At 49.3% G+C, this 115,343-nt stretch carries 79 protein-coding genes (1 of these 79 running past the window's edge); 40 read left to right on the top strand and 39 right to left on the bottom strand.

Annotated features, from left to right (window positions below; translation table 11 throughout):
* A protein-coding gene (locus G459_RS0109810) for an ABC transporter permease (RefSeq protein ID WP_026967502.1) crosses the window boundary here: on the top strand, nucleotides 1-2,163 show its 3' portion. It extends 261 nt beyond the left edge of the window; only the last 2,163 of its 2,424 coding nucleotides appear in the window; its start codon lies beyond the left edge, outside the window; it ends in the stop codon at nucleotides 2,161-2,163.
* A 301-nt stretch (nucleotides 2,164-2,464) separates the two neighbouring features.
* Here the strand turns inward: G459_RS0109810 and G459_RS0109805 are convergent, their stop codons facing one another.
* From G459_RS0109805 to G459_RS0109795, 3 genes are all read right to left on the bottom strand, one after another.
* Nucleotides 2,465-2,935, bottom strand: a complete 471-nt coding sequence (locus tag G459_RS0109805; protein WP_035455617.1) for an SRPBCC domain-containing protein — start codon at nucleotides 2,933-2,935, stop codon at nucleotides 2,465-2,467.
* A gap of 183 nt (nucleotides 2,936-3,118) precedes the next feature.
* On the bottom strand, nucleotides 3,119-3,586 hold the full coding sequence (locus G459_RS0109800) for a DUF6644 family protein (protein WP_026967500.1): 468 nt from the start codon (nucleotides 3,584-3,586) through the stop codon (nucleotides 3,119-3,121).
* A 2-nt stretch (nucleotides 3,587-3,588) separates the two neighbouring features.
* Nucleotides 3,589-3,942 carry a DUF6152 family protein gene (locus G459_RS0109795; RefSeq protein ID WP_026967499.1) on the bottom strand — a complete coding sequence of 118 codons (354 nt, stop codon included), beginning with the start codon at nucleotides 3,940-3,942 and terminating at the stop codon, nucleotides 3,589-3,591.
* A 540-nt stretch (nucleotides 3,943-4,482) separates the two neighbouring features.
* On the opposite strand from G459_RS0109795, the gene G459_RS0109790 reads away from it, so the two are divergent.
* Together G459_RS0109790 and G459_RS0109785 are read left to right on the top strand one after the other, a co-directional pair.
* Nucleotides 4,483-6,888, top strand: coding sequence for an ABC transporter permease (locus tag G459_RS0109790; protein ID WP_026967498.1), 2,406 nt, complete (start codon nucleotides 4,483-4,485; stop codon nucleotides 6,886-6,888).
* Between the two features lie 137 nt (nucleotides 6,889-7,025).
* On the top strand, nucleotides 7,026-9,380 hold the full coding sequence (locus G459_RS0109785; RefSeq protein WP_026967497.1) for an ABC transporter permease: 2,355 nt from the start codon (nucleotides 7,026-7,028) through the stop codon (nucleotides 9,378-9,380).
* A 91-nt stretch (nucleotides 9,381-9,471) separates the two neighbouring features.
* On the opposite strand, the gene G459_RS0109780 is transcribed toward G459_RS0109785, so the two are convergent.
* The 4 genes from G459_RS0109780 to G459_RS29825 form a co-directional block, all read right to left on the bottom strand.
* Nucleotides 9,472-10,551, bottom strand: a complete 1,080-nt coding sequence (locus G459_RS0109780) for an NADH:flavin oxidoreductase/NADH oxidase (protein WP_026967496.1) — start codon at nucleotides 10,549-10,551, stop codon at nucleotides 9,472-9,474.
* 404 nt (nucleotides 10,552-10,955) lie between these two features.
* Nucleotides 10,956-11,459, bottom strand: coding sequence for a hypothetical protein (locus G459_RS0109775; RefSeq protein WP_026967495.1), 504 nt, complete (start codon nucleotides 11,457-11,459; stop codon nucleotides 10,956-10,958).
* 38 nt (nucleotides 11,460-11,497) lie between these two features.
* Nucleotides 11,498-12,136 carry a Pr6Pr family membrane protein gene (locus G459_RS0109770; protein ID WP_026967494.1) on the bottom strand — a complete coding sequence of 213 codons (639 nt, stop codon included), beginning with the start codon at nucleotides 12,134-12,136 and terminating at the stop codon, nucleotides 11,498-11,500.
* Between the two features lie 10 nt (nucleotides 12,137-12,146).
* Nucleotides 12,147-12,395 (bottom strand): hypothetical protein, encoded by a 249-nt coding sequence (locus tag G459_RS29825; protein ID WP_157373305.1) that lies wholly within the window; start codon nucleotides 12,393-12,395, stop codon nucleotides 12,147-12,149.
* A gap of 85 nt (nucleotides 12,396-12,480) precedes the next feature.
* Between G459_RS29825 and G459_RS0109760 the strand changes: the two genes are divergently transcribed.
* Together G459_RS0109760 and G459_RS0109755 are read left to right on the top strand one after the other, a co-directional pair.
* Entirely contained in the window at nucleotides 12,481-14,895 is a 2,415-nt protein-coding gene (locus G459_RS0109760) for an FtsX-like permease family protein (protein ID WP_026967492.1), read from the top strand.
* Between the two features lie 106 nt (nucleotides 14,896-15,001).
* Nucleotides 15,002-17,473: an ABC transporter permease gene (locus G459_RS0109755; RefSeq protein ID WP_026967491.1), complete on the top strand. Its 2,472-nt coding sequence runs from the start codon at nucleotides 15,002-15,004 to the stop codon at nucleotides 17,471-17,473.
* Between the two features lie 162 nt (nucleotides 17,474-17,635).
* Here the strand turns inward: G459_RS0109755 and G459_RS0109750 are convergent, their stop codons facing one another.
* The 8 genes from G459_RS0109750 to G459_RS0109715 form a co-directional block, all read right to left on the bottom strand.
* Nucleotides 17,636-18,187 carry a peroxiredoxin family protein gene (locus tag G459_RS0109750; RefSeq protein ID WP_157373304.1) on the bottom strand — a complete coding sequence of 184 codons (552 nt, stop codon included), beginning with the start codon at nucleotides 18,185-18,187 and terminating at the stop codon, nucleotides 17,636-17,638.
* Nucleotides 18,188-18,423: 236 nt separating this feature from the next.
* Nucleotides 18,424-20,253 carry a serine hydrolase gene (locus G459_RS0109745; protein WP_157373303.1) on the bottom strand — a complete coding sequence of 610 codons (1,830 nt, stop codon included), beginning with the start codon at nucleotides 20,251-20,253 and terminating at the stop codon, nucleotides 18,424-18,426.
* Between the two features lie 381 nt (nucleotides 20,254-20,634).
* Nucleotides 20,635-22,224, bottom strand: a complete 1,590-nt coding sequence (locus tag G459_RS0109740) for a glucoamylase family protein (protein WP_051315163.1) — start codon at nucleotides 22,222-22,224, stop codon at nucleotides 20,635-20,637.
* A 176-nt stretch (nucleotides 22,225-22,400) separates the two neighbouring features.
* On the bottom strand, nucleotides 22,401-24,353 hold the full coding sequence (locus tag G459_RS0109735; protein WP_026967487.1) for a glucoamylase family protein: 1,953 nt from the start codon (nucleotides 24,351-24,353) through the stop codon (nucleotides 22,401-22,403).
* 107 nt (nucleotides 24,354-24,460) lie between these two features.
* Nucleotides 24,461-25,555 carry a LamG domain-containing protein gene (locus tag G459_RS0109730; protein WP_026967486.1) on the bottom strand — a complete coding sequence of 365 codons (1,095 nt, stop codon included), beginning with the start codon at nucleotides 25,553-25,555 and terminating at the stop codon, nucleotides 24,461-24,463.
* 116 nt (nucleotides 25,556-25,671) lie between these two features.
* A complete protein-coding gene (locus G459_RS0109725; protein ID WP_026967485.1) occupies nucleotides 25,672-27,201 on the bottom strand; it encodes a RagB/SusD family nutrient uptake outer membrane protein in 1,530 nt (509 codons plus the stop codon).
* A gap of 21 nt (nucleotides 27,202-27,222) precedes the next feature.
* Nucleotides 27,223-30,318, bottom strand: coding sequence for a SusC/RagA family TonB-linked outer membrane protein (locus tag G459_RS0109720; RefSeq protein ID WP_026967484.1), 3,096 nt, complete (start codon nucleotides 30,316-30,318; stop codon nucleotides 27,223-27,225).
* A gap of 302 nt (nucleotides 30,319-30,620) precedes the next feature.
* Nucleotides 30,621-32,501 carry a 7TM diverse intracellular signaling domain-containing protein gene (locus G459_RS0109715; protein WP_035455576.1) on the bottom strand — a complete coding sequence of 627 codons (1,881 nt, stop codon included), beginning with the start codon at nucleotides 32,499-32,501 and terminating at the stop codon, nucleotides 30,621-30,623.
* Nucleotides 32,502-32,783: 282 nt separating this feature from the next.
* Between G459_RS0109715 and G459_RS0109710 the strand changes: the two genes are divergently transcribed.
* Complete coding sequence (locus G459_RS0109710) at nucleotides 32,784-35,201, top strand: ABC transporter permease (protein ID WP_026967482.1); 2,418 nt, start codon at nucleotides 32,784-32,786, stop codon at nucleotides 35,199-35,201.
* Nucleotides 35,202-35,458: 257 nt separating this feature from the next.
* Entirely contained in the window at nucleotides 35,459-36,100 is a 642-nt protein-coding gene (locus G459_RS0109700) for a DUF2306 domain-containing protein (RefSeq protein ID WP_026967481.1), read from the top strand.
* Nucleotides 36,101-36,199: 99 nt separating this feature from the next.
* Here the strand turns inward: G459_RS0109700 and G459_RS0109695 are convergent, their stop codons facing one another.
* Both G459_RS0109695 and G459_RS0109690 read right to left on the bottom strand, forming a co-directional pair.
* Nucleotides 36,200-36,787 carry a hypothetical protein gene (locus G459_RS0109695; protein ID WP_035455608.1) on the bottom strand — a complete coding sequence of 196 codons (588 nt, stop codon included), beginning with the start codon at nucleotides 36,785-36,787 and terminating at the stop codon, nucleotides 36,200-36,202.
* A 372-nt stretch (nucleotides 36,788-37,159) separates the two neighbouring features.
* Nucleotides 37,160-38,323, bottom strand: a complete 1,164-nt coding sequence (locus tag G459_RS0109690) for an FG-GAP-like repeat-containing protein (RefSeq protein WP_245588157.1) — start codon at nucleotides 38,321-38,323, stop codon at nucleotides 37,160-37,162.
* A 299-nt stretch (nucleotides 38,324-38,622) separates the two neighbouring features.
* On the opposite strand from G459_RS0109690, the gene G459_RS0109685 reads away from it, so the two are divergent.
* Both G459_RS0109685 and G459_RS0109675 read left to right on the top strand, forming a co-directional pair.
* A complete protein-coding gene (locus tag G459_RS0109685; RefSeq protein WP_035455573.1) occupies nucleotides 38,623-41,067 on the top strand; it encodes an ABC transporter permease in 2,445 nt (814 codons plus the stop codon).
* 189 nt (nucleotides 41,068-41,256) lie between these two features.
* On the top strand, nucleotides 41,257-43,671 hold the full coding sequence (locus G459_RS0109675; RefSeq protein WP_026967476.1) for an ABC transporter permease: 2,415 nt from the start codon (nucleotides 41,257-41,259) through the stop codon (nucleotides 43,669-43,671).
* A 31-nt stretch (nucleotides 43,672-43,702) separates the two neighbouring features.
* Here the strand turns inward: G459_RS0109675 and G459_RS0109670 are convergent, their stop codons facing one another.
* Nucleotides 43,703-44,209: a DinB family protein gene (locus G459_RS0109670; RefSeq protein ID WP_026967475.1), complete on the bottom strand. Its 507-nt coding sequence runs from the start codon at nucleotides 44,207-44,209 to the stop codon at nucleotides 43,703-43,705.
* A 133-nt stretch (nucleotides 44,210-44,342) separates the two neighbouring features.
* Nucleotides 44,343-45,218 carry an aldose 1-epimerase family protein gene (locus G459_RS27175; protein WP_035455571.1) on the bottom strand — a complete coding sequence of 292 codons (876 nt, stop codon included), beginning with the start codon at nucleotides 45,216-45,218 and terminating at the stop codon, nucleotides 44,343-44,345.
* A 194-nt stretch (nucleotides 45,219-45,412) separates the two neighbouring features.
* Here G459_RS27175 and G459_RS0109660 point away from each other — a divergent pair, with 194 nt between their 5' ends.
* The 3 genes from G459_RS0109660 (at nucleotide 45,413) to G459_RS0109650 (ending at nucleotide 49,790) form a co-directional block, all read left to right on the top strand.
* Nucleotides 45,413-46,066 (top strand): 3-keto-disaccharide hydrolase, encoded by a 654-nt coding sequence (locus G459_RS0109660; RefSeq protein ID WP_026967474.1) that lies wholly within the window; start codon nucleotides 45,413-45,415, stop codon nucleotides 46,064-46,066.
* Between the two features lie 50 nt (nucleotides 46,067-46,116).
* Complete coding sequence (locus G459_RS27170) at nucleotides 46,117-48,876, top strand: PVC-type heme-binding CxxCH protein (RefSeq protein WP_084454447.1); 2,760 nt, start codon at nucleotides 46,117-46,119, stop codon at nucleotides 48,874-48,876.
* A 392-nt stretch (nucleotides 48,877-49,268) separates the two neighbouring features.
* Complete coding sequence (locus G459_RS0109650) at nucleotides 49,269-49,790, top strand: lipocalin-like domain-containing protein (RefSeq protein WP_026967473.1); 522 nt, start codon at nucleotides 49,269-49,271, stop codon at nucleotides 49,788-49,790.
* A 122-nt stretch (nucleotides 49,791-49,912) separates the two neighbouring features.
* Here the strand turns inward: G459_RS0109650 and G459_RS27165 are convergent, their stop codons facing one another.
* From G459_RS27165 to smc, 4 genes are all read right to left on the bottom strand, one after another.
* Nucleotides 49,913-52,570, bottom strand: coding sequence for a glycosyl hydrolase (locus G459_RS27165; RefSeq protein ID WP_051315156.1), 2,658 nt, complete (start codon nucleotides 52,568-52,570; stop codon nucleotides 49,913-49,915).
* A gap of 137 nt (nucleotides 52,571-52,707) precedes the next feature.
* Nucleotides 52,708-53,067 (bottom strand): helix-turn-helix domain-containing protein, encoded by a 360-nt coding sequence (locus G459_RS0109640; protein ID WP_026967472.1) that lies wholly within the window; start codon nucleotides 53,065-53,067, stop codon nucleotides 52,708-52,710.
* A gap of 3 nt (nucleotides 53,068-53,070) precedes the next feature.
* Nucleotides 53,071-53,244 (bottom strand): type II toxin-antitoxin system HigB family toxin, encoded by a 174-nt coding sequence (locus tag G459_RS29405; protein WP_245588156.1) that lies wholly within the window; start codon nucleotides 53,242-53,244, stop codon nucleotides 53,071-53,073.
* Between the two features lie 109 nt (nucleotides 53,245-53,353).
* Complete coding sequence (smc, locus tag G459_RS0109630) at nucleotides 53,354-56,893, bottom strand: chromosome segregation protein SMC (protein ID WP_026967470.1); 3,540 nt, start codon at nucleotides 56,891-56,893, stop codon at nucleotides 53,354-53,356.
* 284 nt (nucleotides 56,894-57,177) lie between these two features.
* On the opposite strand from smc, the gene G459_RS0109625 reads away from it, so the two are divergent.
* Nucleotides 57,178-57,693 (top strand): hypothetical protein, encoded by a 516-nt coding sequence (locus tag G459_RS0109625; protein WP_026967469.1) that lies wholly within the window; start codon nucleotides 57,178-57,180, stop codon nucleotides 57,691-57,693.
* A gap of 84 nt (nucleotides 57,694-57,777) precedes the next feature.
* Here G459_RS0109625 and G459_RS0109620 read toward each other — a convergent pair whose 3' ends face one another.
* Together G459_RS0109620 and G459_RS0109615 are read right to left on the bottom strand one after the other, a co-directional pair.
* Entirely contained in the window at nucleotides 57,778-59,355 is a 1,578-nt protein-coding gene (locus G459_RS0109620) for a hypothetical protein (RefSeq protein ID WP_026967468.1), read from the bottom strand.
* Nucleotides 59,356-59,451: 96 nt separating this feature from the next.
* On the bottom strand, nucleotides 59,452-60,198 hold the full coding sequence (locus G459_RS0109615; RefSeq protein ID WP_026967467.1) for a 3-keto-disaccharide hydrolase: 747 nt from the start codon (nucleotides 60,196-60,198) through the stop codon (nucleotides 59,452-59,454).
* Nucleotides 60,199-60,472: 274 nt separating this feature from the next.
* Between G459_RS0109615 and ypfJ the strand changes: the two genes are divergently transcribed.
* A complete protein-coding gene (ypfJ, locus tag G459_RS0109610) occupies nucleotides 60,473-61,372 on the top strand; it encodes a KPN_02809 family neutral zinc metallopeptidase (RefSeq protein ID WP_026967466.1) in 900 nt (299 codons plus the stop codon).
* A 93-nt stretch (nucleotides 61,373-61,465) separates the two neighbouring features.
* On the opposite strand, the gene G459_RS0109605 is transcribed toward ypfJ, so the two are convergent.
* Nucleotides 61,466-62,692: an Nramp family divalent metal transporter gene (locus G459_RS0109605; protein WP_026967465.1), complete on the bottom strand. Its 1,227-nt coding sequence runs from the start codon at nucleotides 62,690-62,692 to the stop codon at nucleotides 61,466-61,468.
* 342 nt (nucleotides 62,693-63,034) lie between these two features.
* On the opposite strand from G459_RS0109605, the gene G459_RS0109600 reads away from it, so the two are divergent.
* From G459_RS0109600 to G459_RS0109590, 3 genes are all read left to right on the top strand, one after another.
* The gene (locus G459_RS0109600) at nucleotides 63,035-64,276 is read left to right on the top strand and encodes a DNA recombination protein RmuC (RefSeq protein WP_026967464.1); all 1,242 of its coding nucleotides are present in this window, start codon (nucleotides 63,035-63,037) and stop codon (nucleotides 64,274-64,276) included.
* Between the two features lie 159 nt (nucleotides 64,277-64,435).
* Complete coding sequence (trkA, locus tag G459_RS0109595; RefSeq protein WP_026967463.1) at nucleotides 64,436-65,782, top strand: Trk system potassium transporter TrkA; 1,347 nt, start codon at nucleotides 64,436-64,438, stop codon at nucleotides 65,780-65,782.
* 3 nt (nucleotides 65,783-65,785) lie between these two features.
* Nucleotides 65,786-67,234: a TrkH family potassium uptake protein gene (locus G459_RS0109590; RefSeq protein WP_026967462.1), complete on the top strand. Its 1,449-nt coding sequence runs from the start codon at nucleotides 65,786-65,788 to the stop codon at nucleotides 67,232-67,234.
* Here the strand turns inward: G459_RS0109590 and G459_RS0109585 are convergent.
* Nucleotides 67,231-69,690: a ligase-associated DNA damage response DEXH box helicase gene (locus G459_RS0109585; RefSeq protein WP_026967461.1), complete on the bottom strand. Its 2,460-nt coding sequence runs from the start codon at nucleotides 69,688-69,690 to the stop codon at nucleotides 67,231-67,233. The genes G459_RS0109590 and G459_RS0109585 overlap by 4 nt on opposite strands.
* Before the next feature lie 199 nt (nucleotides 69,691-69,889).
* Here G459_RS0109585 and G459_RS0109580 point away from each other — a divergent pair, with 199 nt between their 5' ends.
* From G459_RS0109580 to G459_RS0109565, 4 genes are all read left to right on the top strand, one after another.
* Nucleotides 69,890-70,402 (top strand): hypothetical protein, encoded by a 513-nt coding sequence (locus G459_RS0109580; RefSeq protein WP_026967460.1) that lies wholly within the window; start codon nucleotides 69,890-69,892, stop codon nucleotides 70,400-70,402.
* Nucleotides 70,403-70,602: 200 nt separating this feature from the next.
* Entirely contained in the window at nucleotides 70,603-71,247 is a 645-nt protein-coding gene (locus G459_RS0109575) for a hypothetical protein (protein ID WP_026967459.1), read from the top strand.
* Complete coding sequence (locus G459_RS0109570; protein ID WP_026967458.1) at nucleotides 71,244-71,960, top strand: DUF3307 domain-containing protein; 717 nt, start codon at nucleotides 71,244-71,246, stop codon at nucleotides 71,958-71,960. The genes G459_RS0109575 and G459_RS0109570 overlap by 4 nt, the downstream gene beginning before the upstream one ends.
* A 90-nt stretch (nucleotides 71,961-72,050) precedes the next feature.
* Nucleotides 72,051-72,446, top strand: coding sequence for a VOC family protein (locus G459_RS0109565; RefSeq protein WP_026967457.1), 396 nt, complete (start codon nucleotides 72,051-72,053; stop codon nucleotides 72,444-72,446).
* A gap of 156 nt (nucleotides 72,447-72,602) precedes the next feature.
* Here G459_RS0109565 and G459_RS0109560 read toward each other — a convergent pair whose 3' ends face one another.
* The 6 genes from G459_RS0109560 to G459_RS0109530 form a co-directional block, all read right to left on the bottom strand.
* Nucleotides 72,603-73,202: a hypothetical protein gene (locus G459_RS0109560; RefSeq protein ID WP_026967456.1), complete on the bottom strand. Its 600-nt coding sequence runs from the start codon at nucleotides 73,200-73,202 to the stop codon at nucleotides 72,603-72,605.
* Between the two features lie 105 nt (nucleotides 73,203-73,307).
* The gene (locus G459_RS0109555; protein ID WP_026967455.1) at nucleotides 73,308-75,620 is read right to left on the bottom strand and encodes a TonB-dependent receptor; all 2,313 of its coding nucleotides are present in this window, start codon (nucleotides 75,618-75,620) and stop codon (nucleotides 73,308-73,310) included.
* A gap of 303 nt (nucleotides 75,621-75,923) precedes the next feature.
* Entirely contained in the window at nucleotides 75,924-76,358 is a 435-nt protein-coding gene (locus tag G459_RS0109545; protein WP_026967453.1) for a hypothetical protein, read from the bottom strand.
* Nucleotides 76,359-76,414: 56 nt separating this feature from the next.
* On the bottom strand, nucleotides 76,415-77,596 hold the full coding sequence (locus tag G459_RS0109540) for a class I SAM-dependent rRNA methyltransferase (RefSeq protein WP_026967452.1): 1,182 nt from the start codon (nucleotides 77,594-77,596) through the stop codon (nucleotides 76,415-76,417).
* Nucleotides 77,583-78,980 (bottom strand): high affinity choline transporter 1, encoded by a 1,398-nt coding sequence (locus tag G459_RS0109535; protein WP_026967451.1) that lies wholly within the window; start codon nucleotides 78,978-78,980, stop codon nucleotides 77,583-77,585. Before G459_RS0109535 ends, G459_RS0109540 begins: the two co-directional genes overlap by 14 nt.
* Before the next feature lie 11 nt (nucleotides 78,981-78,991).
* Nucleotides 78,992-80,611 carry an ABC-F family ATP-binding cassette domain-containing protein gene (locus G459_RS0109530; RefSeq protein ID WP_026967450.1) on the bottom strand — a complete coding sequence of 540 codons (1,620 nt, stop codon included), beginning with the start codon at nucleotides 80,609-80,611 and terminating at the stop codon, nucleotides 78,992-78,994.
* Between the two features lie 162 nt (nucleotides 80,612-80,773).
* On the opposite strand from G459_RS0109530, the gene G459_RS0109525 reads away from it, so the two are divergent.
* The 9 genes from G459_RS0109525 to G459_RS0109485 all read left to right on the top strand — a co-directional run bounded on the left by G459_RS0109525 (nucleotide 80,774) and on the right by G459_RS0109485 (nucleotide 99,357).
* Entirely contained in the window at nucleotides 80,774-83,923 is a 3,150-nt protein-coding gene (locus tag G459_RS0109525; protein ID WP_026967449.1) for a PKD domain-containing protein, read from the top strand.
* A 107-nt stretch (nucleotides 83,924-84,030) separates the two neighbouring features.
* Nucleotides 84,031-84,288 carry a hypothetical protein gene (locus G459_RS0109520; RefSeq protein WP_026967448.1) on the top strand — a complete coding sequence of 86 codons (258 nt, stop codon included), beginning with the start codon at nucleotides 84,031-84,033 and terminating at the stop codon, nucleotides 84,286-84,288.
* Between the two features lie 161 nt (nucleotides 84,289-84,449).
* On the top strand, nucleotides 84,450-85,439 hold the full coding sequence (locus G459_RS0109515) for a glycoside hydrolase family 5 protein (RefSeq protein WP_026967447.1): 990 nt from the start codon (nucleotides 84,450-84,452) through the stop codon (nucleotides 85,437-85,439).
* Between the two features lie 476 nt (nucleotides 85,440-85,915).
* Nucleotides 85,916-89,074 carry a SusC/RagA family TonB-linked outer membrane protein gene (locus G459_RS0109510; protein WP_026967446.1) on the top strand — a complete coding sequence of 1,053 codons (3,159 nt, stop codon included), beginning with the start codon at nucleotides 85,916-85,918 and terminating at the stop codon, nucleotides 89,072-89,074.
* Nucleotides 89,075-89,181: 107 nt separating this feature from the next.
* The gene (locus G459_RS0109505) at nucleotides 89,182-90,846 is read left to right on the top strand and encodes a RagB/SusD family nutrient uptake outer membrane protein (RefSeq protein ID WP_026967445.1); all 1,665 of its coding nucleotides are present in this window, start codon (nucleotides 89,182-89,184) and stop codon (nucleotides 90,844-90,846) included.
* Nucleotides 90,847-90,876: 30 nt separating this feature from the next.
* Nucleotides 90,877-92,154, top strand: a complete 1,278-nt coding sequence (locus G459_RS0109500) for a glycan-binding surface protein (protein ID WP_245588155.1) — start codon at nucleotides 90,877-90,879, stop codon at nucleotides 92,152-92,154.
* Between the two features lie 99 nt (nucleotides 92,155-92,253).
* On the top strand, nucleotides 92,254-95,544 hold the full coding sequence (locus tag G459_RS27160) for a VCBS repeat-containing protein (RefSeq protein WP_084454443.1): 3,291 nt from the start codon (nucleotides 92,254-92,256) through the stop codon (nucleotides 95,542-95,544).
* A gap of 48 nt (nucleotides 95,545-95,592) precedes the next feature.
* On the top strand, nucleotides 95,593-97,350 hold the full coding sequence (locus G459_RS0109490; protein ID WP_026967443.1) for a glycoside hydrolase family 9 protein: 1,758 nt from the start codon (nucleotides 95,593-95,595) through the stop codon (nucleotides 97,348-97,350).
* Nucleotides 97,351-97,440: 90 nt separating this feature from the next.
* Nucleotides 97,441-99,357: a sialate O-acetylesterase gene (locus tag G459_RS0109485; protein ID WP_026967442.1), complete on the top strand. Its 1,917-nt coding sequence runs from the start codon at nucleotides 97,441-97,443 to the stop codon at nucleotides 99,355-99,357.
* An 11-nt stretch (nucleotides 99,358-99,368) separates the two neighbouring features.
* Here the strand turns inward: G459_RS0109485 and G459_RS0109480 are convergent, their stop codons facing one another.
* On the bottom strand, nucleotides 99,369-100,442 hold the full coding sequence (locus G459_RS0109480) for an alpha/beta hydrolase (protein ID WP_026967441.1): 1,074 nt from the start codon (nucleotides 100,440-100,442) through the stop codon (nucleotides 99,369-99,371).
* Between the two features lie 538 nt (nucleotides 100,443-100,980).
* Nucleotides 100,981-101,154, bottom strand: coding sequence for a Loki-CTERM sorting domain-containing protein (locus G459_RS30745; protein ID WP_483756936.1), 174 nt, complete (start codon nucleotides 101,152-101,154; stop codon nucleotides 100,981-100,983).
* Here G459_RS30745 and G459_RS30740 point away from each other — a divergent pair.
* Together G459_RS30740 and G459_RS0109470 are read left to right on the top strand one after the other, a co-directional pair.
* Nucleotides 101,146-101,340, top strand: coding sequence for a hypothetical protein (locus tag G459_RS30740; RefSeq protein WP_483756935.1), 195 nt, complete (start codon nucleotides 101,146-101,148; stop codon nucleotides 101,338-101,340). The two genes, G459_RS30745 and G459_RS30740, sit on opposite strands and share 9 nt — an antisense overlap.
* Nucleotides 101,341-101,729: 389 nt before the next feature.
* On the top strand, nucleotides 101,730-102,323 hold the full coding sequence (locus tag G459_RS0109470; RefSeq protein WP_035455562.1) for a hypothetical protein: 594 nt from the start codon (nucleotides 101,730-101,732) through the stop codon (nucleotides 102,321-102,323).
* A gap of 50 nt (nucleotides 102,324-102,373) precedes the next feature.
* On the opposite strand, the gene G459_RS30390 is transcribed toward G459_RS0109470, so the two are convergent.
* From G459_RS30390 to G459_RS0109460, 3 genes are read right to left on the bottom strand one after another with little or no spacing between them, the layout of a single operon-like run.
* Nucleotides 102,374-102,757: an ADP-ribosylglycohydrolase family protein gene (locus G459_RS30390; RefSeq protein ID WP_245588154.1), complete on the bottom strand. Its 384-nt coding sequence runs from the start codon at nucleotides 102,755-102,757 to the stop codon at nucleotides 102,374-102,376.
* Complete coding sequence (locus G459_RS27155) at nucleotides 102,750-103,535, bottom strand: ADP-ribosylglycohydrolase family protein (protein WP_245588153.1); 786 nt, start codon at nucleotides 103,533-103,535, stop codon at nucleotides 102,750-102,752. Before G459_RS27155 ends, G459_RS30390 begins: the two co-directional genes overlap by 8 nt.
* A gap of 2 nt (nucleotides 103,536-103,537) precedes the next feature.
* The gene (locus G459_RS0109460) at nucleotides 103,538-104,500 is read right to left on the bottom strand and encodes a phosphotransferase (protein ID WP_026967438.1); all 963 of its coding nucleotides are present in this window, start codon (nucleotides 104,498-104,500) and stop codon (nucleotides 103,538-103,540) included.
* Nucleotides 104,501-104,641: 141 nt separating this feature from the next.
* On the opposite strand from G459_RS0109460, the gene G459_RS0109455 reads away from it, so the two are divergent.
* From G459_RS0109455 to G459_RS0109420, 8 genes are all read left to right on the top strand, one after another.
* A complete protein-coding gene (locus G459_RS0109455; protein ID WP_026967437.1) occupies nucleotides 104,642-105,799 on the top strand; it encodes an acyl-CoA dehydrogenase family protein in 1,158 nt (385 codons plus the stop codon).
* Nucleotides 105,800-105,874: 75 nt separating this feature from the next.
* A complete protein-coding gene (locus G459_RS0109450) occupies nucleotides 105,875-107,566 on the top strand; it encodes an AMP-binding protein (RefSeq protein ID WP_026967436.1) in 1,692 nt (563 codons plus the stop codon).
* A gap of 175 nt (nucleotides 107,567-107,741) precedes the next feature.
* Complete coding sequence (locus tag G459_RS0109445; RefSeq protein WP_026967435.1) at nucleotides 107,742-109,121, top strand: MATE family efflux transporter; 1,380 nt, start codon at nucleotides 107,742-107,744, stop codon at nucleotides 109,119-109,121.
* Nucleotides 109,122-110,031: 910 nt separating this feature from the next.
* Nucleotides 110,032-110,457, top strand: a complete 426-nt coding sequence (locus G459_RS0109440) for a helix-turn-helix domain-containing protein (protein WP_026967434.1) — start codon at nucleotides 110,032-110,034, stop codon at nucleotides 110,455-110,457.
* A 78-nt stretch (nucleotides 110,458-110,535) separates the two neighbouring features.
* Nucleotides 110,536-110,805, top strand: a complete 270-nt coding sequence (locus G459_RS27150) for a helix-turn-helix domain-containing protein (RefSeq protein ID WP_026967433.1) — start codon at nucleotides 110,536-110,538, stop codon at nucleotides 110,803-110,805.
* Nucleotides 110,806-110,862: 57 nt separating this feature from the next.
* The gene (locus G459_RS0109430) at nucleotides 110,863-111,831 is read left to right on the top strand and encodes an AAA family ATPase (RefSeq protein ID WP_026967432.1); all 969 of its coding nucleotides are present in this window, start codon (nucleotides 110,863-110,865) and stop codon (nucleotides 111,829-111,831) included.
* A gap of 9 nt (nucleotides 111,832-111,840) precedes the next feature.
* Nucleotides 111,841-114,297, top strand: a complete 2,457-nt coding sequence (locus tag G459_RS27145; RefSeq protein ID WP_051315155.1) for a S8 family peptidase — start codon at nucleotides 111,841-111,843, stop codon at nucleotides 114,295-114,297.
* Between the two features lie 43 nt (nucleotides 114,298-114,340).
* Nucleotides 114,341-114,805, top strand: coding sequence for a hypothetical protein (locus G459_RS0109420; RefSeq protein ID WP_026967431.1), 465 nt, complete (start codon nucleotides 114,341-114,343; stop codon nucleotides 114,803-114,805).
* 225 nt (nucleotides 114,806-115,030) lie between these two features.
* Here the strand turns inward: G459_RS0109420 and G459_RS27140 are convergent.
* Nucleotides 115,031-115,343: transposase (locus G459_RS27140; protein ID WP_035455560.1), on the bottom strand; the 313-nt coding region annotated here is incomplete at its 5' end.

The following is a 115,343-nucleotide window of genomic DNA, read 5'->3' as shown; positions in this document are numbered from 1 at the left end:
GGACCAGCTTTGAAGCTGGATTTCCCTGAAGTTGAAAACGTGGTACAATTCTCGGGAAGGTCCGATATCTTGTTTACGGTAGGAGATAACATCACGCAGGAAGACGGGGTGTTTTTTATGGATTCCACGGTATTTGATGTGTTTAGCTGGGAGTTGATTGAGGGCAATCCCAAGACTGCATTGGCTGCAGCGTACAGCGTGGTATTGACCGAAACAACTGCCAGAAAATACTTTGGCAATGAGAGCGCCTTAGGCAAAACCCTTAAAGGAAGTGAGTCAGCAGGCAGATCCAACGCAGGCGATTATACGGTGACTGGTGTGATGGCGGACGTGCCTTCCAATTCCCATTTCAAGTTTAATGCGCTGCTTTCGTTGGAGACTTTCCGCCAGTCAAGGCCGGATGTGTTTGATGCATGGGGTTATGTGGATACGTACACGTATTTCCTGGTCAATGACCAGTTTGAACGATCAGCTTTTGAGGCAAAAATCCCGGATTTTATAGAAAGAAGAAACGGTGACAACGGCTATGGCTATACCATCGCCATCGAGCCACTCAGCGATGTGTACCTCAGAACTACCGCATTGCGTCAGCCGGGAGAGACAGGTTCGCTGCCCAATATTTATGTCTTTTCGGTCATTGGCCTGTTCATCCTGATCATCGCAATGATCAACTTTATGAACCTATCCACGGCAAGATCCATGGAGCGGGCCAAGGAAGTGGGGATCAGAAAATCCATCGGTGCCGACCGACGCAGTCTTGTTTTTCAGTTCTTGGGAGAGTCTTTGATCATCGTTTTTTTCGCAGCGGCAGTAGGTCTGCTCTTGGTGACCGTAGCTCTACCGTTTATGAATGATCTGACAGGCAAAGTGTTTGAAGTCAATCAGATATTGAATACACAGACGATCCCTGTTTTTGTAGGAATTCTGTTAGTCATCGGGATTTTGGCGGGTTCTTACCCAGCTCTGGTGTTATCAAGTTTCAGGCCGGTGATGATCCTCAAGGGCATCAATAAATCCGACGCCAGGGGAGTGAATCTCCGAAAAGGATTGGTTGTATTTCAGTTTAGTCTTTCTATTGCGCTGATCGCCGGGACGATTGTGGTCTATACCCAGATGAGTCACTTGCTAGATAAAGAAATGGGGTTTGACAAGGAGCACATGCTTGTCTTGGATTACAATTATGACGAGCAGGTGAATGACGTGTCGGCCGTCCTCAAGGGTGAGCTCGAGTCTATGCCAGATGTGCTTTCTGTCGCATTTTCACGGAGTGTGCCGGGGAGTTATTTCCCAAATGCCGGCACCGCCATCGAGACTCCCGAAGGTGAAATGAAGCAGGAGGCGCAGCCGATCTTTCAGGTTGGGCTGGATTTTATCGACCATTTCAATCTGGAATTGGTAGCAGGGCGATCTTATTCGAGAGATTATCCATCAGATTCCAGTTCGGCATTGGTGATTAACGAGGCAGCAGCACGTCAGTATGGCTATGCCAATCCGGCGGATGCCGTCGGAAAGAAATTCGACCAGTGGGGGAGAAAAGGTGAAATTATCGGTGTGGTGAAAGATTTTAACTACATCTCTCTTCATCGAACAATTGAGCCTTTGACGCTGCCTTTTGAAGCGTATGCCAGCCGCTATATCAGTTTGAAAGTAAAAGGGGACGACTTGCCCAAGACCATTGCTTCTGTAGGAGCTGTATGGGAAAAGCTGGCTCCCCATCGGCCATTTTTGTACAGCTTTTTGGATGAGGATTTCAATAAGCAGTACGAGTCTGACTTCAGGTTTCGGAAGATTTTTACCACGTTTTCAGTGTTGGCGATCATGATCGCCTGTCTCGGTCTGCTGGGTTTGGCGACCTATACGGCAGAGCAGCGAACCAAGGAAATCGGGATCAGAAAAGTCCTTGGAGCGGATGTCAGCACCATTGTCGGTCTGCTTTCAAGGGATTTCATCAAGCTGGTCTTGGTGGCGATCCTCGTGGCTACGCCGGTTGCCTGGTACGGGATGAACAAGTGGCTGGAAGGATTTGCTTACCAGGTGCCGATTCACTGGTGGATCTTTGGGATTGCCGGTGCTCTGGCCGTTGTGATTGCCTTGGCTACTATCAGTTTCCAGGCCATCAAAGCGGCCCTGATGGATCCGGTGAAGAGTCTGAGGAGCGAGTGAGGATAGTATCTAGCATCATGAGCCAAGAGACAAGAACCAAGAACCAAGAACCAAGAAGGGAGATTTGAGTATCAAGTAGCTGGTAGCTGGTATCGAGAAGGAAGACCGAGGACGGAACTGGTGGCCGACTCCCCCTTTATTTCCGAATCCGATTGTGGAATGGAAATCTAGACAAAGGGGGTAGGGGAATTTGTTAGAATCAAGTAGCTGGTCTCAAGAGCCAACTGTCAAAAAACATTGGCAAATGTCGGTAGGAAGCTGGAAAAAATAATCGGAAAGGATTGAGTTTAAAGAAGAAGTTTCAACTGTTCTCGATGTATTCCGCCAGTTTTTCGAGTGACTGTTCTGTTCCATCCTCATTGTCTTTGGGGTCAACTCCAGTGGGGATGTTTTTAAATAGGATTGTCACTTTCGTTGCATTGGTTCGGACTTCTTCCAAGAGCACTTCCATTATCATTTCGTCTGTGAACTCGCTCTTGTCTGATTTGAAATTGATGGTTTGGACGACTTTTTCATAGGGACGGAGCTCAACAAACGTCGCGGAGAAACGGTCTTCGTTTCCCGTTGTCTTTCCTTCTGTTTTCTGGTCTTTATAGACAAGTGACATATCATAGCCGCCACCGATTCTTGCATCAAAGTCGTGAATCTTCCCGGTCATACCGTATGGAGCAAGCCAGTATTCCAATGCTTCTTTGGTTATAAAGGCATCGTAAACCTTCTTTGGGGTACCCTGAATGAGTTTAGAGTTGGTTGAAGTTCTGCTCGCTTTCATAGATATTGTCTTTTGTCGATCCACGTTCATCTCACCTCAAGCCCGAATTTTTCAATTTAATAGTATCTACGTTATTTACTGATTATCATAGACTTATATCTATAATATTTGACTTCGGATCTGTGAAAAAACCGCCCGGAACGATCCATTTTGCAGTCAGAGGAATCAAGCCAATCAGGTGATCTAGTAAGCCAATAAGCGCCCACAGCTGATCACGGCAATCCACACCATCAAAGATACCAGCGCGTGTACTTTGGACTTCGCCGGGAGCTGAGTTTGATGAGTTTGACCCCCGGAAAAACGCCTGTGAAATACCAGCGCATTCAGTCCCGCCACGGCAAGCAAACCCATCTTTAGCCAAAAGGTCGGATCAAAGCCCAGTGCCCCTGCATTGGTGATGAACAAGAGCAGACCCGAGGGAATTATCAGGATCAACCCTCGCCGGGACCAAGGCAGCAAGTAATGGGACATGCTGACGGTTGGCAGGTTTTTGGAAAAACCCAATAGAAGAAAGTCAAACAAGAACGCTGATCCGACCAGCATGACGATGCCCAGGATATGGACGATCTCCAAGGCTGGATAAATCCACATAGATTGGCGGATTGCCTCCGCCCAGGAGGTATGCTCCAGCCAGTCTAAAGATTCCTGCACGGCTATCTCAGCTCGTACTTCTTACCGTCTACATAGATCCGTTCGGCTCTCATCTCTCCGGTTTTGGTCTTATGTGGGTAGGCCACCAGTCTGACTTTTGTGCCTTTCTTGATCATCTCTGCAGTCAGGCCGCGATCGGTCATTCGGCTGGCTGGAGCTAGATACACAGTCCAGGCTTCATCCTGATACTTTACCGTGGCCATCGAATGGGGATTTCCAAAGGTGGATTCATCAAGGGTCGTTTCGAAATCAAGGACCTTCGTCTGGTCATAATTGGCCCAGCCATGATGAAAAAACGCAAATGAAGCGCTCAGAATTAACAGCAATACGAGGGAAGTGTTTCTTAAGTAAGCCATATCCTTTTGTTTTTGGTGCTAGCTGAAATTACGAAAATCGCGTGGGAGTTGTTCGTGTTCAGGCATTTAATTGGTCCAGACAACGTAAAACAAGACTGAAGAGGGAAGCTCTGGCCGACTTTCCTGTATTCTTGAAATCATATTTTAGAAACGAATTTCTGAAAGACGATCAGGGGGACTTGTCTTAAAAAGGGTCTTCCAGCTGGTGTCAACTTGAAAACTGGAGGGTAAGGATTGTTTGAAGGGTTTTGACCCGTAAACCCTCACCTGTGCGTACCGCGTAGTGAAACGCCCACCAGCGGACAATAGTGTCCGATTGATTTTTGGCGAAATAATAGAAATGCGGGGAATCAGGTGGATTTGAGGGGTTTTGGGATGGCATAGAAAGTGGATTTGCCACAGTCGAATGGTTTGAGGAAACGGACTCCGCTCAGCCTCGAATAGCATTCAGGATATACGAGCTTAGTCTTGGCCACCTTGTCACTTTATAACTTTGCAACCTTTAACCTTCCAATTTTAAAATTTTCCAATCTCAAGCCCATGTGGAAAAACTATCTTAAAACCGCTTTTCGCAACCTGAGGAAGAACAAGCTTTTCTCAGCATTAAACATTGCTGGACTTTCTATCGGGATGGCCGTCTGCATTGTCATCCTGCTGTTTGTGAACTACGAGCGAGACTTTGACGGGATCCACACCAAGAATATCTATCGACTCAATGAAGTGCAGCAGTGGGAGGGCATGGTCGAGCCCCAAAACGTAGCCTTGTCCATGTATCCCATGGGATCGACGCTGCTGGAGGAGTTTCCGGAGATTCTCAGCTTCACCCGGGTAAGACCCGGCGGGGAACTGAAATTTGAAATGGGCGAAAAGACCCACACACTGGCTGATGCGGTCTGGGCCGATTCTTCTTTCTTCAGGATGTTTGATTTCAAACTGCTGGAAGGTGATCCGGCCACTGTCCTGACCAAGCCGGGAAGTCTGGTGCTGACGGAGTCGAGCGCAGCCTCGATGTTCGGTGGGGAGACGGCGATAGGGCAAGTGCTCGCCGTGGCGGAGGAGGACAGTACCTTCTTCACAGTCACAGGGATTGTGGAAGATGCACCGTCAAATTCCCATTTGAAATTTGACGGATTGACTTCTTTCAGCACCTATGTAGGGCCTCAGGCCATGGAGAATTGGGGTGGAAACTGGCTGACCACTTACCTTGAACTGGTCGATGGAACTGACATTCCGGCTTTGGAAGCCAAGTTTCCGGCCTACTTGCTAGCCCATATGTCGGAGGAAGGGGCCAAAGGTTATGAGCTGTTTCTGCAGCCCTTAGATCAGATTCACGCCGCATCTACAGATATCACTCATGATTACCTCAACTATCAGAAATTTGACGGCGCCTACACCCGGATATTTTTCTTCATCGCACTGATCGTCCTCTTTATCGCGGGGATCAACTTCGTAAATCTTTCCTCGGCCAAGTCCATCAGCCGGGCGATGGAGATCGGTGTGAGGAAAGCTTCCGGTGCATCCAGAAGCCAGCTTTATCTTCAGTTTATCAGCGAGTCGATCCTGATCAGTATGATCGCGATGGCACTTGCGGTGATTCTGGTCTTTCTCACTCTTCCTTATCTCAATGAATTCAGCCAGCGAAAACTCGAGTTTCCGCTGTTTACCGATCCGATCCTTTTGGCATCAATTGTCTTTGGTGCATTGGGGGTGGGCGTGCTTTCCGGTATCTATCCGGCGGTGTATCTGGCGAGCTTTCATCCGGTGAAAGTCCTGAAAGGCTCGCCCGAGTCTGGCAAGCGAAAGTCCGATTTTCGCAATGCGCTGGTCATCGTGCAGTTTAGCTGTGCGATCTTCCTGATCATTTCCACCTTTTTTGCGACCAGACAAGTCAGGTTCATGCAGGAGAAAGATCTGGGATTTTCCCATGCCCAAGTGGTTACTTTTCCTATAGGCCGCTATTCTGATAGATACGAAGTGCTCAAGGAGAAATTGCTCTCCAGTACCTTAGTTAAGAATGTGACGGCATCCGGTCAGCGGCTCGGTAACAACCTGCACCAGACCTCGGTGACTTTTCACGGGGACGGACCTGCCCGAAGCCTCGCTACCTCACAGGTGGTGGTGGACAGCGACTTTCTCGACGTCTATCAGATCGAGCTGATAGCGGGGAGGAATTTCAGCGGGACGGAATCGGACTACGGCAAGGCCTATATGATCAACGAATCGATGGCTCACGAACTGCTGTTGGAAGAAGGGGAAGGCAAGTCGATCGAATCCCTCATCGGTAGGCAATTTGGGTTTAGCGGGATGGATTCTGCGGCCAGCATCGTCGGAATTGTACGGGATTTTAACTTTAATACCCTGCATCACAAGGTCGAGACGCTGACCATCTTCAACCAAAAGGACTGGGGCTATGACGAGGCGTCGGTGAAGATAGCCGGAGATCGGGCTCCAGAAGCCATCGCCCATCTGGAGTCCGTATGGAACTCGGTCATTCCCGAACGTGCCTTTGAGTACGAATTTTTGGATGATCACTTTACCGAATTGTACCGAGCGGACAGCACGGTGAACGTAATTGTCGGCATGCTGACGGCACTCTCAATCCTGATTTCATGCCTGGGACTCTTCGGATTGGCGACTTTTACGACCGAGCAGCGGGTCAAGGAGATAGGTATTAGAAAGGTGCTGGGAGCATCCGTAGCCGGAGTCGTTGCAATTCTTTCCAAGGACTTTGTAAAGCTCGTTTTCGTATCCATCATCATCGCCATTCCGGTTTCCTGGTACGTGGTAGATCGCTGGATTCAGGACTTTGCGTATCGCATTGAGATCGACTGGTGGGTTTTTGCACTGTCAGGGATGATCGCCATTCTCATCGCTTTGGCGACGGTGAGTTCGCAGGCGGTGAAGGCCGCGCTGATGAATCCGGTGAAGAGTCTGAAGAGCGAGTGAGCGGATTTGTGATTTACGAAATACGATTTACGAGGTTTTGAGTAGTGTTTCGGTTCCCAGCCCTAGGAAACTTTACGACCTTTCACCTTTACCACTTTGACAACCTTACCACTTTAGAACTTTATAACTTTAGCAACATGTGGAAAAACTATCTAAAAATCGCCTGGAGAAATATCCTTAGAAAGAAAGGCTTTGCCCTGATCAACATCGGAGGCTTGGCTGTCGGCATGGCTGCGTCGGTGCTGATTATGGTGTGGATTCAGTTTGAGTTTTCGGTGGACAGTCAGTACGAAAAGTCCGACCGAATCTATGCCGTGTGGCGCACCAATGTCAATCAGGGGAACGTCTCGAGCTGGGACTACACTCCGTCACCCTATGCTGCCGCACTGAAGGAGGAGTATCCTGAAGTGGAAGCGGTGACCCACGTCACTGAGTGGGATCCGATGGTCTTGTCGGTAGGGGACCAGGCATTCTATGAGCAGACGAGCTTTGTAGATCCCGGGTTTTTTGAGATGTTCAATTTCCGGGTGTTGGAAGGCGATCCAATTGCAGCTCTGAGTTCTCCCGACAATATCATCTTGACCGAATCGGTTGCCAAAAAACTGTTTGGAGAGGAGTCTGCGATCGGAAAGTCGGTCAAGGTGGAGTCCGAGTTGGATTTTGAGGTGAAGGCTGTGGTGGAGGACATGCCGTCCAACACCAATTTTAAGTTCACGGCTTTTTTGCCTTACAAAAAGCTCGAAGCGATGAACTGGGTAGAGGACTTTTGGGGGAATAATAACTGCAGGACTTTTGCGATGCTCAGTCCGGATGCCGATCTGGAGGCATTCAATGCCAAATTCAAAGATTTTTCCCTTCGGAAAGGAGATGTCAAAAATACGAGCGACTTTCTTTTTCCAATGTCTGACTTGCACCTGAGAAGCAAGTTTGAAAACGGTAAATCAGTTGGAGGAAAGATCGATCTGATCCAGATGTTTGGACTGGTCGGGATCGTGATCTTGCTGATCGCATGCGTCAACTTTGTCAATCTCAGCACGGCTCAAAGCGAAAAAAGAGCCAAGGAAGTGGGGATCAGGAAAGTATCTGGCGCGGACCGGAGCATGCTGATCTGGCAGTTTCTGGCTGAGTCGATCCTGATTTCGTTGGCGGCCTATCTGCTGGCTTTGTTGCTGATCTCGGTCACTTTTCCCGGCTTTAATCAGTTGATCGGCAAAGAACTGACGCTTCCTTTTGCACAGCCTTATTTCTGGATTTTCTCATTGGGCTATGTTTTCCTGACCGGAATCTTGGCGGGAATCTATCCCGCATTTTTGCTGAGTTCATTTCGTCCTGCGCTGGTGCTGAAGTCGCGGATGAGCAGCGCCAGAGGTTGGTTTAAGCCAAGGGAATTGCTGGTGGTTTTCCAGTTTACAATCGTCGCTATCTTGATAGCCAGCACGTGGATCATCCGAAGCCAGATGAACTTTGTCCAAAACAGAGACCTGGGCCTACAAACCGAAAACCTGATCTTTCACCCGATGACTGCGCCGCTAAAGAAAGATTTCTCCACGGTTCGCAGTGAAGTGGAAGCCTTGCCCGGCGTCGTGTCTATCTCCAGTACCTTCTCTCCTTTTACGGAGGGGTATAGTGATACGAATATGATTGGTTGGCAGGGGAAAGATGATGCTTTTATGCCAAAAGTAAATCGTATGGGCGCTGATGCCCATGTGGTTAAAACAGCCGGATTGGAGCTGATATCTGGTCGTGACATTGACGTCTATACGAACGCGGCAGACAGCACCGCGGTATTGATCAACGAGACAGCGAGGGATTTCATGGGTTTTGCCGATCCGATCGGGGAGATTGTCAAAGATGGGGACCGTGAATACCGGGTGGTCGGCGTCGTGAAGGATTTCATCATTGAATCTCCCTTTGCGAAGCCGGAGGGCATCATGATCTTTGGCCCCAAGATCCAGCAGAATTTCATCCATATCCGGCTTTCCGGCGTACAGCTGCAGGAGACGATGGCCCAGTTGGAGACGATATTCAAGAGACTCAATCCGGATTCGCCCTTTGAATACAAGTTTGCCGATGCGATTCACGCGCAGAAGTTTGTCAGCCAGCAGCAGACCAGTTCACTGACGGCAGTGTTTTCCGGCTTGGCGATCCTCATCTCTTGCCTGGGCTTGTTTGGCCTGGCTGCATTTATTGCAGAGCAGCGGAGCAAAGAGATCTCGGTCCGAAAGGTGCTGGGCGCGTCAGTCCAGGGATTAGTGCTGTTGCTGTCAGGCGAATTTACCAAGCTGGTGGTAATTGCGATGGTCATTGGAGTGCCGGTCACCTGGTACGCCATGAGCGAATGGCTGGCTGGCTTTGATTATCGCATCGGGATTGACTGGAAAGTGTTCCTTGGCACAGGCTTGATTGCGCTACTGATCGCGTTCTTGACGGTGAGTTCTCAAGCGATTAAGGCTGCGCTGGTGAATCCGGCGAAGACGCTGAAGAGCGAGTAGGGCCGGAAGTATCAAGTATCAAGACACTAGTATCAGGTAGTAAGACATAAGAATCAAGTGAAGGTATTGGCGCGAACGAAACCTCACCTGACTACTTCCACTCCCCGTGTGTGGGAATGGCCCGCTGGTACTGGGATGGCCAGTCGATCTGATCTTCCAAGATGGTAGCTGCATAGAGTGGGAAATTTGGATTTCGCAGGCTTTCCCTAGCGATGAAAATCAAGTCCGCCTGCTCATTTTCAAGAATTTCTTCTGCCTGCTTCGGTGTGTTGATGAGTCCGACAGTTCCGGTTGGTATCTGCGCTTCTTCTTTGATTTGTGCGGCGAAAGGCACTTGATAGTTTGGTTTTGCAGGAATCGGCACGAGGACATTTCCACCGGAAGATGTGTCGATTAGATGCACGCCTTTTTGTTTCAGGATTTTGGAAAGGCTGACGGAGTCATCGATGCTCCAGGCTCCGTCCACCCAGTCCGTTGCCGAAATGCGGACAAATAATGTCTTGTCTCCCCATACTTTTTGGACTGCCTCTACGATCTCCAGCGTCAGTCTGATGCGGTTTTCGAAGCTTCCTCCATATTCGTCAGTGCGCTCGTTGCTGAGCGGAGACAGAAACTGGTGTAATAAATAGCCATGAGCGGCGTGAATTTCCAGCACATCGTAACCTATTTGAAGCGCCCTTTGGGCTGTATCGACAAAGTTCTGAATGATCCGATTAATGTCTTTTTGATCCAATACGATAGGTGCTCGGTCATTTTCCTTGTAAGGAATCGCGCTGGGGCCGATCGTTTTCCAACCATTTTCCGAGTCAGGGGCGATTTGGTGGCCGCCTTCCCAAGGTTTTTCACAGCTGGCCTTTCGACCTGCATGCGCTAACTGGATCCCCACTTTGGCACCTTGTAGATGCAGGAAATCAACAATGGTCTTTAATTTCGCGATCTGCTCGTCTTTCCAAAGGCCTAAGTCGCCATAAGAAATCCGTCCTTCTGGGCTCACAGCCGTGGCTTCCTGCATAATCAACCCCGCCCCGCCGACAGCTCTCGCACCAAGGTGAACCAGATGCCAGTCATTGGCAAATCCATCGATTGCTGAGTATTGGCACATGGGAGAGATCACAATTCTGTTTTTGAAAGTAGTGGACCCCAGCATGACAGGGGATAATAGCTTGCTCATAGTGGAATTGGAAATAGGTTTGAGAGAAACATCATTCAGCGGTGGCACCCGGGCGTTATCTAAAAATTCCGGACAAATTGCTTATTTGAAAGACGTTAACCGCAGCCAAAGCTGATTAGTTCGGAAGATTCTTGATGGTTTTTGAGGTAGGTGATGGCATGTCGCTATAGTCTAGCGGCTAGTATTTTTGACGATGACTGGTTCGCCTTTTTTTTTCAATAGAAAAAGAAAAGCCAAGTTTTTGCTTCGAGGTGCAAACGTCTCTGAATTCCGCTGCAATCGGGACAAAAGACGATCTATCCTACTCTTGAGCGCGATACTGCCAGCGATATCACTGTGGCGTCTTATTGCGTCATGTTCAGCGGCGCGTGAGGGGGAAAGTTCTCAGTCAAATCCCAGTTAGTCTACCGTTCAAATCTTTGCGGTTTCCCGTTCACCACAAGTTCGCAGTCGGGTAGCAAAGCATGCAACTCCAGTAGCTTTCCCTTGATATCATCTTCGTCATCGGCCGAAAACATCAAAGTTTTCAGGTTGGGCAGACCGCTAAGTTGCAACAACCCTTCTATGGTGATCTCGGTGTATTTGAGGTGCAGGAATTCGAGCGATGGAATCTGGCTGAGGTAGGGGATACAGTCATTGTCTAGACCGTGACAGCCTTTTGCACGGATTTCTTTCACGTATTCCAGCCCGATCAAGAGTTTGATACTTTCATTGCCGATATCTGTTTCGTTGAGATCGAGCATGTCTACGCCCTTCACCTTCTCCATCAGATAGGCAAAGCCATCGTCGTCAAAATCATCCAAGCCGCGGAAGTCTAGGTGGTGATAGTACTCCTCCATGCGCTCCGCCATCTTTCCATAGCGATACTGTAGTTTTTTGAGAAGCTTCGTCTGAGTTCGTTTTGCCATATTTGAAAAGCTTTCATAGGATCTGGAATGTGGTGTATTTAGCTGACGCTTCGATCAGAGGCCTTCTCCTTAATTTTCAATTTTCCCACTGCGATCAGTAAGGCCGACAGTATGACAAAGGCCAACAAGACAACTAGTCCGTTGGTCATTGCCGTGGAAAAGCCCAGTTTGCCTGCATCGATGAAGGGATAGGGATAAAACCCGGAATAGATCCCATGAATCAGGGTGTAAAGGACGTAGACTAGCGGATAGATCATCCATTTAGGCAGTGAATTCCAAGGAAGAGCGTGCTTGGGCACAAATCGTATCCAGAAAAACAGAAAAAGCAAGGGCACAAGCGTATGGAATATCTCCGAAACCAACAGATGCAGACCCATCAAGTTCACTGTGGGTCTAAGGATGATGTTAAATACCAATCCTACGATTAGAATATATACCGTAATCGCCGTGAGCGTGGTGTTTTTGCTGAAAAACTGGTTTGGTTTGATAGCACTGGGCAGGAGCAAAAAGCCGCAGCAAATGGCTACGAGCGAATTGGTCAGGATGGTAAAATAGCTGAAAAACCGCACCGTGGCCTCGACAATGGAAAGCTCCGTACCGTCCAGTAACAGGAAGTATTGAATAGGGAGCGCAAAACACTCCAAGATAAAGATGAGGGCGAGTGTAAGTTTATTCATAGTGGCTCAACTATTTTGCAGCATCAGAAGCGAGCTTGAAATATAAGATTTTCGCTGACAAAGGATTGGCTGAGCGCTTGCTTAACCGGTTGACAAGACCGTTGAAATTTGTCCACCAGCGCACAATAATGTTCGAGGGAATGCGGTCGCTATCCGACAAAAATGACCAAATGCGAGTTTCTGCCCATATTTTGACTGGCATGGTTAATGGATTTTCAATTGATGCAAAAAAGATGAGGTCAGTCTCTATTCCATCCATCAGAAGGAAGTTGAACGCCTGACAATTTCTCAACTATTGCAGCTTTCCAAACTCAAGCCTTTATCACTTTTCAAGCCATCATGTCATGTGGAGCAACCTCGCTAAAATATCGCTTAGAAATCTGTTGAAAAACAAGTCTCTTACCCTGATCAATGTCTCGGGGATGGCGGTAGCGCTTACGGCCTGTATGCTGATCGGACTCTACATCTTTGACGAGCTACAGGTAGATCGGCAGATCCCGGATGGTGATCGGATTGTGCGGGTTGCGACTAAGGTCGACGGGACGAACTGGGCGGGCACTCCCGCTCCGGTTTCCATGGGATTGGCGCTGGACTTTGACGAGGTGGAAGCGACTGCGCGGTTGATGAAGTTTCCAGAGCTGGACCAGATGCTTTTGAGGTATGAGGGATCAGGAGAGGTACTTCAATTCTATGAGTCCAAGGGCTACTATGCTGATTCGACGTTCTTTGATGTCGTAGCTTTTCCGATGGTCAAAGGGAACCCGGCGCGGGCGCTTCGGACTCTTTCGGGCATCGTGATTTCAACCGAATTGGCGGCTAAGTTCTTTGGGGATGAAGATCCCATCGACAAGGTTTTGACCGTGGGCTTGCCATTTGGAGAGTTTGATTATACGGTCACAGGTGTGTTTGATCCACAGCTCGCCAACTCGCATATCGACGCCAATTTTTTCCTCTCTCTGGAGAATCAGGACTTTGGACCCATCGTGAAGCAGTGGACCAACTGGGCCACCAACAATATCTTTTATACCTATGCCAAGCTGAAGCCGGAGGTGGATCCTAAGCTGTTTGAGCAAAAGGTGAACGAATACTTTGTCGACAAAGCGACCCAGGATATGAAGGCGATGGGTATCGCTAAGACCGTGTTTTTCCAGCCATTTCGGGATATTTATCTTGAGTCCAATGCGGACTACGAACTGGGAAAAACCGGCAACCTGAGCAACCTATACATCTTTGCCACCATCGCGCTATTTATCCTGCTGATTGCCTGTATCAATTTCATGAACCTGACCACGGCGCGTTCGGAGCGTAGGGCCAGGGAAGTGGGTATCCGCAAACTTTTGGGAGCTAACCGGGGAGCTTTGATTGGACAGTTTCTGACCGAGTCGGTCCTGATCGCCTTGTTGGGATTTGTGATCGCAGCAGCTTTGGTGACCTTGATTTTGCCCTTTTTCGGAGAGATGATCGGCAGGGAAATCACCGCACACGCCAGTTGGATTCCATGGGTGGCTTCGCTAATGCTCTGTGTTTTGGCGGGAGTTTTTGCCGGGATTTATCCTGCGTTTTTCCTGTCCAACTTCAAGCCGGTTTCGATCCTGAAGGGACGTTTTATGGGCAAAATCTCCGGTATCTCACTCCGGGAGGTCTTGGTGGTAGTCCAATTTTGCATCTCTGCCTGTCTGATTCTGATGGTTTTTGTGATCAAAAGCCAGATGAACTTTGTGCAGAAGCGGGACTTGGGATTTGACAAGGAGCAGCAGATTGTCATTCCCCTGAGAAGTGAAAAGGCTATTGAGAGCTTCGAAACGATGAAAAACAGCCTGATCCAAGGTTCCCAGTTCAAGTCCGTCACAATGGCCTCAACCTATCCTGGCGTGGAATCTATCGAGGATATGCTGTATTACGCGGACGGCAAGACGGTCGAAGAGGTCGTGCATATCCGGAATTCGTATGCGGGAAATGACTTCATCGAGACATTGGGTTTTGAGTTGATTGCGGGACAGAGCTACACCGCGGCGCTGACGACAGACCGCCCACTGATTATTCTGAATGAGTCGGCCGTAAAAGAGCTCGGCTTTGGAGTGGAAGAGGCGATTGGCCAAAAGATCCACTACGACTGGCGTGGGGAAAAGAATACGCTGGAGATCTACGGCGTGGTGAAAGACTTTCACTTCCAGAGCTTGCATCGGGAGATTGAACCCTATGGGTTCCGAAATGGAGTAAACGGGGGCTATTTGATTGCGAAATTTTCCCCCGGAGCTACCTCAGAAGCTTTGGCGGCAGCTGAGAAGGTCTGGGAAACGGCGCAAATCTCCGAGCCATTTACCTATTCGTTCATTGACCAGGATTTTCAGCGGAACTATGAGCGCGAGGAGCGCACCGCTAAGATCATTGTTTCTTTTGCGTTTTTGGCTTTGTTTATCGCCTGTCTCGGCTTGTACGGGCTGACGGCCTTTATGACTGAGTTGAAGACCAAGGAGATCGGCATCCGCAAGACGCTGGGAGCGAGTGACTGGAGTATTGTCAGCTTGCTGTCCAAAGACATCGGCAAGACAGTCTTGCTGGCGATCGTCATCTCAGTGCCGATCGGATTTTATCTTTCCCGAAGCTGGCTTGCCAATTTTGCCTTCCAGATCACCGTAGAGTGGTGGTACTATCTGCTGACTGGCTTGGCGGCTTTGGCAATTGCGATGCTAACCGTGAGTTTCCAGTCCATCAAGGCTGCGATGATGAATCCAGTGGACAGTCTGAAGGGCGAGTGAGGAGATTTATGATTTACGAATTTTGATTTACGAGGGCCAAGACAGTGTTTTGGCGCTTGGCCCTCGAAAACTTTACCACATTACCACTTTCCAATCCTACGAAACTATGTGGAAAAACTACATTAAAATCGCCTGGAGGAGCCTAATCCGTCAGAAAGCTTTCTCTCTGATCAATGTCCTGGGGCTATCGATAGGATTGGCCTGTTGCCTGATCTTGCTCGCCTTTGTCAAGTTTGAGCGATCGTTTGATCAGTTTCACCCCGAGTCGGAGCGGATTTACCGTGTTGTTCAGACGGTGAACTCCAACCAGAATTGGGCCTGGACAGGTGGGGCAGTGGCGCCGATGCTTCGCAAAGAATTTGCAGAGGAACTCCCCGAGGTCGTAAGCGTGACCCAAATCAGTACGTACCTGTATGCTCCAGACGGAACGGCGCCGGAGGAGAGTTTCCGCGAGGATCGTTTTATTTTTTCGGATCCGGGTTTTGAGGAGATCTTCGGCTTTGAGCTGAGTAAGGGAAGCTGGGATGGTGTCCTGGAAAATATCTATCAGGTGTTGATCACGGAGGAGATGGCCCAGAAGTACTTTGGAGAGGAAGATCCGATAGGCAAAAGCCTGATTTCCACCGGCGACTTTGCTTTTGAAGTCAGAGGAGTGCTCAAAGACCTGCCAGAAAACACCCACATGTCTTTTGACTTTGTCGCTTCCATGAATACGTTTAAGTCTTTCAATGACATACCGGTCACAGCTGATTTTGGAAGTTTCTGGTGGCCTCAGACTTATACCTACGTGAAGGCCGCGCCTCAAACGGACGCGGCGCAAATCAGCAAGATGATCCCCGAGGTCAATCCAAATTACAGGAATGCCGAGGAGGCAAAGTCCTACGTGCATTTTCTCCAACCTATCGAAAATATCCATACCAACGCAGATTTTGAGGGAGAATGGACGCCGCCGATGTCCCGTCAGACATTGGTGATTTTTCTGTTCATCGGCATCTTTGTGTTGGTCTTGGCCTGTATTAATTTCATCAATCTGGCTACCGCCCGCGCCATCAAGCGGATGAAGGAGATCGGCATTCGCAAGGTTAACGGTGCCCAGCGCGGCCAGTTGCTCAGCCAGTTTTTGGCCGAATCTTTTCTGATCAATGCCGTGTCCCTCGGATTGGGCCTGCTGATCGTCTACCTCGTCACGCCGACGATCGAGTCACGGATGGGATTTGTCATCCCGTTGGACCTTGCAGGTGATAGTTCGCTTCAGCTTTTGCTACTTGTGGTTTGGATAGGTTCTTCGCTTTTGGCGGGGATTTTCCCTGCTTTTTACCTTTCAGGGCTTCGGCCTGAGCTGATACTGAAGCAGTCTTCCCTGAGCGGAGGCAAGTCTTTGCTGCGCAAAAGTCTGGTGGTTTTTCAGTTTGTGCTTTCTGCCTTGTTGGTTTTCTGTGCCTCGGTGGTTTACTACCAGCATGATTATCTTCGAAACACGTCGATGGGATTTGACTCCGATGGTCTGATCTCTGTGAAGATGGGCAATCTCGCCAAAGAAAAAGGAGACCTTCTCAAGCAGGAATTGTCAAAAATCCCCGGTGTCAGTTCGGTTAAATTTACCAGCGACCGTCCGGGGATGGATACGGGCTGGAATCCCACAGTGGATTATCCCGGAATTAAAGAGGGGGAAACCAAAAATATCAATGTGCAGTATGTGGACGCGGGGTATTTTGAAAGCCTGGGAATCCCAATGGTGGCCGGACGGGAGTTTATCGCTGAAAGTGCGGATCGGGGAGTCTCCAAGTTGATGCGGGATCGGTTTCCTGACTTGGAAAACGTCGCCATCGTCGTCAATGAGTCTGCGCTGGATTGGTTGGGAAAAAATGCCTCGCAGGCAATAGGTGCAGACCTTCGGGTATTCACCGAGGAAAACGGGGAGCTTTTCTCAAACTATAAAGGAAACATCGTGGGAGTAGTGAAAGATTACCATACGAGGGATCTCCGGTTTAGCTTGCCCCCGACAGTTTACCTGCCCGCCCAAAATGCTGCTTTCGATGGCACCAACCATATCCTGATCAAAACGGAGCAGGGAATCTCTCCTGAGCTTTTGATCCAATTGAAAAGTAGCTGGAAATCCGTTTATCAGGGTTTGCCTTTTGACTACCGGTTTTTAGACGAAGCGATCGCTTTGCAATATGAGCAGCAGGCCAAGATTAGCTACCTGCTCGGCTTGTTTGCTTTTCTGGCGCTTCTGATTTCTTGTTTGGGCTTGTTTGGACTGTCAATTTTCACTGCCGAATCAAAGAGAAAAGAGATCGGAATCCGTCGTGTGCTGGGAGCTTCCGTGATGGGGATTGTCAATAAGATGACGACGGAGTTTCTCGTGATGGTAGTTGTGTCTCTATTGGTAGCGCTGCCATTGGGCTATTGGCTGATGGTACAGTGGCTCGAGCAGTTTGCCTATCGGGTTCCGATTTCCGTAGGGTTCTTTGTGTTGACTGCAATTGTTTCGCTATTTGTCGCGTACGCCACCGTCTCGATCCAGTCGCTCAGATCCGCACAGGCCAACCCGGTGGAATCGATCAGGAGCGAATAGAGCCTGTCAATTTCGGAAAGTCTCTGATTACGAATGCGAGCTACGATACGCGGAGCGTAAGTGACTTTTGTTTGCAGGTGCTCAGGGAGATACTTGCTGGTATGATTTCCCAATCTTGCAATCCGTCACCGCGGACAGGAGCATTTGATATTCCAATCCGAATCACTTACTGAGCTCCTTGACCTTAGCTGCGAGATCCTCAAAGGAATAGCGGTCACTGTTATTTTTTCCCACGTACCGGAAGACTTCCTTTCCATCCTTGTCCAGCAGGACCAGCGCGGGATAGTGGACGATCTGCCCGTGAAATAAGTAGCCGCCAGGAATGGCGTATTGACTCGCGAGTTTGGCTCCTGCATCCTGATAGATCGGGTATTGGAGCGGGTCGTCGGTTGCCAGTTTGTCCGCCCATTCTTTGATTTCGGCTTCTGTGTCTGGCTTGATAAAGACCTGAACTACGTCTGGAAGCGTGGCGGCTTTCTCAAAATAATCCTGTGTGTGCTTCATGCAATAGGGGCATTCGGTCTTTAGCAGGAAGTGGAGCGCGACAAACTTGCCATCGGCCTCGCTCAGGGTAAACTCGCTGTCGTCAGTCACAGAAGGAAGCGTGAAATCGCTTGGATTTTGAGCTAAACTGAAGTTTGATAACGATAGGAGTGCAATCAGCACTACGAGCGGTCGAATAGCTGGAAATGAGGTGAAGTAGCGAAGGTTCATAGGGAGTGGCCGGTAAAGTTGGACCTTGGGAACTGAGAAATAGGATAAGAAAAACTGGCCGGACTGCGGAGTTCGGCTTTTAGGAAGATGAAGATAAAGGATTTTTTTCTCGAAGGCTTCCGTTAGCAAAGAAGCCACTCTAGCAAAAAAAAACTCCCCCTTTTCACCGCGAAAGGGGGAGTTAAGCTGATCTAGACAGCTAAGCTGAGAGCAGCTGTAAATAGGACCTGTCGCGGCTAAATCTTTGCCTTGTTGTCCGATAGGAACTTGGTGATGGCATCGCCCAGCTCTTTCAATGGATTGTCGTCTTTGTTTTTTTTGACAAACTCTCGTGTATTGATTGTGTAAGCCCAGTCCATGTTGTCGCCATTACTTACGGCGAGGGTACTGGATCCGGGAGTACTACCGGCGCGAGCCGATCCATTGGCCCGTCCGCCGGTGCCCCAAACAGCATGATGTCGGATTGTCTGAACCATCGCATGAGCAGATGAGGCTATCCCACAACTTCCGGCTGCCACTTCCTTGATCATCCCATCGCCGCCATAGACGTTGGGTACTTGGAGGTCGCTGGTGACGGCAACTGCACTGAGGCCAAGTCCGGAACTTTCGGTGGCCACCTCGTTGCTGGATCGGGTGTTTGCAACTGTCGGCCAAACTTTGACTTCAGTGACTCCGATCTTATCCAACACCTCCGCCTTCAGGAAAGCGAAGTAGTCTTTGCCACTGATTTTTTCTACCACCAAGCTAAGCAAGCAAGAGCCGAAGTTGCAGTAGTTCTCCTCGTCGCCCGGATCGTTTTTTAGATTTCTTTTTTTGTACATGTAAGTCGCCAGATTCGTCTTGGTGATTGCCTTAGTCAGACCAAGCGCTGTGGCGACATCTCTCATGTCATAGGTGGAGTCATATGTATCTGCGTCAAATCCCCCCTTGTGTTCCAGTAGGTGTTTGATTGTGATATCATCGCTGCGACTGTCCTTTGGACTACTGAAACCGAGCTTACCGTAGGCTTTGGAACTCATGGAAATAGAGTTCGGGTACTTTTTGATCAGCGCATCGATGGCCGCATGTACGAAGAGTTTGGAGCAGCTCGCCAGCATAAACCGGTCGGAATTGGCGGCGGTTTTATAGTTGCTTTCTGCCCAAGTGAAGGCCTTATTGTACTTGATCACGCCCCCTTTCCCAAGACAAAGTTGGGCATAGCGGATGGCGTGTTTTTTCATAAAAGCCTGCATGATCGCGTCCAAACCGTTGGTAGCTGTCGTGCCGGTGCCGTGCGTTCTCCAGGTTCTGGGGAAAGGCTTGTGCGTGCTGGCGAACATGACGGCGAACCTGGCCGAGTTACCTTGTCCACCCGCGTCGACATGATACGGGATAAACTGAGTCTGCGTGTAGGTGTTGAACGCTGTCTGATAGCCGGAAGGGCTGATGTTGTGGCGGGCGACGACCTGCCCCCTAATCCGGTCTGTAAACATCGCGCAGTAGTGATTGTCTTCAAACACCGAGACCTGATCAGGGCTGTACCAAGGCAGTTGGATACAGGCATTGAACTGTTTTTGATATTCTGCGGAGCTGAGATCCGAATAGACCAGCCATTTTACAAACTGGGTGTTGGTAACCCAAACCCCTGCGTAATGCCGGGCGGACGAAGAACCGTATGCGGCGAACGTATGCAGGATCAGGTTGTTGGTCTTTGCACTGGCGTTTTCGGCATCAAACTGTGCTTTGGTCAAGCCATGCTTGGCGATCATGGTCGGGAAAGGCACCTTTTCGAAGACAGCCGCAAAAATCGCTGAGCTACCTGCGCCAGTCGCGGACAGGATCTTCGGCGTGTACCCTTTGGCAGTCCAGGTGTTGAAAAATGCCTGGTATTGGGCGGCATTGATGCCGTGAGTGGCCGCATAGGCTGGCCCTGATTCTTTGGTCCAGACAGCCGCATAGCGGGGACTGGATGACGATCCGTAGACACTCAGGGAAATCATCCGAAATCCCGCTGATGAATACTTGTTGAAATTGGTTTGGTGCTGGGCGCCCGTGACGCCATGGTAGGCAGCGAATGGTACTGGCATAGAAGTGAGGTTTATTGTGAAAAATGAAAAGAAAAAAAACTCGTATCGAGTCGTATTGACAGCATTAAAATCTCTGAAAAAATACACCGATTTTCGGTTCAGATCAAGATTTATATTTATGTAAAAATCTAATTGTCAGTGAGTAAGGGTTCTTGGGGTCTTTTCGGCTTTTTTGATTGAGATAAAGAAAAAGGGTTGAGCGTCAAAATAACTTCCTTCGCCATCCGCGTATAGAGAATTCTGAGGTTCACCATCAGAAATTAGCCTGTCGAAGCCATGCTTCGACAGGCTAAGGAACCGTCCTTCATTTCATAAATGAACAGTATATCCAATCTCCGTCCTCCAAACTCCCTGCTTCCAAACCTCCAACCTCCCAACTTTCTATCTTTCAAATCCCAGCTTTTCCAATCCCGCTTGAATCTCCGGAGCGCCCATAAAGAGCTTCCAGCCGAGTCCCGACCGGTAATTTTCGATCATCGCGACCATGGGACCTTGGTCGATGGCGAGGTATCTGGTGGGATAGTAATTCGCCTCAGGACTCATCGCATCGTAGAAGCCATATCGACCGAAAACCTTCTCACCATAGTTGTAATATAGGTTTTTGAGTACCTGGATGCTTTCTTTCGGAGTATAGGGCATCGAGGAAAGTGCGGCTGTAGGACTGATCACGCCCAAATCCTCCGCAGGACGATGTGCGGCGTAGCCTTTGACCGAATAGCTCGCCGTGAGACCCCAGAGATCCTCCCCGTAGCCTTTGTGCCCGCCTTCGTTTTGGATGCACCAAGCCCGGTTGATCAGCGTGTGGTTGCGGTTTTCCTCCCAATAATCTGCATAGCGGTCTTTGAGACCTTTGGGATTCAGTCCGAGATAAGAGTAATGTGCCCAAAATAGCGGCCCGCCCATCGCTTCAGAGCCGTTGTGCTTCAGTTTGAGCTTATATCCGAAGGCTTCCACGTCGGTATTGATCCCGCCGCTTCTCGCCCAGCCCTTGTGATAAGCGCTCGCGGGGATCGTGTGCGTAGGAGATGCGGCTGCGAGGATGTAGGTGATCAGACATTCATTGTAGCCTTCGAGCGCGAAGTTCATCTGCCATTCCTTGTCTGGCGACCAATGCCAGTACAGCACATCCTTGCCGCCCTGCGTGTACCAGTCCCATTCCATCTCCTTCCAAAGCTGGTCGATCTTGGTAGCGATGGCCTTTTCCTGCTCAGAGCCGTCTTTGTAGAATTCCCTAACAGCCAGGAGACCTTGCATTAGAAAGGCTGATTCGACCAGATCTCCGCCGTTATCATTGGGGCTGAAGGGCTTCACCTTGCCGGTCTCTCCATAGAGCCAATGCGGCCAGACTCCGTGAAAGCGATCAGCCTTTTCGAGAAAGTTGACCATCTTTTCGAAGTGATCTGCGCCTTCTTGTCGGCTGATCCAGTTGCGCTCGATCCCCGCCAAGAGCCCAAAAATTCCGAAGCCTGTTCCGCCGGTTGTCACCACTGATTGATCATCTTCAGGATAGTCTCCGTCGATATGAATGCGTTCCGGCGCCATACCGGAGTTCGGCTCGGCGCCCTGATAGAAATATCGGAAGGTGTAATATTCGACCATATTGACCAGCTCTTCGTCTGAGAAATCCCTCGTAGAAGCGTTGGTGATTCCCAGATCCAAAGAACCACCAGTCTCGTCGAGAGCGAGCACTTTGTATTGGAGTTTGAGGTTTTTTCCGAGGTCATTCACGAAGTCCATGTACAGCGTGTCCTTCACTGTGGCCCGCTTGGTAAACTCATTGTTTTCAGTGCTGACCCAGACTTCATAGGAGCTGACGCCGGGTTGCTTGGGCCATTGGAGCTCGACGTGGCGGTCGTAGCCTTTGGCTATCACTGGGCTGGGTTGGTTCGCGTTTGGTTTGGTACATGCCGAGAAGATTAGTATGCTCAAGGCAAAAACCGAAATAGATGGGCTTTTCAACTTTATTTTCATGGTTTTTCGGGTTTTAAAAGGGATGAAATCGAGCATGACTCAGGCGTCACACACTCGGATGATTATAATATGCGAGATTCTCCTGATCCGCCGCGGCGGGCGGAACAGGCTATATGACTTTTAAAAGACAAATTATCATCATATGAAAATGAGTGTTTCCAGATGCATATTGGATACTAATAGGTGAATTCGAGTTTATCCAAACCTGCCTTGATCTCAGGGCTTTTCATGAAAAGATCCCACAGCAGGCCCGTCCGGTGGTTTTCGATCATGATCACAATCGGGCCTTGATCGATGGCTAGATAAGAATCAGAATACCAAGATTCTGTGATATTGAAAGCGTCATAAAATCCATACTCGCCCCAGATCCTTTCTCCGAGTGAATAGTAGAAGAACTTCAGCGCCTTCATAGACTCATCGGGAGTGTAGGGAAAAGACGAAATAGCTGCAGTGGGAGTGATCACACCGAGATCGTTGGTCGGGGAGTGGGCGCTGTAGCCCTGCTGGTTGTCGCTCGCCGTGAATCCCCAATTAGCGTCTGAATAGGCCACGAAGCTTTTTGGATTGGCAACGGCATGGGCCTGATTGATCAGGGAGTGCTGGACATTTTGCTCCCAATAATTGGCATATTTATCTTGGAGTTTACGGGGATCCAATCCCAAGAAAGAATAATGGGCAAAGAACAATGGACCTCCATAGTCGACGCCAAGAGGCAAAGACTCTCCATAGAATGTTTTTCCATTCCGGATCGAGCCGCTTCTTGCCCAGCCCTGATCATAGGTTCCTTTGTCGATGGGATGTGTCGGGGAGGAAGCCGCCAGCACATAGACGATCAGAGCTTCATTGTATCCGCTGACCGGTAGATTCATCTCCCAGGCGTAGTCTGGCGACCAATGCCAGTACAGCACTCCGCTGTCGGCTTTGGTGTACCAGTCCCATTCTACTTCGTGCCAAAGCGTCGTGATCTGATCGATGAGGGCTTTTTCGACTGGATCGGCAGGATTGAGATAGGCTTGGACGGTGAGTAATCCCTGCACCAGCAAGGCAGTTTCTATGAGATCTCCTCCGTTGTCTTTCGCGCTAAATGGGATCGTCGTCCCGGTGTCTCCATTGAGCCAGTGAGGCCAAGCGCCATGAAAACGGTCTGCTTTTTCCAAAAAACCGATGATCTGACTCCACCGCCCCACTGCTTGGCTTCGGGTGATGAATGCCCGCTCCACGCCGACGATCAGTGCCATGAGTCCAAAGCCGCTGCCACCGGTGGTCACGGTGTTTCCCGAGGTGTTCCGTTCTCTGGCCATGCCGCTCGCCGGATGGGCAAAGTCCCAGAAGTAGCGGAAGGTGTGTTCCTGTACTTTAGTCAGGAGTTCTTCGTCCGATAGGAGCGGAAATTTCGGATTTGGATCCACGGCGGTGTAAAATCCCTGCTGCCAGCCCGAAAAGGATTCACCGTTGACTCCGGTGAGGGTTTCGTCCAAAGATAGCTGATACTGCTCCAAGTCGCTTAGCGGAATGGTAGTCCGAACTTGGAGCACTGTTTGGTTTTCCGTCAGGTCAAAAGCCAAAGGAGGAACATCTGGGCCGGTGAGCTTCAAAGCAGCTTCTATGCTGCCAGGATCAAGAGGAAAGTTGAAGCGAAGCTGGGCTTCAAATGCCGCAGCTACATTCTGTATTATTCCATTTGGGAGTGTTTCCTCACCTGCTAGCGCCAGATCTGTAATAACCATTGACCCGCTCTGAGTTTTGAAGGAAAGTGTCTGCCCGCCAAAGTTGCCACCCGAAGATGATTTCAGCGAGCTGAGGATCTCCAGCTGATGAAGTTGACCACTTTGAAGTCCGCCCAGCGCTTGGAGGGTAATCGTGTGACCTGAGATCAAATTGACGTTCGTCTGCAGGACCTGACCCTCAGCTTTCAAGATCACCGATTCAGAGGTGGTGGCCGGATCGAGATTTTCTGAAAACTTCAAACTGATGGTTCGATCCATCGGAATGTCTTCCGCGACGCTGCCATCTAAGGGGATTTCCAGTTCGCCTGCCGAGGCTTGCTGTAGTGTCATTTCGGGATGTTCCTCTTCCTTGCACGCACCTAACAGAATCAAAAATCCCATGTAAAAAAATAATGTTTTCATGTGCGACATACTCGATTTCATCTTCGAAAGGTCATGAAGCCGAAGTCGTCTCCGTCGATTTTCCCGCAGGAAAAACCAATATCGACGACTCCGGCCAATGAAATAGATTAAGGCTGCTCGTTTGCGATGATCGTTTGGATCTCTTCCAGACTCAAGGCCTTATTGAATATCCGCAATTCGTCCATGAAACTTCTGTCAGAGACGTGTCCCCACTCCACAAATCGCGGCGCACCGGACATGACGGAAAGGATATCGCAACCTTCCCAGTCAACTCCCGTGAATGCGCCTTTGCTCGCAACCTCACCATTGATGTACACCGCTGCCTCTGTGCCGGAGATGGTGAATGCAATATGTATCCAGCCAGTGTCGACGGTAGGATTGATCGCGGCGTTGTCGCCTCCGTCAAACCAGGAATCTGCGGTGCCGTTGCCCACGTTGAGTTTGAATACCTGTCGGGTAGCTGACCCTTCGCGGAAGAGACGGAATCCGCCCGTGCGGTTGTTCATGTTGGAGGGGTTTACCTCATCCGGAGGGCCGATGACCAGGATTCCTGCACGGTCGGGACTTGCATTGATCTTGTACCAAAAAGAGGCGCTGAACTCTTCGCTGAGCAATCCCGTGGTCGGAAACGTAAGATATGCCCCCGTTGCTCCGGCATAGGCATTGGTGCCGGCCACACGGTCTTGGGTAAATGCGGGAGCGCCTACAGCAGTGGCTGCCGTGAGCGACACCAGGTCGAGATTTTCCGCGTCAAATGGCGCATAAAAAACCTCTCCGTCGTACTGGGGCTGATAGGGCTCGGCCTTCTGAAAGTTTATGGTTTCCTCAGTGGTTTTGCCTGAGAGATCGGTCGCGATCACCTTTAGGGCATGCTCCCCGTTGTCCAGTTGATCATAGGGGAGGGTCACTACCGCCCGGCGATAATCTATGAAATCCGAGTAAGCACCGATCTCCGTGCCGTCCATCTGTACCTTGATATCACCGATCTCAATGTCGTCACTGACTTCGAACTTAATGTCGATCGCGGTCACGTCTTCGGTGACGCGGATCATAGTGCCTTCCGATGGAAAGGAGACAGTGACTTCGGGCGCGGTCTCGTCCGCACCTGCCGCAACGGGAGTAATCTCGTCGATGTAGCTGTCCTTGCAGGAAAAGCTAAGCAGCAGCATGCCTGTCAATAGTATATATGAATTGATTTTCATCTTGTATTTTGTTTTATAAAGGTCCGATCGAATCTCGCGTTGCTTAATCATCCCAGTGTGTGACGTTTTTGGCTCTGCTCGATTTCATTGCTTTTGGGTTTGACTGTTTGTAGAAATCACGGTTGAGCCTCTTTCAGTTGAGGGAGGATGTCCAGCTGCTCCAGCGGATAGGGGAGGAATCGATCGGCTTCTGTATAGGTTCTTCCCTCATAGTTGAGCGGTTCGGTTTTTCCATAGCGGACCAAATCATTGAATCGGATTCCCCATTCCGTAGCGAATTCGGCGAATTTCTCATCCAAGACCTGGTCCAAGGTCACTCCTGAAAGTGGGCCAAGTCCTACCCGGCTTCTGACGGCATTCACTGCCTGATCGGCTGTCATCGCGGAGCTCGTCGCTCCATTGGTGAGGGCCTCGGCATGCATCAGCAGGACTTCGGAATATCGGATGACGGGCATGTTTTTGTTTTCCCCATAGGTGAAGCGACCGGGTGTGAGCTGCTTGGACGGCAGATAGAATTTCCCGCTGAGAAACTTGTACCTGGGGTGGTTGTTAAACACGTCACCGTCCTTAGAGGTGTTGCTGATCCAGGCCGGAAGGGTGGCATAGGCAGGATCGGATTTGATCTGTGCGATGCCGTCGGGCGTGAAGAGCACGGTGGCTTCCAATCTCTCCCGCTCACCGCGGTCCAGCATGAACTTGATGTAGGTGGCACTAGGCTCCCAGAATCCCCATCCAGCGCCTGCGCCGGCTACGGCCGGAGTCCAGCTTGCTGGCCCAAAGAAGTCCCAAAGGTATCTGTTCACGGTTCCTGTGGGAGTGCCATAGTCAGAGTACTGGAGTTCCATGAGGTTTTCACCGCTCAGTTTTCCGGGGATTTTGAACAGCTGATAGTAATCATCCTGAAGGGAAAAACTTCCCTCAGCAATGATCTCTCCCGTCGCATCTGCTGCGGCCTGGAAGTTTTTGAGTTCGAGATTGGCCATGGCTTTGACCGCAAGTGCCGTGTATCGAGAGACTCCGCCGGGGATATCGGTTCGTTGGTTGGGACGCACGGAAGCCAGAGCCGGAATTGCTTCGTCCATCTGATCAGAGATGTGCTGCATCACCTCATCGTAGGTGGACAGCTCCACGCTATAGAGCTCTCTCGGCTGGGAACTGGTCGGGATCAGGATGTTGCCCCAGAGCCGGGCCAGTATCAGCAGTTCAAAGGATCTCATCACCTTCATCTCTGCGATGTACTGATTGGTCAGTGCCGCGCTGGCTCCTGCCTCCTGGTACTTCATCAATTCTTCCATCGCGCCATGCCAGTAGATGATGTCTGAGTAGAGGTTGAGCCAGGTGGAGTTGTAAAGCCAAAAGTTGCGGTCGTATTCGAAGAGATCCGTTTGGATGAGTGGTTGTTGATCACCTGCTGGATTTACGTCGTCTCCACGCAGGGCGATGGTCGGGAAGGATTCCCATTGCAGGTCATTGAGCTGAGCATAGGAGCCATAGACCAACAGCATCATATTCTCGGTCTGCGTGTAGTCCGTCTCTTCTACTCTCTGGACGTTTTCGAGGGGTTCGTCTAGGAGGTCTGTACAGGCCATCGGTAGAAAAAATGCCGGAGCCAGTGCCAGTATCGATAGTTTATTGAATAGTCTCATGAGTTCTCGGTTGTTTTGGGATTAAAACTTGACATTCAGACCTAGAGTGTAGACTGCCGGAATCGGGTAGGTCTGACGGTCTATGCCGTTTGCTACTTCCGGGTTGAAGCCATTGTAGCTGAATACCGTCAGCGGCCGCTCTGCTGTGAAAGTCAGTCGAGTCGCTGGGACTTTTCCTCCGAAAATATCCCGGAAGGTATATGCCATCTGAATGTTTTGGATTCGGAAATACGTGCCGTCTTCTACGAAATAGGTGCTAAAATTCTGATTCCAGCCCTTTCTGAGACCAGCGGCCGAAGGATACTTGTCAGAAGTGCCTTCTCCCCGCCAGAGGTTGGTAGCCAGATCAGCATCGATGTTGGTATCATTGGTGAAGATGATCTCGCCGCGCTTTCTGTTGAGGATTTTGTGACCGGACTGCCCTTGAATCAGAGTCGAAAATTCCAGGTCTTTCCAAGAGAATCCAAGATTTGCTCCATAGGTCAGTTTGGGAAGGAAGGAACCCAACACGACTCTGTCCTGATCGTTGATCACTCCGTCGCCGTTTTGATCCTTGAAGATCAGATCCCCCGGCACGAGATTTCGTTCGGTGATAAACTCGGCGGTGTAACCGCTGTTTTGGATCATCTCTTCATTTTGGAACACGCCGGTCGCTTCGTAGCCGAAGAATGCCTGATAGGGCTCGCCGACGATAGAGCGCTGTCTGAATTCGGCAGAACCGGCGTCGAGACTTGGCGGCCCACCGAGGCTTTGCACGGTGTTTTTCAGCGTGGCGAAATTTCCTCCGATGAAGTAGGAGAAGTCGTCGTTGATCTGATCCGCCCAAGTGATATTCAACTCCACCCCTTGGTTTCTGATTTCTCCAACACTACGTCTTTCTGTAGATCGAAATACCGGAGGAATGACGCTGACAGCCAAGTTTTTGGTATCCCGGATGAAGTAATCCGCATCGATGGATAGCCTATTTTCCAACAGCTTGGCATTTAGCCCAAAGTTCTTCTCAACGGTGGTTTCCCATCGGTCGATCAGGTCAAAAGTCGGGTTGAGTCTTCTGCCGATGTAGCGGATATCTCCCAAGGCGGTGCTCGTTTCCTCGAGGGTGGGAGCGCCGATGGATGGACGGATCCCGTCGTTTCCGAGTTGGCCCCATGACGCGCGGAATTTGAGGAAATTGATGGCTTCAACTCCAAAAAACTCCTCCTCGGTAATCACCCAGCCGGCGCCGATGGTGAAGAAATCCCCCCATTTCTGCTGGAATTTGTTGTTTCCGTCCCGACGATAGGTACCGTAAAGGAGGTATCGCTCGTCGTAGTTGTAGGCCACCCGACCAAAGAAGGAGAGGTAGTACAGCTGTGAATTGATCGTATTGTCATTGACGTCTCCGATGCCGTTAAGGTCCAGGTTCTGTGCATTGGACAGGTACCAAAACTCTTCATTTTCCCAAGTTGGATTGGGACTCAAGCCGGTACCTCTGGCAAACAGCACTTCGCCGTATTCACTTCGAAACGACTGTCCGGCTGTCACGGTCAGTAGGTGATCTCCCCAGTTGTTGTTATAAGTGAAGTAGTTGTCGATGATCTGGTTGAATCTTGCCTCGTTCTGCTTTCTCAAGGCTGATGGAGATTCGGTCACCCCGTCATTGTAGGCGAAATTGACGTTGCGGGCGTTGATCATACTGAGACTGTAGTTGTATGACGTTCTAAAGTCAAGCTTGTCAGGTATCAGGTTGATATCCGCGTAGATGTTACCGGTCACCTTTGCGACGTTGTTACGATTGTCGGTGTAGAGGAGCGGATAGAACGGGTTTTGACTTCCTCTGTAGCCAACCTGCTGCGCGTTAGAAAGCATCTCGGGTGTGGCGGCCGTGTTGAGCGGATCGTAGACCGGGATGGTAGGCACTGAAAAATAGGCCCTGAACCAAGCCGCGTCTTCGCCCACATATTGCCGGGATACCGCGAAGTTGAAGTTGCCTCCCACGGTCAGCCAATCCTTGATGTCGGTGTCTATTTTTGCCCTAAGATTGATACGCTTGTATTCGTTTCGGATCTCATTCTGCAGGCCGTCTTGGGAGAAATAGCTCCCGCCGATGGAGTATCGGGTTTTTGCAGAGCCTCCGTTGAATGAAAGACTGTGATTTTGGATCGAAGCTGGGCTCATGATCTCAGAGTACCAGTCGGTATTGACATCCGGAAGACTTGGATCCACGCGGCTTCTGCCGTAGCGCTGAATGGCATTTTCCAAAAAGGCGATGTCCGGCGCTGAGCCTGTTTCTCTGATGTATTGGGCAAACTGCTGGGTGTTTGCCATCTTCAGTACATTCTGCGGCACCTGAATACCGAAGTAGCCATCGTACACGACCTCGGGAGTTTGCTCGTAGGCTCCGGACTTGGTGGTAACCAAGATGACTCCGTTCGAAGCGCGAACTCCGTAGATCGCGGCGGCGGAGGCGTCTTTGAGCACGGAGATGTTTTCGATGTCGTTGGGGTTGAGGAAGTCGATGTTGTCAAAGAACATTCCGTCGACCACATACAGCGGAGCGGCATTTCCCTCAAACGAACCTACTCCCCGGACTCTCACCGTAGGGGAAGCGCCCGGTGCACCGTTGCTGACGATCTGTACACCCGCCACTCGACCCTGCAGCGACTGCATGGCGTTGGGCGCGGGAGTTTTGACGATGTCCTCGGTCTTGAGGGTAGAGATGGAAGAGGTGAGGTCCCGCTCCTTTTGGGTTCCGTAGCCGATCACCAAGACCTCGTCCAAGGAACCGATGGCTTCCTGTAGGGTTAAGTCGATGGTCGTCTGATTGCCGACTAGGATCTCCTGGGCTTCATAGCCTACGAAGGAAAACACCAGAAGGGCTTCGGGAGAAGAGACGGTGATGGAGTATTTACCGTCAATGTCCGTGACGGTTCCGTTGTTGGTTCCTTTTTCAAGGACAGTGACGCCGGGGAGGCCGAAGCCGGTGGCGTCGAGGATCGTTCCGCTGACTTGGGCGGACTGGGCAAATGCCGTAAGTGAAACGGACCAGACTAGCAGGGCCGTCATCATGGAAAGTTTGGCGAGAGAGCGAATCTCTGCCTTCCATGCCTCCTTACTCGATGGTAAAGGCATCTTCATACGAAAGAAATTTTGGGTTTGACTAAAGAATTTGTGGTAGTCTCCGGCTTTTCCGTGAGAACGTCATGAATGTAGAAAAGAGAAAAGCGGAGAAGATTGAATCGGTACTGCCAAACTGATAAAAATCCGGTTTTAACGAAATTTTAGAGAGTCAAATATCCCCGTTCAGTTTCGGTTAAAAGCGTCTTTAGAAGCTCCTGAAGCGGTTTTGAATCTATTTAGTCCCGCGTGGATACTAAGCAGTTGAAAAAAGCGGTCCGAGGACTTTTTTAGCCTTTTAGAAAGCGATATTCTGAGCCGGGCTAGTTGCTGGAGAAGTCTTGGCTTACCAGTAGATCACTCCACTTGGGTTGTTGGATTTCGGATTCCTTGAGACTGAGAAGAACTTTTTTTCGGAAAGCCCAAACGGTATTTTTCCTTAGATCCAGCTGCTCCGCCAGCTGTTCCAGCGTCTTCTTTTCATGCTTGGTGATTGCGTTGTAGGCGATAAAGAAGGCTTTGTCCAGCGGGAATTTAATACCCTGGAAGATCGTGCCCGCAGTAGCCGAATCTATATGGCCACACTTGCTGCAGCGCCTTGTGAAAAGCTTCGGGCCTTTTGCACTTTTTGGGTTATTGCAGTGACGGCATTCAAACCCATTGCCCCACTTGAACTCTTCGAGGTAGCGGAGGCAAGCAGATGGGTCGGGGAATATCTTTCTGAATTCCTCCAGAGTCAGGAGCTTGTTGCTGAGGCGGGCTTGGAAGGACTCCCGGATGCTGCTTTTCAGTTTGTAATTGTCTTTGTCAAGGAGGGAGTTGATTCGTTTGATCTCCTCATCCCGTTCGTTGACTTGCAGGGCGTACTCCTCCAGCAGCTTATTTTTCTCCGCCAACTCACGGGTTCTTTCACTCACCTTTTGCTCGAGCTCGCGGTTGACTTTGTCTTTCAACGCTACATTAGTTTCGATCTGCCGGATGGTTCGCCGCATCGCCCGATCCCGGTTGTCTTTGAGGATTCTCACCCGATCTGCCAAGGCAAAAGTGAGCAGCAACATCTCGATCAAAAAGGCGATGTGAAGACTGTAATAGAGGAGGGTATGGTGAGGGATAATCGCCGAGTTGACCAGGGCTTTGATCGTCACGCCAAGAAATAAAACCCCGTACGCGATCACAAAAAAGCGGGCGACCTTGTAGCCTTTGCTCCAGATGTGGATGCTGGCCACAAAGATGAAAAAGAACGGAATCACGTCGTAAAACTTGATCTCAAAGAGCTTTTGGTCGACCAAAAAACCACCCAGAAACAGTAGCGTTTTCAAAGCGAGCATGCCTAATAAGATCAAATGGATGGGATAGGAACGGTTTCTTGTATTTAGAAACTTGATGGAGAAAAGGATCGCCCAGAGGATGATCGAGTAGCTGAACACTCCGTTGGCGATCTGGTTTAGAGCCGGACTGTCTGGCCAGAGGTATTGGAATGCGATGCCATCTACACACATCGCGTAGATCGCTACGCTGGTGAGGTAGAAGGTGTAATAGAGATATTTCACCTCACGGATGGCCGAATAGATAAGCAGGTTGTACAGCGCCAGGATAGCGATCATCCCGTAGAAGAGCCCATAGGCGAAGTACTCGTTAAGCGCATAGTAGACAAAGCGGTTGACCGAGCGGACCGCGATTCGGATGTCAGCCTTTTGAGAAGATCTGATCTTGAAATAGTAATTGGAGATCCCCTCGGTCTCGTTTGCGATGATCAGCTCAAAATTCTTGTGCTTGAAAGACCGGACTTCAAACGGAAGCGCATCCCCGAGCTGGGCTTCCTGATAGCTGCCGTCGCGCTCGGGTAGGTAAGCGGTGAGGAAATCAATGCTCTGGTCATAAAATTCGATCACCCATTTCTTGGAGCTTTTGGGATCATTTTCAATGGAAAGCTTCACCCAATAGGTATGGTGGACGTCAAAATTACTTTTGTTGATCTCCGGACGGATCTTGAAGTTCGCCTGGAAATCTGCCGGGATGATGTCGTCGAAACTGAGTTCGTTGGTACTGTCTTCGAAAAACTCCAGTTGGCCGATCGTAAAGATTCGTTCTTCGAGGCTGTCATCGATCTTCAGCGTGGAGGATCCGGAGATCCGCTGGCCAAGTGAACTGATCGATGTGGAAAAAAATAAAAGGAAACCAATCACTAAATAGCTCTTGATCATGATTTGTTGGTTTAGGTAGTTCTAAATTACCACAAAAAGAGCGGCTAGACATCGATAGGATAGACGCTAGATGTAAGACGTTAGATCTAAGACCTAAGATTCAAAACGACCTCCCGATCTGATTGCCTTTTGCCCACTGGCGGACAAAACTGTCCGAATGCTAGCTCCTAAATTGCGCTTTTTGCCCAGCAAATACGCTTTTTGACTGGCATGGAATAGGCTAAGGATGTGGTGCGTTTCTATATTTTCCGGTTTTCAAATCTTTCAATTTTCCAATCCCCAATGCTGAAAAATTACTTTAAAATCGCCTGGAGAGGCCTGACCCGAAGCAAATGGGTAGGGGTGATCAATATAGTCGGACTGACCATCGGTATCACAGCGGCCTTGCTGCTCTTTGTGGTTGTTGAATACGAACTGAGTTATGATAAGTTTCAGTCAAACTACGGTCAGGTCTATCGGATATTTACGAAAGATCAGGGACAGGATGGCTTGGACCAAAATCCCGGCGTGGCGAATCCGGTGCCTGATGCCTTGATGAGCGAAAAACTTGGCTTTGACAAAGTCGTGCCGGTGATCGCTCACAGTGAGGTTCAGGTCAATGTACGCAAGTCCGAATCTGCAGATACCCCGGATAAGCACAAAGCCGAGACTCTGTTTTTTTCCACCTCTGAATACAAGGATCTATTTGATTTGGAATTTCTTTCGGGGAGTGAAAAAGCCCTGGATCAACCCGAACAGGTGATTTTGACGCAGTCTGAGGGAGAGAAGTATTTTGGAAGCTGGGAAAATGCGTTGGGAAAAACCATAGAATTGACCAATGGAGTATCGCTTGTGGTAGGTGGTGTAGTGGCCGAATTGCCAGAAAACAGCAATTTTGATTTTGACCTCCTCGTGTCTTATGAGACGATTCGGTCACATCAGGACACCTTTGAATACGATCTGTCGGAGTGGGGCAGTACCGGGAGCAATTTCCAGGTGTATGTCCTGGCTAATACTGAGACCGATCTGGCTTTGGCACAAAGCCAACTGGATGATTTCTCCAAGAAACATTTTGAGGGCAGAGGCAATTCGGTGCGAACTCATGGAATGCAGGCGCTCAGCGACATTCATTTCAATACGGAATTGGAACCATTGAGCGGTCGCTTGGTCAGAAAATCCACCATTCAGACCCTGATTCTCGTTGGTATTTTCATCCTCGTCATGGCTTCAATTAACTTTGTCAACCTGACCACTTCGCTTGCTATCGGCAAAAGCAAAGAGATCGGCGTCCGTAAAGTCATGGGCAGCTCCAGAACTCAGATTGCTCTGCAGTCACTGGGCGAGACGTTTTTGTCAGTAATCATCTCGGCGGGGATGGCTTTGGTCTTGGCAAATCTGTTGATGCCGTTTTTGGACAAGATCGCGGATGTGCCTGCTGATATCAGCTTTTTTCAGCCGGTGATCTTGGGCTTTATGGTACTGCTGATTGTGGTACTGACGTTGCTTTCCGGCTTTTATCCCGCTTTGATAATTTCCAGGTTCAAACCTATCCAGGCCTTGAAAAATAAGTTTCAGGGTGCTGAAATCGGTGGCGTTCCGATCCGCAGAGGCTTGGTGGTGCTGCAGTTTGCCATTGCTCAGATCCTCATGATCGGGACACTGATCGCCGTGAGGCAGATGAATCTGGTGCAGGAGACCGATCTTGGTTTCAACAAAGAAGCCATCTATTTCATGGATGTGCCTTCTGACTCTCGTGAAAGTGTGCGAATCGAGTCTTTCAAGCAGGAATTGCTGAGAATTCCGGGCGTACTGTCGGCTAGTATGGGCTCGGATGTGCCTTCCTCTGACAACAACTCTGCTTCTAATTTTTATTTCGATCAAAAGCAGGAAGATGTGCCTTTTCCAGCGTTTCTGAAGTTTGCCGATGAAGATTACTTTGAGCTCTACGAAATGGAATTCGCGGCTGGAGCAGGCTATCCAGCCAGCGACACCATCCGAAATGCTGTAATCAACGAGACTATGGCCAGAAAACTGATGCTCGGATCGCCCGAGGAAGCCATTGGCAAGTTGATCCGTCTGGGTGGTGGAGAATGGGTGCCGGTCACCGGAGTGGTCAAGGATTTTACGGTCAATTCACTTCGGGAGGAAATCAAGCAGCTGCTAATCACCACTTTCAAATCCCAATATCGCCAAGTAGCTGTCCGCCTGGACAAAACGGCAGGCAAATCAACGCTGGAAGCGATTCAGGGGAAGTTTGAGCAGCACTACCCGGAGCAGATCTTCACCGCCCAGTTTCTCGACGAATCCATTGCGGAGTTCTATGAGTCCGAGCAAAAGCTGGCTTTAGTCTATAAGATCTTCGCTGGCCTGGCCGTCCTGATCTCCTGCATCGGATTGTATGGCTTGGTTTCCTTCATGATCGGTCAGAAAGTCAAAGAAATCGGCATCCGAAAAGTGCTGGGAGCTTCGGTTTCCCAGATCACGTTTATGCTTTCCAGGGAGTTTTTGATCATGGTGTTGATCGCGTTTGGAGTGGCGATTCCGCTGGCTTACTACATGATGAAAGAGTGGCTGGAAACCTTTGCCTATCAAACTCAGATCTCAGTCGGCCTCTTTGCGCTGGTGATGGCAGCGTCGCTTTTGCTGACGATCCTGACTGTCGGATCAAAGGCCGTGAGGGCAGCGATCGCCAATCCGGTGAAAAGCCTGAAGGACGAATAGGCAGCGATTTATCAAGACAAATTGCTTTCAAAGCCCGGATCAGAAACTATCCGGGCTTTTTGTTTTTCGGCCAAAGAAAACGAGATCCTTGAAAACGGATTTTGCGGTCATTGATTCAACTTTGGCGCCCTTTACCTCGAACTTTCGGGGCGGATTTTCCAATCATCCGATTCGATTTGGTCTGGTGAAGGGGATTAGATAAATAGAAAATCCTAGATTTCGCTCCCGTTTCATTTTATCACTCAAACCGATTTGTTGTGAATGCAACTATTAAAAAAGCTTCGTGGTGGTTCTTTGCTTTGTTAGCTGTTGTCATCGGACTCTATCCGGCGATCTATTTCTGGGCCGACAGCAATTTCGGCTTACTTCAGTCCAAGCCGGAGACACTTCTGGCTGATCCAGTCTGGAACGTCGCCTTCTACACGCATATCCTATGCGGGGGCTTTGCTTTGTTAAGCGGCTGGATTCAATTTGACAAAGGGCTGCGCGACAGAAAGCGGAAACTTCACAAACGGATCGGAATGGCTTATGTGACCGCGGTGTTCTTCAGCAGTCTGGCGGGGATCTACATCGGCCTGTTTGCGACTGGTGGACTGGTAAGCATACTGGGATTTGTTAGTTTGGGCGTCATCTGGCTTTGCACTACGATGATGGGCTGGTTTACCGCCAAAAAACACGATTACGTGGCACACGAAGACTGGATGATCTTCAGCTATGCCGCCGCTTTTGCTGCGGTGACGCTGAGGATCTGGCTTCCGATCCTGATCGTTTTGCATCAGGGCGAATTTATACCGGCCTACCATATTGTCGCTTGGCTGTGTTGGGTTCCAAACATTCTGGTGGCTTTCTGGCTCGTAAGGAGGAGGAGAGTCGCTTCACAATCGATTAGAAACGCCTAAAAACAAAAAAGCCCTGATCCGAAGAACAGGGCTTGGGGTGTGTTGGTTTAGTTTTAGAAGTACTTGTCCGCTACGCCTCACGCGCACAGGCCTGGCGGATTAGAAATACAGCGTTTTTGTTCTTCCTTTGGCATCTGCCAATTCCATGTAGACTTGATCGGACTGCATTCCGGCGAAGGAGAAGTTTTTGGTAAATCCCTCAGGCTGGTCTATCTGCTCTTCGTGGATCAGTTTTCCTGTCTCAGAAGCGAAGATTTTTACCTGAACACCAGGCTCCAACAGTCCAATTACTGCCAATCTCACGGTGTTTTCGTCCAAGCTTTTTCCGTATGCCATCAGTGGCAACTCTGAAGCTGGAATCGGTTGATCCATCGTCTCTACGGTGTAGCGAACCTCATCTTCATTGGTGGCGATCCTTACCTGATATTCTCCCGCCGGCAGATTGGTCAGATTGTAGGGGACGACCAGATTTTCGTCTTGTACGCTGACCTTTCTGCTGCTCAGGACTTTGCCTTCAGGAGTGAGAATGGACACTTTGGCGGCGCCGACTCCTTCTTTCAGGGTGATCGTTACTTTTTTATAGTTGGTGTTTACGGCGGAGAGTTCTTTCAAGTCTTCGCTTGCCTGCGCTGAGAATGCGCCAAAAGATAATGCGCTAGCTAGTGCTACTGTGAATAAGGTTTTCATAATCATTTGTTGGTTTAGAGTTATACTTATCTCTTTGCGAAGCTCGTACCAATCAAAATATCATGAATGAAATAGAAGGGAGGTGCACGTGTTAATTGTTAACTTTTTAAAAAGTCTACGGAATTTCATTCTGAATAATTCACCGATTTTTAACAAAACCTGTATAATAATCGCTCACTCTGCCGTCCGCTTGTTCTGCTGGCGGACACTTTTGGCGAAATTTGACCAAATCTCAGGTTGCATCGGGTCCGGATTATTACCAAAATTTAATTTTGAAAATAGTCAAAAAACATTGGCAGCGATTTCAAACCAGAACTTTGCCTGTTCGGGACCGTACACTTTTCGTCCGAAATACATCAAAAGGCGCCCCGATTAGTTCTTGTTCCAGTAGATCTTCAGGTTTTTGGTGGCGCGGCCCGAGGCGATGAGCTCCGGCTTGCCGTCTCCATCGAGATCAGCTGCTTGCAGATCTTCGCAAGCCATCCCGTTTTTGTCGATCCAATATTCCTCAAATTCAGTAAATGAGCTGTTTTTGGGAACAAAGAGTTTGACTCCCAATTCTCCTGCTGCGTTGGGCACCCGCCAACCGACGGCGATCTGGTCCGATCCAAGTCCCAGAAAATCTCCAACGGCGAGCGCATGACCCTCTTTGAGTTGGTCACTCAAGACGGTTCGTGTGCCTGGAACAAGGTCATATGCGACGAGTTGATTTCCGTGTATGGGTTCGACGGTCGCTAGGAAGTGGGTTTGATTCTCAGTCAACCCCATTCGCAGCTCACCTACGCCGTCATTTTCAGGTAAAGGGAAAGGTGTTGTATTCCAGGTACGACCTTCTTTTGTTATCGTCTTTACGCCTTCTTTTCCTCCCAAAAGAAAGGATTTCGAATTTTGGTCGGCGGCGACATCCATATTGTGGGTCAGATGCATGGACTCATCGATCACTTCGTAGGTCCAGTCACCCGCTGGATTTTTGGGATACTCGTAGGCGATGACTTTCACGCCAGCGCCTTCCCCGTTGGCATTGCCACGGCCATGCAGTGGAACGACGATCAAGTAAGATTTCTTTCCGTTTTCCAGCCAGCGCATCCGGTGGGTCGTGGGCTCGTGGTGGAGTTGCTTTGGAGTCCATGGTTGAGTGGGATCGGCAGGGCGAACCAGGTAAAAGACTGCGCCCGACTTGGTCGTGTCAGAGGTTTCGCCGGGATTCCATTGGGCACCGACGGCGATCTCAACTTTGCCGTCCCCGTCCAGATCCCGGGCGGCGATGCATACGTTGTCAGATGCAGTGAGATTTTCCGCGATGATATGTTTTTCCCAAGCTCCGTTACGGTACCAGACGATCTGTTTTTTGTCCGCCAATAGGATGTCCTCCTTCCCGTCTCCGTCCACGTCTCCGATGGCCATTCCGTAGCCAATTGCAACGGCGGCGTCAATTTCCTGTGCTTCGAATTTTGGCTCGGAAAGGAATTGGAAAGCAGTGACAAGAGAAATCAGCGGAAAAGTCAGCATGGCGTTTTGGGGTAGGTTCAGTTTCAATATAGTCCATTTTCTCACGAAACGGATAGAACTACCTTCGCAATATTCCCTGTCGATGAGTGTCTGGGCAGAATTTTAGGAATGTGCGTCTACGAACAAAATTGTTCGCCAATAATTTACGGAAAACGAGGAAAAGCCCTCAACCCCGTTAGTTAGGATATTTTTCATGGCATGGAAGTGGAAAAGCATCTGTCGATTGATGAGCTATAGACTTTCGGTTTCGACCGGAATTTTGTCCGTCCTTTATTTGAAGTGCCAAACCAATATTATCCCTATTGATCAACCTATTCTCCCAGGCCATGTTTAAAAACTACTTTAAAATCGCCCTTCGAAATCTCGCTAAAAGCAAGCTGCACACCGGGATTAACCTGATCGGGCTCACGCTGGGTTTGGGTGTCAGCATTCTGATCTTCTTTTTTGTACAGTTTGAGAGCAGCTTCGACAATTTCCACGAAGAAAGCGATCGGATTTTTCGGGTGGAACGGCATGAAAAAGGGGAAGAGGAGATGTTTTCCGGGTTTTCAACGCCGGTCATCACCGCGCCTACTTTCGCCGCCGAGTTTCCGCAGGTGACTCATACGACCCGGCTCATTGGCAGCTCCGCGCAGGCCTATCTGGATGACGAGACCACTCAGACCCAGCAATTCCTGAGCGTAAGCCCCGACTTCTTGGAGATTTTCGGCTTCAAGTTGCTTCAGGGAACAAAGGAGCAGGCTTTGAAGGACAAATTTGGGGTGGTGGTCACCGAGGAGACAGCGAAGAAGTATTTTGGCGATGCCAATCCGATGGGGAAATCCATCCGGATTCAAATGGGGGACAACTACGAGGAGTATCAGGTGACGGGACTTTTGGAAGATCTTCCGGCTAACTCGAGTATTAAGTTTGAGATGCTGGTGAACGATGAAAATCTGGATTTTAGCATACCCAAGCAAAATCAGGAATCATGGTACAACGTCTATGGAGATACCTATGTGAAGCTCAACGAAGCGCAGTCAAAAGCCGCAGTGGAGGCAGGAGTAGACCCGATGATGAAGAAAGTACTGGGCGAGAACTATAAAGCGGGAGAGTATTTCTTTACCCTCCAGCCGATCGCTGAGATCCACCTTTCGGACAATCCTGATACCGGAATGGCTGAAACTACCCGCCCAACCCTGCTTTGGATATTGGCTGGGATTGCATTTTTGATCCTCCTCATCGCCTGCATCAATTTCACCACCATGGCAATCGGGCGCTCAACTACCCGTGCCAAAGAAGTGGGAGTGCGCAAGACGATGGGGGCTGAGTTTGGACAGCTGGTGATCCAGTTTTTGACGGAGGCATTTCTGGTCACAGTCGCTGCGTTGGTCCTGGGCTTGATCCTCGCCGAGGTGCTGCTTCCGACCTTCAATGAGCTGTTTGACAAAAAACTCGAGCTGGTGTACGGGCCGACTCAGATCCTGATTCTGCTTGGATTAGTGCTGGGGATCACGGCTTTGGCAGGAGCGTATCCGGCGTTTTTTATGTCCAATCTGCGGCCGATCAAAGTGCTGAAGGGGAATCTCTCGATCCGGTTTGGAAAGCAGGGGCTTCGCAAAGGGTTGGTCGCGTTTCAGTTTTTCATATCCTTTATGCTGATCGCATCGACCCTGATCATGGTCCATCAGATGAATGCGATCCGGGATTATGATCTCGGTTTTGATCAGGAAATGATCGTGCTGGTCGATGTGCCGGATGCGCCGGGTACCAACTTTAGGCAGACAATCAGCGCCAGTTTTGCGCAGGCGGAGATTTACCGACAGGCATTGATGGGGAGGTCGGAGATTCTGTCTGCCGGCATCACCATTGCCACCTACGGGGATGACTCATTTTGGGATGGTGGGTTCCCGACGCCGGATGAAAAACAGTTTAATTTTCGCTTGAATTTTATCGGCGGGGATTATGTGAAGACGCTCGGACTGGAGCTCGTCAAAGGTCGGGACCTAAACCCGCAAATAGGAGCTGACAGCAGCGGCGTGCTCATCAATGAGACTTTCGCCAAGGCGATGGGTTGGGATGATCCCTTGGGAGAAATGCTGCCAAGCAACAAGATCAAAAGCCATGAGATCGTCGGCGTGCTGAAGGATTTCAATCACAATTCGCTGTACAAGGAAATCGAGCCGGTCATCCTGGCCAAAAGCCCCGATGTAATCTTCAGCGGGATCAATACGCTGATGATCCACTCCGCGACCAACCCAAAAGTGATGGTAAAAGGTGCAGGAACCGACTTTGAGGCTTTCAGAGCTTTGCTAGAAAGCGAATGGGAGCGGGTTTTTCCGATGGAAGCTTTTAGCTTTAATTTCTTGGATGAGACGGTTCAAAAGCAATATGTCGCCGACGAGCGATTGGGCAAGATGGTATTCCTTGCAGCCTGTATTGCGATCCTGATTGCTGCGATGGGATTATTTGCGATGGCGGCTTTGAGTATCGCAGGGCGAACCAAGGAGATCGGAATCCGCAGAGTTTTAGGGGCGTCGAGCTGGAGTATTTCCTGGATGTTCAACAAAGAGTTTCTGGTCATCACGATCATCGGTGTGGTGGTCGCGCTTCCCCTGAGTCTGTATTTTATGCAGAGCTGGTTGGAGCAATTTGCGGTGAAGGAATGGCCGTCATGGGTTAACTTCCTGCTGCTGGCCATCGGAGGAATCGCCTTTACCATCGCGGTGATCTCTGCGCAGTCTTATCGGGCCACTCAAATGAATCCGGTAAAGACGCTGAAGGATGAATGATAAAAAGTATCAAGACGCTAGTATCAAGTATCAAGACAAGAAGCAAGAGACAAGAGGAAGAAAAAATTACGATTTACGAATTACGATCTACGAGGTCTTGTATGGTATTAAAGCCATCTACTCTAGGAAACCTTACAACTTTGCAACCCCAATTTTCCAATCTTCCAATTTTGAAATCTTCCAATTCAAATGCTGAAAAACTACTTTAAAATCGCCTGGAGAAATCTCACCCGAAACAAGCTCAGGACTTTTATCCATGTGCTGGGGCTGTCATTGGGGATTTCCATCTGCTTTTTGATCTTCAATCTGGTCTTTCATTCATACAGCTACGATACCTTTCACCCGGACGTGGATCGGATCTACCGAGTGAACACGGTGACCGAGTGGGATGGTGAAAGCTATCCAAATTCAGGTACGCCCGGGCCACTGGGAGAGGTGATTCAGGATGAGATATCGACGGTAACGGACAAAGGCCGACTGTATACCCTAAGTCAAACGCTGGTTGCCAATCCGGAGCAGAACAAAGTGTACGGGCGGGTCGACGGAGCAACCTTTGCCGACCCTGGTTTTTTCAGGATCTTCCCGAGGAAGTGGCTTGCGGGGAATCCCGAAACTGCCCTGAATGCTCCCTATTCGGCCGTCATCTCGGAGGCAAGCCTGCACCGCTATTTCCCGGGATTGGATCCAGCGGCGGTTTTGGGGAAAGAACTTCTTTGGATAGACTCTGACTCAATTGTCGCCCAGGTGACGGGTGTGGTGGAAGATTTCAAAGAACATTCGGACTTTATCTTTACGGACTTCATCTCCTTTAGCACCATCAAAAAGAGCGAGGCTGAGGATTGGTATGGCCTTCACAGTTGGGGAAATGTCAATTCAAGTTCCCAGTTGTTTGTCAAAGCAACAGAAGGAGTCGACAAAAGCCAATTGGATGAGGGGTTTGTGGCGATCGTAGCAAAGAATTACGAGAAAAAAGAGGAGGGCGAAGGGAAGACCAGCTTTTTCATGGAGCCGCTGTCGGAGATGCATTTCTCGCACAATTATTCCGAGACAAACGTGTCCAAAGTTTTTTTACAGGGATTGGTCTATATCGGGCTGATTATCTTGGTTTTGGCAGCCTTGAATTTCATCAATCTAGAGACCGCTCAGGCGATTGGGAGGGCCAAGGAAGTGGGCATCCGCAAGACGCTGGGAGGCAGACGGCCTCAGCTCATCTTTCAGTTTTTGACCGAAACCTACCTGATCGTTCTTCTGGCGACGGTTTTTGGGATAGTGTTTGTCGAGGTTTTGAAAGTCCTCTTTTCGGATTACCTCCCTTCGGAGTTTGTCATCGATCATTTAAGTGGGATAAATTTCACGTTTTATGCCTTGTTTCCGCTCCTGATCACGCTGATCTCGGGGATCTATCCGTCGCTGGTTTTGTCTGGATATCAGCCGCAGCGCGCATTGAAAGGCGACTCTTCCAGCCACAGAGGCTTTTCGGTCGGTGTGTTTTTGAGAAAAAACCTGACCGTGCTGCAATTTTCAGCCTCAATTGCTTTTATCATCTTGGTTTTGGTGCTCAATCAGCAGATCAAGTACGTCTCCAGCCAGCCTTTGGGATTTGAAAAAGAGGAAGTGATGTACGCCTCACTTCCCTTTCTTTCTCCCACCGATAAGATGATACAGCTACAGGAAAGACTGAATCAAAAAAGCATCGTGAAGGGGAGCAGCCTGAGCGGTAATCTCGTGACCTCGACGAGTCTTTGGACTTCAGATGCGTCTGTGCCGGTAGATACGACCGAGAAGCGGATGAATATTCAGGTGATGAACGTGGATTCTGCTTTTGTCCGGGTCAATGGGGTGCCGCTCCTGGCGGGAAATCCTGGCTCCAACCGTCAAGACGAGGTCGTGGTCAATGAGAACTTCCTAAAGGAAGCCGGCATCGCTACTCCCGAGGCAGCCGTCGGTATGGATATTAAATTCAATGATGAGCAGAAGAAAATTGTCGGCGTGGTGGCCAATTTCCACTCCCGCACACTTCGGGAGGAGATCCGTCCCATGTTGCTGACGGTCAATCCCCAATACTTCCAATCGATCACCGTCAAGCTGGAAAAAGGGCAAAATCTGGCCGCCGTTAAATTAGAACTGGAGGAGGCTTACAAGGAGATTTTTCCCTATGAGACAGCGGAGTTTAAGTTTATGGACACGCAGATCGAGCGGTTTTACGCCGAGGATCTCCGCATCCGCAATGTGCTAGGGGGCTCTTGCATCCTGGCGATCCTGATCTCTGCGATGGGTTTGTTTGGGCTTTCTTCCTACACGATCGCCCAGCGAACCAAGGAGATCAGTATCCGAAAGGTGCTCGGAGCCACCGTGCTTCAGATCTTGGGTTTGATTACCAAAGAGTATGTGTTGCTCGTGCTGGTCTCATTCGCGCTAGCGGTGTATCCGGCTTACTACTTTCTGAGCGATTGGCTCGATGGTTTTACGTATAAGATTTCCATGCCCTTTTCGCTCTTTGCACTGTCAGGACTCGGAGTGATGGCCATTTGTCTGCTGATCGTGGGACTGCATTCCTATGTGGCCGCACAGACCAATCCCGCAAAGGTACTGAAGGATGAGTAGCTCAGTAAAAGTCTCTATGAGCAGTACATCTTTAACTGCCTAAAACAACTTTTACCGTCACCAGCAACTGTCCGAGATGACGCTGGGTATGCTCGGCTGCGTGAAAAACCAAGCCACCGACCGTGGAAGGCAATTGCGCCCTGCCTACTCCTCGATAATCAGGGAGCGTCTCGGGATTGATCTTTGATACAAAATCCAAAAAGTCAACGATCTGGCGGTCGAGATTTTCCAATAGAATTTGCGTGGTCAGATTCGTATCTGGAACGCCTTCTTTTTTGAGATAAGCGAATTGCTGCTCGCTCAGCGTTTTCGCCTGGGCGTAGGTCGCCATCCGATCGATCACTCCCGTGATGTGCTGCAGGTGGAATCCCGGGCTGGCCAGTCCCATGGGCTTTTCCCAAAGTAATTCGTCAGGGAAGTCTTGCATCAATTCGTGGATTTCGTTTTGTGCCTGTTTGATCGCATGAGCTACTGGCTGCAAAAGTGGCGGAAAACCGGCCAGTGGACCTCTGAGCCATACTTCGGGTGGGGTTGTCATGAGGATGGATTTAAGGGTTTGATTCTTTTCTCTCCAAGGTTGAAGCTATGACCGATTTCATTTCTCCGCTCCGAACACGCGACCACATTCGGCTTGCACCAGACCGTAAAAGACCTTTCAGACTCCCTTCTGATTACAAGATCTCGATGCTGAATTTCTTTGTCTCAGATGCTCCTGGAGCAAGCATACGAATGCCTTCTTTTTCAGCCAACTTTCCGGAATGCTGGGCAGAGTCCGCGATTCCCAACCAAGGTTCAAGGCAGACAAACGACGCTCCTGGCTTCGCCCAAATGCCCAGGTAATCAAAGTCTCCAAATTCCATCTTTACAATAGGCCCTTTTTCCCGATGACTGAGGGATACTTCTCTGGACTTCAGCCCTTTGAAGATCAATGCATCTTGGTCGAAAATATGCGCATGCAAAGGGAGCTCTTTCGTGGAGTACAGGACCATTTCACCTTTTTCCCCGATCAGTCCCTCAGGAGTAATCATCCAGGTAGTATCGTGTTCAATTTGAGGGAATTCGATTTGATAATCTTCGATTTGCTCACCGGGCAGGAGTGGACAGGCAAATGCCGGATGACCTCCAAGCGAATAGTACAGGTCTTGGGTATCCAGGTTTGAAACCTGATGGGAGACCTCCAGACGGTTGCCGGAAAGCCGGAAAGTGACCTCTAACGAGAAGATAAATGGATAGACTTCGAGCGTTTCTGGGCTGGAATCGAACCGAAATACCAGAGTGTCCGGAAGGTGTTGTATGAGTTTGGCTTGGTTCGAGTTTCGCACAAACCCATGCTTAGGTAGGGCATATTCGGTTCCTTGGTAGCTGGTTTTACCATTCTTCAATGCGCCGATATTTGGAAAAAGAATCGGTGCCTGTCCCGTCCAAAATTGTGGGTCTCCCTGCCAGAGATGTTCTTGGCCGTTGATTTTTGAGATAATGGAGCTGAGCTCCATTCCCTTATGTTTTACGCTGACTTGGAGTGACTCGGACTCAATGGTGTAGTGCATGGCTTGTCATAAAAAGAAGCCGAAAGATAGGGGAGAGTGCGCAGATGAGTCCTTGAACCGCTTCAAAACTTTTTTCAATTCTTAACTTCCAACCTTCAACATATCGTCTAGCAGGTTGGAACCTCCTAACCTCCCAACTTCCCGACTCCCAAACCTCCCACTTTTTTATTATTTTAGACCAAACCCAAAAAACCATGCGATCCTCTCTCACCGTCCTTTTCCTGTTTATGCTTGCTTTGATCTCTATCTCCTGCCAAAGTCCGGAGACTACGGGCCCAGTGCGACTGTTTGACGGAAAAACTTTTCAAGGCTGGGAAGGGGACACGACAGATACCTGGCGGATTGTGGGTGGAGAGCTCGTTGGAGGCTCGTTGGTAAACACGGTTCCGAACAATGACTTCTTGGTGACCGAGCGGGAATATGGAAACTTCGTCCTTACGCTGAAGATCAAACTAACGGGAGAAGAGGGCTTTATCAACTCGGGAATCCAATTTCATTCCCAACGGTTGGTCGACCCGGCCTATGAGATGACGGGCTATCAAGCCGACTGGGGCGAGGGATACTGGGCCAGTCTCTACGACGAATCGCGGCGAAACAAGACGCTGATCGCACCCGATTCGGCGCAAGTGTTGAGTTGGATCAAGAAGAATGACTGGAACGACTATAAGATTCACACTGAGGATGGCCGGATACAGCTCTTCATCAACGGACATCAAACCGTGGACTACACCGAGTCCGACCCTGCAATCCCACAGGCTGGGTTGATCGGTTTCCAAATCCATGGAGGCGGCAAGGCCCAGGTTGCAATCAAGGATGTTTTTATTGAAGAACTCGGCGAAAACCAATAGATTAAACATTTATTTCCCTGCCAGTCAATACCCAATAACCCCAAAACTTGATGAAAACCTACCGCCTGTCAATCGTTTTTGCCTTGCTACTTTTTGCCATCACTGCCAAAGGCCAGGATACTGAACCTGACAGAGAATTTCGCCTCTCTGCGACCATGCTGGGATACTTTGCAGAAGATGGGACCAGAAATCCGACTTTGAAAGCGAAAAAAGGCGAAACCGTCCGCATCACTATCACCAACGGGGAGCTCATGACGCACGACGTGGCGATGGAGAAACTCAAGATCAAGAGTGAAACCATCATTGAAAAAGGCACGAGCACCAGCATCGCCTTTGTCGCGGTGGATGACGACACGTACTACTGCACGGTACCGGGGCACCGGGCTGCCGGAATGGTTGGGAAGTTTGAAATCCTTCAAGAAGGCGAAACGGAGGAGATAGCCAAGGGAGTTCTTCCCATAAAAGACGGTCGGTCTCTCAATCTAAACTTTGAAACCGGCACGCTGGACAATTGGACGGCGGACGGGGATGCCTTCGCCAGTCCGCTCATCCAGTCCGACCCTTCACCGCTGCATGGAGAAGAAGGTCCGATTTTCTTTGAAGGCGAAAATTTTCTGACCAGCGGAGGACTGAAAAACTACCAGCTTACCGGCTCGCTCACCTCTGACAGCTTTAAAATTACAGCTCCATTTGCTGCATTCCGGGTTTCCGGTGGTGCCTTGGTGGATACCCGCGTGGAACTGGTTTTGGCCGAAACTGATGAGGTAATTTTTAGCTCAACAGGACAGGGGAGAGCTACGCTGCAGCCGGTGGTTGCTGATCTGACACCGTTTTTGGGCAAGGAAATCTTCATCAGGATTATCGACAACGAAACCGGGATTTCTCAGATCCCCTATATCTCTGATGACAAGTGGGCCCATATCAATTTCGATGACTTCCGCTTTTACTCCTCCAGACCCAATTTTCCCAATGAACTGAGCAAAGACGATATCATTGTCCTTCCGCCGCTGGATCCGGTGCTGAACGCCGGTCTAACCGGTTTACAAGCTGCCGCGACCATGACGCCTCCTGCGGGATTCAAGGTGACCCTGGCGGCTTCGGAGCCGGAGATTATCCGCCCGATCAGTTTTACCATTGATGCCAAAAATAGACTTTGGGTGGTGGAAGGCCACACGTATCCGGTCCCTGCGCCAGAAGGAGAAGGTAAGGACCGAGTTCTGATCTTCGAGGACACGAATGGTGACGGCTCGCTGGACAGTAGAAAAGTCTTTGCCGAGGGCCTAAATCTAGTCAGCGGCATAGAAGTCGGAATGGGTGGAGTTTGGCTCGGAGCGGCGCCTTACCTGCTTTTTATCCCGATCGATCATGAAACGGACAAGCCCGCCGGCCCGGCACAAAAACTGCTCGACGGCTGGGGAACCCAAGACACCCACGAGGTATTGAACAACCTGCGCTGGGGACCGGATGGCTGGCTCTACGGCACCCATGGGGTGTTTACCCACTCCAATGTCGGCAAGCCAGGTGCCCCGGATTCCGAGCGGACCAAGATCAACGCAGGAGTCTGGAGATATCATCCGACAAGGCATGAATTTGAGGTGTTTGCCGAGGGCAGCAGCAATCCCTGGGGGATTGACTTCAACAGCTACGGGCATTCGTTCATCACCGTATGCGTGATCCCGCATCTGTACTACGTCGTGCAAGGAGCCAGATACCAGCGACAGGCCGGCGAGCATTTCAATCCCTACACGTTCGATGACATCAAGACCATCGGAGACCATGTGCACTGGCTGGGTGACCGTGGACCTCACGCGGGGAATTTCAGATCCGCAGCAGCCGGAGGTGGCCATGCCCACGCTGGAGCAATGATCTATCTGGGTGGTGACAATTGGCCGGCGGAATACCGCGACGCGATATTTATGAACAACATCAATGGAGCGAGACTCAATATCGACGAATTGAAAAAATCCGGTTCGGGCTATGTAGGCGTGCACCATGAAGATTTCATGGCTATGAATGACTCTTGGTCGCAATGGCTCAACTTTAAGTACGATGCCAGCGGTTCGGTCTTCGCCATTGACTGGTATGACAAAAACCAGTGCCACAGCCCCAATCCGGATGTGCACGACAAATCTCTGGGAAGGATCTTCAAGATTAGCCACGAAAAAGACGTCTTCGTAACCGAAAATCTCTACGAAGCCTCCGATCTGGAGCTCGCAAACTATCAGACACATGCTAACGAATGGTACGCCCGTCAATCCAGAATTATATTGCAGGAGCGGGGAGGCAATCGCAAGTCCCAAAAAGCGCTGAAGGCTATCCTAGCCAATGATCCTGAGATCAGCCATCAGTTGCGGGCGCTGTGGACGCTACACGCCATGGAAGCAATGGATGAAAAGGAAATGCATGCACTGCTGGTTGATCCCAACGAGTATATCCGTAGCTGGGCTATTCAGCTCCTGACGGAAAACAAGTCAGTTTCAGCCGAAACGCTGGACAAATTCACCGAAATGGCAAAGGACGATTCCTCGCCGATGGTCAGACTCTACCTAGTGTCGGCGATGCTCCGTCTGCAGCCGGATCTGCGATGGAATGTGTTGACCGCTTTGTCCCAACGGGCCGAGGATGCGGAAGATCACAATCTGCCGCTGATGCTTTGGTATGCACTTGAGCCGCTGACAGACCTGAATGCCAAGCGTGCACTGACTTTGGCAGAAAACGCCAAGATTCCGATCCTGCTGGAGTATACTATGCAGAAGCTGGGGGAAAAGAATGTGATGGCTCCTCAGGATTCTACTCCGGTCCATCATTGATGATACCGCACAAGTCTAGCGGAATTTGCTGTCGTGAAACACTGGACCCAATTGGGTATTAAGATCGAGAAGTAGAAGCCCTTTTTACGCAAAACGGTAATTACCTCACAATAGGGCCGAGTCATCCAAGTAGGTCTCTTGAGCTCGATTTGGAATAAAATCGGCCTTGAATGACCAGTGGGTCAATAGTCCATGTGCTTACTGGAGGGAGGTTTATGTTTTTACGCAATAGCTATTCAAATCACGCTTACTCCGGTAATTCAAACAGAATTTCATGCTATTAATAAATTTTCAGTTTGACTGTCAACTAATTGTAGATTAGGAACAAAAAATACTTTTAATTAATTTCTAAATAGTTTATCTAGCCGCCACTAACCTTAACTAAAATAGAAATGAAGAAAAGAATGCTCTACCCGCTGATGCTTGTATTTGGTCTCGGCTTTTTAGTCTCTTGTGGCGGTAATGATGACCAACCCGGTGAAACGAGTAAGTATGTAGGACAATGGGACATGGTTTCCCTACAATACGAAGGCAGTTATAAGGCTTATCAAGGCAATGAACTTCTTGACGAGGGTGAGTTTGCCGGACAGGCAAAAGACATCACGATGGTGTGGGAATTTTTAGCAAATGAGGTAAAGGCCACAGGCGGTTTTAATATGACTATGGAGTACGGCTGGACTCCAGGAGTGGAATTTACCTATCCCGTTGCTGCGGCCACTTATGAGGGCTCGTGGTCAGTAGACGGTAGTAAGATGACCTTCCACTTCAAGACCGGGGAGGTTTCGGAAGCCAATATTATCAGCGAAACTGAGGATACCTTGGTTTTGAGCCTGCCTCAGACGCTCAAGCAATCAGGTTTCGGTGGGGAAAACGTCTTCACCATGGTTAACACCATGACCTTGAAAAGGAAATAGGGCTATATCTTTTTTCGCAGTTGAAAGGGAGCCACGGCTCCCTTTTTTTCGTTTCTGTCGAATTCGAAAACCCGCCGGCAACCTTTCTCCGTCGGCTGAGTTTGTCGCGGTATAGAGACAGTCTAGTCCTCTACCAATCCCTGAATTTTGATTTCCCCGATCAATCCAGACGGCATTGGTTTCCAAACCTTTGCGTCAAATGGCTTGTAGTCTTTGTCGACCATGTTGATCTCGTAAAAGATCTTCCATTCCTCACCCGCAAGTTCCATTGCCCGGATGCGGTTTGCTGAGAGGTTGGTGACTTCGATCCGAAGCTCGTTGCCGCGATCCTTCAATCCAGGAAGGAGGATTTCAAAGGGATTGGCCCAAAGCGTCCCCAAGTATTCGCCATTGAGGTACACCCGGGCACTTTCGCGCACATCGGGAAGCTGAAGTAGCCAGGCATCCGCTTTCCCGGGAGGTTTGTCAAAGGAAACTTCATAGGCCGCTGTCCCGCTAAAAGCTTCCGTTTCTTGGTTGATTCCAGTCCAAGAAGTAAGTGCCGTCAGGGTCTCAGACGCGGGAATGGTGGGGCCGCCTTCGACGAAGCTCAACTGATACGGACCGGCAATCACCTGCGCGTCTCCAAAGTTTTTCAGATACTGCCAGGCATCCGTCGCTTCATCGACACCCGTTTCGACGAACATAGATTTTCCGGCTTTGAGCTGGATTCTCACCAAGTTTTGTCCGGCTTCGGTTTTTACCTGAGCGACTCCACGTTTCTCCGTATCTGGATCAAAAAGCGTGATTCGGTCACTTTTCACATTGAGCGGGAGGAATGTGTCCACGTCTTTGGCTAGATGGTTCACCAAGTAGTAGACATGTTCGGTGTCGGTTTTTCTGCGGATAAACTTCAGGCCGGTCTTTACCAGACTCTCCGGCAAAATCTGCTCAGCTTCGAGCGATTGGATCAGATTTTCAGAAACTTGTAAGTCGGCATTCAATGCCTCCAATTGCTTCGATCGTTGGACTAAATTGCTTTGTCCAGGCACGGATTTTGGTTTTCCCAAAAAGATAACATTGCCGCCCAAGTCTCTTAATTCCTTCAACTTTGCCAAAGTTTCCAAAGGAATATAATCGACCTCAGGCACGACGATTGCCCGATAGCTTCCCCCAGAGAAGACGATCTTTCCATCCTCGAACCGCGCAGTCTGGAGAAACTCATCGGAGAAAAAGTCCAGAGAGTACCCTTCTTTCATCAGTTGCACGCCGGTGTTATAAAACGGCGTGTCCAGCAGCCATTCGCCCAAGGAATGGATCTTAAACTGGAAGAAAGTACTTCCCGCATAGTACTTCGCCCAGTTGTCATACACCGGCCAGTACAGCGCGATTTCGTTGTCGGGCTTGCCGGTTTGGAGGATTTGCTGGCAGTTTTCGATGTATTTGAAAAACGCTGGGGCATCTTTCCAAATCGTCATCTGTGGGCTAAAATTGACGGCCGCATAAAACTTCCATCCCGGCCATGTCGCCTTGGGGTCGGTATAGGTAGAGCCGTGCAAGAAGAGATGATTGACTCCGCTGAGAAGCAACTCCTCCAGCTCTGGCTTGGTCTGAGAAAGTGCGGTTTTGAAATGATCCCGCAGCCAGGTGAAGGACTCAGACGAAACCAGCGGCTTTCCCGCCATGTGAGCCGCAGAGGAAGAGAACTTGAGCATCATCGGATCGGCGTCGCCTGGACGGATATCGCTTTCTTCTCGCCTTAAGCCGGGAATCTCAAAGGGCATGGAGCCAAAGGTCTCGCATTCGGGAATATCTGCCGTGGCGTAGAGATCCAGAAGGTTTCCCGGCGAACCATGGGCCTGAAGTTTGGTTTGATATCCTTTTCCATGGGCCCAGGCAGTCCATGGCCTGTCAAACTCTACTTTGAGCAGGTCGCCCAGCGTCTCCCGATAGTCACTCCGAACCCGATTTGCGAGCTCTGAATCCACTTTCTCGATCAGTAGACTTAGATAAGGCTTCAGGTCATAGCCGCGAAGCTTTTCGAAAGAGAAAAGAAAATCAGGGGTGAAGTCCGCTTCGTACAATTCAAAGCTGTCATTGAAGATGGCGCGGATCGGCACTTTTAGCTTTTCATCATATGGGATGATATAGTCAGCCAAAGCAGCGCGTGAATAATGGTCCAGCGTGAATCCTTCCCCTCCCGGAGCTGCCCGCTTGACCTGCTGCCCGGTTTTTCCCTCATAGATCGCATACAACTTCACATCCTGCTTAGGGGTCCATTGGAGGCGGTTTTCCAGGATTTTGCTAGTGAGATCTTCATAGAATCCTGCATCTCCGTACGCCAGCACGGCGATGAGTTTTACGTCCGGATTTTTGTGGGCAAAACTCTTGTCAAAAGCTTCCCCGGCCTTGAGATCAGAGGCTTGATGCTCTAGTCTTGTTGCAGCATGCTGCGGCTCCACTTGCGGACCACCGTAGGGCCAGCCCGTGCCCAAGACCATATCCACTCCCATGCCGAGACTGTCCGCGAGGGTTGTCGTGTAGGCGAGCATTTCGAGGTGTCGGGGCGAGAGAAAGGGCAGAAAATTGGCTTCCTGACCCTTGACTCCATAGATGGGCGTGATCTCCACACCACCGATGCCGGCTTGTTGGAAGGCCTCCAACTGATACTTGATTCCTTCCTTGCTGACCGCCGACCCCATCCACCACCAGCGTGTCCAGACTTTGGTACTTTGGGCTTGAACTGAAAGGAAACTGAGGCAAAAGAGAAGGAGCAGCACTCCCGGTTTTTTCAGGCTCATCGGTTTTAGGCTTAGGGTCAAAGGCCATAATATAGGAGATCAGCCTCCAAAAAGTATCCCGTGCTGTGGAATAATGGGGCGTTATGCTAAGTTTATTGATGCTTGTGTTGGCCTGACGCTAATCCCAGATAGCTGTCCTAGACGCCCAATACGATAGAAGCTTCAATGTCGAGCTTTCGGCTGATTTCCCGAGCTATTTTTAAGGTAGGTTCACTTTTCCCGTTCAGGTATTCGCTGACGCGCGAACTGCTGACTCCTAAGAAGTCTGATAATGACTTTTGGGTTAATCCGCGCTCATGCATCCTTAGTTTGATTGCCTCCGCCAAGGTAGGAGGAAGGATCGGAAAATGTGCCTCTTCATAGTCCGCTACGAGATCCGAAAGTAGGTTGAGTTCCACAAATCCTTTTGCATCAGGGTTTTCTATGTTTTCAGCGATGGCAAGCAATTCTTCGATTCTTTCCAGGATTGCTTTGTATTCCTTTTCAGATTTGATCATCACTCAGATGTTTTGTATATCCTTTATTTTATCGTATTCCGAGTGGGTACCGATGAATCGAATGTAAACCTTCTTTGCAGGGAAGGATATGATAGCTATGAGGCGGTAGGAGTTTCCCTTAATGTTAAAGACAAAACGATGATTGCCCGCATATTTATCGCGAATTTTTTCGTACACGGTACTGCCATTTTGGAGCTTGATTCCGGTCAAGTCAACATTCCTGCTCTAGCTGAAGGCAGCGAAACTCCTAAATTATTGCGGCTGCCTTAGCCAAGTTTTATAAAAACTATGCGAGTTCCCTCAGATCCACCGGTACCACCCGACTCACTCCAGCCTCGATCATGGTAATCCCATAGATGATATCCGTGCTGGCCATGGTGCGCTTGTTGTGCGTGACGATGATAAACTGGCTCTCGCCACTAAACCGCTGGATGATCTGGTTAAACTTGTCGATGTTGGCGTCGTCGAGCGGGGCATCCACTTCGTCGAAGATACAGAAGGGGGCGGGCTTCAGTAGGTAGATGGAGAAGAGTAGGGAGGTAGCTGTCAGCGTCTTTTCCCCACCCGAAAGCTGGTTGATAGTCAGGGGACGTTTACCCTTGGGCTTGGCCATGATCTCAATGGGCGATTCTAGCGGGTTACTGGGATCGACCAGTGTCAGATCGCAGTCGTCCTGCTCGGTAAACAGCGAGCGGAAGACCTTGATGAAGTTTTCCTTGATCTTACCAAAAGCATCCAAAAAGGTCTCTCTGGCCACTAGGTCAATCTCTGAAATAGTGGCTAGCAGCGATTCTTTGGCCTTGACCAGATCTTCCTTTTGGCCGCTGATGAAGTCGTAGCGGATCTTGATCTCGTCATAGGCTTCCATGGCCATGGGGTTGATTGGGCCGATCTTTTCCAGTCTTTCCTTTTGCCTGCGGACGAGATCGCGGAGTTCTTCCTCCGCAAAATCCAGGAATTCCGGATCGAGCTCCCTGCTTTCTTCCATCAGCGCATCCAGATCCAGCTCAAACTCGACGCTCAGCCGCTCCTTCATGCCGCTCATCTTCAGCTTGATCTCATTGATGCTGTTTTGAAGTTCCTGCAGCAGTAGATCAAAACCTTCCTTGGACTTTTGCAGACTGCGAATCTTGGTGTCTGTCTCGTCTATCAGACCTCGGGCACCGTAGTAGTCCTTTTCGGCTTCTGTGACCCCTTTTTCGATGTTTTCTTTCTCTGAATACAGCTCGATTAGTTCGTCGTCCTTGATCTCGTTGTTGTCGAGGAGAACTTTGATCTCAGCGTCGAGCTGCGCAAGTTCGGACTGGGACTTCTCGATCCGCTCTTTGGAGCTGTCGAAAGCATTTTGCTTAAACTCGATTTCTTGCTCCAGGCTGTTGACCCGGTTGACCTGCTGGATGTAGGTGATATTTTCCTGATTGAATGACTGGGATTTGTCGCTGAGTTTTTTGCTCTCGATCTCCACCTCTTCACTCAGGACGGCGGCTTGCTCTGCCATCCCGTCGAAGGCGGTCTTTTCCTCCGTCAGCTGCGGGAGGATGTCCGCGAGACTTTCCTCAATGCCAGCGATCCGGTCCAGGATGTCCTCGCGCTTGTGGACGTTGGAGCTGAGAAGCTCCGCGAGTTGTTCTTTTTTAGTGCGGAGGGAGACGTAATTGGAATTCAGCTCGCTGATGCGGTTTTGGCTTTCTTCCAGGGTCTTTTTGTGGCTCACTTCTTTGAGCTTCATCAGGTCAGAAAGCTTCTGATCCAGATTGGAGCGTGTGCTGCTCACCTTTTTTCCAAGCTCTTTGATCTCACGGTCGAGCTTCTCGAGATTTTTGGCCCGGCCGATCCTTTTTCCTTCGAAAAGACCCACAGATCCGCCCGAAAGCGAGAATTTGCGTTTTGTGTATTTACCTGCTTCGGAGAGGAAAACGCAGTCTGAATCCTGCGGAAAATCTTTGTATTCACCCTGTACGATGTAGACATTGTCCAGGATGAAATTGATCAGGCGACTGTATTTGACGTCAAACTCGATGATCTCTGTCGCTGCGATGGCATTTGCAAAAAGCTTGCTGTGTCCGGGTTTGAACCGCTCAAAGTGCTCCAGCACAAAGAAATTGGCCTTACCCCGAGCCGCATCACTGAGTAGCTGGATCGCGGCAATCGCCTGCGCCTCGGTCTCCACCACATAGTAGTTCATGTAACCTTCGAGGTAGTTTTCGATGGTCACGCGGTATTTCTCGTCGGTGGCGAGCAAGTCGGAGAGGAGGGGAATGTCTTTGCCCCAAGAGTCATTTTTCTTGAGAAACTTGATTGCCTCGGGAAAGCCCTCCAAGTTTTCGACGAGCGACTTGGTGAGGTTGTATTCGTTGGTTTTGGAGTCGAGCTTTCGGGACGAGGTGGTGAGCTCCTCCCGGATCATCTCGATGACCCGGTTGGTCTCTTCTATCTTTTGATCCTGGTCTTCCTGCTTGGCTTTGAGCTTGGAGAATGCGTCAGTTGCGTCGTCCAGTTCCGCTTTGAGGCCCACCAATTTGTCTTCGAATTCTACCAAATTGGCCTCCTGAGAGGAGTCATCGGAAGAGGTCCGCTCCAACTCCTGCTTGAGCGTGGAGAGTTGGATTTGCTTGATCTCTACATCCTTTCCGAGCTGATACACCCGCTCCTTCAGGCTTTCAAACCTGAGGAGTTGCTCTTTGTGAGCCAGTTGTTTTTCGGAGCTGATGCTTTTTTGCGCATCAAACTGCTCCCGGAGTTCGGTGACGATGTGCTCTTTTTCAGCCAAAATCTTTTCGGCGGATTCCCGTTCCTGCTGTAGAGAGCGGATGGAGAATCCCGCCCGGTCGTTGGACTTGCGGTCGGTATCGATCTGCTCGCGCAAAGCCTGGGAGCGGTCTTCGAGGAACCGCATCCGCTCGTTTTTGATCTTCTTTTCGGATTCAAACGACCGGATCTTGTTGACATGCTCGTTGAGCGTCTTTTGACGGGAAGCAAGCAGTTTTTCCTTGTGGATCAGGTCGGCTTTGAACTGGCTGAGCAGCGCCTCCTGATCGGTGATCTGGGTGGTCAGTTCGAGCTTTCGGTCTGATTCGTTTTGAATCTTTGCGCTGGCCTCGATCAGATTTTGCGCGTATTTCTCGATGGATTTCTTGGCCAGGTTGATGCTCGCCTTGCGGTAGTCCGCTTTGATTTCGAAGTATTTGGCAGTTTGTTTGGCCTGCTTTTCCAGACTTTTCAGGTTTTTGTCAATCTCGTACAGCAGATCCTCGACACGCGCCAAGTCATCGTCCGTGTCTTCGAGTTTCCGAAGCGTTTCTTTCTTTCTGGTCTTAAACTTGGAGATCCCGGCGGCTTCCTCAAAGAGTTCGCGACGGGAGTTGTTTTTGTCGTTCAGCAGCTCATCGATCATCTTGAGCTCGATGATTGCATAGGAGTTGGAGTTGATCCCCGTGTCCATGAACAGGTTGGTGATGTCCTTGAGGCGGCAGGTGACGCCGTTGATCTGGTATTCACTCTCGCCCGTGCGGTAGTAGCGTCGGGTGATGGTGACGTGGGTGTACTCGGTAGGAAGGAGGTTTTTGGTATTTTCAAAAGTCAGGGAAACTTCCGCGAGATTGGATGGCTTTCGGTTTTTGGTGCCGTTGAAGATGACGTTTTCCATCTTGTCGGAGCGGAGCATGCGGGTTTTTTGCTCGCCCAGTACCCAGCGGATCGCGTCTACTACATTCGACTTGCCGCAGCCATTTGGACCGACGACGCCGGTGATCCCTTTGTCAAAGTGGATGACCATCTTATCCCCAAAACTCTTAAAGCCCTTGATCTCCAGTTTACTGAGTAGCATGCGTTTTTTCTCTCCCTTACAAAGAGACAAAATAAGCGCAATTGAGGGATTTGCAAAGGAAAATAGTCTACAGTCGCGGTGATCAGTCACAGAAGTAGACAGTGTGTACTGACCTAAATCGAGTTGAGCGTTTTAGGATTTGTATTGATAAGAATATGATTTTGTCCAAACTGATCCGGCGTTAAGCCTTCCAGACTCCACGACGCGATTTCCCTATCCTGATATTTTTCAGTTTTTCAATCCCACAATTCCGAATCCCGGGCACTTTCCCTTAACTTCCCTGCATGGACTTGGGAAATATCGTTTACATCGCTGCCGTCATCGGCTATTTCATCTATCAGGCAACCAGAAAAAAAAGGGGTCAAGAGCTGCCTGAGCAGGGAAATGCCGAGCCAGACGCTCCTAAAAAAGGGATGAGTTTTGAGGATTTGCTCAAAGAAATCCGCGAAGCGCAGAGTCCTCCTGTCCCCGAAAGACAGGCTCAGCCGAAGCAGCAGATTCCGGTACCTAGCCCTGCCGCGACTGTTCACCGCGAGAAGCCGGTTTCCAGGAGACCGGTCTTAGTGGAAAAAGACGATGAGGAAGCGAGATACTATGAAGGAACCTATGCCGCTTCCAAATCAAATGTCTATCAGGCTTCCAAGGATATCCATTCTTTCCAGCCCGCCCCAGCGGTGAAGTTTGACTACAGCTCTGTGGAATCAAAAAGAGTAAATCCCTACGCCGAATTGCTCAAGAACCCGAAGACCTTGAGACAATCCATGGTGGTCAGCGAGATCCTGAGGCCGAAGTACTTCTAATCTAAAATACCCCACAGAGCACAGCTATCGTAGTTTTTTAGAAAGGGTTGATTTTCATGTGACCGCTATAGACTCCGGGACTAGCTATTTTTTCTGAAAAGTGCGGACTTGAACCAATCTCTCCTCGTATTCTTTAGTCTGGATATACGCTGAATTAAGCCACGGAGCTAGGGCGTCCAGATCCACCTGTTCTTCGGGATAGGCTTTTTCATAAAATCGATAGACCACCACCGTGAATTCCTCCGGCTGGACTTTTTGCAAGGAATCAAGTTTCCCTATAGTATGGATTCGATCTTGCTTTGCGAGATCTCCCGGGAACATGACCGCTTTGCTGAAGTTGACAAAGCTGTGCGTCAGTATAAGTTGGGGCCCGTCTGGATCGTTCAACTCTTTTTCGAGTGTATGGATAAGCAGGGGATAGTTTTTGGTCTCTTGATGAAAGATCGGTGCGGCCACCGCGGGGATCAGAAGCAGGACTGCGAAGGCTAGGTTTCGATACGGCAGACTTTTTGGAAAAATCAAAAGCGCCGCAATGGCTTGAAATCCAGCCATCTTCCAATCTTGCTCAACTAGGCTGATCACTACTCCAAAGAGGATCAGTACGATCATTGCCCATCTCAGTCTCGGATTGCTTTGCCATTCCCTCCAACCCATACAGATCAGAAAAGCCAATATCGGCACCAAGATGATGAGATGACGTGGATTGAGGTAGAGCGGATTGTAGAACTTGAAATTGGTGCTCATAAACCAGAAGCAGACAAGCAAACTCAGGAAAGCCAGTCCGAATTCGACCCCGGGAGTGGCGGGATTTTTCCTGACTCTGACCAAAGCCGGAATCGCAAAAACCATCCAAAGCCAATAGGAGCGCTCCACAAACGTGAGAATCGGAAGCAGGGTCATTCGCTTCAACATCACCCAGATACTTTTGTCGGCATAGGTGAATTCAGAGATGTAGTGTCCCTCTTGGATGGACTGGAATCGATAGAGCGGATGACCGAACTTGATCCAGAAATACCCAAGATAAGCCGCGCCAAACAGGAATCCGATCGTCAGCAGCGACACGTAGAATCGACGATCCAGCTTTCCCTTCTTCCAATCGAAGAGGAAAAGAATGACTGGAAAAGGCGCCAAGAAAACAATGGTTTCCTTGGTCAGAAAGCCGAAGAACAGTCCCGCGATCACCCCGAAGGCTGCCGGCACTGGTCTGCTTCCTCGATAAACCGCTGAAAAAGGAACCAGCACCGTCCAGAAAACGAGCAGAGAATCAGGGTAAACCTTGGTCAAAAAGTGAAGAAAGTACACCTGCGTCGAAAACCAGATAACCAAAATCCATGCGTTCGAGGATTGCGGAAGAATCTTCAGCAGCATCCCCAGCGCCCCGATATAGGCTAGGAGGGAAATCAGCGAAATCCGATGGGCATCAAAACCAACGATCACTCCAACCATACCGGAGGGTACATAAGCCCCCCAGCGGGTGGAGAAATGGTAGGGATTGAACTCCATCGTGCCATTCCAAAAATCCCTCCCAGCCAGCAGATAATAGACGTCGTCGGAAAATGTGATCCCGTCAAAGGCAAATAGCCAATAAGCAAAAAGGAAAATCAACCCGGTAAGAAACGCGCTCTCCTTTGGCTTTTTGGTAAGGATTTCCGGGATCTGCATTTTGGTGAAAATCGGAAGATTTTGGACTGGTTTGGAAAGGGTCTAAACCACACCGTTGGAAGAAAAAGCCTTCTAATCAGTGACTATTGAGTTTCCTCAGTTCTTTTTTATCCACACATTCCGATAGTACACATCATGCCCCTCAGCCTGAAGTTTCAGTCCGCCTGGTGTGTCGGTGATGCCTTTTCCTCCGTCATTTCCGCCATCGATTCCAGAGTTTGGGCCACCCCAGACTTGCTGGATTTCTACATCGTCGTGGATTTTGACTCCGTTGAAGAAGAGCGTTACGCGTGCTTTCTCGGTCAGTTTACCGTTCTCAAACCGCGCCGCACGAAATTGAATGTCGTAGGCGTTCCACTTTCCGATTCCATTGTACTCTTCTGAAGTAGGCAAGTGTTCGTTGATCACAGCTGCCATTCCGTGGGTGCCGTAGTCGCCATCCAAGACCTGGATTTCGTAGCGATTTTGCAGGTAGACGCCACTGTTTCCGCCTTCATCTTTGATGAAAAACTCCACATGGGCTTCGAAATCCCTGAACTCGTCCTTGGTCACGATGTCGGCTGCGCCGTATTTACCACCGGCAGCTGCGGGGTCGTTGCTGCTGATGACTGGGCCTCCGTCTACAGGATCGATGACTTCGGGCCATTTGATAGGCATTTCGGCGGAAAAGCGCGGTCCTTCCCAGTATTGCCAGTTTTTGTGAAGAGACTTGGCGGTGCCGTCGAGGTAGACTTTCGCGCCTTTGGGAGCTTTGGTTCCCAGATAGGAAGCATCTTGGGAGAAAGAATTGAATGCGCCTAGGAGCGCTAAGGAAAGAGCACAGGTGAAAATGTTCAATTTCATAGGTTCTGAGTGTTATTTATGGGTTTTGGCAAAATTCAAATCAAGACTAGTTCATGATTGACCAATTTGGTTAAATTTAGCTGAAATCAAACTTTTTGTCCCATGAAATAGGATGTGTGGCAAAAAACTAGACAGGAGTAAAAGCCAACCTCGAGCTTCTATTTGACCGTTAAAACACAATTACTGACAGATAAAATGCCCATGAGAAAGACTGGTAACATAGTTGGGATGGCTATTCAGGGGATTCCATAATTTCTAAAAAAATGATAGATATATGAAATGGCAAGGAAGAAGACAAAGCTCCAATATCGATGATAGACGGGGGCAGGGTGGTCCAAGGATGGGAGCTGGAGGCTTCAACCCAATGTTACTTGGACCGCTTTTGAAAATCCTTTTTTCGAAGACAGGAATGATCCTGATCGGTGTATTCCTCGTCGGGTCGTTTTTGCTGGGGTATAATCCGCTGAGTCTACTGAGTGGCCTGGTAGGCGGGGGAGAGCAGGGTTTTGCCTCGGACACGTCTTACGCGCCGACCGCAGAGGAAGAAGAGATGGCGAGTTTTTCTGCGACCGTTCTGGCTGATACCGAGGACGTGTGGAACAGTCAGCTGGACAATTATCGCGAGCCTACCCTGGTGCTTTTCACCGGTTCGGTGTCTTCAGCCTGCGGGTCGGCCAGCAGTGCGACTGGGCCTTTTTATTGCCCTGCAGATGAGAAGCTTTACCTCGATTTAAGTTTTTTCCAAGATATGGAAACCAAATTGAGCGCCGGCGGAGACTTCGCTTACGCCTACGTGATAGCACATGAAGTGGGGCATCACATCCAGAAGATCATGGGGATCACCGACGAGGTTCACAGTCTAAGAGGCCAGGTGAGTGAGAAAGAATACAACCAAAACTCCGTCAAATTGGAGCTTCAGGCCGATTTTCTGGCGGGGGTTTGGGCACATCACAGTCAGCAGTCAGCAGGAATGATGGAGTCCGGCGATCTCGAGGAAGCGCTCAACGCAGCCAATGCTATCGGAGATGACCGCCTCCAAAAACAGTCCTCCGGTCGCGTGGTGCCTGATTCCTTTACCCATGGTACGTCTGCACAGCGGATGAAGTGGTTCAAAAAGGGGTTTGAAACCGGGGATTTGCGTCTGGGAGATACCTTCAGCGCGCCGGATCTGTAATTTGAAATCGGGATTTAGAACTCAGGGACCGAAGTTCGATAGTCAAGGATTCAAAGGTTGAGTTGCTTGGGAATTGACTTCAGGTGCCAAGACTTAGAACAAGCCGAGAACCGTCCCGACACCTTTCACTCCAAGAATCAATGTGATCAACCAGATCAAGCAAGCGATTGCTGTCGCTAGGGGCGTGTTTTTGTGTTTTCCCAACACAGCATGCTGAGCCGCAATCCAGATGATCCATCCACTGATGAGCGGGAGCAAGATCCCGTTGGCCAACTGCGCCAAAGTGATCAGTTGGATCGGCTTGATACCCAGGGATGAAAAGCCCAAGCCCAGCCCGACGATTATTACCATCGTGAGCCGCATGGGTCTGGACTTGATGTCTTTGTCCCAGCCCAAAATCCCGCAGACGACCAAACCCGCCGCCAGCGGCGCGGTGAGCGCCGACGTCAGGCCAGCCGCGAGCAGACCGAACCCCATCATGTAGCCCGCAAAGTTTCCAAATACGGATTCCAACCCTTTGGATACGTCAATCGCAGAAGTGATTTCGGTACTTGTATTCGCCGCTCCCACAATCAAAATCGCCATGGAGACTGCGCCGCCGAGGATGACGGAGACGGAGATATCGCGCCGCATCAGCGGTAGATCAGAGGCTGTTTTCCATCGTTTATTGACCAGAGCCGCATAGAGAAAAAGATTGTAAGGAACGACCGTGGTACCGATCAGAGCCACTAGAGTCGGGATTTCTTTTGCATTCCAACTGGGAATAAATCCGGCCAAAAGCCTGGACAGATCTGGCTTTGTCAATATCGCCGTGACCGTGAACGCGATCGACATCAAGATGACCAGAGCCACCAGGATTCGCTCCAGGATCCTGTAATTCCCCGTCAGCAGGAGCAGAAACGCCAAAATCCCCAGAAGAAAGTTGCCCAGCTGAAGCTGAAAACGACCCAGTTCCAGAGTAGGTGCCTCCCAATAAAAAGCCAGTCCTAGATTGGCGCCGGAGATGTTGCCCGACTCGTAGGCGGCATTGCCAAGCACAATCGCCAGCAAGACCAAGACCATCGACAGCATCCTGAAAACTGGCTTATCGGTTTGATTTCTCAGAAGACTGCTCAGATCAGAGCCCGTCACGATTCCGATCCTACCGGAGATCTCCTGAAGGATGACCGTGGAGACAATAGACAACACCATCGCCCAAATGAGCGAAAAGCCGAAGTTGGCACCGGCCAGGGTGCAGACGGTGACAGTGCCTGGCCCGATAAACGCCGCTGCGACAAGTGGGCCGGGACCCATGGTTCGGAAGAGATTCTTTAGGTTCAAGAGTGTAAGTTTTCGGAAAATAGAGAATTGGACAGAAATATCCGTGATCTGTCTAGGATCAATCTGGCGGGAAAGTCTAGGCGAGTTGAAAAACCATCGTTTCGGCTGCCGGAGGAAGGTGCACGGTATTTTTCCAGTTGGTCATCGAAAGTGAAGGAAATGCTGTGTTACGAGCATAAACCTGTGCCCATTTTTATGCTGAGAATTGCCAATCGGGACGTTTTTGCAAATAAATGTCCTCGGAGCTAAATGTACTTTGACGTAATCTGTCGGAGAACTCCATTTGTACATTGGTGGTGGCGCTGAGAAAAAAGTACCTTGGGCCTCCAAAACAACCGATGTATGCCGATTGATATTTTGCTGATTTTAGTCCTGGGGATTCAGCTTGCGATTCTAGGTTTTCTCTTTTTCAGAGGAAAGGGAAATCAAGAGCGAATTTTTCTCCAAGCCGAATTGGCGCGGATGAGCAGAGAGCTGTCTCTGGCTTTGGGCGAAGCCCGAAGAGAATCCAGCGAACACCTCACGCAGCAATTCCGATTGATCTTCGAAAACCAGCGTGCCGGATCCAAGGATCAAAATGAAGCCCTGAAAGCCTTTGGGGACGTGGTGAGAAATACGATGCAAGATCTCAATAATCTGCAGCGGGAGAAGTTTGGGGAGCTTGGCCGAAGGCAGGATGAATTGGTAAAGAATACCGAAATGCGTCTGGAGAAGATTCGAGAAACGGTTGATGAAAAGCTACAAAAGACACTGGAAGCCAGATTGGGACAGTCCTTTGAACTGGTGAGCAATCAGCTGCAAGCCGTTCAAAAGGGCTTGGGAGAGATGCAGTCGCTGGCTCATGGCGTCGGCGATCTCAAGCGAGTCCTGACCAATGTGAAAAGCCGTGGCGTCTTGGGCGAATATCAACTGCAGGCCTTGCTGGAAAATATGCTCTCGCCGGATCAATATATCCTCAACGCCGCGATCAACGGCGGCCGGGAGCGCGTGGAATTTGCCGTCAAGATGCCCGGTCAGGACGCAGAGGTGTTGTTGCCAATTGACTCGAAGTTTCCGCAGGAATCCTACCTGCGACTGGTCGATGCGTATGACTTGGGAGACAAAGTGGCCATTGAGGTCTATCGGCAAGAATTGATCAAGGCGGTGAAAAAATCCGCTTATGACATCCGGAGCAAATATGTCCAGCCACCTGCAACGACGGATTTTGCGATCCTTTTTCTTCCGGTGGAAAGCCTCTATGCCGAAATCCTCCGCGAACCGGGTCTTGCGCAGCAAATCCAGCAAGATTTCAAAGTGATCGTCACCGGCCCCACGACCCTGTCGGCGATCTTGAACTCGCTTCAGATGGGCTTCCGCACCTTGGCGATCCAAAAGCGGAGCTCGGAAGTCTGGCAGGTGCTGGGTGCGATCAAGACAGAGTTTGGCAAGTTTGGAGACTTGCTCGAAAAAACCCAAAAGAAGATCAATGAGGCAAATACGGAGCTGGATAAGTTGGTAGGCGTGCGGACGCGGATTATCCAACGGAAGCTGAAAGACGTTCATGAGCTCCCGGAGCCGGAAAGCAAGAATCTGCTGGAGGACTGAGCGGATGGGTGACGGGAAATCCCCAAAGAAATACCGGGTCGATTCGATCCTTATATTTACCTTTTAGGTCACTTGGCAAAAGAAAAAACCTTAGATCCTGAAAACCATGAATAAAGGTTTTAATTTTGCCCCCCTTCAAGATCACACTCGCACACCTCTATGGGGATGAATATTGTAATCGCAGGAGCTGGAGACATGGGATACCATCTGGCTGAGCGATTAAGTTTTGATAACAAGGATATCACGTTGATCGATACTGATCGTAGTGTTTTGGACTATGTAGCATCCAAACTTGACGTGATGATCATCGAGGGAGATGCTACCTCCATCGATGTGCTTCAGCAAGCGAATGTGGACGAAGCCAGCATGCTATTGGCGGTGACTACTTCCGAAAAAACCAACCTCGTCACGGCTGTTTTGGCTAAGCAATTGGGCGCTAAGCGTGTGATGGCAAGAGTCAGAAACCACTCCTATTTGGATGAGGAAAATTTGCCCTATTTTCGTAATCTGGGCATTGACAACCTGATTTCTCCTACGATGCTTTGCTCCAGAGAGATCCACAAGATGATCCAAAACTCCAGCTTTACGGAGGTTTTTGACTTTGGAGGTGGCAAGCTGAACATCGTGGGAATTACCCTCGATCAATATAGCCCGCTAGTCAATCAGCGGATCATGGATACCAAAGAGGATCCGATCTACGAGGATATCCGCATCATAGCAATCGTGCGGGATCAAAAGACCATTATTCCCAGAGGCAGCACGATCATTAGAAACAACGACCACGCTTTTTTCATTTCCCACAAGAAAAACACCGAAAGTATCATCGAAGCACTCGGCCAGAAAAAGGTCAAGATCAAGAATGTGATGATCATTGGCGGCGACGACATGGCGGTCACGACAGCGCTAAAACTCCAGAAAGACTACCGCGTAACGCTTGTAAACAACGAGAAAGAGCGTTGCAAGTGGCTTGCCGAGCAGCTCCCCGATACGCTGGTGATCAATGGGGACTACAAAAACATTGAGCTGCTGGTAGAAGAAGGTTTGGAGCAGATGGATGCCTTTTTGGCTTTGACGATGTCTTCTGAGACGAACATTATTACGAGTCTTTCGGCTAAGAATCACGGGGTTTACAAGACGATTGCGCATGTAGACACCCGGGAATACATTCATATTTCACACAGTATCGGGGTCGATTCCCTGATCAACAAGAAGCTGGTGGCGGCGAACGAAATCACCCGCTATCTGCGAAAAGGCACAGTGGATGCGGTATCGGGGATCTATGGCGTCGATGCCGAATTTATCCAGTACAGTGTCTGCAAGACCAACAGGCTAACCAAGCATCCGCTGCGAGAACTTCATTTTCCATCCACGGCCATCGTCGCCGGGGTGATTCGGGGCGAAAATGTCCTCATACCCGATGGTGATTTTACCCTGCAGGTGGACGACAAGGCCATCGTTTTGGCGCTACCTGAAGCAAAGCTTGCCTTGGAGAAACTTTTTCATTAACGCATGATTCATTTTAAGGCCATTGGTAAGATCATGGGAGCCCTCCTTTTTTTGTTGGGTACATTGATGCTTCCTGCCGCAGCGATTTCCTGGCTTTATCGGGAAGATTCCACCCCGATCCTGATTTCCGCGGCGATTTCGCTCTTGATCGGACTCGTCCTGTTTTTCTCCTTTTCTAAGCAGGATCAGTTGATTAGAAAGAGGGAAGGATACATGATTGTGGCTTTGAGTTGGATACTGATGACCATCTTTGGAATGATTCCTTTTATCATTTCGGAAGAAGTCACTACCACAGCGGATGCCTTATTTGAGACGGTTTCGGGTCTGACGACCACTGGAGCAACGATTTTGACGGATATAGAATCCATGCCCAAAGGACTCCTTTTCTGGAGGAGTATGACTCATTGGATCGGAGGATTGGGAATAATCGTTCTTACAGTAGCTATTTTCCCTCTATTGGGAATCGGTGGAAGTGAGCTGTTTGTGGCAGAGTCTCCGGGACCAACCTCCGACAAAGTCCACCCGCGGATTTCCGAGACTGCAAAACGGTTGTGGTACATTTACGTGGGCCTGACTGTAGCCTGTGCGTTGCTCTATTGGGTAGGTGGGATGACGTTTTTTGACGCGATCAACCATTCGTTTGCCACGATGGCGACGGGAGGATTTTCCACCAAGAATTCAAGTTTGGCTTTTTACAATTCTGCTTTTATAGAGTATGTGGCCATCCTGTTTATGTTTTTAGCAGGTGCCAATTTCACGCTTCTCTATTTTGGTTTGGTGGGGAAATTCCGCAGAATTATCAAGAATGATGAGTTTAAGGCTTATGCCATAGGGTTGTTGGTTATTTCGATTGTCTTGGCAATACCGATTTTTATGCAGTCCGGTTCGGGATTGGAACTATCATTTCGAAAGTCCTTATTTCAGGTCGTATCGATAGTCACTACCACAGGTTTTATCACGGATGATTATACCCAATACGGTTCTGGAGTCACCTTTGCGTTTTTTATGCTGTTGTTTTTGGGAGGCTGTGCAGGCTCCACGGCAGGCGGGATAAAGTTTGTCAGGCATACGGTGTTCCTTAAAAATTCTTGGCTGGAATTTAAACGGATTGTACACCCCAGGGCCATTGTCCCCTTGATTATCAATGGCGAGCGTGTGACTGGAAGGATTATCAACAACATCATGAACTTCCTGTTGATCTATCTTCTGACGTTCGTGGTGGGCTCACTGATCATTTCTTTGCTGGGGTACGACCTTGCCACTTCGCTTGGTTCTGTCGCTACTTGTTTGGACAACGCCGGGCCGGCGATAGGAAAAGTTGGCCCTGTGTATAATTTTGCCTTTTTCTCACCAGAAGCTAAAGTGGTCTTATCAGTCATTATGCTTTTGGGAAGACTGGAATTGTTCACCATCCTGATCCTCTTCACGCCGTTCTTCTGGAGGGCTAATTAATCGTCCGCGGTCATCTGTGCCAGGATTTTGGCGACCTTGTCTTCGATGGGTTCTGAGGAGATACTTGATCTGCTTAACCCGTCCACCATCAGCGGAAACGAAAATGGCGTAAACTGGACCGGATGCTGGATCAAGATGTTCATTCCGTTGATCTTCTTCATCGCCTGCACAAACTTTTCCTGCTCCATTTGCTGATTCAAGGCTTCTTTGTGGGCTTGTTTTAGCAGCAGATTCTCCGGGTCATATTGCTCAAAAACCTGAAACAGCAGGCTGGAATTTGCCTGGACATGTTTGAAACTCATGGGCTTTCCCGGATATCCCTGAAAGACCAAGCCAGCAATGCTGGCGATCTCGCGGAATTTCCTGCGTGACATCTCACTTTCATTCACGCAGTGCAGGATATCCCGCTCGATGTTTTTCAGGGAAAAGATATCTTCTTCCATGATCTCCTCCGGGGAAATGTAAACATCCGACAGCAACTCAAAGCCGTAGTCGTTCATGGCCATATTGAGCGAAACGGGAAAGCTCTGGGAGATCCTATAAGCAATCAGCGCGGCCATCAACTCATGAATCATCCGGCCTTCGAATGGATAGAAAAAAAGGTGGAATCCTTCCTCACTTCGATGCGTCTCGATCAAAAAAGTATCCCGATCCGGCACCACGGACAGCTTCGCCTGTAGATCTAGGATCGGCAACACTCTCCGGACTTCCTCCGAATTGACAATACCTGAATTGTACTCCTGGAATATTTCACGGATTTTATCCGCCAGCTTGGAAGAGAGCGACATTCGCGCTCCCATCCAGCTGACTACATTTCCGCTTTTCTTTTCAGAAATTCGCACGATAGCGCTCAGGTCCTTCACCTGAAGGAGTTCCAGGCTTTTTCCTGTAAAGAAAAACCGGTCGCCAATCTTCATCTTGGCGATGAAAGACTCCTCCACGGTACCGAGGTACGCGCCGTTTTTGAACTTGACTTTGAGTGTCGGATCGGAAACAATGGTGCCCATCGAGAGCCGGTGCTTCATGGCGATGCGCTTGTTTGTTACCCGGTAGATGCCTTCTTCGTCTTGGACGACTTTCAGATAGTCTTCATAGCTCCCCAGCGAAGCGCCGCCTTTGGTGATGAAGTCCATCATCCAATTCATCTCCTCCCAAGTCAAGTCCCGAAAGGAAAGCGTTCTCTTGACAACGGGGAAGATCGAATCGGGGTCAAAACCAGATCCGACAGCCAAGGTTACTAGGAATTGAATCAGGACGTCGTAGGGAAGGACAGGAGGGAATTGGGATTCGACTTCTCCTTTGTCGATGGCATCTCTCAGCGCGGCGGCTTCGATCAGTTCCAGAGAATTGGTCGGGACGAAGAAGATCTCCGATGGCAATCCCGGCTGGTGTCCCGCCCGGCCCGCCCGCTGGACAAATCGCGCAACGCCCTTTGGGCTTCCCACTTGGATTACCCGGTCCACCGGTCGGAAATCCACGCCCAAGTCCAAGCTGGAGGTGCAGACGACCAGTTTGAGTTTGCCCTCGTGGAGTGCGTTTTCCACCCAGGCGCGCACCGAATTGTCCAGCGATCCGTGATGCATAGCGATCCAGCCGGCCCAGTCGGGTCTTTTATCCAGGATTTTTTGATACCAGATCTCCGTCTGCGAGCGGGTGTTGGTAAACATCAAGACCGACCTTCCGGCTTCGATGATCGGGATCACCTGATCCATCATACGGATGCCCAGATGGCCTGACCATGGATATTTTTCGATTTCCTCCGGGAAAACAGACTTGAGAATAATCTCCTTGTTGACCTTGGCTTTGACGATATGGATGGGCAGATTTTCTCCCAAAAGTGCTTTGGCGGCTTCCTCCAGATTGCCGATGGTCGCGGAGATCGCCCATCGGCGAAAAGTCTCCGGGCAGATCGCCTGGATGTACTCCAAGGCCAGTTGCACCTGGACCCCGCGCTTGTTGCCCACCAGTTCATGCCATTCATCCACGACCACTACCTTGACGGTTTGGAATAGCGCGTGATGGCCCTTTTGCGCAATGAGGATGTGAAGCGTCTCGGGCGTGGTGATCAGACACTCGGGAGGGCGACGGTTCATCGCTGCCCGGGTCTTGGCATCGGTGTCACCGTTTCGGACTGCGACCTGCCAGGGCAAGCCGATCACATTGCAGACCTCCTGCATGGCCTTTTGGATATCCTGTGCCAAAGCCCGGAGCGGCGTGACCCAAATCAACTGGATTCCGTTGTTTCGGGGTTTCTGCCAAGTATCCGGGTGGTTTTGGATGTATTCCAAGATAACCGGAAACCATAACGCAAAGGTCTTTCCTGAGCCCGTCGGAGCGTTGAGCAAGCCGGACTTGCCATCCAGAAAATCCATCCAGGTTTGGATCTGGAAGGGAAAGGGAGTCCATCCCTTCTTCTCAAAGTACTCCAACCCAACTGCTATGCGCTTATCTTCCATAGATTTTCAAAATTCGAATCTGTCGGACTTCATACTTTGACTGACCTTTTGCGGAGCAAATCTGGCTGCCTGCAAATTGGGTTGAAAATTATTGTTTTGACGCATCCAGTGACGCTACTTGTCGATGAATTTGGTATTTTTCCAAAGTAATTAAACAGGATACGAAAGCTTTTCGTTACTTGAAAAAAACTTATACGTCATGAAGAAGCTGTTGTTAGCGTTTTTGATTGTAGCAGGATTGGGAGCCTGTACCGAGGACGAACCCGAACTGTACACCGGCCAGCAATTGGAGTTTGACTTGTTCAAATCCAGTGACTACGACTACAATGGTACACTCATGGTCAAAGAACTCCGTGACGGTAAACTAGAGTTTGATATTCAGCTTGAGGGAGCCAAGTCTTCAACTGAGTACGATTTCCCCGCTCACCTTCATTTTGGAGGATATGATCAGGAGGACGCACCGATTGCCTTTATGCTGAATCCTGTTTCTTCAAAAACCCTCTTGAGCAGCACGGTTTTGGGAAGTCTGTCCGATGGGACCAACCTTACTTTTGAGCAGATGAAGACATTTGACGGACACGTGAAGATCCACTTGGCCAACGAAGGCCCGGATTACACGGTGATCTTGGTGGCGGGAAATGTTGGTACCAACTTCTCCGCTGAGGTGGGATTTGATGCCTCCAAGATAGCTGTCTGTGGAAATAACTTCTGAGCTCAAAATCAGTAAAATAGCTATGGCAGCCGATTGGCTGCTTTTTTTATAACAGTTTAGGAACATTGCACTATCCAACAATAAATCAAAATATTGTGCCATTGTGCAATAATTATAAATATTGCACCTTTATGCAATAATCTTCTATATTGCACCATTAAGCAATAAGTCTGTTTTTATATTCTTCAATTCCACACTCTATGATCGCTGTACTCAAAGGAGATATTGTCGCATCCCGGAAGCTGGCAAACCAAGACCTGTGGCTTTTGCCGCTAAAAGAACTGCTGGAGCAATGGGGGAGCACCCCTGAAGATTGGGAGATCGTCTGGGGTGATTTTTTTCAGGTACAAATCTCCAATCCGGCAGATGCCCTTCAAAAAGCTTTTGAAATCAAAACGCTGATAAAGAGTATGAAAGCCGCTGATTCAACCGCGATGACGAGTATTATCGATGTGAGGATGGCAATCGGAATCGGTGAAAAGTCGTATTCCGCCCCCCGCATTTCGGAGAGCAACGGTACTGCCTTTATCTACTCGGGGGAAAAATTTGACTTGCTGAAGAAGGAAGATATCTCGATCGGGGTGAAAAGCCCCTGGCAGGCTTTTGACGACGATATTAATCTCCATCTGAGACTGGCGGACACCTTTATGGATCGCTGGACTGTGTCTGCAGCAGAGTTGGCCAAGATTGTATTGCAAAATCCGGGCGTCACTCAAGAGGAGATCGGAAGACGCTTGGGAATCAAACAAAGTGGGGTGAGCGGAAGGTGGAGTCGAGCCTATATCGATGAGATCCTGAAGATAGAAAGTGCGTTTCGAAAGAAGATCGAACTACTCCTGCCATGATCATCCTGTTGAAACTGTTGCTGGCTCATTTTGTGGGAGACTTTGTCCTGCAACCCAAGTCGTGGGTAGCCGACAAAGAGGAATTCAAGGCAAAATCTCCTAAACTTTATCTGCATGTTCTGCTGCATGGATTGCTGGTAATGATTGTGTTATGGGACTGGAGCTACTGGCTTTTGGCACTTGCCGTGACGATCACCCATGGAGCTATTGACCTGGTGAAGCTTTATGCACAAAAGGCGGACAACAAGCCAAGGTGGTTTCTGATAGATCAGGGAATGCACCTCGTCGCCCTGTCACTGTTATGGAGTAGTTGGTTTTATCCCAGCTGGTATGACTACTTCCCGGTCGTCGATACCGTCGACATCTGGCTGTACGCGACTGCACTGATATTCCTGACTGCTGTCAGCGGAATCGTGATCCAAGTCATCCTGTCCACCTGGGCAAAAGTACTGGACGACGGCCACGAGGAATCCCTTCAGAATGCCGGCAGATACATCGGCATCCTGGAGCGGTTGTTTGTTTTCACGTTTGTGGTGACAGGCAATTGGGAGGCAATCGGGTTTTTACTGGCTGCCAAATCGGTCTTTCGCTTCGGCGATCTGAAAGAATCCAAAGACAGAAAACTCACCGAATACATCTTAATCGGAACCTTGCTAAGCTTTGGGATCGCCATCGCTACAGGAATGCTGGTAATAGGGCTGGGAACAGCGTGATGGTCTTGCTGTTAAAAGTTTAGCAGAAGCGCCTAAGCATGAAGCATGAGCTCATCCGGTAAATGAAAGTATATTTTTAAAACCAGAACGATGAAATCGAAAGACACTTCAACCCATTTTGCTCCGGAACTGCACATCCCCAATGGTACGTTCAACATTGATTTTTACATGAAATGGGGAGCGATCGAACATTTTTGTCTTCGTAATGAGGATGGCAGCATTCATGTCGCGGAGCTGGAGATGGACGGAGCGATCTTTCACCTGCACGAGATTACGCGTTGGTTTAATGCACTGGAACCTCAAACTGCAAACGGAGTAACGGCCGTGATTGGGCTATTCGTCTTCGATGTAGACGAGATGATGCATCAGGCCATCCAAGCCGGTGCCATCGAAATAACTCCAGCAAAAGACCACGAGTATGGTTACCGACAGGGAATGATCAGAGACCCTTTTGGCCACTATTGGCAGATACAAAATAAGATATAACCTATTGATAAATAGTGATTAAGATTACTAGTATCAAATCAGAAAAGGCAGCCAATTGACTGCCTTTTCTGATTTTTAGAATGAAAGATTTCACATCAATGATTTAGCCTTTGATTCAGTTGTAATGCTGGTATTTTTCAAACTTCAGGCTTCTGATCAATCGTTGATCACTACAGGAAAGGTGATATCAAGGTCAGTTTCTCCACCCGCTTGCACAAAGTTGGCGAAATTGGGGTTTGTCGCTCCAGGGAAGCTTTTGTCCAGATCGTGTCTCAAAACTACCTGCATTTGACCATTGTTAGAGGTTGGGGAAGCGGAAACATTGAGAATAGTTCTTATTCCTAATATAATCGATCCTGGGTCGTCGTATTCAATACCTAGAATATTTGAAGAAAACGCAGTTCCAAGAAAAAAGAATTGATGCTCGTCTGCTTCTTCAAAGATTTCCGCAGTGATGTCTTCATTTTCAATGTTATTGAAGGCATTGATGGTCATTTTATAAGACTTACCTTTTGCGAGTGTTATGGGTTCAATTGTTGGAGAGGATCCTATTTCAATACCTTCAGGATCGACGGCAGAAGCAGTAAAAGGCGTACCAACAGGGTTCCCACCTGCGTCAATTTCCTGAAAAATCAGGGTTACGTCTGTGATCAATTCTCCTTCATTTTCCGGAACGGGATCTTCGCTTTCGCAGGAGGCGAAACCGAAAGTCAGGGCTGCAAAAAGGTAAATCGGTAGTTTTTGGAAATTTTTCATGTGTATATAGTTTGGTTTTCAATGGTCACATAGCCTGTCTCGCGAGGTTGATAAGCGTCCCAGTTTGGGTTGCTCGCAACATCCTCAATTCATCAGTGGTTTGTTTTAGAATTGGTAATTAAGTTTCAAAAGGATATTTCTCCCCATATCCGCCGTGAAGTAGCGGAATCGGTTCATGTACTCTTTGTATTCTGTATTGAGGATATTGGTCACCTGCACGCCGATGTTGAAGTTGTTTTTGCCCAGCTCGAGCTTCTTTTGGTAGCCAAAGTTGAAAAGTGCATAACCGGGAGGCGCGGGAGCGAGGTCAAAATCAGGCTCGCGCTTTTGCCGCGCCACCAGCACATTGCTGAGCGTAATGCGGTCTGAATCGAGGTTTTCCTTTTTCCCCAAAGAAAAAGAAACACCCCAATCCATCCTGTCCGACGGAATGAACGGGAAGTAGTTGTCTTCATCCGTGTTTTTGGCGCGGATGATTGAACCCTTCAGATAGCCACTTGCGCGGTTGGTGAAGTTGTAGCTGCCCGACAGGTCAAAGCCATAGAAGAACGCGTCTGCCTGCAGGTATTCGTAGACGTTGAACGTGCCTCTCAGCGAGGTGAAAGTCTCGCCGGTAGGGTTGAGGTAGATGTAATTGTTGATCTGATTGGCGTAGGCAGTGATCTCGACGATGGCCTTATTGTGTTCGAATTCGAGCCCGTTGACCCATTTCAGCGACTTCTCGGGCACCAGATTAGGGTCGCCGATCTCGACGGCAGCAGCTCCGTGATGCAGTCCCTGGCTGAAAAGCTCATTGACATTGGGCGGTCTCCAAGCTGTGCCCAAATTGCTGGTAAAGGCAAAGTATGGACTCAGCTGATACAAGCCGCCGACAAAGGCTGAGAAACTCTGGTAGTCCAAGTCGGCGGTCTGAAGGTCCTCGCCGACATATCTGGCCGCAGAGACGGTTCGATAGTCAAACCTGAGTCCGCCTTCGAGTTCGAGCGGCCCTTTCAGGTACTTTTCCAAAGCATAGATTCCCCCGTTGAACATGTCATAGTTTGGAATCAACGGTGTGACGCCGGTTCCAGGCACGTTGCTGTTGGCTTGCTGGATTACGTTCAGGCCAAATGATCCCGTCCAGTTTGCCTTGAGATTGTGATCCAAAAACAAGTCGACTGTATTGGTGTACAGATCCAGATCGAGACTTGGTTTTGCGTTCAGTTCACCTCTCCTTTTGTCGTATTCCTGGCGGTTGTTGAACTGGAAACCATACTGGAAATTGAGTTTCCAGTTGGGATTGAAGTGGTAGTGGGATTTAAGCTTGGCCAAATGGTGCGTGACATCTTGCTTTGGATTGTTGATCTCGTACGTGAAATCAGGCTTAAGAAATGGCTCACCGTTGTTGATGATGTCAATCAGATCGGACAGGTTGCCGGTATGTGAGTCTCTCAAGATCCCGATTTCGGTGTTGAAGAAACTGTAATACGTTTCGACGCCCAACTTTTTCGAGCTGTAGCCGACCGATCCCGAGAAGTTGTATTCCGACATCCCGGTATTCGCTTGATAGTAGTTCGGGGATTTGACGTTCCCGGCCCGTTTCGCAGATCCTTGTACGCGATACCCCAATCCCTTGATCTTGTCCGAGCCGCCCATGTGCGAGGCAGAGACATTGCCCATGTAGCTGTTGGTGGCGCCGATCAGGTGAAATTCAGTCGTACTGTTCTTGGATGTCGGCAGGGCGGGAGGATTGACAAGAATCACGCCTCCCATGGCCTCAGGGCCGAATCTGACAGTCTCAGCGCCTTTGATCACGGTGATCTCATCCGCCAAAAAAGGATCAATCTCAGGCGCATGTTCCGCTCCCCACTGCTGGCCTTCGAGCCGGATGCCGTTGTTTAGGATCATGATCCGGTTGCTGTGCATGCCGTGGATGACAGGCTTGGAGATGGTGTTTCCGGTGGAAAAGCTTGTGACTCCAGCGACCTGCTTGAGGCTTTCTCCGAGACTCGAACCGCGGGTTTGAAGAATGGCGTCGCCGTAAAGCGAGGTGACGGCCGTGGTCGTTTGCACAGGTTCGCGATGTCCGTGTACTTCGACTCCGCCAAGATCCAGCGACTCCTCTTCCATACGGAAGGTTTGGGCAGTAGAGTTGCCGGTGAGGTTGACCGTCTGCCTGATCTCTTTGTGTCCCAAGTACTGAACCGTGACAGTGTAGGTGCCAGGACAAAGTTCGCGGATCACAAAGTTGCCGTTTTGGTCGGAGACCGCGCCGGTTCGGGTTTCCAAGATCCAGACATAGGCTGCCTCGATAGCGTCGTCATTTTCCAGGTGCAGGATTTTTCCCCTCAGGACGAGGTTACAACTTTGCGCAGCGGCAAGTTGAGACCCCAAGAGGACAAAAAAGGAAAATAGGCAGAGGCTGGCTTTATGTAACACGGTTGCAAAAATAGAATGACCTTTTTGATTTTACCAAAGGTTTTGAAACAAAGTTGCAAAAAGGTGATGGGTGGTGAAAAAAGTATTGTGTTGACGGTTTTTGGGAATTAGTCCCTGAGGAGTCTCGGTGAGATTCGGAATTCCTTGGGCTGATTTCAATACCCCCCTAAAGCTTGACACGAGAATCCAGCTTTCGGAGAAATAGAAGCAGAAAAAAAATCTCTCAAATATTGATAGTGATCGACTATCCAGCAAAAAAAATCCAGCTTGTGGCCGGATTTTCAAGTGTGGAATATATTAAACTCATCCCAGCCAGTTAGCCCAAGGGATACGGCTTAGGATCAAAACCAAGCCAATGGCGTACATCATATAGATGCTGCGGAACTTTCCACGGGACGTACTGATCTTTTTAGCCCGGCTATATCCGACGGTGATCAGGATGATCGCTATGATATTGATCAGGGGATGCTCGACCGCCGTCAGTCGCGCTGTGGCGTCAGACATCGCTCCACCGCCGGTAAGTAGGGAGAAGCCAAGCGGGCTGACAAAGTATAAGATGAGTCCGACCAGCAGTTGAATGTGCGAAAGGATAAAAGCGATCAGGGCGATCTTTCTGTCTTTTTCGGTGAATTCACGGCCGGAAAGCGTTCCAAACAAGGCGTAGAAAATTACCAAAACCAAGGCGAGGAGTGCCAGGTAGGCGATTCCGGAGTGTAGATGTTGAAGTCCTGTGTACATGGATATCTGTTTAGTAGGGTGAAAATAGTGGAAATGTCAGTAAAAAGGATCGGATCTTACTCGACGTAGAGCACGAGACCTTTGAGGTATTCAGTTTCAGGATGAAAGATATTCACCGGGTGGTCGGCAGGTTGGGTGAGCTGATGAAGGACTTTCACCTTTCTGCCGCTCTCCATCGCCGCGGCGGTGATCGTGTGGGCAAAGAGACTTTTGTCCACGACCTGAGAGCAGGAGAATGTGAAGAGGATTCCTCCCGGCTTGATCTTGCGAAAAGCCTCCGCGTTGAGCCGCTTGTAAGCCTGCACCGCATTGTGACGGGCTTTGATGTTTTTAGCAAAAGCCGGTGGGTCGAGCACAATCAAGTCAAAGTCGTCCCCGATCTCCCGGATGTACTTCACCACGTCAGCCACAATGGATTCGTGCTTTCCCGAAAAGCCCGGATTCAGTGCGACGTTCTGCTCAGTCAGATCGATCGCCTTGGAAGAGATGTCTACGGAGTGAACTTCGGAAGCTCCTTCGTTGAGCGCCAAGACCGAAAACCCTCCGGAATAGCAGAAGGTATTCAGTACTTTTTTGCCTTTGGAATAGGTAGAGACCAGTTTTCTGTTTTCTCTCTGGTCGATGAAGAAGCCGGTTTTTTGGCCTTTCTCCCAGTCGATTCGGTAGGTGGCCCCGTATTCTTTTACGAGATCAGTTTCGGCTTTACCCCAAACCCACTCGTTGGATTCGATGCCGAGATTTTTTGGCAAAGTCTCTGCGCTTTTGTCATAGACGCCTTTCAGTTTTTCTCCTATTACTGCCTTCAAGGCTTCGGCAATCACATGGATGTGGCGGTGCATTCCTATGTGGTGTGCCTGAATCACGGCCGTTCCATGGTAATAATCCACGATCAATCCCGGCAGCAAATCGCCTTCTCCGTGGATCAATCTAAAGACATTAGTTTCTTGATTGTCAGTCAGTCCAAGACTTTTTCTCAAAGCATAAGCTGAGGTGATTCTTTCCTTCCAGAATGCCGCGTCGATTTCTCTTTCCTCAAAAGAGATAATCCGAACCATGATCGAACCCTGCGAGAAGTGACCGATGCCCAGGAAGTCGTTTCGTGAAGAAAAAACGGATACTAGGTCACCGCTTTCGATTCCGGGATCGGCTTTGGCAATCGCTCCGGAAAACACCCAATGGTGCCTACGCAGCAGTGAAACTTCTTTTCCTCTCTGAAGGATGATTTTAGGGTAATTCATCTGATGTTTGGGTTTGGTCAGGGAAGACAAGGCTTCCCAGAATCATCGCAAAGATACTTGCCAGCAGCCCGAAAACATGCGAATCGATCGCGAATTCCATGCGGTCGCAGATCAGGTAGGTGAGCATGCCGATGATCATGGAGAGAATGGCGCCGAGCTTGGAGGCTTTTTTCCAATAAAGTCCCGCAGTGAGCGGTGCAAATAAAGAGACGAGCAAGAGGATTGACGCTCCGGCCACGAGCTCGTAGATGTTGGAATCCTGGCTCGCCATGTAGACGGCGACTATCGCGACCAGCACGACATTGACCCGCAGGATCCAGAGGAGGTATTTGTCTTTGAGCTTGCCTTTGAACAAAGGCCTGATGAGGTTTTCGGAGATCAGCGCCGCGGGTGCGAGCAGGCCGGAACTCGCCGTACTCATCACGGCGGATATCAACGCTCCAAAGAAGATGATCTGGATAGGGAGACCTGCATGCGCCAAAACCATCGAAGGAAGGAGCATTTGTTTGTTCTCCAGATACAGTTCGGGATAGAGAGTTTTGGCACCCAGTGCGATGAACAAGGGCAAAAGTCCAAAAGTCAGGTAAAACCCGCCAGCGAGGTAAGTCGACTGGACGGCGACTTTTTCAGATTTGGAAGACATCACACGCTGGTAAATATCCTGACTGGGGATGCTTCCCAGTCCCAAGACGATCCACGCGCCGAAGTAATTGATCCAGGTATTGATGCCGGCTTCGGGGAAAAACCGGAAGGTGCCCTCCGGCGCAGAAGTCAGGATCTTCCCGGCACCACCCGCTTCGCCGGCGATCATCACGCTGACGACGATCAGCCCGATCACGATCATCGCAGTCTGGATAAAATCCGTGATGGACACCGCCCACATTCCGCCCAAAAATGTATAAATGACCACAATGCCGGCAGAAATGACAATTCCCTCTGTCAAGGTCAGGCCGGTAACCGTACCGAAGATCAGACTCAAGGCCACTAACTGGGCAGCGACATAGCCGAAGAAAACCGGAACCATAAACACGGTCGCGAAGAACTCGACCTGTTTTCCGAAGGCCTTCTTAAATACATCACCAATTGTCAGCACACCCATCCGGTACATGGGCCGGAGATAAAACATCCCAAAGAGGATCAGGCAAAGGGCGCCGCCGAAAGGATCTTCGATAACTCCGATCAATCCTTCCTCCAAAAAAACAGAAGAGGCTCCGAAAATCGTCTCGGAGCCAAACCAGGTTGCAAACAGCGCGGAGGCTGATAGAAAGAGCGGAAGAGAGCGCCCCGCCAACACGAAATCATTGGAGCCTTTGACCAATTTGGAGGCCCAGGCTCCGATGGCAACGGTGATTGCCAGATAGCAGATGATCGCGGTCAGCAGCACTGGATCAGCGCTTAGCTTTTGCCATACATCTTCTCACGAAGTGCGGCGATCTCAGCGCTTGCCAGATAATCATCGTATGGCATTCTTCTGTCGATTGTTCCTTTTGGAGTGAATTCGACGATGCGGTTGGCGGAGGACTGCACAAATGCGTGGTCATAAGAGCTCATCAACACGGTGCCGTTGAATTCAATGATGGCGTTGTTGAACGCGGTGATCGATTCTAGATCGAGGTGGTTGGTGGGTTCGTCCATGACCAGAAGGTTTGGATTCTGGAGCATCATCTTGGAGATCATGCAGCGAACTTTTTCCCCTCCGGAAAGCACTGCGCATTTTTTAAGAGATTCTTCTCCGGTGAAAAGCATCCTGCCTAAAAACGTCCGCACGTAGGCTTCTTCCTGGTTGCCGGAGTATTGTCTCAGCCAGTCGATCAGGTTGAGGTCAGTCTGGAAGTATTTGGAGTTGTCATTTGGCAAATAGGCCTTATTGATCGTCACGCCCCACTTCATGGATCCCTTGGTTGGCTCGGTCTCTTCCATGATTGTTTGGAAGAATTTGTTGACAGCCTGCTTGGTCTTGGAGATGAAAGCGATCTTGTCGCCTTTGTCGACCATCAGGTTCACATCGGTGAAATAGGTCACACCGTCAGCTTTCAGTTCCAGATTTTCGGTCATGAAGATCTGGTCTCCAGCTTCTCTTTCCGGCTTGAAGATGATGCCGGGATACTTTCTGGACGAAGGCTCAATGTCGTCGATATTGAGTTTTTCGATCATCTTCTTACGGGCGGTCGCCTGCTTGGACTTGGCCACGTTGGCAGAGAAGCGGTCGATAAACGACTGCAATTCCTTGCGCTTGTCTTCCGCCTTTTTGTTGGAGTCCGAGCGCTGCTTCAGTGCAAGCTGAGAAGATTCGTACCAGAAGGTGTAGTTACCGGAGTAGATCTTGATCTTGCTGAAATCGATATCCACCACGTGAGTGGAGACGGTATCGAGGAAGTGTCTGTCGTGGGAGACGACGATCACAATGTTTTTGAAGTCCAAGAGGAAGTTTTCCAGCCACTCGATGGTGTCGGCATCCAAGTCGTTGGTAGGTTCATCGAGGATCAGGATGTCAGGATTGCCAAAAAGCGCCTGCGCGAGCAAAACCCGCACTTTTTGATTCCCCGCCAATTGGTTCATCGGTAGATAGTGCAGGTCCTCGGTGATACCCAATCCGGAAAGGAGGGAAGCGGCGTCGGATTCAGCGTTCCAGCCGTCCATCTCGGCAAATTCAGACTCCAGCTCGGAAGCTCTTAATCCGTCTGCTTCGCTGAAATCTTCCTTGAGGTAAAGCGCGTCTTTCTCGGACATGATCGAGTAGAGGGTTTTGTGACCCATGAGCACGGTTTTCAGGACCTCTATCTGATCAAAGGCAAAGTGGTTTTGGCTCAAAACAGCCATCCGCTGACCGGGCGTGATGTTGACCGATCCGCTGGTGGAGTCGATTTCTCCGGCGAGGATTTTCAAAAAAGTGGATTTTCCCGCGCCGTTGGCACCGATCACCCCGTAGCAGTTGCCTTGGGTGAACTTGAGGCTGACCTCGTCAAAGAGGGCTCGCTTGCCAAACTTGAGGGATAAATTATCTACTGAGATCATGAATTTTCTGCGTTTAAGAGGCGCAAAGATAGGGATTATTATTTTTTCGGTCCATGTTGCGGTGGCGGCTTGACTGGTGTATTTCCGCATTTAACATCTTTTTCAGAGGAATATTTTTTTAGATGACTATATTGAAAACCCCAATTCGGATCGCCCAAGATCATGACCAACAAGCTACTGCAGCTTTTTTTTGTCCTGTTTTTTTTCAGCCAAAGCTTCATTGCTGTTGGCCAGATATCCACTGTAGGCAAGGAGTTTTGGGTGGGCTTCATGGAAAACAACCGGGTCATGGGCGGAGGGCAGGGGCCAGGAAATCAGGGAGCTCCTGATTTTGCCGTCTTGGTCATCACTGCCAACGAAACCACGACCGGTGCGCTGGAGTATCTCGGGCGATCTTTGCCTTTTTCCCTCAACGCAGGTCAGCAGTATACACTTCGTGTGCCCTCAGCCGATCTGGATTTGCTGCATCGTAACACCGGAGTGGTCGAAAACAAGGGGATCCACATCACATCCACGGGGAAGATCGCGGTGCACGCCTTCAATGAGCGGGTGCGGAGTGCGGATGGGACGGTCGTCTTGCCGATTGGCGCCTTGGGGACCGATTATTACATCACTTCGCACTTTGAAGTCCTCACCGTGCCCAATAACTATGACGGCAACAGCAACAATGAGAGCGAGCTGTTAGTGGTGGCGACAGAGGACAATACCGAGATCGAGATCACCACAAGCGTCAGTTCGCTGAGCGGCGACCAGGCGAATGTACCGTCGGTGATCACGCTGGATCGGGGTCAGAGTTATCAGATCAAAGCCAGAGGTGATCTCACGGGCTCACGTGTACGGGTGATCGGTGCAAATGCCGACGAGTGCAAGAAGATCGCAGTCTTTGGCGGAAATAAGTGGACCTCGGTCGGGAACTGCGGAGAAGCGAATGACCATCTTTTTCAGCAGGCCTATCCGGTCAATACCTGGGGGACAAGCTTTGTCCACATGGGGTTGTTGGGCAGGTCCTCCGGCGAACTGGTCAAGGTCGTGGCTTCGGAAGACAACACGGAGGTCTTTGTAAACGGGACTCGGAGGGGGACGGTAGATCAGGGAGAGTTTCTCGCTCTGGAATTTGCAGCGAACGAATCAGGAAAGATTGATACCTCAAAGCCTTCCTCGGTCTCGGTCTTTTCCAAAAGCATGGCCTGCAACGATCCAAGCGCTCCGGGAGCGTCGACAGGTGACCCGTTTATGATTACCTATAGCCCCAGCGAGCAGTTTTTGACCACATTGACCTTCAATGCGCTCAATCTGCCATCGATCGTCAATCACTATATTAATGTGGTCGTGAAATCGGGGACGGAAAACTCCACCGTTCTCGATGGGCAGAATATTGGAAATAGGTTCGCTGCGCTGCCGGGAGACTCTAACTTTAAGTTTGCCAGAATCAATATTTCCCAAGGAGTTCACACGTTGCGGAATGACGACGGATTTGCTGCTTATGTGTACGGCTTTGGGGACTTGGAATCGTATGGCTATGCAGCCGGAGCGGCGCTGGACAATCTGAAGTTTGAGCCGGAAGTCGAATACGATTTTGAATTAGAAGGAGAAAAGATCGCGTGTCTCAATCACGAGGGGCTTTGGAAGCTCAATTCCACAGACCCCGACTTCGCTTATTTTGTTTGGGATTTTGGTGACGGGACACCGACGGTGATCGGACAGGAAGTAAGTCATTCGTTCACAAAGCCCGGCATCTTTGAGGTAAAGGTTTTAGCTGCCTTGAGTCCAAATTCCTGTGATCAACAGGAAGAGGTGATCTTCGAAGTAGAGGTGATCGAGACCGAAGCTGCCATTGCAGGCGAAGTTTCGGTGTGTCCCGAAGTGGAGCAGGTGATGTACCGCGCAAGCGATTTTGTAAACGTCTTCGATAGCAAGTTTGAAGTGGAAGGCGGAGTGATTGTCCAAGACTACGGAGATTCCGTCTTGGTCAATTGGGGGCCGGCAAATCCCGACGCCAAGATCAGATTCATTCCTTATTCCGAGAATGGCTGTCCGGGTGAAGTGGCAGAGTTGGCGGTCGTGATAAATGAACGGATCGTAGTGGCACCGGCCGTTGGAGAGTTGCAGGTTTGCTTTGACCCCTCACTTTCTCACAGGTACGAAGCGCCGGTGACGGTGGGTGGAAGGGGATACGAGTGGGTGGTGACGGGCGGTCAGATTCTTTCCGGTCAGGGACAAAGTGAGATAGAAGTCAGCTGGGATCAGCCAGGAGTCCTGGGGACGGTCGAATACACTGCATACAGCTTGGTCGACGCCGATTGCGAGGGAAAAGCCGATGCGATCAAAGTGGCCGTTGCAGGGGAGTTTGTAGCGGAGCCCAAAGGTCTGGTCAATATTGCCTGCGCGGGCGATAACACCGGTAGCATCCAGCTGGAGATCCGTGGGGGAGTTGCGCCGTACCAATTCGAGTGGTTGCACGATCCTTTGTTGAATTCCCCGGAAGCTAACAACCTTGTCGCAGGAAACTATTCGGTTCTTGTTACCGACCAGCTGGGATGTACGCAACGCATCGAAAATTTAGAATTGACCTCACCGGAACCCTTGTCCATCGTATCACTGGCTCCCACGGGCGTGTCATGTTATGGGAAAACAGACGGGCAACTGGCCTTTTCCATCACTGGCGGCGTAGCTCCGTACTCATTTGAATACGTTGGGAGCAGGACTTTTTCCGGACAAATATCTTTGGCGGATATGCCACAGGGGGAATACGCCTGGGAGGTTCACGATGCCAACGGATGCGTCCTGCCTATAAACTTCGAAATTACCTCGCCGGCACCCATCGAAGTAGAAGTACGCTTGGAAAAACCAGCTTGTCCCGGCGGCTCAAACGGTGAGCTATTCGCCTTGCCGAAGAGCGGCGCCGGGCCTTTTGTCTATCTCTGGAAAGACCTGAATCTGTCCGGAGACTTTGTGACCGGCCTTAGTGCCGGAGTCTATGACCTGGAGATTAGAGACGCCATGGGATGTATTGGGGTCGGGCAGGGGATCGTCCGGGAAGCTGGCCCAGCGGTGCGAATGCCGACGGGATTTGATCCGAGACAGTCACCGGGTATCTATCAAGGCGTCGCCAACTGTGATACGGCATTTTCCTTACTGATTTACAATCGATGGGGTCAGCTGATCTACAGTGGCGTAGATGGATGGGATGGGAAAGTAAACGGAGAGGAAGCGCCTACAGGCACTTATTCCTACTATGCGAGGTATGACTTTGAGTTGGAGGGAGTATCCGCCTCCGAAGAGTATCGCGGGGTTTTTACCTTGATCAGGTAGTGAAGTCGCGGGCGAAGTGAGGTGATCGGTAAGGTTTGTCATCTTTCTTTCAGCATATTTGTAGTCTGCGATCCGCACCTAACCAGCTATCACCGGAATAATACATCATGTTTGAAGGGCCCAACTATCCCAAACCACTAAAGGAATCACTGTTTCAGTCTTGGCTAGAAAACGGCCGGGAGAGCAAGATTGGCTACACTTATCTATTGGTGGTCTGGAACGTCTACGACGAAAAATATGACCCGGTGTATGTGGAAAGCCGCGAGGCCATTGGTGCCTATGAGGCTTATCCGAATGCTAAAGGATCCGAGGCCCTGATCGCGGTGTATGACCTGTATTCGGAGAGTAGGGTAACTTTTGAATGATCGCCAAAAAAGGTCAACGTCCCTCAGGCATTCGCGGGCTGCGACTCAATACTGAGAATGAGCTCCCAGTTTAACTTCCGATACCCCAATCCGAAACAATTGATACCCGTCGGTGTGAATTGATTGCCCTAAACTTGGCCATCAATTAACAAACCCAACTGATGAAACGATTTTTGATCTTGGGGCTCGTATTGCTAGCCTCGTGCACGGAGGCCTCCGAACCGGCCCCTAAAACACCCGACGTCACACCTCCCGAAGAAGTCTCCAGCCAAAAGTTTTTTGGCCAATTGAAAGTCAAAGACACGCAACTCAGCGACCTGGATGGAAATCCTGTGATGCTTCGCGGGGTCAGCTTTGGCTGGCACAACTGGTGGCCGCGCTTCTACAACGAATCTGCTGTGAAATGGCTCAAATCCGACTGGAACGTCAACGTCGTCAGGGCGTCCATGGGCATAGATCCGGATGATGCCTACCTGGACAATCCCGGGTTTGCGCTTGAAAAGATGAAAGCTGTCATCGAAGCGGCGATTGCAGCAGACTTATATGTAATCATTGACTGGCACAGCCACGACCTCTATCAGGAGGAAGCGAGGGAGTTTTTCGGAGAGATGGCAAAGACCTACGGCCAAAATCCCCATGTGATCTATGAGCTTTTCAATGAGCCGGACTATGAGTCTTGGGAAGAAGTGAAAGCCTACAGCGAGGATCTAATCGCTGAAATCCGGAAATACGATGCGGATAACCTCATCTTGGTCGGCTCACCCACTTGGAGTCAGGATCTGCACTTAGTGGCCCAGAACCCAATCCGCAATCAAACCAACATCATGTACGTGTTGCACTTCTATGCGGCGACGCACAAGGACTACCTCAGGACGAGGGCAGACGCTGCGATCAAGGCTGGCCTTCCGATCTTCGTTTCCGAATGTGCGGGGATGGAGGCCACAGGCGACGGTCCCATCGATCAGGCTTCTTGGAATGCTTGGCTCAACTGGATGGAAAGCAAAAAGATCAGTTGGGTCGCCTGGTCGGTCGCCGACAAAGACGAAACCTGCTCGATGCTCTTGCCCAGCGCCGCTTCGACGGGCAACTGGACTGCCGCTCAGATCAAGCCTTGGGGTCAGTCCGTCCGGCAGATCTTGAAGGAAAAGTAAAAGCGGTGTGCTGATCTCTTAGGTGAACATGCTCGCTGAGGATTCTGAAGTTAACAATTTGGAAACTTTGAGGAGAAAAGATGAAAAATGGGTTTTAGAAAACCGTCAAAAATCCGCGTTTAGGGCCTTTTCAATCGATATTTTCCTGTGTTAACATTTGATACCCGTATTGAAAACATTTGACCACCCTCTGTTAAATAACCTCCAACTACATTTATTCGGATCAAAGCAATAAACCCATAACCTCGATCCTTCACTGAATTTTGTTTGCTCATCAAGAGTAAACCGGAGTCATCAGACTGCGAAAAGTGAAGGGCTTCCTGGTCAAATTTTGGGAATAGCGCTGCGATTTTTTAACCCAAAATCCCAACAGACCTTGAAAAAATCTCACGCCCCTCCGACGAATTATTCCCAACGGAAAATGCCTTTTCCCTCTTATACCTATTTCCCAATTTCTAATAATTAAACCCTTAATGATGAAAAAACTATTACCGCTATGGCTCATGCTTTTGGTAGGGGTGGTTCAGGCTCAGGTGACAGTGCGTGGCACTGTGACATCCTCGGCTGATGGACTTTCGCTACCGGGAGTGACGGTTTTGGTCAAAGGAACCACGACCGGCGTCGCCACCGATGGGGATGGAAGCTATTCCATCTCTGCACCCAATGCCAGCTCTGTGTTGGTTTTTAGCTTTATCGGCTTCAAATCCCAAGAGATCCTGGTAGGAAATCAATCCACCATCGACGTCAACATGGAAGAAGACATGTCTTCTCTCGATGAGGTCGTGGTCGTGGGATATGGTACCATGAAAAAACGGGACATGTCCAGTGCCCAAGTTTCGGTATCCTCTGACGACATCGAGCGAACCGTCAATACGACGGTCGAGCAAGCGCTTCAAGGCCGTGCTGCCGGTGTCTACGTCACACAGAATACCGGCGCGCCGGGAGGGGGGATCTCGGTTAATATCCGGGGTGTCAACTCCATCAGCGGAACCAATCAGCCGTTGTATGTGATCGACGGAGTGCAGATTCAACCAGAGACGGTTTCATACGGCGCCACTTCCAGTACCAACCCGATGGCTGGTTTGAATCCAAGTGACATCGAGTCTATGGAGGTTCTTCAAGGACCTTCGGCTACTGCGATCTACGGTTCCAGAGGTACTAATGGGGTCATCATGATCACCACTAAGCGGGGTAAATCAGGTCAGACCAAGATCAGCTACAACTACCTCTATAGCTTGCAAGACAAGCCGGACGAGCTGGATGTGATGTCGCTTAATCAATACGCGACCATGACCAACGAGATCAGAGAAATCACCGGCGGTGATCCTCCGGCGGCGTTTCTTGACCCAAGCCTTTTGGGTGAAGGCACCAACTGGCAGGACGCACTTTTCAAAACTGCCGGTCTGAACAAACACACCCTGAACCTGTCGGGGGGTAACGAGGCAACTCAATTCTACATCTCCGGCGAATATTTTAGCCAGGACGGTGTTGCGATCGGATCTTCTTTTGACCGCTATTCCCTGAGAACCAACATCGACAACCAAACCAGAAAGTGGTTGAAAATCGGGATGAACCTCCAGCTATTCCACACCGACGAGCAGTTGGCGACCGGTAGCTCAGATGTGATCAACAACGCGATCCAGATGGCTCCGAATATCCCTGTGACCAATCCGGATGGCTCTTGGGGTGGTGCGGATCCGATCAACGGTTCCTCGCTTCAGTTTACTCCGGCTAACCCGATTGCACTTGCCAACCTATTGGACCGCTCGTACATGAGAAGAGGTGCACTGGGCGGATTCAATATCGAGATCGGGATCATCGAAGGATTGACGTTCAGAACGATGCTTAACGGAAATGTCAACTATAACAACGGACATTATTTCACCCCAACCTACACGCTGGGTTCTGTAACCAACGACGTCAACAGCCTGAGCAAAAATACTGACACCAGCTTTGGATGGAACTGGAGCCAGATGCTGAACTACAGCAAAGTGTGGGGCAAGCATGCAGTAGATGTGATGGCCAGCCACGAAGCACAGGCGAATCAATACGAATACCTAAGTGCAGGCAGAGTTAACTTCCCTTCCAATGACCTTCAGGAGATTGGCCTTGGATCTGCTCAGGGAGCAACCAACGGCGGCGGTGCAGGTCACTGGGCAATGGAGTCTTTCTTTGGAAGAGCTAACTATACCTTCAATGAAAAATACATCGTCCTTGCCGCATTCAGAGCGGATGGATCGGCAAACTTTGGCCCTGACAACCGTTGGGGGTATTTCCCTTCCATGTCTGCGGCTTGGAGAGTTTCTGAAGAAAGCTTCCTGAGCAACGCCACCTGGATGGATGAGTTGAAGCTGCGTTTTGAGACCGGCTTGACCGGAAATCAAGGCAGCGCAAATGCGATCTTTGCTCCATTGAGTTCTCCTAGCATTCCTACCCCTTGGGGAAGTGGATTCTTGGTTTCAAGATTCGGTAACCCAGCTTTGAAATGGGAAGAGACTTCCACGATCAACTTCGGTTTCAACTTGAACATGTTCAATAACCGAGTGCAGATTGAGGCGGATTACTACGTGAAAAAGACGGACAATTTGCTCCTTCCAAACCCACTCCCTTGGTACATGGGTACAGATGGCGAAGGAAGCATAGGAACTCCAACTGTCAACATCGGTGCACTTGAAAACAGAGGCTACGGCATCACCATCAATACGATCAACATCGATGACCGGGCAAGTGGATTCAAATGGACGTCCAATTTCAATTTCTCGGGATTCAAGACAGAGATCACCAAGTTCTTCTCTGAGACGGCCTTCATCGACCGCACAGCCTGGTATATGAACAACTTTACCCAGCGTGCAATCCCAGGACAGGCACCGTGGTTGTTCTATGGCTACCAAGCTGACGGACTGTTCCAGACGATCGAAGACGCAGAGTCTAGCGCCCGTCCGGTAGACAACTCCGGCAATCCACTTCCAGTGGACGCTACCAACGGCATCTACGTGGGAGATATCAAGTACAAGGATATCAACGAAGACGGCGTGATTGATGAGCGAGATCAGACCTTTATCGGCAACCCTTGGCCGAAATTCACCTTTGGAACTACCCAGCAGTTTTCTTACAAAAACTTCACCTTGGACGTCCTGCTGACCGGGTCTTTTGGCAACGATATATACAACTACACCAGATTCAACAACACGAATCCCAACAATATAAACTTGGGAAGAAACATGCTCTTGGAGACGTACGACTATGCCCGCGTCGAGATGGATAACAGCGGCAATCCATTCCTGAGCAATCCTGACGCTACTATCCCAAGAATCACCGGCACCGACCTGAATGGTAATGGTACCAGAATCTCTGACCGATTTGTAGAAGACGGAAGCTACATCCGCATTAAAAACATCCAACTGGCCTACACTTTCCCTTCTTCATTGATGGGTAAGCAAAACATCATCCAGGGAGCACGATTGATGGCGGGCGTTCAGAATGCCTTCACCTTTACCAAATACACAGGATATGATCCGGAAGTAGGAGCCTATGTAGGTAACAACGTGTCTGCAGCGAATCAACTGATCGGCGTGGATTACGGCCGATATCCATTGACCAGGATGTACACATTTAGCTTGGGCATTGACTTCTAATCCGAAAAATGAAAACGATGAAATCGAGCATGAAGCAAGCGCCGCACACTGGGATGAATATTAACTGCGCGAGATTCCATGTGGCCGATAAAAAAAATTATATACACATGAAAACTAACATGAAATTCCGAAATATAATTGCAGGAGCCGGGCTTCTGATGGGAGGATTGGTCGGTTGTTCGGAAGAATTTCTGGATAGACCACCCCTCGATGCCATCGTAGATGCCAACTTCTACAAAACCGACGATCAAATCCTGGCTGCTTCGGCGCCGCTTTACAACATCGTCTGGTTTGCATACAACGATAAGGCCAGCCATGGTATCGGCGACGCCAGAGGCGGAATCCTGACTACCGGATCATACCAACTCGAAAACGTCCGCTTCAATACCACCGGCGAGACGGCCGAAAACGGTGCTGCTTGGAGAGCATTCTACAATGTGGTCGCGCAATCCAACTCTCTGATCAACAACATTGCCCAGTTTGTAGGGCCGGATGTGACGGATCGAATCAAAAATCACGGGATTGCCGAAGGCAGATTTATGCGTGGATTGGCTTACTCCTACCTGGTGCAAAACTGGGGTCCGGTGCCGATCATCACCAACAACACCGCCTTGCTTCAGGATACGACAATTGCCAGAAATACCGAAGAGTCTGTTTGGCAGTTTATCATAAAGGATCTAAGATTCGCTGCTGAAAACCTTCCGGAACAAGCCGTGATGACAGGTCGACTGACCAAATGGAGCGCTGAAGGCATGCTGGCCAAGATGTACCTGACTAAAGCAGGTGTGACCGGAACCAGAAACCAAAGCGACTTGGACTCTGCAGCTTATTTTGCAAAAAGAGTCATCGACAACAGCGGTGCGTCTTTGATGCCAGAGTATGAGGATCTATTCAAAACAAAGAACAACGGTAACGTCGAAACCCTTGCTGCACTACAGTGGGTGTACAACGCTGGCCAAGCTGGTCAGTGGGGCGCTCAAAACTCCGTGCAGGCATTCTTGGCCTTCGGCTCTGAGATCACCGGTTTCGGTGACGGATGGGGCGGAGACATCGGAGCTTCGAAGTGGATGCTGGACATGTATGATGATTTGGTTTTTGACAAAAGAAGAAAAGCATCCTTCATGTTCCCGGGCGATCACTATGACTACATCACGCAAGTGCCTCCGGGCGGATCTGCACAAGAGTTGGAAGTGCCAGCCAGAAGTTTGGACGGCAGCAGACCTTACAACGGCCGTGCTTGGGTCAAGAAATACGTCGTAGGCAGGCCGGAAGACAACGACGGCAAAGTCGTGCAGCAAGGCACCGAGATCAACACGTACATCCTTAGATTGGCCGACGTTTACTTGACTTACGCCGAAGCTGTGTTGGATAAGAATCCGGCTGAAGCATTGAAATACGTGAACTTGGTAAGAAAGCGTGCCGGTGTCAATGAACTGGACAACGTCTCTTGGCAGATCATCTTCGAAGAGCGAATCAAGGAGTTTGCGATGGAAGGCCAAGCTTGGTATGAGTTTACCAAACTGGAATACTACGACCCGGCTAAGGCCTACAGCATGCTGGAAGCACAGGATCGCGGCACCTTCAGGATCTATGCGGATCAGATTCCCGACCCGACACTTTGGGAGATTGAGATCCCTTCTGACGATACCTCGCCCCGCCATTTCCCGGTAAGTGAATCAAACTTTAAAATTCCGATTCCATCCTCAGAACTGTCTCGCGCTCCAAATTTGCGCAAGCCTGCGGTGCCGTATGACTTCACGGCTGGAAACTGATCTTTTGGATTTTAAACCATCGAAAATCAAATGAACATCATAAAACATATCAATAGATCTTCACACTCCGTCGTCATTGCTGGCTTGCTGGTGATGACCGGATTCCTCGGCGCCTGCCAGGAAGAGGATGAAATCAGCGTGGGCCCTCCGTCGATCGAGCGGGTGAGGACCACCGACCCGACCACTGCGGACAGCTCTTTCACATCAGCTACGCTGGGAAGTACGCTCGCGATCATGGGGACGAACTTCCTGGGAACACAGCAGGTGTACCTGAATGACTATCCCCTTGGTGTAAACACGGCGTATGTGACCAATAACAGCGTCATCGTGACAGTGGGAGACAGCGTGCCTACCGTAGCAACTGATCCCAATGTGTCAAACAAACTCAGATTGGTTACCAAAAGCGGTGAGTCAGTCATCGAATTTCAGACGCTTCCTCCGGCTCCTCTAATCAGCCAGGTGAAGAACCAATACTTGAAAGCAGGAGATAAGATGACCCTCTTTGGACGTTATTTCTACTTTGTGGACACCGTGTATTTTCCGGGAGAAGACGTATTTGTGACCTCTGGTTTTGAAACAAATGCTTCTGGAACGACACTTTCTGTGACCGTGCCAGACGGAGTGGACTTCAGCGAGTCTCAATCCGTCGCCGTAGTCACCAAAAGTGGCGGGTCCTCAACCAATCGCAATACCCAAATCTACAATGGCAAGGGTATGATCGCCGACTTCGATACCGACGGTGCGCTCAAGTATCCTTGGGACTGGGGATGGGGAATGTCAGGTGACATGATCCAGTCCAGCCAACCTGGGATCGAGAGTCTCGAGGGCGATTTTGGCGGGATGAACCAAGCTTTCCCTGCCAGCTATGGCTGGAACAACGACAAAGTCATCAACCTTGCCAACTGGAGTGGAGAACAGATCTTCCCAACGGCGCCTGCTGATGAATACAATCCAGCAGCCCCTGCAGCGAGTTTTGATATCAGATTTGACATCGCGGTGAGTACGACCGAGAATATCACTGGCTTAAACGTTCAGATCTGGTACCCGGACAGCAAAGGCAATGAATTGTCCTACGACATTCCTTTGAGCGACTTTATCAAGACTACTGACGGAAGCTGGTACACGCTTTCTGCTGCACTCAATCGTCTGACCAACGGCTCTACCAGATTAAATACCTACGGGGATTTCCTTAAAGGTGACTCTGGAGGAACCAAGCAACTTAGACTGGTAGTGATCAACACCACCTCCAGTGACATCAAGGCGGTGATCGGTATCGACAATATCCGCGTGGTCAGAGCGGTTCAATAAAAATTCATAGACGGTTTACATATTCAATCTCCGAGGCGGAAGGTTCTGCCTCGGAGATTTTTCAATTGATCTCTATCTTCCTTAACACAAAACTCACTCTTGCCGCGTTTTTCCCTTCTCCCTTCTGCCAGTTGGGCATTTTTGGTGTTTGCCGCTTGTTTTTCTTCAGGCTGCGGAAAGAAAACTATTCAGGAGGAGCATCTTTTTCAACTGGTGGAGGCTGATTCCTCCGGCCTTCATTTTACCAATCAAATCCAGGAAACAGCCCAAGCCAATATCTTGACCTACCAATATTTTTACAACGGGGGTGGAGTGGCAGTCGGAGACCTCAACAACGACGGCCTGGAGGATCTCTATTTCACAGCCAATCAGGGTCAAAACAAACTTTTTCTCAATCAGGGAGACCTGAAATTCAGAGACATCACGCTTGCCACCGGCACCGGTGGAAGGGAGCAGGCATGGTCTACAGGAGCAGTCATCGTCGATATCAATGCCGATGGACTCAAAGATATTTATGTGTGTTTTTCGGGAGATTTGCCTGAAGAGACACGCCGAAACCAACTTTTCGTTAGTCAGGGTTTGGATTCCAAAGGGATTCCTTTCTTCAAGGAGATGGCAGCTGAATTCGGGCTGGATGATCCGGCCTTTTCTACCTCGGCCTATTTCTCGGACTTGGATAAAGACGGCGATCTGGATATGCTGTTGCTCAATCACAACCCGGCCTTATTCAATAATCTAAACGCTAATGCATTTAGGACGATGCTGGATACTCCCGATCCGATGAGTTCCAGCAAAGTCTATCGAAACGAAGACGGCAAATTCCGGGATGTTTCCGCCGAAATCGGCATCGCAACCGGGACGCTGAGCTACGGCTTGGGCGCCAGTATTGCCGACTTCAACAACAACGGCTGGCCGGACATCTACATCGGAAATGACTATTCCGCGCCGGACTATTTCTACGTCAATCAAGGTGACGGGACTTTTGTCAATGAGCTTCAATCAGCCTTTGCACACACCAGTCTCTACTCGATGGGCGTGGACGCAGCTGATATCAATCGGGACGGAAATCTGGATCTAATCTCGCTGGACATGCTGCCGGAGGACAGTAAGCGGCAAAAACTCCTGCACAGTCCGGAAAATTACGAGCACTACGGGCTCTTTCTGAAAGTCGGATTGCACCATCAGTTGATGCGGAACATGCTGCAAGTCAACAACGGGAACGGAACGTTTTCGGAGATCGGGCAGGCGGCCGGGATTGCCACGACCGATTGGAGCTGGGCGCCACTCTTTGCAGATTTTGACAACGACGGCTTTCCGGATTTGTTCGTTTCCAATGGATTTTTGAAAGACTTCACCAACCTGGACTTCATCAACTACCGACAGCAAGTCCTGCAAAATCCAAAGCCCGGACAGCAACAAATCTTGGAGATGATTGCCGCCATGCCCGCGACCAAAGTCGGAAACTATTCCTTCAAAAATCAGGACGGAAGCCGGTTTGAGAACACCTCTGACGCTTGGGGACTTGGTACACCGGGCAATAGCAACGGTGCTGTGTACGCGGATTTGGACAACGACGGCGATCTTGATCTGATCCTCAACAATCTGAATGAGCCGTCGCAGATTTATCGAAATGGCACCTCAGAACGTGGGAAGAGTCATTTTCTTCAGGTGAAGTTGACGGGTTCCCAAGGTAACGCCAGCGGAATCGGCGCCAAAGTCAAGGTGTACTCCGGTGGGGAAACCCAATATCAGGAGCAGCAGATCTACAAGGGTTTTCAGGGAAATGTGACCGAAGTTTTGCATTTCGGTTTGGAAAGTAATACGATTGATTCCTTGGAAGTGGAATGGCCATCAGGGCTGAGACAACTCATCATCTCGCCAAAAACCGATCAACGGATCGAGCTGAAGATCGAAGATGCTACAGATACAGCCCTCGCAAAATCTGCAGTCATTCCAAGATTTACGATTGCTTCTCAATACCGGTTTGCGGTCCCAGCTGAGCAGTTCAATGACTTCAAGCGCCAAAGTCAACTGCTCTATTCCCTAAGTCAAGCCGGACCGTTTATGGCTGCCGGAGATATGACTGGCGACGGGGAAATGGACTTGATTTCGTCGACTTCTACGGGAGAGCTTTTGCTGATTGATGGCAAAAAGCAAGAGCCAAAAGTGCTTGCTGTGGCCGGATTGGGGACAAATATATCGGCGCTGCTCTGTCTGGATGCTGACGGCGATGGCGATCTGGACATCTACGTCGGAAAAGGCGGCTATGGAAATCTCACCGACGTGGACCCCTCCCTTCAGGATCAACTGCTGATCAACAATGGAAAGGGAAATTTTGGGCCGTCAGATCTTGGAACCCTGCCCGAAAGATTCACTGCGACCTCAGTTGCAGTCAATTGGGATTATAATGGAGATCGGAAGGACGAAATCTTTATAGGCGGTGGATATTCGCCGGGAAGATGGCCGGAGTCGGCTGGTTCTTATCTTCTGGAGAAAAGAGAAGCGAAGTTTGATGCGGTGGATGATCTGATCTTGGCGTCTCTGAAGCGGGTCAAAGACGCTGTAGCCTATGACCTGGACCGAGATGGAAAAGAGGAGTTGATCGTGGCGGCTGAGTTTGATAAAATCAGGGTGATCGGTTTCAAAGACGGGAAGCTGGAAGATCGCACGTCTGTTTTTTTTCCGGAGGGAAAGACTGGATTGTGGCGAAGCTTGTTGATCGAAGATCTGGATGGAGACGGAAGACCGGAGCTTTTGGCAGGAAACTGGGGATTGAATTCCCGCCTGAAAACGGAACCTGATATTCCGGTTCGGGTTTATTTCGCTGATTTTGACAAAAACGGTTCCGTCGATCCGCTGATGACTTTTGCGGTGCAAGGCATGGAAACGCCATTTCTTTCTCGCGACGAACTCGCAGGACAGATGTATCGAAAAAAGGCCAGTTTCCCAACTCACGAAGTCTTTTCGACGGCAACGATCGAAGAAATATTAACTCCGGAGGAACTGCCTCAAGCCGAAATACTCCTGGCTGAGACGCTGGAAACGCAGCTATTTACGCTGAAAGCGGGCCGGTTTGAATCCGTCTCTCTGCCCAGACAGGCTCAGGATGCTCCGATCAATGCGGCAGTGTCAATAGCAGGGAAGTCCGGTCATAAGAATCTATTGCTCGTCGGAAATCAGGATAATCCAAGATTAAAAATCGGTCAAATCGATGCCAATCGGGGACTCCTGCTGGAGTTCGATTTGGGGTCAAAATCCTGGCGCGCGCTTCCGCAGGCAGAGACGGGGTTTGATCTGGCTGGCGAAATATCCGCGGCACAAAAGCTGGGAGATCACCTCTGGATTGGGATTCGGAATCAGGGACTGAAATCCTTCAAGCCCGTAGAATAGTTTTTAGAATAGAAAGAAATAAATAGCTAAAAAACAGCACTATAAAACATGTATTTAAAATCAGTGGTTGTATTGGTGATCTTATCGGTTTGGACGACATGTTCAAGAGATCAGTCCACGAATACGCTGGAATTAAATGAATCCATCCGGCTCAATCAGGTCGGCTATCTTCCAAATCAGGATAAGATTGCAATCGTGCTTTCGGAGGAGCCCTTGGGGCAATTCTTTGTATGGGATGTGGAGCAGAATGAGATTGTCTTCGAGGGTGCAGCAATCAAGCAAGAAGCGAAGACCTCGTCGGGAAAAACCGCCTGGAAAGTTGATTTTTCTTCTTTGGTAGACGAGGGGACTTACGAGATTGGCATAGGGAATCTTGGGAAGTCTTACCCGTTTTTGATTCAAAGAGACGTTTACTCTGATCTGTCGAAAGCGTCGCTGAAGGCATTTTATTTTCAGCGTGCATCGACGGATCTGCCGGAGGAATTTGCCGGTAAGTGGGCGAGAGGTGCCGGTCATCCGGATACCCAGGTGCAGATTCATCCATCCGCTGCCAGCGCCACACGCCCGACCGGAACGTCCCTATCTTCATCAAAAGGATGGTACGACGCAGGAGACTACAACAAATACATCGTCAACAGCGGGATTACTATGGGCACTTTATTGTCCCTTTACGAGGAGTTTCCTGACTTTTTTGCGAAGCAGAAACTAGCAATCCCGGAGAGCGGTAATGTCCTACCGGATATTCTCGATGAAGTATTGTGGAATCTGGACTGGATGCTGACCATGCAGGATCCAGCAGACGGGGGAGTGTATCACAAGCTCACCACGGCCAAGTTTGAGGGAATGGTGGAGCCGCATAAGGCCGTCAACACCCGCTATCTGGTCAGCAAGAGCACAGCTGCGACTTTGGATTTTGCAGCAGTGATGGCTCAGGCGTCCCGGATCTACAAGGCTTTTTCTCCGGAAAACGCCGTCATTTATCAGAAAGCCGCCGAAAAAGCCTGGAATTGGGCGGTCCAAAATCCGGAGCTTTACTACCGGCAGAATGAACTGAACCGGGATTTCGATCCCGATGTGACCACTGGTGCCTATGGAGACCAAAACCTGTCGGACGAGTGGGTTTGGGCAGCGTCTGAACTCTATATCAGCACGCACAACCTGGACTACTGGAGCGTGTTGGAAGACTCCGATCTGGAATACAGGCTTCCCTCATGGTCTCAGGTCAAGTGGTTGGGTTTTTACTCCCTGATCCGGCATGAGACGTCGCTTTCGCAGATTCCAGAGGAATGGATGGCGATGCTAAAGATCAATCTGATCGCGGCGGCCAAATCCTATCAGGTGGCCGGGCAAATCCAGCCTTTTGGCACTCCCATGGGAGCCAGCGACCGGGACTTTATCTGGGGAAGTAACGCGGTGGCCTCCAATCAGGGGGTCCTATTGATCGAAGCCTATCGGCTGAATGGCGAAGAGGGTTTTCTGCAAGGTGCAAAAGCCAACCTCGATTATATTATGGGAAGAAATGCAACGGGATTTAGCTACGTCACAGGTTTTGGAAGCAAAACGCCGATACATCCCCACCATCGACTGGCGACTTCGAGACCGGAGTTGCCCCCGCTGCCGGGATTCATGGTCGGCGGGCCCAATCCATCTCAGCAAGACGGCTGTGAATATCCCAGCAAGGTGCCGGACGAATCTTATACTGATCTCGCATGCAGCTACGCATCCAACGAGATCGCCATCAACTGGAGTGCAGCTTTTGCCTATTTGGTAAATGGCATTGAGGCTATTGAGGCGAACAGGGAATAATTTGGCATTTTTTGATGGGATTCAGGGCGAATGCCAGTGAGAAATCATTTATTTTCTGGAAATTCCCAGACAATCGACCAAATCCACCCCTTGAAAAATTTTCTCTTAGTTCTGCTGCTGCCGCTGGCATTTGCCTGTGGCCTATCCAAACCGGATTCAGAGGTTCAGTTTCCCAAGTTAATTTCCGAAGGCATGGTACTCCAGCGAGATCAGCCGATCAAAATCTGGGGGAGAGGAATCCCGGACAAGAAGATCCGCGCCAGCTTGGCCGGGGCGATCGTGAGCTCAAAGGTTTTGGAAGACAGTACTTGGTTTGTTCACCTACCTCCCTTGCCGGCGGGCGGCCCTTATGAGCTGTTAGTCAATACCCAAACCGTCAAGGATGTCTACATCGGGGACGTGTGGGTGGCAGGTGGACAATCGAATATGGAGTGGCCACTGAAGGCCGGTGTGATCGGAGCGGAGGAAGAATTTGCCAAGCCTGACTTTCCGATGATCCGTTTTTTCAAAGTAGCCAAAGACTACAGTGTCGAGGAAAAATCCGACGTGTCCGACGGACAGTGGAAGGTGGCCAATGCGGAGAATCTTCCTGATTTCTCAGCCGTTGCCTGGTTTTTTGCCAAGAAGAACCACCTGGAGAAGGGTGTGCCAGTCGGTGTCATCGAATCAAACTGGGGCGGAACGCCTGCCGAAGGCTGGACAGAGATAGGCGTCTTGGCAGAGATCGCCGACAGATCTTACTCCGCAGAAGTGGCAGAGATCATCGAGAGCCATGAAAAGTGGAAGGTGACATTGGCCGAAAACGAGGAGCGGCGCACGCTGCGGGATAGCCTGATCAATCAGCCAGATTCGGCCAAAGCCGCTGAGGTTTCTTCTGTAAACTATAGCAATGCGAACTGGAGATCCATCAGTCTCCCTGCTGACAATCCACTCGAACATATCGCTTGGGTGCGAAAGAAATTTCAACTTTCTTCCACAGAAGAAGCCGTTCTGACCCTGCCCAATGTGCAGCAGATGGCTTATTTCTATGTCAACGGCAAGCAAGTTCATTACAAAGATTGGGGAGCTGCCGTCCCGGAGATTAAGATACCTTCAGAGATTCTGCTTCAGGGTGAGAACGTGCTCGCGATCCGGGCGGTGAATGGCTGGAACAACAAGCCTGAGATTGGCTCTTCGGACTCAATGTTTTTGACCCAAAATGAAAAGAAGATCAACTTGGAGGGTACTTGGACTTACGCAAACAATGTCGTCGAACCGCAACTTCCGAATGTCGAATACTACAACTGGAAGCCCGGATTCATGTTTAATGCGATGATCGCGCCCCTGACTCACTATGCGATCAAAGGGGTGATTTGGTATCAGGGAGAAAGCAATGCAGGCAAGGCCGATGAATATCGGGAGCTTTTCGGAGCAATGATCACCAACTGGAGAGCGCGCTGGGAGATCGGTGACTTTCCGTTTCTGTTCGTTCAATTAGCCAATTTCATGGAGCGGAAGTCTCCTCAGCCGGAAAGCGAATGGGCCTATATCAGAGAATCCCAAACTCAGACATTGGAGCTTCCGGCGACGGGAATGGCGACGATCATCGATATCGGAGAAGCTGAGGATATTCACCCTCGCAACAAGAAAGACGTAGGGGAGAGGCTTTGGCTTCAAGCCAAAAAAGTGGCCTTTCGGGAGAAAATCCTTGCCTCAGGGCCGGTCTTTGACAGCCTCAGAGTAGGAGGAGATGAATTGATTCTGACCTTCACAGAAGTAGGCGAGGGACTTAAATTGACATCAGGATCTGAGGTCCTTGGATTTACTGTCGAAGATGCTGCGGGGAGGTTTGAATCCGTAATGGGAGAGATCGCCAGCAAAAATCAGATCAGGCTAAAAACACCGAAAGGATTTGAACCCGTCGGTGTCCGGTACGCTTGGGCTGATAATCCGGAGGTAAACCTGGTCAATAACCTGAATTTGCCGGCTGTTCCGTTTAGAGCGAAACTGGAAGAAAAACAAGAATAGTCCGATCCGAGCTATTCTTGTTTTATCGTTTCTACCAATTCCTTGGCCGTCGCCATCTCCTCGATCCGCTCTTGAAACTCGGTTCGGGCGGGCACTTTGGCTACATTTTCCAAAAAGTCAATCGTGCTGAACAACACCCCCTGCCAATCTTGGGAAGTAATGGAGGCGGCGATCACGTGGTCTCCGGCATTCGGAAAGGCCTTCTCTCGCTTAAGGTCTGCCGGAGTGCCCAACTCACTGTACATCTCCTGCATCTTGGGCACTGAGACCACAAAATCCTGCTCTTCCGGACTCTTATAGTAGTATCCCATAAACAGCGGCTGCTTGACCTGTGCAAAAGTCTCCGTGTTCATCTCGCTGTAGACGACCGTCGCCAGACTGACGTAGGCGTTGATGTGGTAGTCTTCAGACCAATATGCTTTCTTTTCGCCCTCTCTTTCCTGATGGAGGACACTCTTCTTCATTGCGAACTTCTCCATCAAGAATTTTGACCAAGGCTTAAACAGGGCGTTGAGCTTTTCTCCGCCGTCACGCACACAGGGAGAGTAGAGCACCACCGCCTTGATGTCCGGCTGCTGGCTGGCAAGCAAAAGGGTCAAAGCTCCCCCCATGGAAGTGCCCACGACGATGACTGAGTCACCGAGGCTTTTGCCGATTTGGTAGGCTTCTCCGACTGCGTCGGCGAGTTTCTGGGCGGATAGGTATTCCATGCCATTCTCCCGCTTGATCCCGTGCTCGGGGAGGCGGGTTACAAAAAGATTGGCTCCAAAATGCGTGGCCAAAAACCGGTGTACCGGGTCGCCTTCCATCGGGCTCGCGCCAAAACCATGGATATAGACGATGGAATAGGGTGTCTTTGCTTTGTTGCTGCTGTCAGCCCATTGGATGTAGGCTTCGTTGCCGGGTTTGAGACCTATGACCGTGTCCTCGCGGTTTCGGACGTATTCGCTGAGTTCGCTGAGCCGGGTGGGGACTTCTGGAAAATGGACGGTGAGCTCTTTCTTTTCCACCGTTGGACCGAGCATGTAGACGATCACCAGGACAATGGCCGTGGCAAAGAGGCCTAGGAATATTTTGCGAAGCATGGCAATCAGTCGGTTTGAAGAAGGTGGATTGAAATCGAAGGTAGCTTGAATTCGTCGTTCAAAAATAGAAAGGTTCTAGTTTACCACGCTGAACAATTTTCCGGATTCTCTGACAGGTTGCAGATCAAATTGAGGATATCGGTTGAAGAAATCCTATTCTACCGATTTTTGTAGCGGGAGAATTACTTTTTCCGTTCTATCTTCGAATCACTTTTAATATACCTATGATAATAAACCCCATGAAATCGAGCATGTCACCACCGACACACACTGGGAAGATTACCAATCTTGCGAGATTCCATGTGGCCGATAAAAAACAAATTATATGCACATGAAAAAACTACAACTCATTCTTCTTTTACTGACGATGGGCTTTTACGCGCAGGCTCAGGATACACTTCCCACGCGGTCCGTCTATGTGGAACTGGGAGGGGCGGGGCTTCCCTACAGTTTCAATTACGATTTCCGCTTTGACAAGACGCGGATGGACTCCTGGGGAATGCGGGTTGGCGCGGGAGGTTACACGACCTCGGATGAATCATTTTTTTCCCTGCCGGTAATGGTCAACAAGCTCTATGGCAAAGGCCCACACTACTTTGAGATGGGATTTGGGTTGACGTTTTTTGCGTTTGACGAGGAAGATTATTCCTATTGCAGCAGCGGTTATTACGATTCCAATGGAAACTTCATCTGCGATTCCTATGTGGAGCAAGATAGCTACTACGAATTTATCCTCCCTGTGGACGGCTCGCCGAGTCTGATGGGGACGATGAACTTTGGCTACAGGAGGGTGCCGGTGGACGGTGGATTTACCTGGCGGGTGAACCTGACTCCGATCTTTAACAACAACGGTTTCTGGCCACTGTATGCTGGACTCGGTTTCGGCTATGCGTTTTGATTTGACTTAGGTCAAAAATACTGTGTCCATACGGACAAAACCTGTACGCAACCGTACAGGTTTTTTTGTTCGCAATCGATTGAATTCGAGATGGATGCATTTTTTTAAAATTAAATTTCCTTAATGTGTCACAATAGGATGCAACCCGCATTTTTTGCAAAAACGAAGAATTCTGTCCGCTCCTGTGACAGAAAATCGCCGAAATCCCAAATTCGATCAAAGTCAGTTTACCAAATCGTGAACAATTCGAAATAATCTTTGGCTAATTTTCTTAACGATACTTAATATTAGCTGATCTGGGAAAGTAAAATGAAGGCCGTCTGAGCGTGCCAAAAGGTGTTGGTATGTGCTTCGCATAAGGACAAGCACAACACTAAACCAACATTGTTATGAAAACCTTATTCACTTTAGCACTTGCAGGAGCCTTATCATTTAGCAGCCTTGCAGCACCGGTAGCCGACGACGATCTGATGGCACTTTCTGATGTCAAAGCAAAATTCAAAAAAGTAAACGTACTCCTCCGGGAGGGAGTCGGTGAAGCGAAGATCGCGCTTTACGACAACACAGGCAGAAAACTTCACCAAAGAAAGGTAAAGGTAGGGGGAGAGGACTTGCTGGTACCTTACAACCTTTCGGATCTTCCCTGCGGAGAATATAAGGTGAGAATATCTACTGACGATGAGCAAGTTGACTACACGGTCGCAACCTTCGACAAACCGATCCCCGCTTCAGCACTTCCGCTGATGGCCTATGGAAAGATCATCGATGATACGACTGTCAACCTGACGGTGATCGGCCTGGACGAGCCGGGTGTAGAAGTGGAGATCCGCTACGCCGAGACGAACAAACTGATCCACTCTGAAGCGATCGGAGAGCCGGAAGGGTTCCGCAAAAATTACAAATTGAATGGAGTATCTCCTGAAGATGTGTATCTTAATGTGACAGATGCAAAAGGCAGAAGCAAAACAATTCACTTCGAATAATCAAAGCCAGCCTATTGTAGAGAAGCTCCGGACCGCAGGGTTCGGAGCTTCTATTTTTTGAGGATGTGAGAAGTGAGTTCAGCGGCCAGTTTTTCCAGATCTGTGTCGAGATCTTCACGATTCACCTTGAGTACCTTTTCCCGCTCTGCAGTCGGCAGTTTTTCGAAGCCATACCATGCACCCAAAATCCCTCCGACTAACGCTGCTGTCGTGTCGTTGTCACGGCCGTAGTTGACCAGGAAAGTCAAGGAACGACTGAAATCAAAATCGGTATAAATCATCGCGGTGATCGCTTGAAGATAGATCTCTCCGGCGTGGAAAGGCATATCCTGGAGTTTCAGGTCTAGCTCAGCGTAGGCCTTGGCCAGGGCAGGACTGGAGAAAGACATTTCTCCGCCGATGCTATCGAGTTTTTGGGCCTCTTGGCTAATCAAGAGCGAGATCTTCGGCAGTTGTCCCTAGGGTCATGGCGGCGGCAGTCATAGCTACCGCCAATGCGCTCAGATCACGGGCATAGCCCAGATCGTAAATCGAAAGCTTGTAGGCTTCCCGGTAGGCTTTTTCAGGATCTCCCGGGAAAAACACGCCCAGCGCGGGAGCATACAGCAGTCCGGCACAGACCATTTCACCGCCATAAAATTTGGAAAGGGAATCTGAATAAGCTGTGAGGTTTCCATCCAGATAGGGTTTGCTGACCTTGGCCCACTCCGACAGCCAGTTTACTTGTAGCATAGCGGCTTCATAGGGCTCTGGATCTACGCTTTCGATGGATTGGAGGTTTTTTAATCCACCTTCATAGGTTTTCAGAATATGGCCTGCAAAATCTTTTGGATTGAGGGTTCCCGGCTTTTGGGTCAGCAAATAGTTTACGGCCAGCACTTTCCATCGCGTGTCATCTGTCGTGCCTCCTGCTGGAAGGTTGGGTTTCCAAATGCCCTCGGGCGATGCTTCCCGAACCATCGAGTCCAGTCCCTCTACAAATCCATATTCCAGACGGATGCTTTCCCGGCTCCACATCTCGGTGGGAGCTCCCATCGCATCTCCGATGGCCGCTCCAACGAGCATCCCCAGGATTTTATCATAAAGCTGCGCTTCGCTCAGTCCGGAGACTGTTTTGATTTCCGGGGAAAATGACTTTTGTTGAAGTTCTTCCGAGTTTTTTCCACAAGAAAAAAGGAAGGCAAAAGCCAAAATCGAGATATAAAAACGCATGGTCAGTTGAGGATTAGGTATTTGCCATTGTTTAAAAGTTCCGCTTTTTGTGAAAGCGTCAAATCGATCGGTAGCTGTGCGATCCCAATTAGCCGCCGGAGGATTTCCACACCGCGGTACTGCTGGACCAGATCAAGATCAAAGCGATGGCAATAGGCCGAAAGCACCTGCTCCTTCAAGCTTTCCGGTTGTTGACCGAGATCCAGGTGTGCCAAAAAGACGCCCAAATCAAACTCCGCATCGCCCGGAAATCCGAATTCCGGATCGATGACTTTGATGCCTGAAGGCACATCCAGCCAACTTCCCGGATAGAAATCTCCGTGAAGGAGTACGGTGCCGTGCCTTAGATAGCGCCCGCCAAGTGCTTCTAGCTTTTCCTTCAAGCGTGGGTCGGTTTTGTAAGCGAGGCTGATTGCTTGAAGTCCCGGCTGAATACTGTCCAAGTCAAATCCATTTTCTTCCAAAAACGGAAATCGAAAAACATGCTCGTGGTTGAGTCTGCGCATCTCGAGATTATCGGGAAAATCTGTCACCTTCAAGCCGTGCAGCTGGTTTAGATACCCGACTAGCTGTTCAACCTCGCCTTCGTTCAAATCTCTTTTGCCGGAATAAATCCATGAATAGTCGAGTCCTTTCCCCAGATCTTCCATGATCAGGATATGCTGCTCAGGATCAAACTGAACAACTTTTGGAGACATCTCCGCGAGAAATTCTTCCCCGGATACCAATTCCAAAAATCGATGCTCCACCGCGATCCGACCGATCGGCGCGGGGATTTGGGGATACTTTCGCACGTAAGGCTTGGACTGTTTGAGAATCAGACTTCGTTGGTTCGTTTGGATCCTCAGGACCAGGTTCATATTGCTCTCGCCGGCGGACTCAGAGTTGATCAAAAGCTCACCTGGAAGCCAGTATGGGAGATTTTGTAAGTCTGCGATGGAACTGTTTTCAGTTAGATCGGTCATTGGTTTGATTTTGACTCAAGATAGAAGCTGCATTTTAAAGAATTGAAACGATGTTTAATTTTTAAGGGTGGGGTATTTCAAAAGATCAGCTCGCAGCGGTTCAAATTCCCTATTTTTGACTAAGACAAATCAAACCCAAATATGTTCGGACTACACAGATCACTTTTTACCGACGAGCACGAGCTCTTTCGGCAGAGCTTTAGAGATTTTATCGCCAGAGAGATCACTCCCAATCATGCAGCCTGGGAAAAACAAAAGATGGTTTCACGCGAGATTTGGCAGAAGCTCGGCGAAAACGGCTTTTTGGGAATCCAGGCGCCCGAGTCACTCGGAGGCATGAACATTCAGGATTTTCGTTACAACGCGATCGTGATCGAGGAGCTTGGGCTGAGCGGCTGTTCGGCTTTGGCAGTGGGATTTCCGCTGCACTCGGATATCGTGATGCCCTACATCCTCCATTATGCGACAGAGTCCGCTAAGGCCAAATACATCCCCAAGATGGTCACAGGCGACTATATCGGCGCCATAGCGATGACCGAGCCCGGTGCCGGATCGGACTTGCAGGGTATCCTGACAAGCGCCGTCGACGAGGGCGATCATTATCTGGTGAATGGTTCGAAGACATTCATCACTAACGGCTATCTCAGTGACGTCGTGGTAGTCGCGGTGAAGACTGACCCCGGAAAAGGCGCCAAAGGCATCAGTCTGCTGATCTTGGATCGGGACATGGCGGGATTCACGCGGGGTATCCCGTTTGACAAGGTCGGACTGCATGCCCAAGATACTTGCGAGTTGTTTTTTGAAGATGTCAAGGTGCCCAAGGAAAACCTGCTGGGGAAAGCAGGAGAGGGCTTCAAGTACCTTATGACAGAGCTGGCCCAGGAGCGTTTGGTGGTGGCTTTGGCAGCAGTGGCGCTCGGAGAGTACATGCTTGGGGCGACGATCAGCTATGTGAAACAAAGGAAGGCCTTCGGAAAAAGCATCTCCGAGTTTCAAAATACCCGATTCAAACTCGCCGAAATGACCGCCGCTCTGGAGCAGGGCAGGATCTACTGCGATTACCTGGTCTACCTGCACAACGAAGGTAAGCTGGACTCCGCGATGTCCTCCGCAGCCAAATACAACATGACCGAACTCCAGTGTAAAGTCGCCGACGAGTGCGTGCAGCTCCATGGTGGATATGGATACATGTGGGAATATGGTGTGGCCCGAGCCTGGGCTGACGCGCGTGTACAGCGGATCTATGCCGGAACCAATGAGATCATGAAAGAACTGATCGCCCGAAAAATTCTCCAGTGAGGATAAAATCCTTGCTGATGCACAATAATTTTAAGTAATTGAAAAGAGAAAAAAATACCCGAAAAAACCGCTGATATGACCGATTTTCCATGGTTTCAACACTATCCTGCCTCGGTGCCGAAGGACGTAAACTACCAGATCTACTCCAGTGTGGTAGATCTCTTCGATGAGAGTGTGAAAAAGTTTGGGGAGGCAGTGGCCTTCGAGTGCATGGGAAAGACGATGAGCTTCTCCGAATTGGATCGCCTCAGCAGCTATTTCGCAAACTACCTCACGCAGGAGTTGAAACTGAAAAAAGGCACAAGAGTGGCGATCCAGATGCCCAACGTCCTCCAATATCCGGTTGTGATGTTTGGGGCGCTCAAAGCGGGAATGGTCGTGGTCAATACCAACCCGCTCTACACACCAGCCGAGATGAAGCATCAGTTTAATGACTCGGGAGCGGAAGTGATCGTCATTGTGCAGAATTTCGCTTCCCATTTAGAGAAAATCAGAAGCGAGATTGCTGCCAAACACATCATAGTCACCGAACTCGGCGATCTGCTTGGGGGACTGAAAGGAATGATCGTCAACGTGGTCGTCAAGCACGTGAAGAAGTTGGTTCCGCCCTTTTCACTTCCCGGATCTGTCTCTTTTAAAACCGCGCTCTCCAAAGGGAAGGGTTTTACTTTCAAGCCAACAAAACTCACTCTGGAAGATTCAGCCTACCTCCAATACACTGGAGGCACGACCGGAGTGTCCAAAGGAGCCGAGCTGACCCATGGAAATATCGTGGCCAACATGGAGCAGATCTCTGCTTGGATGAAGCCCAAACTCAAGGAGCGGGAGGAGATTGTCATCACCGCTTTGCCGCTTTATCACATCTTTGCCCTGACAGTCAACTGCCTGGCTATGCTGAAGATTGGTGCTCATAACGTATTGATTACCAATCCAAGAGACATGAAGGCTTTCATTGGAGATTTGGCAAAGAAAAAGTTTACCGTGATGACTGGTGTCAACACCCTGTTCAATGGATTGCTGAATCAGGAAGCGTTTAAGTCACTGGATTTCTCCGGGTTGAAGATTGCTGTGGGCGGTGGGATGGCCGTGCAAAAAGCGACTGCGGAGAAGTGGAAAGCAGTAACCGGGGTTCCATTGGCTGAAGGCTATGGACTCACCGAAACTTCCCCAGTAGCTTCCTGCAATCCAATTGACGGAACTGAACGGATAGGCACGATAGGCTTGCCGCTTCCTAATACCGATTTCATGATCGCAGACGACGCCGGTAATTCGATGCCAATCGGCGAGCGCGGTGAGATCTTGATCAAAGGCCCGCAGGTAATGAGGGGCTATTGGCACCGACCTGAGGAAACCGCCAACGTGATGCACGGGGAGTGGTTTAAGTCCGGAGACATCGGAGTCATGGACAAAGACGGCTTTTTCAAGATCGTGGACCGCAAGAAGGAAATGATACTCGTGTCTGGCTTCAATGTCTATCCCAACGAGGTTGAGGACGTGATAGCTTCCTGTCCCGGTGTAGTGGAAGTGGGCGTGATCGGCATGCCGGATGATAAATCCACCGAGCGGGTGATCGCTTACGTGGTCAAAAAAGAGCCCGGACTCACCGCCGAAAAGGTCATCGCTCACTGCAAACAATCCCTCACCAACTACAAGGTGCCCAAGGAGGTCCATTTTGTCGACGAACTTCCCAAATCAAACGTCGGTAAGATTCTCCGTCGGAAGATCAAGGAAGCACATATGGAGAAAAAGGGTGTTGTTGCTGACTGAAACTGTCGGATTAAAATAGCATCAACCTAAAGTAAGAACCGTGGATTCACGGTTTTTTCGTTTTTTTGCGGGCGTTGGTTTTCAAGCGACTACCTACGCTTTGTCTTTTCCAAGCTGAATTTTACATTCCGCCACGGCGGACAAGATCTTTCAATTTCACAATCTTCCAATCCCCATGACCTGGCAACTGATCAAAGACGCTATCCTTGGCAAGGAACAAGATTTTACAAGCCTTTCCTTAAAGACCGCCATCTTCGTTTTGGCGATTCCCATGATCCTGGAGATGATGATGGAGTCGGCGTTTGCCATCGTGGACATCTTTTTCGTGGCAAAACTGGGCGAGTATGCAGTCGCAACGGTGGGCTTGACAGAGGCGGTGATTGTGTTTACCTATGCCATCGGATTTGGGATCAGCATGGCCGCCACTGCCTTGATATCCAGAAGATTTGGTGAGAAAGAATACGATGAAGCCGGAACCGCCACTTTTCAATTGATAGTGGTAGGGGGGATTGTGTCCCTTTTTATCGGCGTCGGGGGGTGGGTATTTGCTGCCGATCTACTTCGGTTGATGGGCGCTGAGGAATCGGTGGTCGTTTCTGGGGCCAATTACGCCAAGATCGTCTTTGCCGGAAATACGGCCATTATGCTTCTCTTCTTGATCAATGGAGCCTTTCGTGGAGCGGGCCAGGCACATCTCGCCATGCGAAGTCTTTGGATCGCCAACGGCTTGAATATTATTCTTGATCCGATTTTGATCTTCGGAATCGGAAGTTGGGATGGATACGGTCTGGATGGCGCGGCTATCGCAACGACCTTTGGGAGAAGCATGGGAGTGCTCTATCAGGTGTATCACCTGATGAACGGCAAGCATAAGCTAAAAGTCCTTCGCAGAAACCTGCATGTCAAGTGGGAAACCATCCGCAAGATCATCGACCTTTCACTCGGGGGGATGGGACAGTTTCTCATTGATTCGGTCTCCTGGGTCGCGCTGACCCGGATGAATGCAGAGTTTGGATCTGCGGCATTGGCCGGGTACACGATTGCGTTTCGGGTACTCATATTCACGATTCTGCCCGCTTGGGGGCTTTCCGGGGCGGCGGCGACATTGGTTGGGCAAAATCTCGGAGCCGGGGAAGTAGATCGGGCAGAGAAAGCCGTCTGGCTGACTGCCCGCTACAATGTGATCTTCATGGCATCTGTTACCGGTATTTACTTGCTTTTCAACCAACAGCTGGCGGGGTTCTTCACCGAAATCCCCGAGGTCAGGGACGTGGCAGCTCAGGGACTTTGGGTGATTGTCTTGGGATATGTCTTTTTCGCAATCGGGATGGTATTGACACAGGCATTTAACGGGGCAGGGGATACCAAAACACCCGCCTGGATCAACATCGGGGTGTTACTTTGTATGGAGGTTCCTTTGGCTTATTTTCTCGCCTTCCCGATGGGTATGGAATACTTGGGAATCTTTATCGCCATCGCCTTTTGCCACTCTTTTCATGCGCTGGTTTCGCTCTATTTCTTCCGAAAAGGAAAATGGAAGACGATGAAGGTGTAAGGATTTACGATTTACGAAATGCGAGATACGAGGTTTGAATTAGTCTTGAGGGTATTTACTCTGGAAAGACTTTACCCGAAGTAGTCGATATGTAGGTCAAAGTTTGGAAGTCTTAGATCCGAAGGATCGAAACTATTCATAACCCCCGGTGTAGCCGGGGGAAAGCCACCACAATAGAAAAGATAGCCCCGAAGGGGTGATACTTAGAAGTTTCACCCTTTCAGGGCTCAAAGAAAGAGGATTCAATGATCACCCTGCACTTCGTACAGGGTCATGAATGGTTAGGCTCCTTCGGAGCTACACAGGAAGCCGGTTTGATTTCTTGTAGAATTAAAGACTTTCCAACTAGGTTCTGGATAAAATATCCCCTCCAAATGACTATTTTACCTAAGAATTAAATACCCTTTTTCCACTCAGGTTGGCGTTTTTTTTTAAATTTGAAATAGGCAACCAATTACATGACACAGGCATTAATAGCCTGGAAGTTTGACAGCCTGAGTCTTAAATATTAAAAAGGGAATGACAGAGTTTTAACAAACCCAAAGCCAACAAGATGTGAATCTAGGTTTGAATTTATTTGGCTAGAAAAAACATTGAAAGGAGGGCGCGGTGGGAGGATTTGCCCCTGTCTGCCGACAGGCAGGAGCGAGCCAGCGTTCGGCCCTGTGCGCCTGCCTGCCGGTAGGCAGGGTAGGAGCATTGGCAAATCTTGACCTTTTGGTTCTTTTGGGTCAAGCCAAAAGAACGAAGAAAAAGATCACGCTAACCTGAGTTCAAAACCAAAATTAGATGATTGATGTCTATTTGATTAAAGATTCGATATCAGAATTATATTTTAAAACATTCCGCCCGATCTGTGGAGACACAGACAGGGATATTCGAAACCATAATCGAAATTAAACTTTAAACCATGACCGAATCCCCATCCAAATCCATCCACCAAGGCCGCAATGTGAAACGCTTCCGGGAAATGCTCGGCATCAAGCAGGAAGCATTGGCTTATGAACTAGGGGAGGACTGGAATCAGAAGAAAATCTCCCTGCTCGAGCAAAAAGAAGAGATCGAAGCTAGCCTGCTCGCCCAGATAGCCGATGTGCTTAAGCTACCCGTAGAAGCTTTTCAGAATTTCGATGAGGAACAGGCGGTGAATATTATCTCAAATACTTTTACCTGTTCTGATTTTAAGGATAATGCTTCGGTAATGAACTTCAATCCTACTTTTGATCCAGTTGATAAGATTCTCAAACTCCACGAGGAGAAAATCGCGCTTTACGAGCGAATGCTAAAGGAGAAGGACGAGATGATGACGAGGTTGGAGAAGTTGATAGGGAAGTGAGTTTTGTAAATTAAACGCCTAATAGGGAGTTACTTGCGCTTCACAAAGTAGCACGATTTATGTTTTTCATTAACTAGGATGAACTATACTAGTCATTTGCTAGAATCTTTACTATCGGAAATCGATCCTCTGGAACAGTCAAAAGTTGATGTAAAAATGGGGGTTGCGGCTAAGATTGCTTCTGCCAGGGACTCCAAAGGCTGGAGCAAACGGGATTTGCAAAAAGTGATGGGAGCAAATCCTTCACAGGTTACCAGGTGGTTATCAGGAACTGAAAATTTCACGCTGGATTTGCTTGTTCAATTGGAGGCGGTTCTTGAAATTAAAATTTTGACGAAGAGTCTTTAAACCTATCTTGGGTTAGTTCCTTTTAAAGGAAAATTTACCTTTGCAACAAAAAATATAATGGCAGCGGCGGAGCAAATAAAGAGTTTGATCAAATCTTTTGGGGAAGGCGATGAATCGCGCTTTTATGCTACTGCTATGCAAATTGCTGCTTCTGAGGCTAGAAAAGGGCATCTTGACTTAGCTGATGAACTAAAGAAGCTTATTGATAAAAGCAAATCTTCCAAATCGGTTGTTAGAAGACTTCCAGTTAATGCCGCGCAAAAGGAACTCAATGATTTATTGGAACTAGTAAGTCCTGAGATCAAACTCAAAGACATGGTTTTGTCTAGTGAGATTCAGGAGACTTTGGCGAAGGTAATACACGAACAAAAGCATTTAAATAAACTCCTAAACCATAATCTACAGCCTAGAAGGAAGCTTTTGCTAATCGGAACTCCCGGATCTGGAAAGACCATGACCGCACACGCCTTGGCTGGTGAATTGGGATTGCCTTTATTTATTATCCGACTTGATGGTTTAATAAGTCGATATCTAGGTGAGTCCATTGCAAAGCTTCGTTTGATTTTTGATGCGATGGTGGATTTCAGGGCTGTTTACCTTTTTGATGAATTTGACAGTATTGGGAGCACCCGAACTCAGGGACAGGAAGTAGGGGAGATCAAACGGGTGTTGAATAGTTTTTTACTTCAAATTGAAAAAGATAAATCCAATAGTTTGATTATTGCTGCCACCAATCTGCCCGAAAGTTTGGATACTGCCTTGTTTAGAAGATTCGACGATATTATCCAATATGGTAACCCTTCAATCAATCAAATTCATCAAATATTTTCGTCAAGATTGAATGAAATAGGCTTAACCTTGGATTGGGACTTCAACAATCTCTCACAGCTTTCATCAGGCCTTAGCTATGCGGAAGTTCACAAGATCTGTGAGGATATCTGGAAGGATTTTTTACTCAACGGCAAAGACTATGTTACGGAATCAAGAGCTATAAAGTATATCAGTGCTAGAAAGCGAGACCATTAATATTGACTTATGGATGGACTTTTTAAGCACATTTTTTTAAAGAACAAGGCCAAATCAATCAGTTTTACTCCCTTAGGTTCGGGAAGGTTCTCTATCAATGGAGAAGTAAACCAAGTACGACATGGCAAGCGGTTGAAGGAGGAATTTGATTCCGCATTCCTTGATTTTTGGGAGGGAGAGCCGCAGGACTTTGTCTATGTGGAATTTGAGACTTTTCCAGGCTATGATTTGGACTTGGCCAAATTTGAAGGTAAAACCGGAGATGTCAGGATCGCAACTCTCAAAGAAAAAATTGATGAAAATGGGCAACATAAAACATTGGGCTCAGTTTACTTATCCAAAAAAGGAGTAAGTTCTTTCTTAAAGAAGCTAAATGAGTATTCAAACCCGGAATTAAAAACGGAAAAAGGTAAGCCCAAAAATGCTAGTCTGCTTTCCAATATTGAATCAATTAGCCAAGCTACTCTAAAATCATTTTGGCAGGAACCCGAACGGTCATTTCCAGAAATGGACCTGGAGGTTTGGTGGGAAGTGTGGCTAGATATTACTGTAGATTCTGCTGCTATCGTTCAAGAAAAAATCACTGCAAGGCTAGCCGAATATGGAGTTCAGATTTCTCCAAGAAGCCTGATTTTCCCGGAGCATTTGGTAATTCTTATAAAGGGAAGCGCTAAGCAGATAATTGAACCTTTACTTTATTCCAGCTATTTGGATGAATTGAGAAAGCCGGTGGAACTCTCCGACACCTTTATTTCCATGGAGATTCCTGAGCAAAAAGAATGGATAGCCGATTTGGCCAAGAGGTTAGATGTTCAGGAAGAAACCACTATATCCGTTTGCCTTTTAGACTCTGGGATCAACGAAGATCATCCCCTTTTGGCCCATATTAAGCATCTGATTCATCCGGATACGGTGGAACCATCTTGGAACACCAATGATAGCTGGTCTGGTTCTGGGCATGGTAATCCGATGGCTGGATTGATATTTTTCGGGGATCTATCCGATACTTTCCTGGGCAGAGATTCGGTTAAGATTTTTCATAGACTGGAAAGCATAAAAATTCTGCATCACATACATCCAACTGATCCCGATTTCTATGGCGTAATCACAGAGGAAGGCATTGCCCGTGCGGAATTAATCAACCTCACTTCCGAAAGGGTATTTTGTCTGGCAGTATCAGCTGACAATGTGCCTCATAAAGGAAAGCCGTCATCCTGGTCAGCAACTTTGGATAAAACAGCTTTTGGTGAGGAGGAATGGAAAAGATTAATCCTGGTTTCCGGAGGAAATATTCCGAACATCCAATGGCCAGGATATCCGCTCTCAAATTTTGAATACAGCATTCATGATCCGGCACAGGCATTTAACGCGCTTACCATTGGAGCATATACGCTGAAGGATCGTATTGATTTATTAAAGTATCCCGGCGCGAGTCTTTTGGCACAAAGAGGTCAACTTTCTCCATCCAGTAGTACCAGCATTTCGTGGGAAAATGACTGGGCAATAAAACCTGAGGTAGTCTTTGAAGGCGGAAATTGTGGATTATCGAGCTGGGGCTTATGTGACCCAGATTCTTTGCAGCCATTAAGTATTTCAAAAGGAGGGTTGGCTAAATCGCCGTTCACCACATTTGGCGAAACTTCAGCCGCTACCGCTTTTGCTACAAAATTTGCAGCAGCTATTCTTGAAAGCTATCCGGGACTTTGGCCTGAGACGATTAGAGCATTGCTTGTCCACTCTGCGCAGTGGACAGATCAAATGCTGGGGAATCGGAAAATAGAAGAGCTGACACGAGAGGAAAAGATTAACCTATTACGCACGGTTGGCTATGGCGTGCCATTCCTGCCTTCAGCTATTTATACCCTTCAGAATTCTGTTTCTCTGGTGATTCAAGAAAAAATCAAACCCTACAAATTTGAACAAAATAGGGTTAACGCTAATCAGTGTCATGTCTATACACTTCCTTGGCCCCAAGAGAAGTTATTGGAACTAGGTGAATTACAAGTAAGGCTTAACGTTACCTTGTCCTACTTTATAGAACCGAATCCGGGAAATAAACGCTACGCCGTAGCCAATAACTATGCTTCGCATGGTCTTCGCTTCAGGCTCAAAGACCGGAACGAATCCTCTTCCGCTTTTATGGCTAGGATCAATAGTAAGGCTAGGAAGGCCTTGGAAGAAAAATACGAAAGTGAGGGAGGGGAAAAATGGATTATCGGTCAACAGATCCGCGACAAAGGTTCAATTCACAGGGATATCTGGATAGGAAATGCAGCTGACCTGGCAACAAAAAATGAACTGGCGATTATCCCAACGGGTGGCTGGTGGAAAACGAGACCTAATCATAAAAAATACGAAAACGAGGTTCGTTATTCCCTTATCATTAGCATTGAGACGGCTTCTGAAGATATCTTAACACCGATTTTGAATGAATTAAAAGTAGATGTCGATGCGATTAATTTTTGAGTTTTAAGCTTGTCTCTAAAATACTGAAACCTAAACCACCCAAATGAATAAAGAATATCTGGATTTTATCTATGCCATTTCGCTAGTGATTGGGATTTTTGGAGGGTTATTCTACGGAATTCAAATTCTTTACAAAAACTTTAAAACTGCCCAAAAGAAACGACGCCAACAACTTATAGGAGCTTGGACAAATGAAGGGTCAATAGGGAATAATGAAACACATTACCTCACTATTTCTTTGGATTTAGACCTTGAGGATGGAGAAGTTGTAGGTTTGGTTGAATATGTAAGAAGTTTGAAGGATGATGAAGAGTTTAAAAATATTTCATTGAATGGAAATTTTTTCTGGAGAACATCAAAACTAAGGATGTCAATCGTCAAACAAGGGGAGGTGTTTGATTGTGGATATTTGAAAATCAGGCGACAGAATCACAAGAGGATGGAAATCGTTTCAAAATCCGTTGTGGAAAGACATTTTCCACGAAGAACTACCCTATGGAAAGGTTAACTAGTCAGGAAAGTTCAGCTGTTCCAAGTTGTAAATGGCATAGATGCAGGGTTGCAACTAACCACTGAAAAACCCTTATGAATGAAAAATGAATTGAAAAGAGAATAAGCTAGTAAACCTTAGGATAAACTGCATTAACTTTAAAAAAATCTTATTAGATCTATAGATTACACTAGCCCAAATTCCCTTATCCAACGCATTAAAATTTTTGGTTCTACCCTTAAGTTAGTGAGGATATAAGTTTAGGCCTCCATGGAAGAATAAAATAGCGCTTCTAAAGTTGGCGAATGTTCGATAGCCTTTTCCCACTGTTTTGAGTTCCTGTATTTTACCGTTTAGGCGTTCGGCCATTGCATTGTTTAGGTTGGTGAGTAATGCATTGACCACTCCGGAAACATGCCTGTTAAACATCTCTACGACCTTGTCTATTTCTTTGATTTTTCTTTGAGTCGCATCGGTACTCCATCGGTTAAACAACAGTCTGGCGAAAAGCTTTCCTACACTGAACAACTCCTTGAAGTTTTCCCGCACCTGCCAG

The sequence above is a fragment of the Algoriphagus terrigena DSM 22685 genome (assembly GCF_000429445.1).
Lineage (GTDB): Bacteria > Bacteroidota > Bacteroidia > Cytophagales > Cyclobacteriaceae > Algoriphagus > Algoriphagus terrigena.
The sequence above is the reverse complement of the archived record's forward strand: the minus strand, read 5'-3'. Positions and strand labels throughout refer to the sequence as shown.

Coding starts and splice junctions, on each gene's coding strand:
- G459_RS0109805 (WP_035455617.1), bottom strand. CDS start 2,935: ATGAAAGCGAGCAGAACTTCAACCAACTCTAAACTCATTCAGGGTACC.
- G459_RS0109795 (WP_026967499.1), bottom strand. CDS start 3,942: ATGGCTTACTTAAGAAACACTTCCCTCGTATTGCTGTTAATTCTGAGC.
- G459_RS0109790 (WP_026967498.1), top strand. CDS start 4,483: ATGTGGAAAAACTATCTTAAAACCGCTTTTCGCAACCTGAGGAAGAAC.
- G459_RS0109785 (WP_026967497.1), top strand. CDS start 7,026: ATGTGGAAAAACTATCTAAAAATCGCCTGGAGAAATATCCTTAGAAAG.
- G459_RS0109780 (WP_026967496.1), bottom strand. CDS start 10,551: ATGAGCAAGCTATTATCCCCTGTCATGCTGGGGTCCACTACTTTCAAA.
- G459_RS0109775 (WP_026967495.1), bottom strand. CDS start 11,459: ATGGCAAAACGAACTCAGACGAAGCTTCTCAAAAAACTACAGTATCGC.
- G459_RS0109770 (WP_026967494.1), bottom strand. CDS start 12,136: ATGAATAAACTTACACTCGCCCTCATCTTTATCTTGGAGTGTTTTGCG.
- G459_RS29825 (WP_157373305.1), bottom strand. CDS start 12,395: ATGGATGGAATAGAGACTGACCTCATCTTTTTTGCATCAATTGAAAAT.
- G459_RS0109760 (WP_026967492.1), top strand. CDS start 12,481: ATGTGGAGCAACCTCGCTAAAATATCGCTTAGAAATCTGTTGAAAAAC.
- G459_RS0109755 (WP_026967491.1), top strand. CDS start 15,002: ATGTGGAAAAACTACATTAAAATCGCCTGGAGGAGCCTAATCCGTCAG.
- G459_RS0109750 (WP_157373304.1), bottom strand. CDS start 18,187: ATGAACCTTCGCTACTTCACCTCATTTCCAGCTATTCGACCGCTCGTA.
- G459_RS0109745 (WP_157373303.1), bottom strand. CDS start 20,253: ATGCCAGTACCATTCGCTGCCTACCATGGCGTCACGGGCGCCCAGCAC.
- G459_RS0109740 (WP_051315163.1), bottom strand. CDS start 22,224: ATGAAAATAAAGTTGAAAAGCCCATCTATTTCGGTTTTTGCCTTGAGC.
- G459_RS0109735 (WP_026967487.1), bottom strand. CDS start 24,353: ATGAAAACATTATTTTTTTACATGGGATTTTTGATTCTGTTAGGTGCG.
- G459_RS0109730 (WP_026967486.1), bottom strand. CDS start 25,555: ATGAAAATCAATTCATATATACTATTGACAGGCATGCTGCTGCTTAGC.
- G459_RS0109725 (WP_026967485.1), bottom strand. CDS start 27,201: ATGAGACTATTCAATAAACTATCGATACTGGCACTGGCTCCGGCATTT.
- G459_RS0109720 (WP_026967484.1), bottom strand. CDS start 30,318: ATGAAGATGCCTTTACCATCGAGTAAGGAGGCATGGAAGGCAGAGATT.
- G459_RS0109715 (WP_035455576.1), bottom strand. CDS start 32,501: ATGATCAAGAGCTATTTAGTGATTGGTTTCCTTTTATTTTTTTCCACA.
- G459_RS0109710 (WP_026967482.1), top strand. CDS start 32,784: ATGCTGAAAAATTACTTTAAAATCGCCTGGAGAGGCCTGACCCGAAGC.
- G459_RS0109695 (WP_035455608.1), bottom strand. CDS start 36,787: ATGAAAACCTTATTCACAGTAGCACTAGCTAGCGCATTATCTTTTGGC.
- G459_RS0109685 (WP_035455573.1), top strand. CDS start 38,623: ATGTTTAAAAACTACTTTAAAATCGCCCTTCGAAATCTCGCTAAAAGC.
- G459_RS0109675 (WP_026967476.1), top strand. CDS start 41,257: ATGCTGAAAAACTACTTTAAAATCGCCTGGAGAAATCTCACCCGAAAC.
- G459_RS0109670 (WP_026967475.1), bottom strand. CDS start 44,209: ATGACAACCCCACCCGAAGTATGGCTCAGAGGTCCACTGGCCGGTTTT.
- G459_RS27175 (WP_035455571.1), bottom strand. CDS start 45,218: ATGCACTACACCATTGAGTCCGAGTCACTCCAAGTCAGCGTAAAACAT.
- G459_RS0109660 (WP_026967474.1), top strand. CDS start 45,413: ATGCGATCCTCTCTCACCGTCCTTTTCCTGTTTATGCTTGCTTTGATC.
- G459_RS27170 (WP_084454447.1), top strand. CDS start 46,117: ATGAAAACCTACCGCCTGTCAATCGTTTTTGCCTTGCTACTTTTTGCC.
- G459_RS0109650 (WP_026967473.1), top strand. CDS start 49,269: ATGAAGAAAAGAATGCTCTACCCGCTGATGCTTGTATTTGGTCTCGGC.
- G459_RS27165 (WP_051315156.1), bottom strand. CDS start 52,570: ATGAGCCTGAAAAAACCGGGAGTGCTGCTCCTTCTCTTTTGCCTCAGT.
- G459_RS0109640 (WP_026967472.1), bottom strand. CDS start 53,067: ATGATCAAATCTGAAAAGGAATACAAAGCAATCCTGGAAAGAATCGAA.
- smc (WP_026967470.1), bottom strand. CDS start 56,893: ATGCTACTCAGTAAACTGGAGATCAAGGGCTTTAAGAGTTTTGGGGAT.
- G459_RS0109625 (WP_026967469.1), top strand. CDS start 57,178: ATGGACTTGGGAAATATCGTTTACATCGCTGCCGTCATCGGCTATTTC.
- G459_RS0109620 (WP_026967468.1), bottom strand. CDS start 59,355: ATGCAGATCCCGGAAATCCTTACCAAAAAGCCAAAGGAGAGCGCGTTT.
- G459_RS0109615 (WP_026967467.1), bottom strand. CDS start 60,198: ATGAAATTGAACATTTTCACCTGTGCTCTTTCCTTAGCGCTCCTAGGC.
- ypfJ (WP_026967466.1), top strand. CDS start 60,473: ATGAAATGGCAAGGAAGAAGACAAAGCTCCAATATCGATGATAGACGG.
- G459_RS0109600 (WP_026967464.1), top strand. CDS start 63,035: ATGCCGATTGATATTTTGCTGATTTTAGTCCTGGGGATTCAGCTTGCG.
- trkA (WP_026967463.1), top strand. CDS start 64,436: ATGGGGATGAATATTGTAATCGCAGGAGCTGGAGACATGGGATACCAT.
- G459_RS0109590 (WP_026967462.1), top strand. CDS start 65,786: ATGATTCATTTTAAGGCCATTGGTAAGATCATGGGAGCCCTCCTTTTT.
- G459_RS0109585 (WP_026967461.1), bottom strand. CDS start 69,690: ATGGAAGATAAGCGCATAGCAGTTGGGTTGGAGTACTTTGAGAAGAAG.
- G459_RS0109580 (WP_026967460.1), top strand. CDS start 69,890: ATGAAGAAGCTGTTGTTAGCGTTTTTGATTGTAGCAGGATTGGGAGCC.
- G459_RS0109575 (WP_026967459.1), top strand. CDS start 70,603: ATGATCGCTGTACTCAAAGGAGATATTGTCGCATCCCGGAAGCTGGCA.
- G459_RS0109570 (WP_026967458.1), top strand. CDS start 71,244: ATGATCATCCTGTTGAAACTGTTGCTGGCTCATTTTGTGGGAGACTTT.
- G459_RS0109565 (WP_026967457.1), top strand. CDS start 72,051: ATGAAATCGAAAGACACTTCAACCCATTTTGCTCCGGAACTGCACATC.
- G459_RS0109560 (WP_026967456.1), bottom strand. CDS start 73,202: ATGAAAAATTTCCAAAAACTACCGATTTACCTTTTTGCAGCCCTGACT.
- G459_RS0109545 (WP_026967453.1), bottom strand. CDS start 76,358: ATGTACACAGGACTTCAACATCTACACTCCGGAATCGCCTACCTGGCA.
- G459_RS0109540 (WP_026967452.1), bottom strand. CDS start 77,596: ATGAATTACCCTAAAATCATCCTTCAGAGAGGAAAAGAAGTTTCACTG.
- G459_RS0109530 (WP_026967450.1), bottom strand. CDS start 80,611: ATGATCTCAGTAGATAATTTATCCCTCAAGTTTGGCAAGCGAGCCCTC.
- G459_RS0109525 (WP_026967449.1), top strand. CDS start 80,774: ATGACCAACAAGCTACTGCAGCTTTTTTTTGTCCTGTTTTTTTTCAGC.
- G459_RS0109520 (WP_026967448.1), top strand. CDS start 84,031: ATGTTTGAAGGGCCCAACTATCCCAAACCACTAAAGGAATCACTGTTT.
- G459_RS0109515 (WP_026967447.1), top strand. CDS start 84,450: ATGAAACGATTTTTGATCTTGGGGCTCGTATTGCTAGCCTCGTGCACG.
- G459_RS0109510 (WP_026967446.1), top strand. CDS start 85,916: ATGAAAAAACTATTACCGCTATGGCTCATGCTTTTGGTAGGGGTGGTT.
- G459_RS0109505 (WP_026967445.1), top strand. CDS start 89,182: ATGAAAACTAACATGAAATTCCGAAATATAATTGCAGGAGCCGGGCTT.
- G459_RS0109500 (WP_245588155.1), top strand. CDS start 90,877: ATGAACATCATAAAACATATCAATAGATCTTCACACTCCGTCGTCATT.
- G459_RS0109490 (WP_026967443.1), top strand. CDS start 95,593: ATGTATTTAAAATCAGTGGTTGTATTGGTGATCTTATCGGTTTGGACG.
- G459_RS0109480 (WP_026967441.1), bottom strand. CDS start 100,442: ATGCTTCGCAAAATATTCCTAGGCCTCTTTGCCACGGCCATTGTCCTG.
- G459_RS0109470 (WP_035455562.1), top strand. CDS start 101,730: ATGAAAACCTTATTCACTTTAGCACTTGCAGGAGCCTTATCATTTAGC.
- G459_RS27155 (WP_245588153.1), bottom strand. CDS start 103,535: ATGCGTTTTTATATCTCGATTTTGGCTTTTGCCTTCCTTTTTTCTTGT.
- G459_RS0109460 (WP_026967438.1), bottom strand. CDS start 104,500: ATGACCGATCTAACTGAAAACAGTTCCATCGCAGACTTACAAAATCTC.
- G459_RS0109455 (WP_026967437.1), top strand. CDS start 104,642: ATGTTCGGACTACACAGATCACTTTTTACCGACGAGCACGAGCTCTTT.
- G459_RS0109450 (WP_026967436.1), top strand. CDS start 105,875: ATGACCGATTTTCCATGGTTTCAACACTATCCTGCCTCGGTGCCGAAG.
- G459_RS0109445 (WP_026967435.1), top strand. CDS start 107,742: ATGACCTGGCAACTGATCAAAGACGCTATCCTTGGCAAGGAACAAGAT.
- G459_RS0109440 (WP_026967434.1), top strand. CDS start 110,032: ATGACCGAATCCCCATCCAAATCCATCCACCAAGGCCGCAATGTGAAA.
- G459_RS27150 (WP_026967433.1), top strand. CDS start 110,536: ATGAACTATACTAGTCATTTGCTAGAATCTTTACTATCGGAAATCGAT.
- G459_RS0109430 (WP_026967432.1), top strand. CDS start 110,863: ATGGCAGCGGCGGAGCAAATAAAGAGTTTGATCAAATCTTTTGGGGAA.
- G459_RS27145 (WP_051315155.1), top strand. CDS start 111,841: ATGGATGGACTTTTTAAGCACATTTTTTTAAAGAACAAGGCCAAATCA.
- G459_RS0109420 (WP_026967431.1), top strand. CDS start 114,341: ATGAATAAAGAATATCTGGATTTTATCTATGCCATTTCGCTAGTGATT.